Annotated in this window: 108 protein-coding genes and 1 pseudogene (1 of these 109 cut by a window edge); 68 read left to right on the top strand and 41 right to left on the bottom strand. The window is 70.5% G+C overall.

The annotated features are described in order from the left end of the window. Positions 1-400, bottom strand: the 5' end (the start) of a protein-coding gene (locus ACGFJ7_RS42555) for a transketolase (protein WP_360247746.1). Its footprint begins 464 nt before the window's first position; the window shows 400 of its 864 coding nt (coding positions 1-400); it begins with the start codon at positions 398-400; its stop codon lies beyond the left edge, outside the window. Positions 401-402: 2 nt separating this feature from the next. Beyond that, positions 403-1,083: a transketolase gene (locus ACGFJ7_RS42550; protein WP_360247748.1), complete on the bottom strand. Its 681-nt coding sequence runs from the start codon at positions 1,081-1,083 to the stop codon at positions 403-405. A 45-nt stretch (positions 1,084-1,128) separates the two neighbouring features. On the opposite strand from ACGFJ7_RS42550, the gene soxR reads away from it, so the two are divergent. Further along, positions 1,129-1,578, top strand: a complete 450-nt coding sequence (soxR, locus tag ACGFJ7_RS42545) for a redox-sensitive transcriptional activator SoxR (protein WP_360247750.1) — start codon at positions 1,129-1,131, stop codon at positions 1,576-1,578. Here the strand turns inward: soxR and ACGFJ7_RS42540 are convergent. Next, positions 1,555-3,060 (bottom strand): arylsulfotransferase family protein, encoded by a 1,506-nt coding sequence (locus tag ACGFJ7_RS42540; protein WP_360247752.1) that lies wholly within the window; start codon positions 3,058-3,060, stop codon positions 1,555-1,557. The genes soxR and ACGFJ7_RS42540 overlap by 24 nt on opposite strands. Before the next feature lie 30 nt (positions 3,061-3,090). Continuing rightward, positions 3,091-4,263: a glycosyltransferase family 4 protein gene (locus tag ACGFJ7_RS42535; RefSeq protein WP_392647779.1), complete on the bottom strand. Its 1,173-nt coding sequence runs from the start codon at positions 4,261-4,263 to the stop codon at positions 3,091-3,093. Positions 4,264-4,288: 25 nt separating this feature from the next. On the opposite strand from ACGFJ7_RS42535, the gene ACGFJ7_RS42530 reads away from it, so the two are divergent. Next, positions 4,289-5,149, top strand: coding sequence for a DNA-formamidopyrimidine glycosylase family protein (locus tag ACGFJ7_RS42530; protein ID WP_360247756.1), 861 nt, complete (start codon positions 4,289-4,291; stop codon positions 5,147-5,149). 171 nt (positions 5,150-5,320) lie between these two features. Next, complete coding sequence (locus ACGFJ7_RS42525; RefSeq protein ID WP_360247758.1) at positions 5,321-6,910, top strand: sugar transferase; 1,590 nt, start codon at positions 5,321-5,323, stop codon at positions 6,908-6,910. A 27-nt stretch (positions 6,911-6,937) separates the two neighbouring features. On the opposite strand, the gene ACGFJ7_RS42520 is transcribed toward ACGFJ7_RS42525, so the two are convergent. Then, positions 6,938-7,789, bottom strand: a complete 852-nt coding sequence (locus ACGFJ7_RS42520) for an alpha/beta hydrolase (RefSeq protein ID WP_360247760.1) — start codon at positions 7,787-7,789, stop codon at positions 6,938-6,940. A 156-nt stretch (positions 7,790-7,945) separates the two neighbouring features. On the opposite strand from ACGFJ7_RS42520, the gene ACGFJ7_RS42515 reads away from it, so the two are divergent. Continuing rightward, complete coding sequence (locus tag ACGFJ7_RS42515; RefSeq protein WP_392647776.1) at positions 7,946-9,136, top strand: sensor histidine kinase; 1,191 nt, start codon at positions 7,946-7,948, stop codon at positions 9,134-9,136. Next, positions 9,133-9,876: a LytTR family DNA-binding domain-containing protein gene (locus ACGFJ7_RS42510; protein WP_360247764.1), complete on the top strand. Its 744-nt coding sequence runs from the start codon at positions 9,133-9,135 to the stop codon at positions 9,874-9,876. Before ACGFJ7_RS42515 ends, ACGFJ7_RS42510 begins: the two co-directional genes overlap by 4 nt. Positions 9,877-10,183: 307 nt before the next feature. On the opposite strand, the gene ACGFJ7_RS42505 is transcribed toward ACGFJ7_RS42510, so the two are convergent. From ACGFJ7_RS42505 to ACGFJ7_RS42495, 3 genes are all read right to left on the bottom strand, one after another. Next, positions 10,184-10,534, bottom strand: coding sequence for a hypothetical protein (locus tag ACGFJ7_RS42505; protein ID WP_360247766.1), 351 nt, complete (start codon positions 10,532-10,534; stop codon positions 10,184-10,186). Positions 10,535-11,273: 739 nt separating this feature from the next. Beyond that, on the bottom strand, positions 11,274-11,768 hold the full coding sequence (locus tag ACGFJ7_RS42500; RefSeq protein WP_392647772.1) for an RNA polymerase sigma factor: 495 nt from the start codon (positions 11,766-11,768) through the stop codon (positions 11,274-11,276). Continuing rightward, positions 11,765-11,911 (bottom strand): hypothetical protein, encoded by a 147-nt coding sequence (locus tag ACGFJ7_RS42495; RefSeq protein ID WP_360247770.1) that lies wholly within the window; start codon positions 11,909-11,911, stop codon positions 11,765-11,767. Before ACGFJ7_RS42495 ends, ACGFJ7_RS42500 begins: the two co-directional genes overlap by 4 nt. Positions 11,912-12,091: 180 nt before the next feature. Between ACGFJ7_RS42495 and ACGFJ7_RS42490 the strand changes: the two genes are divergently transcribed. The 6 genes from ACGFJ7_RS42490 to ACGFJ7_RS42465 are packed head-to-tail and all read left to right on the top strand — an operon-like array spanning position 12,092 to position 18,228. Beyond that, positions 12,092-12,808, top strand: coding sequence for a response regulator transcription factor (locus ACGFJ7_RS42490; protein ID WP_360247772.1), 717 nt, complete (start codon positions 12,092-12,094; stop codon positions 12,806-12,808). Beyond that, positions 12,805-13,809, top strand: a complete 1,005-nt coding sequence (locus tag ACGFJ7_RS42485) for an ATP-binding protein (protein ID WP_392647769.1) — start codon at positions 12,805-12,807, stop codon at positions 13,807-13,809. The genes ACGFJ7_RS42490 and ACGFJ7_RS42485 overlap by 4 nt, the downstream gene beginning before the upstream one ends. Before the next feature lie 23 nt (positions 13,810-13,832). Then, on the top strand, positions 13,833-14,219 hold the full coding sequence (locus tag ACGFJ7_RS42480; RefSeq protein ID WP_360247774.1) for a hypothetical protein: 387 nt from the start codon (positions 13,833-13,835) through the stop codon (positions 14,217-14,219). Beyond that, positions 14,216-15,832 (top strand): cation acetate symporter, encoded by a 1,617-nt coding sequence (locus ACGFJ7_RS42475; protein ID WP_360247776.1) that lies wholly within the window; start codon positions 14,216-14,218, stop codon positions 15,830-15,832. The genes ACGFJ7_RS42480 and ACGFJ7_RS42475 overlap by 4 nt, the downstream gene beginning before the upstream one ends. Positions 15,833-15,850: 18 nt before the next feature. Further along, on the top strand, positions 15,851-16,633 hold the full coding sequence (locus tag ACGFJ7_RS42470; RefSeq protein ID WP_360247778.1) for an ABC transporter ATP-binding protein: 783 nt from the start codon (positions 15,851-15,853) through the stop codon (positions 16,631-16,633). Beyond that, entirely contained in the window at positions 16,624-18,228 is a 1,605-nt protein-coding gene (locus ACGFJ7_RS42465) for an ABC transporter permease (protein ID WP_360247779.1), read from the top strand. Before ACGFJ7_RS42470 ends, ACGFJ7_RS42465 begins: the two co-directional genes overlap by 10 nt. 1 nt (position 18,229) lies before the next feature. Here the strand turns inward: ACGFJ7_RS42465 and ACGFJ7_RS42460 are convergent, their stop codons facing one another. Beyond that, positions 18,230-18,457: a hypothetical protein gene (locus ACGFJ7_RS42460; protein WP_360247781.1), complete on the bottom strand. Its 228-nt coding sequence runs from the start codon at positions 18,455-18,457 to the stop codon at positions 18,230-18,232. 26 nt (positions 18,458-18,483) lie between these two features. Beyond that, positions 18,484-18,714, bottom strand: coding sequence for a hypothetical protein (locus tag ACGFJ7_RS42455; protein WP_360247783.1), 231 nt, complete (start codon positions 18,712-18,714; stop codon positions 18,484-18,486). Between the two features lie 81 nt (positions 18,715-18,795). On the opposite strand from ACGFJ7_RS42455, the gene ACGFJ7_RS42450 reads away from it, so the two are divergent. The 9 genes from ACGFJ7_RS42450 (at position 18,796) to ACGFJ7_RS42410 (ending at position 26,950) form a co-directional block, all read left to right on the top strand. Next, a complete protein-coding gene (locus ACGFJ7_RS42450; protein WP_392647765.1) occupies positions 18,796-19,305 on the top strand; it encodes a flavin reductase family protein in 510 nt (169 codons plus the stop codon). Between the two features lie 116 nt (positions 19,306-19,421). Continuing rightward, a complete protein-coding gene (locus ACGFJ7_RS42445; protein WP_360247787.1) occupies positions 19,422-19,772 on the top strand; it encodes a DUF485 domain-containing protein in 351 nt (116 codons plus the stop codon). Further along, entirely contained in the window at positions 19,772-21,445 is a 1,674-nt protein-coding gene (locus ACGFJ7_RS42440; RefSeq protein ID WP_392647763.1) for a cation acetate symporter, read from the top strand. The genes ACGFJ7_RS42445 and ACGFJ7_RS42440 overlap by 1 nt, the downstream gene beginning before the upstream one ends. A 113-nt stretch (positions 21,446-21,558) precedes the next feature. Next, positions 21,559-22,770, top strand: a complete 1,212-nt coding sequence (locus tag ACGFJ7_RS42435; protein WP_392647761.1) for an LCP family protein — start codon at positions 21,559-21,561, stop codon at positions 22,768-22,770. Positions 22,771-22,789: 19 nt separating this feature from the next. Further along, a complete protein-coding gene (locus tag ACGFJ7_RS42430) occupies positions 22,790-23,125 on the top strand; it encodes a rhodanese-like domain-containing protein (protein WP_360247793.1) in 336 nt (111 codons plus the stop codon). Continuing rightward, entirely contained in the window at positions 23,122-23,919 is a 798-nt protein-coding gene (locus ACGFJ7_RS42425) for a glycerophosphodiester phosphodiesterase family protein (RefSeq protein ID WP_360247795.1), read from the top strand. Before ACGFJ7_RS42430 ends, ACGFJ7_RS42425 begins: the two co-directional genes overlap by 4 nt. 56 nt (positions 23,920-23,975) lie before the next feature. Beyond that, positions 23,976-25,160, top strand: a complete 1,185-nt coding sequence (locus ACGFJ7_RS42420) for a HAMP domain-containing sensor histidine kinase (protein ID WP_360247797.1) — start codon at positions 23,976-23,978, stop codon at positions 25,158-25,160. 38 nt (positions 25,161-25,198) lie between these two features. After that, positions 25,199-26,077 carry a DUF5926 family protein gene (locus tag ACGFJ7_RS42415; RefSeq protein WP_360247799.1) on the top strand — a complete coding sequence of 293 codons (879 nt, stop codon included), beginning with the start codon at positions 25,199-25,201 and terminating at the stop codon, positions 26,075-26,077. A gap of 150 nt (positions 26,078-26,227) precedes the next feature. Further along, positions 26,228-26,950: a glycoside hydrolase family 16 protein gene (locus tag ACGFJ7_RS42410; protein WP_392647758.1), complete on the top strand. Its 723-nt coding sequence runs from the start codon at positions 26,228-26,230 to the stop codon at positions 26,948-26,950. Here ACGFJ7_RS42410 and ACGFJ7_RS42405 read toward each other — a convergent pair. Beyond that, positions 26,947-28,143 carry an arginine deiminase gene (locus tag ACGFJ7_RS42405; RefSeq protein WP_360247803.1) on the bottom strand — a complete coding sequence of 399 codons (1,197 nt, stop codon included), beginning with the start codon at positions 28,141-28,143 and terminating at the stop codon, positions 26,947-26,949. The two genes, ACGFJ7_RS42410 and ACGFJ7_RS42405, sit on opposite strands and share 4 nt — an antisense overlap. Before the next feature lie 300 nt (positions 28,144-28,443). Here ACGFJ7_RS42405 and ACGFJ7_RS42400 point away from each other — a divergent pair, with 300 nt between their 5' ends. The 5 genes from ACGFJ7_RS42400 to pheA all read left to right on the top strand — a co-directional run bounded on the left by ACGFJ7_RS42400 (position 28,444) and on the right by pheA (position 31,807). After that, positions 28,444-29,175 carry a hypothetical protein gene (locus tag ACGFJ7_RS42400; RefSeq protein ID WP_392647755.1) on the top strand — a complete coding sequence of 244 codons (732 nt, stop codon included), beginning with the start codon at positions 28,444-28,446 and terminating at the stop codon, positions 29,173-29,175. Positions 29,176-29,281: 106 nt separating this feature from the next. Next, entirely contained in the window at positions 29,282-29,743 is a 462-nt protein-coding gene (locus ACGFJ7_RS42395; RefSeq protein ID WP_360247805.1) for a hypothetical protein, read from the top strand. Between the two features lie 67 nt (positions 29,744-29,810). Continuing rightward, entirely contained in the window at positions 29,811-30,200 is a 390-nt protein-coding gene (locus tag ACGFJ7_RS42390) for an ACT domain-containing protein (RefSeq protein WP_360247807.1), read from the top strand. Between the two features lie 23 nt (positions 30,201-30,223). Then, positions 30,224-30,829 (top strand): hypothetical protein, encoded by a 606-nt coding sequence (locus ACGFJ7_RS42385; protein ID WP_392647751.1) that lies wholly within the window; start codon positions 30,224-30,226, stop codon positions 30,827-30,829. Between the two features lie 30 nt (positions 30,830-30,859). Continuing rightward, positions 30,860-31,807: a prephenate dehydratase gene (pheA, locus tag ACGFJ7_RS42380; protein ID WP_392647749.1), complete on the top strand. Its 948-nt coding sequence runs from the start codon at positions 30,860-30,862 to the stop codon at positions 31,805-31,807. A 4-nt stretch (positions 31,808-31,811) separates the two neighbouring features. On the opposite strand, the gene ACGFJ7_RS42375 is transcribed toward pheA, so the two are convergent. From ACGFJ7_RS42375 to ACGFJ7_RS42365, 3 genes are read right to left on the bottom strand one after another with little or no spacing between them, the layout of a single operon-like run. Further along, on the bottom strand, positions 31,812-32,546 hold the full coding sequence (locus tag ACGFJ7_RS42375) for an AIM24 family protein (protein ID WP_360247813.1): 735 nt from the start codon (positions 32,544-32,546) through the stop codon (positions 31,812-31,814). Positions 32,547-32,595: 49 nt separating this feature from the next. Then, entirely contained in the window at positions 32,596-32,958 is a 363-nt protein-coding gene (locus tag ACGFJ7_RS42370) for a metallopeptidase family protein (protein WP_360247815.1), read from the bottom strand. Between the two features lie 51 nt (positions 32,959-33,009). Next, positions 33,010-33,438 carry an OsmC family protein gene (locus ACGFJ7_RS42365; protein WP_360247817.1) on the bottom strand — a complete coding sequence of 143 codons (429 nt, stop codon included), beginning with the start codon at positions 33,436-33,438 and terminating at the stop codon, positions 33,010-33,012. Between the two features lie 67 nt (positions 33,439-33,505). Here ACGFJ7_RS42365 and ACGFJ7_RS42360 point away from each other — a divergent pair, with 67 nt between their 5' ends. The 4 genes from ACGFJ7_RS42360 (at position 33,506) to ACGFJ7_RS42345 (ending at position 37,285) form a co-directional block, all read left to right on the top strand. Then, entirely contained in the window at positions 33,506-34,252 is a 747-nt protein-coding gene (locus ACGFJ7_RS42360) for a hypothetical protein (protein ID WP_360247819.1), read from the top strand. Between the two features lie 34 nt (positions 34,253-34,286). Beyond that, on the top strand, positions 34,287-35,549 hold the full coding sequence (gene serS, locus ACGFJ7_RS42355) for a serine--tRNA ligase (protein ID WP_392647746.1): 1,263 nt from the start codon (positions 34,287-34,289) through the stop codon (positions 35,547-35,549). A gap of 120 nt (positions 35,550-35,669) precedes the next feature. After that, positions 35,670-36,482 (top strand): HAD-IIB family hydrolase, encoded by an 813-nt coding sequence (locus tag ACGFJ7_RS42350; protein ID WP_360247823.1) that lies wholly within the window; start codon positions 35,670-35,672, stop codon positions 36,480-36,482. Continuing rightward, on the top strand, positions 36,482-37,285 hold the full coding sequence (locus ACGFJ7_RS42345) for an HAD family hydrolase (RefSeq protein WP_360247825.1): 804 nt from the start codon (positions 36,482-36,484) through the stop codon (positions 37,283-37,285). Before ACGFJ7_RS42350 ends, ACGFJ7_RS42345 begins: the two co-directional genes overlap by 1 nt. Here ACGFJ7_RS42345 and ACGFJ7_RS42340 read toward each other — a convergent pair. Both ACGFJ7_RS42340 and ddaH read right to left on the bottom strand, forming a co-directional pair. Next, complete coding sequence (locus tag ACGFJ7_RS42340) at positions 37,282-37,842, bottom strand: bacterial proteasome activator family protein (protein ID WP_360247827.1); 561 nt, start codon at positions 37,840-37,842, stop codon at positions 37,282-37,284. The two genes, ACGFJ7_RS42345 and ACGFJ7_RS42340, sit on opposite strands and share 4 nt — an antisense overlap. A 35-nt stretch (positions 37,843-37,877) precedes the next feature. Beyond that, the gene (gene ddaH / locus ACGFJ7_RS42335; RefSeq protein WP_360247829.1) at positions 37,878-38,705 is read right to left on the bottom strand and encodes a dimethylargininase; all 828 of its coding nucleotides are present in this window, start codon (positions 38,703-38,705) and stop codon (positions 37,878-37,880) included. Positions 38,706-38,772: 67 nt separating this feature from the next. Between ddaH and ACGFJ7_RS42330 the strand changes: the two genes are divergently transcribed. Then, a complete protein-coding gene (locus tag ACGFJ7_RS42330) occupies positions 38,773-39,243 on the top strand; it encodes an Lrp/AsnC family transcriptional regulator (RefSeq protein ID WP_360248299.1) in 471 nt (156 codons plus the stop codon). A gap of 20 nt (positions 39,244-39,263) precedes the next feature. After that, positions 39,264-41,000, top strand: coding sequence for a beta-propeller domain-containing protein (locus ACGFJ7_RS42325; RefSeq protein ID WP_360247831.1), 1,737 nt, complete (start codon positions 39,264-39,266; stop codon positions 40,998-41,000). Positions 41,001-41,059: 59 nt separating this feature from the next. On the opposite strand, the gene ACGFJ7_RS42320 is transcribed toward ACGFJ7_RS42325, so the two are convergent. From ACGFJ7_RS42320 to ACGFJ7_RS42310, 3 genes are all read right to left on the bottom strand, one after another. Further along, a complete protein-coding gene (locus tag ACGFJ7_RS42320; protein ID WP_360247833.1) occupies positions 41,060-42,148 on the bottom strand; it encodes a hypothetical protein in 1,089 nt (362 codons plus the stop codon). 74 nt (positions 42,149-42,222) lie between these two features. Continuing rightward, positions 42,223-42,471 carry a DUF6457 domain-containing protein gene (locus ACGFJ7_RS42315; protein WP_392647741.1) on the bottom strand — a complete coding sequence of 83 codons (249 nt, stop codon included), beginning with the start codon at positions 42,469-42,471 and terminating at the stop codon, positions 42,223-42,225. Further along, positions 42,468-43,067 carry an NTP transferase domain-containing protein gene (locus tag ACGFJ7_RS42310; RefSeq protein WP_360247837.1) on the bottom strand — a complete coding sequence of 200 codons (600 nt, stop codon included), beginning with the start codon at positions 43,065-43,067 and terminating at the stop codon, positions 42,468-42,470. Before ACGFJ7_RS42310 ends, ACGFJ7_RS42315 begins: the two co-directional genes overlap by 4 nt. 123 nt (positions 43,068-43,190) lie before the next feature. Here ACGFJ7_RS42310 and fdhD point away from each other — a divergent pair, with 123 nt between their 5' ends. Further along, complete coding sequence (gene fdhD, locus ACGFJ7_RS42305; RefSeq protein WP_392647738.1) at positions 43,191-44,018, top strand: formate dehydrogenase accessory sulfurtransferase FdhD; 828 nt, start codon at positions 43,191-43,193, stop codon at positions 44,016-44,018. A 59-nt stretch (positions 44,019-44,077) separates the two neighbouring features. On the opposite strand, the gene ACGFJ7_RS42300 is transcribed toward fdhD, so the two are convergent. Continuing rightward, positions 44,078-45,070, bottom strand: coding sequence for a DUF4192 domain-containing protein (locus tag ACGFJ7_RS42300; RefSeq protein WP_392647735.1), 993 nt, complete (start codon positions 45,068-45,070; stop codon positions 44,078-44,080). An 83-nt stretch (positions 45,071-45,153) separates the two neighbouring features. Beyond that, complete coding sequence (locus tag ACGFJ7_RS42295) at positions 45,154-45,657, bottom strand: GNAT family N-acetyltransferase (RefSeq protein ID WP_392647732.1); 504 nt, start codon at positions 45,655-45,657, stop codon at positions 45,154-45,156. A 56-nt stretch (positions 45,658-45,713) separates the two neighbouring features. Here ACGFJ7_RS42295 and ACGFJ7_RS42290 point away from each other — a divergent pair, with 56 nt between their 5' ends. The 3 genes from ACGFJ7_RS42290 (at position 45,714) to ACGFJ7_RS42280 (ending at position 47,947) form a co-directional block, all read left to right on the top strand. Beyond that, positions 45,714-46,595 (top strand): fructosamine kinase family protein, encoded by an 882-nt coding sequence (locus tag ACGFJ7_RS42290; RefSeq protein WP_392647730.1) that lies wholly within the window; start codon positions 45,714-45,716, stop codon positions 46,593-46,595. 92 nt (positions 46,596-46,687) lie between these two features. Further along, a complete protein-coding gene (moaA, locus tag ACGFJ7_RS42285; protein WP_392647727.1) occupies positions 46,688-47,695 on the top strand; it encodes a GTP 3',8-cyclase MoaA in 1,008 nt (335 codons plus the stop codon). Continuing rightward, on the top strand, positions 47,696-47,947 hold the full coding sequence (locus tag ACGFJ7_RS42280) for a MoaD/ThiS family protein (protein ID WP_360247849.1): 252 nt from the start codon (positions 47,696-47,698) through the stop codon (positions 47,945-47,947). 49 nt (positions 47,948-47,996) lie between these two features. Here ACGFJ7_RS42280 and ACGFJ7_RS42275 read toward each other — a convergent pair whose 3' ends face one another. After that, positions 47,997-48,197, bottom strand: a complete 201-nt coding sequence (locus tag ACGFJ7_RS42275) for a hypothetical protein (RefSeq protein ID WP_360247851.1) — start codon at positions 48,195-48,197, stop codon at positions 47,997-47,999. A gap of 909 nt (positions 48,198-49,106) precedes the next feature. Here ACGFJ7_RS42275 and ACGFJ7_RS42270 point away from each other — a divergent pair. The 3 genes from ACGFJ7_RS42270 (at position 49,107) to ACGFJ7_RS42260 (ending at position 54,880) form a co-directional block, all read left to right on the top strand. Further along, on the top strand, positions 49,107-50,084 hold the full coding sequence (locus ACGFJ7_RS42270; RefSeq protein ID WP_392647723.1) for a phosphotransferase enzyme family protein: 978 nt from the start codon (positions 49,107-49,109) through the stop codon (positions 50,082-50,084). 187 nt (positions 50,085-50,271) lie between these two features. Next, positions 50,272-51,609: a metallophosphoesterase gene (locus ACGFJ7_RS42265; protein WP_392647816.1), complete on the top strand. Its 1,338-nt coding sequence runs from the start codon at positions 50,272-50,274 to the stop codon at positions 51,607-51,609. 91 nt (positions 51,610-51,700) lie between these two features. Then, the gene (locus ACGFJ7_RS42260) at positions 51,701-54,880 is read left to right on the top strand and encodes a UvrD-helicase domain-containing protein (RefSeq protein ID WP_392647720.1); all 3,180 of its coding nucleotides are present in this window, start codon (positions 51,701-51,703) and stop codon (positions 54,878-54,880) included. Here ACGFJ7_RS42260 and ACGFJ7_RS42255 read toward each other — a convergent pair. Then, a complete protein-coding gene (locus ACGFJ7_RS42255) occupies positions 54,867-55,541 on the bottom strand; it encodes a prepilin peptidase (RefSeq protein ID WP_360247859.1) in 675 nt (224 codons plus the stop codon). The genes ACGFJ7_RS42260 and ACGFJ7_RS42255 overlap by 14 nt on opposite strands. 132 nt (positions 55,542-55,673) lie before the next feature. Here ACGFJ7_RS42255 and ACGFJ7_RS42250 point away from each other — a divergent pair, with 132 nt between their 5' ends. The 4 genes from ACGFJ7_RS42250 (at position 55,674) to ACGFJ7_RS42235 (ending at position 59,449) form a co-directional block, all read left to right on the top strand. Continuing rightward, entirely contained in the window at positions 55,674-56,339 is a 666-nt protein-coding gene (locus tag ACGFJ7_RS42250) for a hypothetical protein (protein WP_360247861.1), read from the top strand. Positions 56,340-56,458: 119 nt separating this feature from the next. Then, on the top strand, positions 56,459-57,664 hold the full coding sequence (locus ACGFJ7_RS42245) for an ATP-binding protein (protein WP_360247863.1): 1,206 nt from the start codon (positions 56,459-56,461) through the stop codon (positions 57,662-57,664). A gap of 28 nt (positions 57,665-57,692) precedes the next feature. Further along, the gene (locus tag ACGFJ7_RS42240) at positions 57,693-58,235 is read left to right on the top strand and encodes a DoxX family membrane protein (protein WP_360247865.1); all 543 of its coding nucleotides are present in this window, start codon (positions 57,693-57,695) and stop codon (positions 58,233-58,235) included. Positions 58,236-58,393: 158 nt separating this feature from the next. Further along, positions 58,394-59,449 carry a glycosyltransferase 87 family protein gene (locus tag ACGFJ7_RS42235; protein WP_360247867.1) on the top strand — a complete coding sequence of 352 codons (1,056 nt, stop codon included), beginning with the start codon at positions 58,394-58,396 and terminating at the stop codon, positions 59,447-59,449. A 10-nt stretch (positions 59,450-59,459) separates the two neighbouring features. On the opposite strand, the gene ACGFJ7_RS42230 is transcribed toward ACGFJ7_RS42235, so the two are convergent. From ACGFJ7_RS42230 to moaC, 4 genes are read right to left on the bottom strand one after another with little or no spacing between them, the layout of a single operon-like run. Next, the gene (locus tag ACGFJ7_RS42230; RefSeq protein ID WP_360247869.1) at positions 59,460-59,885 is read right to left on the bottom strand and encodes a molybdenum cofactor biosynthesis protein MoaE; all 426 of its coding nucleotides are present in this window, start codon (positions 59,883-59,885) and stop codon (positions 59,460-59,462) included. A gap of 25 nt (positions 59,886-59,910) precedes the next feature. Continuing rightward, the gene (locus tag ACGFJ7_RS42225; RefSeq protein WP_392647716.1) at positions 59,911-61,146 is read right to left on the bottom strand and encodes a molybdopterin molybdotransferase MoeA; all 1,236 of its coding nucleotides are present in this window, start codon (positions 61,144-61,146) and stop codon (positions 59,911-59,913) included. A 9-nt stretch (positions 61,147-61,155) separates the two neighbouring features. Next, positions 61,156-61,680 carry a MogA/MoaB family molybdenum cofactor biosynthesis protein gene (locus ACGFJ7_RS42220; protein WP_360247873.1) on the bottom strand — a complete coding sequence of 175 codons (525 nt, stop codon included), beginning with the start codon at positions 61,678-61,680 and terminating at the stop codon, positions 61,156-61,158. Next, complete coding sequence (gene moaC / locus ACGFJ7_RS42215) at positions 61,653-62,144, bottom strand: cyclic pyranopterin monophosphate synthase MoaC (protein ID WP_097325428.1); 492 nt, start codon at positions 62,142-62,144, stop codon at positions 61,653-61,655. The genes ACGFJ7_RS42220 and moaC overlap by 28 nt, the downstream gene beginning before the upstream one ends. 483 nt (positions 62,145-62,627) lie before the next feature. On the opposite strand from moaC, the gene ACGFJ7_RS42210 reads away from it, so the two are divergent. From ACGFJ7_RS42210 to ACGFJ7_RS42200, 3 genes are read left to right on the top strand one after another with little or no spacing between them, the layout of a single operon-like run. Continuing rightward, the gene (locus ACGFJ7_RS42210; RefSeq protein WP_392647712.1) at positions 62,628-65,162 is read left to right on the top strand and encodes a putative bifunctional diguanylate cyclase/phosphodiesterase; all 2,535 of its coding nucleotides are present in this window, start codon (positions 62,628-62,630) and stop codon (positions 65,160-65,162) included. After that, a complete protein-coding gene (locus tag ACGFJ7_RS42205) occupies positions 65,159-66,418 on the top strand; it encodes a glycosyltransferase 87 family protein (protein ID WP_392647709.1) in 1,260 nt (419 codons plus the stop codon). The genes ACGFJ7_RS42210 and ACGFJ7_RS42205 overlap by 4 nt, the downstream gene beginning before the upstream one ends. Position 66,419: 1 nt before the next feature. Next, positions 66,420-66,809: a zf-TFIIB domain-containing protein gene (locus ACGFJ7_RS42200; protein ID WP_392647707.1), complete on the top strand. Its 390-nt coding sequence runs from the start codon at positions 66,420-66,422 to the stop codon at positions 66,807-66,809. 759 nt (positions 66,810-67,568) lie between these two features. Here the strand turns inward: ACGFJ7_RS42200 and ACGFJ7_RS42195 are convergent. Further along, positions 67,569-68,738 carry an SUKH-3 domain-containing protein gene (locus ACGFJ7_RS42195; RefSeq protein WP_392647705.1) on the bottom strand — a complete coding sequence of 390 codons (1,170 nt, stop codon included), beginning with the start codon at positions 68,736-68,738 and terminating at the stop codon, positions 67,569-67,571. A gap of 102 nt (positions 68,739-68,840) precedes the next feature. Here ACGFJ7_RS42195 and ACGFJ7_RS42190 point away from each other — a divergent pair, with 102 nt between their 5' ends. From ACGFJ7_RS42190 to ACGFJ7_RS42175, 4 genes are read left to right on the top strand one after another with little or no spacing between them, the layout of a single operon-like run. Beyond that, positions 68,841-69,266, top strand: coding sequence for a YbaB/EbfC family nucleoid-associated protein (locus tag ACGFJ7_RS42190; RefSeq protein WP_360247882.1), 426 nt, complete (start codon positions 68,841-68,843; stop codon positions 69,264-69,266). Next, on the top strand, positions 69,259-69,588 hold the full coding sequence (locus tag ACGFJ7_RS42185) for a hypothetical protein (protein ID WP_360247884.1): 330 nt from the start codon (positions 69,259-69,261) through the stop codon (positions 69,586-69,588). The genes ACGFJ7_RS42190 and ACGFJ7_RS42185 overlap by 8 nt, the downstream gene beginning before the upstream one ends. Before the next feature lie 20 nt (positions 69,589-69,608). Continuing rightward, positions 69,609-73,643, top strand: coding sequence for a toxin glutamine deamidase domain-containing protein (locus tag ACGFJ7_RS42180; RefSeq protein ID WP_392647701.1), 4,035 nt, complete (start codon positions 69,609-69,611; stop codon positions 73,641-73,643). Then, positions 73,640-73,975 carry a hypothetical protein gene (locus ACGFJ7_RS42175; RefSeq protein ID WP_392647698.1) on the top strand — a complete coding sequence of 112 codons (336 nt, stop codon included), beginning with the start codon at positions 73,640-73,642 and terminating at the stop codon, positions 73,973-73,975. Before ACGFJ7_RS42180 ends, ACGFJ7_RS42175 begins: the two co-directional genes overlap by 4 nt. Positions 73,976-73,979: 4 nt before the next feature. Here the strand turns inward: ACGFJ7_RS42175 and dnaB are convergent, their stop codons facing one another. Continuing rightward, a complete protein-coding gene (gene dnaB, locus ACGFJ7_RS42170; RefSeq protein ID WP_360247890.1) occupies positions 73,980-75,422 on the bottom strand; it encodes a replicative DNA helicase in 1,443 nt (480 codons plus the stop codon). A gap of 403 nt (positions 75,423-75,825) precedes the next feature. Between dnaB and ACGFJ7_RS42165 the strand changes: the two genes are divergently transcribed. Next, the gene (locus tag ACGFJ7_RS42165; protein WP_392647695.1) at positions 75,826-79,512 is read left to right on the top strand and encodes a hypothetical protein; all 3,687 of its coding nucleotides are present in this window, start codon (positions 75,826-75,828) and stop codon (positions 79,510-79,512) included. Between the two features lie 53 nt (positions 79,513-79,565). On the opposite strand, the gene rplI is transcribed toward ACGFJ7_RS42165, so the two are convergent. From rplI to ACGFJ7_RS42140, 5 genes are all read right to left on the bottom strand, one after another. After that, complete coding sequence (gene rplI / locus ACGFJ7_RS42160; protein WP_360247894.1) at positions 79,566-80,015, bottom strand: 50S ribosomal protein L9; 450 nt, start codon at positions 80,013-80,015, stop codon at positions 79,566-79,568. A 14-nt stretch (positions 80,016-80,029) separates the two neighbouring features. After that, positions 80,030-80,269: a 30S ribosomal protein S18 gene (gene rpsR, locus ACGFJ7_RS42155; RefSeq protein WP_007073789.1), complete on the bottom strand. Its 240-nt coding sequence runs from the start codon at positions 80,267-80,269 to the stop codon at positions 80,030-80,032. A 41-nt stretch (positions 80,270-80,310) separates the two neighbouring features. Next, a complete protein-coding gene (locus ACGFJ7_RS42150; RefSeq protein ID WP_360247896.1) occupies positions 80,311-80,877 on the bottom strand; it encodes a single-stranded DNA-binding protein in 567 nt (188 codons plus the stop codon). Between the two features lie 64 nt (positions 80,878-80,941). After that, positions 80,942-81,232 (bottom strand): 30S ribosomal protein S6, encoded by a 291-nt coding sequence (gene rpsF, locus ACGFJ7_RS42145; protein ID WP_097325510.1) that lies wholly within the window; start codon positions 81,230-81,232, stop codon positions 80,942-80,944. A gap of 286 nt (positions 81,233-81,518) precedes the next feature. Continuing rightward, a complete protein-coding gene (locus tag ACGFJ7_RS42140) occupies positions 81,519-82,496 on the bottom strand; it encodes a hypothetical protein (protein WP_392647691.1) in 978 nt (325 codons plus the stop codon). Between the two features lie 129 nt (positions 82,497-82,625). Between ACGFJ7_RS42140 and ACGFJ7_RS42135 the strand changes: the two genes are divergently transcribed. Continuing rightward, positions 82,626-83,402: a deoxyribonuclease IV gene (locus ACGFJ7_RS42135; protein WP_360247900.1), complete on the top strand. Its 777-nt coding sequence runs from the start codon at positions 82,626-82,628 to the stop codon at positions 83,400-83,402. Positions 83,403-84,099: 697 nt separating this feature from the next. Continuing rightward, positions 84,100-86,139, top strand: a pseudogene (locus ACGFJ7_RS42130) (hypothetical protein); the annotation flags it as partial. Positions 86,140-86,697: 558 nt separating this feature from the next. Here ACGFJ7_RS42130 and ACGFJ7_RS42125 read toward each other — a convergent pair. Beyond that, positions 86,698-88,224, bottom strand: coding sequence for a glycosyltransferase 87 family protein (locus ACGFJ7_RS42125; protein ID WP_360247904.1), 1,527 nt, complete (start codon positions 88,222-88,224; stop codon positions 86,698-86,700). Positions 88,225-88,364: 140 nt separating this feature from the next. Beyond that, a complete protein-coding gene (locus tag ACGFJ7_RS42120) occupies positions 88,365-90,812 on the bottom strand; it encodes a transglycosylase domain-containing protein (RefSeq protein ID WP_392647688.1) in 2,448 nt (815 codons plus the stop codon). Between the two features lie 52 nt (positions 90,813-90,864). Here ACGFJ7_RS42120 and ACGFJ7_RS42115 point away from each other — a divergent pair, with 52 nt between their 5' ends. After that, on the top strand, positions 90,865-91,029 hold the full coding sequence (locus ACGFJ7_RS42115) for a hypothetical protein (protein WP_360247907.1): 165 nt from the start codon (positions 90,865-90,867) through the stop codon (positions 91,027-91,029). A gap of 314 nt (positions 91,030-91,343) precedes the next feature. Here the strand turns inward: ACGFJ7_RS42115 and ACGFJ7_RS42110 are convergent, their stop codons facing one another. Beyond that, a complete protein-coding gene (locus ACGFJ7_RS42110) occupies positions 91,344-91,814 on the bottom strand; it encodes a DUF5318 domain-containing protein (RefSeq protein ID WP_360247909.1) in 471 nt (156 codons plus the stop codon). Between the two features lie 158 nt (positions 91,815-91,972). Here ACGFJ7_RS42110 and ACGFJ7_RS42105 point away from each other — a divergent pair, with 158 nt between their 5' ends. Continuing rightward, entirely contained in the window at positions 91,973-92,623 is a 651-nt protein-coding gene (locus ACGFJ7_RS42105) for a PadR family transcriptional regulator (protein WP_392647685.1), read from the top strand. Positions 92,624-92,643: 20 nt separating this feature from the next. Further along, complete coding sequence (locus ACGFJ7_RS42100; RefSeq protein ID WP_360248303.1) at positions 92,644-93,723, top strand: inositol-3-phosphate synthase; 1,080 nt, start codon at positions 92,644-92,646, stop codon at positions 93,721-93,723. 58 nt (positions 93,724-93,781) lie between these two features. Here ACGFJ7_RS42100 and ACGFJ7_RS42095 read toward each other — a convergent pair whose 3' ends face one another. Beyond that, positions 93,782-94,237, bottom strand: a complete 456-nt coding sequence (locus ACGFJ7_RS42095; protein ID WP_360247913.1) for a methylated-DNA--[protein]-cysteine S-methyltransferase — start codon at positions 94,235-94,237, stop codon at positions 93,782-93,784. Between the two features lie 90 nt (positions 94,238-94,327). Between ACGFJ7_RS42095 and ACGFJ7_RS42090 the strand changes: the two genes are divergently transcribed. Beyond that, a complete protein-coding gene (locus tag ACGFJ7_RS42090) occupies positions 94,328-94,831 on the top strand; it encodes a SigE family RNA polymerase sigma factor (RefSeq protein WP_360247915.1) in 504 nt (167 codons plus the stop codon). Next, on the top strand, positions 94,828-95,922 hold the full coding sequence (locus ACGFJ7_RS42085) for a TolB family protein (protein ID WP_392647682.1): 1,095 nt from the start codon (positions 94,828-94,830) through the stop codon (positions 95,920-95,922). The genes ACGFJ7_RS42090 and ACGFJ7_RS42085 overlap by 4 nt, the downstream gene beginning before the upstream one ends. On the opposite strand, the gene ACGFJ7_RS42080 is transcribed toward ACGFJ7_RS42085, so the two are convergent. Next, positions 95,919-97,352: a CCA tRNA nucleotidyltransferase gene (locus ACGFJ7_RS42080; RefSeq protein WP_360247919.1), complete on the bottom strand. Its 1,434-nt coding sequence runs from the start codon at positions 97,350-97,352 to the stop codon at positions 95,919-95,921. The genes ACGFJ7_RS42085 and ACGFJ7_RS42080 overlap by 4 nt on opposite strands. 57 nt (positions 97,353-97,409) lie before the next feature. Here ACGFJ7_RS42080 and ACGFJ7_RS42075 point away from each other — a divergent pair, with 57 nt between their 5' ends. The 8 genes from ACGFJ7_RS42075 (at position 97,410) to ACGFJ7_RS42040 (ending at position 106,033) form a co-directional block, all read left to right on the top strand. Next, a complete protein-coding gene (locus ACGFJ7_RS42075) occupies positions 97,410-98,279 on the top strand; it encodes a hypothetical protein (protein WP_360247921.1) in 870 nt (289 codons plus the stop codon). Between the two features lie 36 nt (positions 98,280-98,315). Next, on the top strand, positions 98,316-100,070 hold the full coding sequence (gene murJ / locus ACGFJ7_RS42070) for a murein biosynthesis integral membrane protein MurJ (protein WP_392647813.1): 1,755 nt from the start codon (positions 98,316-98,318) through the stop codon (positions 100,068-100,070). Between the two features lie 255 nt (positions 100,071-100,325). Further along, the gene (locus ACGFJ7_RS42065; RefSeq protein WP_360247923.1) at positions 100,326-101,855 is read left to right on the top strand and encodes a protein kinase family protein; all 1,530 of its coding nucleotides are present in this window, start codon (positions 100,326-100,328) and stop codon (positions 101,853-101,855) included. 41 nt (positions 101,856-101,896) lie between these two features. Beyond that, positions 101,897-102,532: an RNA polymerase sigma factor SigM gene (sigM, locus tag ACGFJ7_RS42060; protein WP_360247925.1), complete on the top strand. Its 636-nt coding sequence runs from the start codon at positions 101,897-101,899 to the stop codon at positions 102,530-102,532. Further along, positions 102,529-103,362 (top strand): hypothetical protein, encoded by an 834-nt coding sequence (locus ACGFJ7_RS42055; RefSeq protein WP_392647679.1) that lies wholly within the window; start codon positions 102,529-102,531, stop codon positions 103,360-103,362. Before sigM ends, ACGFJ7_RS42055 begins: the two co-directional genes overlap by 4 nt. Positions 103,363-103,488: 126 nt before the next feature. Beyond that, positions 103,489-104,448 (top strand): thioredoxin-disulfide reductase, encoded by a 960-nt coding sequence (gene trxB, locus ACGFJ7_RS42050; protein ID WP_360247929.1) that lies wholly within the window; start codon positions 103,489-103,491, stop codon positions 104,446-104,448. A 16-nt stretch (positions 104,449-104,464) separates the two neighbouring features. Beyond that, positions 104,465-104,788 (top strand): thioredoxin, encoded by a 324-nt coding sequence (gene trxA, locus ACGFJ7_RS42045; protein WP_360247931.1) that lies wholly within the window; start codon positions 104,465-104,467, stop codon positions 104,786-104,788. A 96-nt stretch (positions 104,789-104,884) separates the two neighbouring features. Further along, entirely contained in the window at positions 104,885-106,033 is a 1,149-nt protein-coding gene (locus tag ACGFJ7_RS42040; RefSeq protein WP_360247933.1) for an N-acetylmuramoyl-L-alanine amidase, read from the top strand. Here ACGFJ7_RS42040 and ACGFJ7_RS42035 read toward each other — a convergent pair. Beyond that, complete coding sequence (locus tag ACGFJ7_RS42035; protein ID WP_360247935.1) at positions 106,030-106,698, bottom strand: GNAT family N-acetyltransferase; 669 nt, start codon at positions 106,696-106,698, stop codon at positions 106,030-106,032. The two genes, ACGFJ7_RS42040 and ACGFJ7_RS42035, sit on opposite strands and share 4 nt — an antisense overlap. A 157-nt stretch (positions 106,699-106,855) precedes the next feature. Here ACGFJ7_RS42035 and ACGFJ7_RS42030 point away from each other — a divergent pair, with 157 nt between their 5' ends. Both ACGFJ7_RS42030 and ACGFJ7_RS42025 read left to right on the top strand, forming a co-directional pair. Beyond that, entirely contained in the window at positions 106,856-108,163 is a 1,308-nt protein-coding gene (locus ACGFJ7_RS42030; protein WP_360247937.1) for a PLP-dependent aminotransferase family protein, read from the top strand. Positions 108,164-108,170: 7 nt separating this feature from the next. Further along, complete coding sequence (locus ACGFJ7_RS42025) at positions 108,171-109,136, top strand: D-alanine--D-alanine ligase (protein ID WP_392647675.1); 966 nt, start codon at positions 108,171-108,173, stop codon at positions 109,134-109,136. A gap of 293 nt (positions 109,137-109,429) precedes the next feature. Here ACGFJ7_RS42025 and ACGFJ7_RS42020 read toward each other — a convergent pair whose 3' ends face one another. Beyond that, positions 109,430-110,536, bottom strand: a complete 1,107-nt coding sequence (locus ACGFJ7_RS42020; RefSeq protein WP_392647810.1) for a hypothetical protein — start codon at positions 110,534-110,536, stop codon at positions 109,430-109,432. A gap of 1,188 nt (positions 110,537-111,724) precedes the next feature. On the opposite strand from ACGFJ7_RS42020, the gene ACGFJ7_RS42015 reads away from it, so the two are divergent. Further along, positions 111,725-111,880, top strand: a complete 156-nt coding sequence (locus ACGFJ7_RS42015) for a hypothetical protein (protein ID WP_392647672.1) — start codon at positions 111,725-111,727, stop codon at positions 111,878-111,880. The last annotated feature ends 1,023 nt before the right edge of the window (positions 111,881-112,903 follow it).

Below are 112,903 nucleotides of genomic sequence, written 5' to 3'. Positions count from 1 at the left end.
GCCCCGGCACGTGCACGGTCCAGCCGTCGAGCGTGTCCAGCAGCGCCACGTCGCCCGGCGACTGATGTGTGTAGCCCTCGGCGGCCGCGTCGTAGGAGCCGCCGATGCTGACCAGCACCGCGCCCACATCTTGATGACCAAGATCCAATTTCACTTGCTCGTACGCCCGGTCGATCAGGAACGGGGCGTACGAGTGCACGTAGGGCCGCATCCCGGTGAGCGCCAGCCCACCCGCGACGCCGGTCATCAGCTGCTCCCGGATGCCGACGTTGATCACGCGGTCGGGGTGCCGGCGCTTCGCCGGGTCGAAGGGCTCGGCCGAGATGTCGGCCAGCACCAGCGCGGTACGCGGATCGTCGGCCAGCAGCCGGGTGGTGGTGTCGATGAACGTCTGCCGCATCGTCAGCTCCCCTTCTTCTCGACGGTCGCGATGACCAGGTTCGGGCGGTCGTGCGTCTGGCGAAGGGCGCACTCCAACGCCGCGTGGTCGTGCCCGTCGACGATCGCGACGTCCCAGCCGACGAACCGGGCGGCGATCCCGCCCGGCCAGCCGTGGGTGGCCGACTGGTTGTCGATCACGATGGCGGTCAGCGGCAGCCGGGTCGCACCGGCGTACGCGATGGCCTCGTGATTGGAGCCCTCGTCCAGTTCGGCGTCACCGACCAGCACGAAGGTGCGCGTGTCCGGGAAGCCCTGCGCCCGCAGGCCGAGCACGGTACCGACGGCCAGGCCCAGACCGTGCCCGAGCGAGCCGGTGCCGACCTCCACGCCCGGAATCCGGACGCGGTCGGGATGATGGCCGAGCGGGCTGTCCCACCCGCCGAGGTCGTCGAGGGCCGATTCCGGGATGAAGCCCTTGGCCGCCAGCACGGCGTAGTAGGCGGCCGGCCCGTGCCCCTTGGAGAGCAGGAACCGGTCACGGCCGGGATCGTCGGCGGTCTCCGGGGTGACGTTCAGGACGCGGTCGTAGAGGACCCAGAGAACGTCCAGCGTCGAGTGGGCACTCGGCGCGTGTTTCTCGTCGCCGGTCAGCCGCCGCAACAGCGGACGGAGCCGGTCGGTGTGCATCGCGGTGACTGTCATGAGGATAGGCTGCAAGTTGAAGTTCACTTCAACTCAAGGACCCTCATGGAGACCCTGACCATAGGCGACTTCGCGGTGCGCAGCGGCGTGACGCCCTCGGCTCTGCGCTACTACGAGCGGGAGGGCCTGATCCGCTCCACCCGCACCGGCGGCAACCAGCGCCGGTACGACCGCTCCGAGTTGCGGCGCGTGGCCTTCATCCGCATCGCCCAGCAGGTCGGCGTCTCGCTCGACGAGATCAGAACGGCCCTGGCCGACCTGCCGGAGAACCGGACGCCGACCAAAGCGGACTGGGCCAAGCTGTCCGCACACTGGCGTCACCGCCTGGACGAGAAGATCGCCCTGATGGAACGCCTGCGCGACCAGTTGTCGGGCTGCATCGGCTGCGGGTGCCTCTCCCTGCACCGCTGCAAGCTCATCAACCCCGGCGACCGCCTGGCCTCGGACGGAAGCGGCCCGCGCGTGCTGCTGTCAGACGCGGACCGGGACAGCTGAGGAGGCGCCCAGGACGGCGCCCCTGTCGTCCAGGGCCTCGGCCACCACGTACTCCGGCGTACCCGGGATCTTCAGGGTGGTCTCGAAGCCGGAGCGGGGCGCCTCGATGGTGCCGCCGGTGAGGACGTCCGGCTGGGCGCCCCAGCGCGCCCGCCACGTCGCGACCGCGGTGGCGCCGTTCCAGCTCGCCGACACCGTCACGGCGCCGCCGTCGACACGCAGTCCGAGAGCCGGACGGTCCAGCGGCTCGGCCGTCCATTCGGCCTTGTAGGCGCGGTACGACTGGTTGTCGAGCGGAATGTGGCCGGCGAACCGCACCGAGCCGTCCGCGGCGTGCTCGGTGAAATGCGGCATCTGACCCCACCCGATGAACGAGCCGCCGTCGGCCAGCTCGCGGAAGCTGCCCTGCGTGGGGGCCGAGATCCGGTCGGGGTGCAGATATTCGGCCACGAAGGTCGCCCTCCGGGCCTTTTCGTCCACTGTGAACACCACGCCGCGCGAGTAGTCGCGGACCTTGGTCACCCCGGCCCCGTTGTCGAAGACGCTCCACGAGCCGTCCCGCCGCTGCCGGAAGTCGTGCTGCCAGGCGAAACTGGTCCGCTCGTCGACGGCGATGTCGGATTTCTTGCCGCCGAGCCGCCAGCGGACGGCGCCGGTCCTCCGGTCGATCTTGTAGACGGCCCAGGTGTGCCGGGCCGAGATGATCAGATCGCCGTCGGCGGCCAGGCCCACCGAGTTCGCGTGGAAGTAGTCGTAGGGCAGGTGGGCCGAGTCGCCCTGGGGCAGCGGTGCGTACGACTCGGCCACGCCGACGTGGTCGCTGGAGCGCCACTCGAAGAGCTTCCGGCCGGTCGCGATGTCGATCTCCTGGAGCACGCCGTCGTGCAGCACCCCGTCCTTCGGCCCACCGACCGGCGTCAGGTCGTACGCCACCGGGTCGTACACCCAGAAGAGGGCCGTGTCCCGGGGCGTGATGACCAGGTCGTGCTGGTCGGCCTGCTCGGTGCCGGCCGCCCGGATCCGGGTGATCTCCCGGTACGACCGGTCGGCCACCACGAACTCACCCTGGCCGACCCCCTGCCCGCCGGTGCCGCCGATCGTGCCCTCCCACCAGGTCAGCACCGGCTGCTTCCGGTACTGCTGCACCTTGAAGTCGATCGACACGGTGGCCGGCGGCGGCGTCTGCCGGAACCAGACCGGCGAGCCGGCCTCGTCGACCATCAGCGGACCCCACAGGCTGGTGCCGGAGGCCGGACTGAGCAGGATGTTCCCCGGCGCCGTCCCGGACGCCGGCGTCGTGATCGTGACGTCGGCGATCTTCTGGAAGTCGGGCCGGGAAGCGAATGTCGCCGCCGGCCCGGCCGCCGGCTCCGGCTCGGACGTCGTCGCGGGCGTGCCGAGCGCGTAGCCGAAGCCACCGCCGGCGACTCCGGTGAGCGCGGCCGCGCCCACGCCGAGCAGAAGGTTCCTCCGGGTTGTCACCGACCGAGCCTTCCCGGTCGGCGACCTTTCCTACCTCGGTGAGCGCTCGGAGTTCGCTGAGAGTCCGGCGTAGATCTCCAGGAGCCGGGCGGTGAGCACGTCCGGGTGGAAGTGCCGCAGGTAGCGCTCGCGGGCCGCCCGGGCCCGGGCCGGCGCCTCGTCGCGGGCCAGCGGCAGGGTGGCGGCGATCGCCTCCGGCTCCGGCGGCACGACCCAGCCGGTCTCGCCGATGATGTACGGAATGCCACCCACCGCCGTGCCGAGCGCCGGCCGGCCCGCCGACAGCGCCTCGAGAAGCACCGTGGGCAGCGTGTCGTTCCACGTCGGGGTGTGCACCACCACGGCCGACGCGCGGCGAGCCGCCTCCATGCCCGCTTTGTCGAGGATGCCGAGATATTCGACATCCTTCCGCTCCCGGGAGACCCGTTCGGCCAGCGGCCGCAGCTCGCCGTCGCCGGCGATGCGCAGCGTGCCGAGCGAGCCGTCCGGATGCCGCTGCCACGCGTCCAGCAGCAGGCCCAGGCCCTTCTCGGGGGAGAGCCGGGCCCCGTACAGGAACCCCTCGCCCAGCGGCTCGGGCTCGCCCGGATCGGGCAGGCCGTTCGGCTTGATCACGATGTGCTCGTCCGGGATGCCGTAGTCGCGCAGGTGGGCGGCGATCCGGTCGGTGAGCGCGATGAACCGGTCGACCGAGCGCCACGTCGGCCGGTGCACGGCGAGCGTGGTCGCCATCAGCGCGCTCTGCGCGGCCGAGCCCCGGTAGCACTTGTGCTGCACCGCCGGCCAGCCGATCAGTTTGCCCCGGCAGTCCTGGCAGTTGTGCCCGTCGCGGAAGTACAGGCCGGAGGAGCACACCTGCCGGTAGTTGTGCACGGTCTGCACCACCGGCACCCCGTGCTTGTGCGCGGTCCGGACGACCCAGGGCGACAGCAGCGGGTACGGGTTGTGCAGATGAAGCACATCCGGCCGTTCCGCCTCGAGGAGCTGGGACAGATCCCGCTGAGCCGACCGCCCGTAGATCGGCGAGAGCGGCAGCAGCGCCTTCTCGGCCAGCGGCAGCTCGCCGATCGAGTCGGAGCTGCGCTGAAACGGGATCACCTCGGCCCCCGCCGCGCGGAGCTGGGCGATCTCGGTGTCCACGATGACGTTCTCACCGGACGGCATCGCTTCTCGATACCGGTTGTGCGCAACGACGACCTTCACGCTCGGAAACGCTACCGTTGACCCTGTGCCCGAACTTCCTGAGGTCGAGGCGCTCGCGGCCTATCTGCGTGAGCGCGCGGTCGGCCACACCGTGCAGCGCTTCGAGGTCTCGTCGTTCAGCGCCCTGAAGACGTACGACCCGCCCGCCACCGCCGTCAACGGCCTGGAGATCACCTCCGCCGGCCGGCACGGCAAGTTCCTCGACATCGGGCTGGGGCCCGACATTCATCTGGTGATCCATCTGGCCCGCGCCGGCTGGTTGCACTACCGCGACGCCTTCAAGTCGCCGGCGCCGCTCAAGCCCGGCAGCGGGCCCATCGCGATCCGGGTGCGCCTCGACGACGGTTCCGGCTTCGACCTGACCGAGGCCGGCACCCAGAAGTCGCTCGCGGCCTACCTGGTGCGCGACCCGGCCGAGGTGCCCGGCGTGTCGCGGCTCGGCCCCGACGCGCTCGCCGTGTCGCGCGACGAGTTCGCCGAACGCCTCCGCGGCCGTAACGGCCAGGTCAAGGGCGTGCTCGTCGACCAGGAGGTGCTGGCCGGCATCGGCAACGCCTACTCCGACGAGATCCTGCACGTGGCCAAGATGTCGCCGTTCGCGCTCACCGGCAAGCTGACCGACGAGCAGATCGACACGCTGTACGCGGCGATGCGTGAGGTCGAGACCGACGCCGTCGCCCGCTCGGTCGGGCAGAAAGCGGCCGAGCTCAAGGGCGAGAAACGGGCCGGCATGCGGGTGCACGCCCGTACCGGCCTGCCCTGCCCCGTCTGCGGCGACACGGTGCGGGAGGTGTCGTTCGCCGACAAGAGCCTCCAGTACTGTGCGACCTGCCAGACCGGAGGAAAGCCACTCGCCGACCGACGCCTGTCCAAGTTGATCCGTTAGCGCCGCAACGGTCACCCTGCGTACAGGAGTGGGAAAGCGGCCTGAACGTCCGCTTCTCTCCGCCCGATCCATCGGTATAGTGGCCCGGTCCAACGTAACCGTCACACGTTCGAGCGGGCCCCGGAGTCGCGGCTGCCCTCGAATTCCGTGGCGGTGCGTAATCTTTTCCGGATGCGGGAGGACGTAGGCGAAGTGACCGCTAGCCTGCATCGCCCAGTTACCGACAGCAGCCGGAGCAGACCCGTGCCGTACGACAGCTTCGAGTGGCAGCAGGAGCCGCCGCCGAGCAACGGCGTACCCCGATCGGCCTGGACCCGGCAGCACAAGCGCCTGTCCCGCTGGCACCGGCCGTACACGGCGGTCCTGGTCTTTCTCGATCTTCTCGCGGTGTTGTCGGCGAGCTACCTCGCCGCGACGTACCTCGAGAAGGCGAAATCCGGCTTCCAGGAGCGGTCGCTCGGGTTCCTGCACGGCGCCGAGCTCTTCTACTTCTTCGCCTACCTCGTGCTGCCCCTCGGGTGGCTGATCCTGCTCTGGGCCAACGGCACGTACGACCGCCGCTACCTGGGCCTGGGCAGCGAAGAGTTCAAACGCATCGTCCGCACCTCGGTCACCGTGGTGGCCTGCGTGTCGCTGCTCGCCTTCGCCACCAAGACCCAGCTCTCGCGTGGCACGGTCGCCCTGGTCTCGCTCAGCGCGGTGCTGTTCCTGCTGCTCGACCGGGTCCTGGCCCGCCAGGTGCTGCACTTCGCCCGCCGGCGCACCGGTCACGGCGCCCACCGGATGGTGCTGGTCGGCACGCTGCCCGAGGCGCTCGAGGTCTACACGGCGGTCACCCGCAGCCCGGCCGCCGGCCTGATCCCGGTCGCCATCCACATCACCGACGGTTACGCCGCCGCCCGCGGCATAGAGACCCCGGTGCCGGTCTACGCCGCCCGCGACGTGCTCTCGCTGGTCCGCGAGGTCGGCGCCGACACCATCGCGGTCTGCGGTTCGGCCAGCGCCGAGCCCGGCGAGCTGCGCCGACTGGCCTGGCAGCTCGAGGGCACCGGCGTCGACCTGGTGGTCGCGCCGCAGCTCACCGACATCGCCGGCCCCCGGGTGCACATCCGCCCGATCGAGGGCCTGCCGCTGCTGCACGTCGAGGAGCCGACCCTCTCCGGCCCCGGCTGGCTGATCAAGAACCTGCTCGACCGGGTCGCCGCCGGCATCGGCCTGCTCCTGCTGAGCCCGATCCTGCTGCTCATCGCGATCGGCATCAAGCTCTCCGACCCGGGCCCGGTCTTCTTCCGGCAGCCCCGCGTCGGCCACGAGGGCCGCACGTTCCGGGTCTGGAAATTCCGCACGATGTACGTCGACGCGGAAGAGCGCAAGCGCACGCTGGAAGAGCTCAACGAGTCCGACGGCATGCTCTTCAAGATGAAGAACGACCCCCGGATCTTCGCCTTCGGCGCCAAGCTGCGGGCCACCTCGCTCGACGAGCTGCCCCAGCTGATCAACGTGCTGAAGGGCGAGATGTCGCTGGTCGGCCCGCGCCCGCTGCCGGCCGACGACGGCGACTACTTGGGCGACGTCCGCCGCCGCCTGCTGGTCCGGCCGGGAATCACCGGCCTGTGGCAGGTCTCCGGCCGCTCGGATCTTTCGTGGGACGAGGCCGTACGCCTGGACCTGTACTACGTCGACAACTGGTCCCTGACGTACGACCTCAGCATCCTCTGGCGCACGATCTGGGTCGTCTTGCGGCGCAAGGGTGCGTACTGACCGCGGAGCGAAGCGGAGCCAGCCAGCTCAGCTATGCGGGCAGGTGTCCCGGTACTCCTGGATCGCGGATCCGGAGGGTGCCGGGCACAGGAACTGGTCGTAGCGGGTGTCGTTGTCGATGAAACGCTTGAGCCACGAGATCGAGTACTTCGCGACTGTCACATTGGCCGAGGTCGGCGCCGAGTGGCTGGCGTTGTTGAGCTCCAGGTACGCCTTGTCCGGCGCGGACGTCATGCTCGTGTAGAACGGCTCGGAGTGCGAGCTGACCGGCGCCACCGTGTCGTTCTCGGCACCGATGATCATCGTCGGTACCCGGTCGGTGCTCCAGCTCTTGGTGCCGTGCCAGGGGGTCAGCGGGACGGCCGCCTGCAGCGACGGCCGGGTGCGCGAGGCCGACAGGCTGCCGCCGCCACCCATCGAGTGGCCCATGACGCCGAGCCGGGTGGCGTCGATCCGGGTGCGGACCGAGCTCTGACCGGTCAGGTAGTCGAGCGCGGCCAGCAACTGGGTGCCCCGGCTGTCGGGCTGGTCGAGAGTGCTGTTGGTGTCGATGGTGATCACCACGAAGCCCTGTGAGGCGAGCCGCGGCCCGAGCCAGGAGACGCTGGACTGCGAGGCGGTGAACCCGGGCGAGATCGCGACCGCTCCGAAGGTGCCCGACGCGGTGCTGGTGGGGTAGTAGATCGTGCCGCCGCCGAACCCGCTGACCGACGAGCGGGCCACGGTGACCTGGGCGATGGCGAACGATCCGCGGCTCGCCTCGATGCTGGCGTTGGTGGGGGCCGGACCACGCTCGTAGGGGTTGGCCGCGGCTTGCGCGGGTGCGGCTGGGACGGCGAAGGCGACGGCGACCGCGGCGATCAGCGCGAGTCTCTTCATGGAGCACTCCCTGGGGTGTGGGGTGTGGGGTGTCGCACATGTATCGATGTGGGTCAATTGTTGATCGCACAGTTACTAGCCGGTAATCCCAATTGGCACCCTGCCAACACGGTATGAAAGTGGACGCCCACGGCGGTAGCCGTCAATATCTTGCTCGTGGCTCAGGTCGGAAGCGTGCTCGCGGTCGTCGCCGTACTGGCCGCCCTGGCCGCCGCCGTCCTCGCCGTTGTCCGGCTTCGGGCCCGCCGCGGCATCGCCACCGCCATGCAGCGGGCCACCTACGACGTCCTGCACACCGCCGCCCTCGCCGCCGAACCGCTGCGCGGCGGCCTCAGCCCCACGTCGGCCGGCAAGGCCGCCCGCCACCTGCGCGCCCTCGTCGGCGCGGCCGGGCTGACCATCGCCGACGGCGACCGCTGCCTCGCCTTCGACGGCCGCGGCGGCCACCACTCCGAACAGTTCACCGCCGCCGCCACCCGCGCCCTCGACACCCACCGCTCGGTCATCCTCGCCGCCGCCGACCTGCCCTGCGACCGCGTCGACTGCGTGGTGCGCGGCGCCGTGGTCGCCCCACTCTCCGGCCCCGACGGCCGGGCCGCGGCCGCCCTCGTCGCGGTGGCCGACGACCATCCCGCGCCCGGCCTCGTACAGGCGACCCTGGAAACCGCCCGCTGGGCGGCCACGCAGATCGCCCTGGCCGAGCTCGAATCGTCCCGCGAGCGGCTGGCCCGGGCCGAGGTGCGGGCGCTGCGAGCCCAGATCAGCCCGCACTTCATCTACAACGCGCTGACCGCCATCGCCTCATTCGTCCGCACCGACCCCGAACGCGCCCGCGAGCTGATCCTCGAGTTCGCCGAGTTCACCCGGTACTCGTTCCGGGCCCACGGCGACTTCACCACCCTCGCCGAGGAGTTGCGCTCCATCGACCGCTATCTGACCATCGAGCGGGCCCGGTTCGGCGACCGGCTTCAGGTACGACTCCAGATCGCCCCCGAAGTCCTCCCCGTCGGCCTGCCCTTCCTCTGCCTTCAGCCGCTCGTCGAGAACGCCGTCCGCCACGGTCTGTCCCGTAAGCCGGGCGTCGGTATGGTGAGCATCGAAGCACGGGACGCCGGTGCCGAATGTCACATCACGGTCGAGGACGACGGCGTCGGCATGGATCCGGAGGTCTTCGCGGCGGGCGGGCCCGAGACCGACGACGGGCAGCACGTGGGCCTGGCAAATGTGGACGAGCGCCTGCGCTCGGTCTTCGGCGACCACTTCGGCCTGGTCGTGGAGACCGCGCCCGGCGCCGGGACGAAGGTGAGCATGCGAGTGCCGAAGTTCCACCCGGGAGTACGAGCGTGAGCCTTGTCGTACTGGCCGTCGACGACGAGCCGCCCGCCCTCGACGAGCTGGCCTACCTGCTCAACGCCGACGGCCGGGTGGCGCACGTCCACCGCGCCGGCGACGCCACCGAGGCGCTGCGCGTGCTGCGCGACACCGAGGTCGACGCGGTGTTCCTCGACATCCGCATGCCCGGCCTGGACGGCATGGAGCTGGCCCGCATCCTGCGCCGCTTCGCCCGCCCGCCCGCGATCGTCTTCGTCACCGCCTATGACGACGGCGCCGTGGACGCCTTCGACCTGGGCGTCACCGACTACGTCCGCAAACCGGTCCGCGCCGAACGCCTGGGCGAGTCCCTGCGCCGCGTGGCCGGCCTGCGTACGGTTCCCGCCGCGACCCCCACCCAGCCCACCGACGAGCCGGCCATCCCCGTCGAGCTGGCCGGCACCACCCGCATGCTGCCGAGGAGTTCGGTCCGCTGGGTCGAGGCCCAGGGCGACTACGCTCGCCTGCACACCGCGGACGCTTCCCACCTGGTCCGCGTCTCCCTGGCCACGTTGGCCGAGCGCTGGGCCGACGCCGGTTTCGTCCGCATCCACAGATCTTTCCTGGTGCAGATCCGCCTGATCGCCGAGCTACGCCTGACCCCGTCCGGCTACGTGGTGAACGTCGACGGCGTGGAACTCCCCGTCAGCCGCCGCCACACCCGCGAGCTCAAGGACCGCCTGATCCGCGCCGCCAAGCACGACTGGCAGCGCTGACCACAGCCCGCTCCCCACCCAATCCACACAGTTATCCACAGCCACACACCCTTGTCCACAGAGTTATCCACAGGCTCCGAGCCGGTCCGCCGGATCTGGCCGCTGCGGGGTGGGCCGATCGCGTCCAGCACCTATCGGGCTGCTTGCCGTCGTCTGCCCTCGGCCGGGCCTGGCGGGACGCCTGGCTAACCGAGCGGATCGGCCCTGTTCGACCACGGCCGGGTCAGGACCGAACTGCTCAATCCGCGAGACCTGCGACCAGGTCGACATCGCCACCGAGCTCCCCGGGTGGGGGACTGGGGACGGATCACCCAACAGTCACCCAAGCCTTGATCCGCAACTGCAGCTCCCCCGGCTGCTGAGGCCGCTCGACGTTCAGGCGAACCAGCGTTTGCCGCGGCCCGGAGCCGGCGGTCATGAGGCAGTACGTGCGGTCCTCCCGCAGGAGCAGCTGGGCCCCCGGGGCGTCCTCGACAGCCTGGGCGCAGTCGCCCGGCGTCACCTCGGCGGCCGGGATCATCGCCGCCAGCACCCCGGCGCCGCTGTTCAGGATCGAGTCGCCGGTGCCGGGGGAGGCGGTGATCCGCACCGGGCCGTCGTCGACCACCTTCGGCTCGTCCAGGGCCAGGCTCCGCGATCCGGTATCGCCGATCGGCACGGTGACCACGGTCGCCGGATAGCGCACCCGAAAACCAGCCACCGAAGGCGGCGCAGACGAGCCGGACCCGGCACCAGGCGGCGGGCCGGACCCAGCACCAGGCGGCGGAGCGGCCCCGGCCCCAGGCGACGGAGCGCCCCCAGCACCAGGCGGCCGAGCGCCCCCCGCACCAGGCGGCCGAGCAGCCCCGGCCCCAGGCGGCGGAGTGGAGCCGGCATCAGGCGTCGAGTGGTGACCAGCCGCAGGCAGCGATGCGGCTGAGCCGCCCGCAGGTGGCGCCGCCCCCGGGCCGGCCGCCGAACCGTCCGCGCGTCCCGGAACGGAAGCGGCGGATGAAGGTCCAGACGACCCGGAGGACCCGAACGCCTGGGACCGCGACGGCACGGACCCCGACGGCCCCGCACCGGGCCCGGGCGGCACGGACGTGGACGCCGAGGCGGGCGGGAAGGGCAGCGAGGACGCAGAGCCCGGCGTCGTCGGCAGCGGCCCGGAGAACACCATCGCCCCCGTGGTTGCCTGCTGGAAGCCGTACGTCACCCCGAATGCCGCCATCACCACCCCCACCACCACCCCCATCCGCGCCCGCATTCCCGGCCCGGCTCCGCCGCGCGGCCGGGGCACCGCAACCGCCGAACGGCTTCGCACGTCGGCCAGGCCCGCCTCCAGGTCGAACGACAGCCCGGCCAGCGCCTCCGCCTCCGCCCGCCGGAACAGGTCACGCTCGTCGGGCGTCAGCACCTCATCGGCCATGATCTATCTCCTTTCGAAGGGCCAACAAGGGCCGCAGGGTCTCTCGGGCTTTCTGCAGCTGTGATCGAACGGTCGAGGGGTTACGCCCCAGCAGGACGGCGATCTCCCCGATGCGCAGCCCGTCGTACAGCAGCGACATCACCTCGCGCGACGGCCCGTCGAGGACTCGCAGCACGTCCAGCGCCTCGGTTCCGCCGTACGCGTCCTCCTCGGCGACCCGCATCAGCGGCGCCATCGCGGACAGGCCGGTCCGCTGCCGTACGGCGTGCCGGACCCGGTCGATGCGGATCCTCTTCGCCGTGGTCAGCACGTACGTCTTCAGGGCCGGCTCCGACGACCGGTCCAGTTCGGACCATTGCCGGTACAGCCGCAGCATGGCCTCCTGGGCGACGTCCCCGGCGTCCTGTTCGCCGAGCCCTTCGGCCCTCATCCGCACGAAGAGCCACCGGAAGTGCCCCCGGTAGAACGCGTCGAAGGTCATCATGGCGCGTCGTCCGAGGATGACCGGCTGGACCGCCAGGTGATGCGGAGGTCGAAGTGGCGGATGCGCAGGCCGGGCAGTTCCGCCACCATCCAGTTGATGACCTGCGCGACCAGCGCGCCGACCAACGGATCGATGATGTCCAACTGTTCCCCCTTTACCGTTTATATACGGTTATGGGGGAAACGCTGGGAGCGGCGAAAATGTCTCCACAGGTTGTTCACAACATCACCGCCCGGCCCGCACGGGTGATCAATAAGCTCACCGCCGTTCGGCCGGTGGGTCACGGGGGCGCACCGGTCGCCACGACGAGAGAAGGTGGGTCCGTGGAGACGCAGCGACGGGTCCTGGTCGTCGAGGACGACAAGACGATCGCCGAGGCCGTCGCGGCCCGGCTGCGAGCCGAGGGCTTCACGGTCGAGCTCGCCGGCGACGGCCCGTCGGCGGTGGCGGCCGCTCGGCGGACGCCACCCGACGCGATGGTGCTCGACGTGATGCTGCCGGGCTTCGACGGCCTCGAGGTGTGCCGGCGCGTCCAGGCCGAGCGCCCGGTGCCGATCCTCATGCTGACCGCCCGCGACGACGAGACCGACCTGCTCGTCGGCCTCGCCGTCGGCGCCGACGACTACATGGTCAAGCCGTTCTCGATGCGCGAACTGGCCGCCCGGGTGCACGCGCTGCTGCGTCGGGCGACAAAGACGGAGGCGGCGAAGGCGGAGAAGGGGGCGGGGGCGGCGAGGGCCGGCAAGCCGACATCGATCAAGTTCGGCGATCTCGAGATCAACCAGGCCGAGCGCCGGGTGACCCGGGCCGGCGTCGAGGCCCACCTCACGCCGACCGAATTCGACCTGCTGGTCCACCTGGCCGCGCACCCCCGCACGGTCCTTCCCCGCGAGCGACTGCTGGCCGACGTCTGGGGCTGGGCCGACGCCTCCGGCACGAGAACTGTCGACAGCCACATCAAGGGCCTGCGCCGCAAGCTCGGCTCCGACCTGATCCGTACGGTCCACGGTGTGGGTTATGCGCTCGAGGTCGAGCGGTGAAGTTGAGGCTGCCCCGGCCGCTCGATCCGGTCCGGTCGATCAAGATGAAGATCATCATGGTGCTGTTCGCCGGTGGCTTCAGCGGCCTGGCCTGGTTCTACCTCTGGCTCGGCTGGTTCCCGATCTGGACCGGCGTCACCGCCACGGTCATCGGCGTGATCATCGTGCAGTTCCTGGCCCGGGGCATGACGTCGCCGCTGCGGGAGATGACGGCGGCGGTCCGGGCCATGGCCCAGGGCGACTACGGCCGCCGGGTCCGCGCCACCTCGGCCGACGAGGTGGGCGAGCTGGCCACCGCGTTCAACCAGATGGCGGCCGACCTGGGCGCGGCCGATCGGCAGCGGCGCGAGCTGATCGCGAACGTCTCGCACGAATTGCGTACGCCGATCACGGCCCTCCAGGGCCTGCTGGAGAACATCGTCGACGGGGTGGCCGAGGCCGACCCGGCCATGATGCGGACCGCGCTCGCGCAGACCGAGCGGCTGGGCCGCCTGGTCACCGAGCTGCTCGACCTGTCCCGGGTCGACGCCGGGGTGACGCCGCTGGCCAGCCATCCGATCGACGTGCCGTCCTTCCTGCACGACGTGGTGCGCGAGGCCGAGGTCAACGCGGCCGGCGCCGGGCGCGACGTGCTCTTCGAGGTCACGTCGCCCGGGATCGTCGTGCCGGGCGACCGGCAGCGGCTGCACCAGGTCTTCGCCAACCTGGTCGACAACGCGGCCCGGCACAGCCCGCCCGGCGGCACCGTGGAGGTGCGCGCCGAGCGCCGCGGCGACCACCTGCTGGTCTCGGTCGCCGACGAGGGCGAGGGCATCCCGCCGAACGAGCGCGACCGGGTCTTCGAGCGGTTCACCCGGGGCGAGCGGGCGGCCGGCGGCGGCACCGGGCTCGGCCTGGCCATCGCCCGCTGGGTGGTGCAGATGCACAGCGGCACGATCGCCGTGGTCGACCCCGAGCGGGGCCGCCCGGGCTGCCACATCCAGGTCACCTTGCCACTTTGATCCGGGGCGGACAGACTCCGGACATGACCCCCGCGGACGACACCCCCCGGCGTACGAGGGTCGTGCTCGGGGAAGTCGCGGCCCGCAGCCGCCCCGCCGACCTGACCCGCACCGACCTCGCGGAACAGACTCCCGTGGGTGAGGCTCTGGTCAAGGGCCTGATGCGGGCCCAACTGGCCCTCGCGTTGCGGCTGGCGCTGGTGGTGGTGATCGCCCTCGGTGCGTTGCCGCTGCTGTTCGTGGCCGCGCCCGGGGTCGCCGAGTTCAAGCTCTTCGGCGTGCATCTGCCGTGGCTGCTGCTCGGTGTCGCCGCGTTCCCGTTCCTGCTGGTGGTGGGCTGGGCGTACGTGCGCTGGGCCGAGCGCAACGAGCAGGACTTCATCGCCGTGATCCGCAGGCCCGAGCGGTGAACCCGTACGTCGTGCCCTCCCTGGTGGTCGTGGTGCTGGTGACCGTCGGCATCGGCGTCTACGGCCTGCGCTTCGCCCGCACGACCTCCGACTTCCTGGTCGCCTCGCGCTCGGTGAGCCCGGCCTGGAACGCGGCCGCGATCAGCGGCGAATACCTGTCGGCGGCGTCCTTCCTGGGCGTCGCCGGCCTGGTGCTGCGGTACGGCGTCGACGTGCTCTGGTACCCGGTCGGTTTCGCCGCGGGCTATCTGGCCCTGCTGTTGTTCGTGGCCGCGCCGCTGCGACGGTCGGGCGCGTTCACCCTGCCCGATTTCTGCCAGGTACGGCTCGGCTCGCTGACCCTGCGCCGGTTGGCCAGCGTCTTCGTCGTCTTCATCGGCTGCCTCTACCTGGTGCCGCAGTTGCAGGGCGCCGGGCTGACCTTCACCACGGTCACCGGCGGTTCGTACGCCTGGGGCGCCCTGCTGGTCGGCGTGGTGGTGACCGCGAACGTGGCCCTCGGCGGCATGCGGGCGATCACCTTCGTCCAGGCCTTCCAGTACTGGCTGAAGCTGACCGCGCTCGCCGTCCCGGTGATCTTCCTGGTGCTCCAGTGGCAGTCGGACGGCCGTCCCGCGGTCACTCCGACCGTCTTTCCGGCCGCGACGACGGTCACCATGGAACAGGATGCGGTGGTCGACGGCCTCGCCGTACAAAAAGGACAGACTCTCCGCTACGACGCCGGTGACGAGGTTCCGCATGTCAGCACGGTCGACAGTCAGTTCGGCGCGGATTGGCTTCTGCCCGGCGGCGACAGCACCCTCTTCGCCACCTACTCGCTGATCCTGGCCACTTTTCTCGGCACCATGGGCCTGCCCCACGTGCTCGTGCGGTTCTACACGAATCCCGACGGCGCCTCCGCCCGGCGGACCACCCTGGTCGTGCTGGGTCTCGTGGGGCTCTTCTATTTATTGCCGACTTTGTACGGCGTCCTCGGGCGCATCTACACACCACAGCTCCTGATGACCGGCCGCACCGACGCCGTGGTGCTCCTGCTGCCCGAGGCCGCGCTCGGCGGCGGTCATCTCGGCCGCCTCCTGGCCGCGCTGGTCACCGCGGGCGCGCTCGCCGCCTTCCTCTCCACCTCGTCCGGCCTGCTGACCAGCGTGGCCGGGGTGGTCTTCACCGACGTCCTGCACGCCGGGCGCGGCGGTTCGGTGCGCGACTTCCGCCTGGCCACGGTGCTCGCGGCCGTCGTACCCGTGCTGTTGTCGCTCTACGTCTCCAACATGGACGTCTCACGGGTCGTGGGCCTGGCCTTCGCGGTCGCGGCGTCCAGCTTCTGCCCGTTGCTGGTGCTCGGCATCTGGTGGCGCCGGCTGACCGACGTCGGCGCGATCGCCGGCATCCTGATCGGCGGCGGCGCCTCGATGGCGGCCGTCCTGATCACCGTGCTCGGGCCGCCGCTGCACGGCTGGTCCGCCGAGTTCATCGGCGAGCCCGCCGCCTGGACCGTGCCGCTGGCCTTCTTCGTCATGGTCACCGGTTCCCTGCTGACCGGGCGCCGGGTGCCACCGGATGTCGGGGCGACCATGCTCCGGCTGCACGCGCCGGAGTCGTTGCGGGTGTCCTGACCTGCTAACTTCGAAACCATGACCGTGCCGGCGCAACGCTCAGGGGCAGAACCGCCGGCGGCGATGTCGCTGCGCGGTCTGGTCAAACGTTTCGATACCAAGCTCGCCGTCTCCGGCGTCAGCCTCGACGTGCCGGCCGGCTCGTTCTACGGTCTGCTCGGCCCGAACGGCGCCGGCAAGACCACGACCCTCTCGATGGCCGTCGGTCTCCTGCGGCCCGACGCGGGTCAGGCTTTCCTTCTGGGGTACGACGTGTGGGCCGACCCGGCCGCGGCCAAGGCCCGGCTCGGCGTCCTCCCGGATGGGGTGCGCCTGTTCGACCGGCTCACCGGCGCCGAACTGCTCGCCTATCACGGGCTGCTGCGCGGGATGGACGCCGCGACCGTCGACCAGCGGGCCCGCGAGCTGCTCGATGTGCTCGAGCTCGGTGTGTCGAACAAGACGATGGTGGTCGATTACTCGGCCGGCATGCGCAAGAAGATCGGCCTGGCCTGCGCGCTGCTGCACGCGCCGCGGCTGCTGGTGCTCGACGAGCCGTTCGAGGCGGTCGACCCGGTCTCGGCCGCGCGGATCAGGGACATCCTCCAGCGGTACGTGGCCGGCGGCGGCACGGTGATCTTCTCGAGTCACGTCATGGAGGTCGTCGAGCGGCTCTGCTCGCACGTCGCGATCCTCTCCGACGGCGTGCTGCGCATGCACGGAACCCTCGACGCGGTACGCGGTGACCGCTCCCTCGAGGACGTCTTCGTCCAGGTGGTCGGCGCCCGCGTGGCCACCGGCTCGGAGCTGGCGTGGCTCTGACCGCGGCGCCCTCCGGATCTTCCTTGACCTTCGTCCGGCTCAAGCTGCGGCTCATCGCCAACGGGCTGCGCGGCCGGCCCGGGCGCGTCGCGCTCTTCCTCACCGGCCTGCTGCTCTCCGGCATCTTCGCGGTCGCCGGCTACGCGATCTTCGCCGTGCCCGGCGTTCTCGGCGACGACCAGGCGGCGGCCACGCTGCTGCCGCTCGGCGGGGCGGCGCTGGTCCTCGGCTGGGTCGTGCTGCCCCTGGTCTTCTTCGGCGTCGACGAGTCGCTCGACCCGGCCCGCTTCGCGCTCTTCCCGCTGCGCCGCCGCGCCCTGATCACCGGCCTGTTCGCCGCCGCGTTGGTCGGCCTGCCGACGCTGGCCACTCTGGTCGCGACGGCCGGCACGGTCAGCACGGCGGCCCAGCTCGGCGGTACCGCCGCGGCCCTGACGCAACTCGCCGGGATCGTCGTCGGCCTGCTGCTCTGCGTGGCGGTGAGCCGGGCCGTGACCAGCGCCTTCGCCACCGGCCTGCGGTCGCGGCGCTCGCGCGACCTGGCCGTGATCCTGCTCGCCGTGACGGCCGCGCTGCTCGGGCCGCTCCAGCTCGCCGTGCTGGCCGGTCTGGAGCGGGCCGACTGGGCGGCGTTCGGCACGGTGGCCGACGTCGCCGGGTGGACGCCGCTCGGCGCGCCGTACTCGGTGGGCCTGGACGTGGCCGCGGGGCGCGCGTGGGCCGTACCCCTCAAGCTCTTGATCGTCGTGGCCGCCCTCGTCGGCCTGCTCTGGTGGTGGAGCGCGACCCTGGAACGGGCCATGCTCGGCGCCGCCGCCGGTGGCCGTGGCGGCGCCGCCACCGACACCCGGTCACCGGTCGGCCGCCTGCTGGCCGGGCGGCTGCCCGCGACCCGGTTCGGCGCGCTCGTCGCACGCGAGGTCCGCTACTGGATGCGGGAGACCCGGCGGCGCGCCTCGCTGATCACCTTCACCGTGGTCGGCCTCTTCCTGCCGGTCTCGATCTCGATGAGCGGTGGGTCGCCGGGGCCGATGGCGCTGTTCGTGGGCGCGCTGGCCGCTGTCGCGCTGGCCAACCAGTTCGGCTACGAGGGCAGCGCGTACGCGGCGAACATGACCGCGGGCGTGCCGGGCCGCACCGAGATCCACTCGCGGGCCGCGGCCCACGCCCTGTTCACGGTGCCGCTGCTGGTGATCGTGGCGGTCGTCGTGGCGCTGGTGAGCGGGCGGCCCGAGGCGATCGCCGCGCAGTTCGGCGGGCTCGTCGCGGCGTACGGGGTGGGGCTCGGCGTGGTGCTGCCGGTCTCGGTGGTCGCGGCCTACGCGCTGCCCGAGACGACCAGCCCGTTCGCGGTCTCCTCGGGCGGCGGGGTGGCCAAAGGGCTGCTCACCCTGGGCGCGATGGTGGCCACCGTGGTGGTCTCGGCGCCGTTGCAGGTCGTCGGCTTCTTCCTGGGCGACGTCTGGCTGTGGCTCGGCCTGCCGGTCGGCATCGCGTACGGCTGCGCCGCCTACCTGATCGGCTCGGGCATCGCCGGTGACAGGTTGGACAGACGCATGCCCGAAGTGCTCGCCGCGGTCACGCCCGGCCGGTGACTCAGCGCCGCTTGACCAGGCCCTCCTGCCGTACGAAGATCACCCGCCGCTCGACCGCCTCGCCGGTCGGCCCGAGCACGTAGCCGTCGATCCAGAGCCAGCCGTTGTAGGTGAGCCGGGGGTCGACGCGGATCACCCGGAAGGTGAGCGCCCGCTCGCCCTGGAACTGGACGCTGGCCGCCCCGCCCACGTAGACGACCTCGCCGGGCCGAGGCAACGCCTCATCCATTGGCACACGTTACATCCAGGAACTTCTCAGAGAGCAGGGCGAAGACCCTCACGGCGTACGAAGATGCGGCGGCGTTGCAGCGCCGCCCCGGTCGGCCCGAGCACGTATCCCTCGAGCCAGAGCCAGCCGTCGTACGTGCTGCGCGTGTCGACCCGAATCAGCCGGAAGGTCAGAGCCCGGGCGCCCTCGAACTGCACGCTCGCGTCGGCGCCGACGTGCAGCACCTCTCCCGGGTGCAACTGCACTTGCTGATGCACGGGCGACCTCCTCCCGTAGGAAGATAGTAGTTGATCAATGTTGACCGATAGGGTCGTGCACCTTCTGTAAGCAAAGCCAGAATGGTCAGCGTGACGATTCACTCGACCGATCCCTTCGCCACCCCCGACGAGGAGAAGTCGGCGGTCCGGCGCCTGCGGGGCCGGCTGGCCAGCCCCGTCACCCTCTGGACCACGCCCGGCCCGGCCGGGCTCACGGTCTCCTCGACGCTGATCGCCGACGGCGACCCGGGCCGGGTTCTCGGGCTCATCGACGACGAGAGCGACTTCTGGGACGCGGTGGAGACCAGCCGCCGGTTCACGGTGATCCCGTTGACCCCGGCCGACCGGCAGGTGGCCGACCGGTTCGCCGGGCTCATGCCCGCGCCCGGTGGCCTCTTCGCGGCCGACGAGTGGATCGACACCGAGTACGGGCCGGTGCCCGCCGACCACGGCACCTGGGCCGGCTGCCGCCTGGAGTCCTCACGGGAATGCGGCTGGGCACTGCTGGTAGAGGCCGTGATCGAGACGATCACCGTCGATTCCCCGGCCGGTCCGCTGATCCACTATCGAGGGCGTTACCGGGAGCTGTGACCCGCTGGGCGCAGTCAGACGGCCACTCGGCGCAACAGCCGACCGGGTGCCGGTGACTCGCCCGCAACTTCCGTACGTTGCCGGAAAGTCCGCCCCACCGAAGGTGGTGAAACCCGGTGACTACCGAAGTGCCCTCGACCTCCGCCGAGAGGTACGTGGCCGTGCAGCAGTCCGAGGAGTTCGGAAGGCTGCGCCACATCGTCCGCAGCTTCGTCTTCCCGATGACGGCCGCGTTCTTCCTCTGGTACGCCCTATACGTCCTGCTCTCCGCGTACGCCCGCGGTTTCATGAGCACCAAGATCGTCGGAAACATCAACGTGGCGCTGGTCTTCGGCCTGCTCCAGTTCCTCTCCACGTTCCTGATCGCCTGGTACTACTCGCGCTACGCGGCCCAGAAGATCGACCCGCTGGCCAAGCAGATCTACGACGAGATCGAGAGCGGCGAGAAGAAGGGGACCGACGCCTGATGGAACCGCACCTCCTCGCCGCCGAGGCCACCGCCTCCTCCTCGCGCGGGCTCACCATCACGCTCTTCCTGGTCTTCGTCGCGATCACCCTGGGCATCACGATCTGGGCCAGCCGGCAGACCAAGACGGCCACCGACTTCTACGCCGGCGGCCGCCAGTTCTCCGGCTTCCAGAACGGCATGGCGATCGGCGGCGACTACATGTCGGCGGCGTCCTTCCTGGGCATCGCCGGCCTGATCGCGCTCTACGGCTACGACGGCTTCCTCTACTCGATCGGCTTCCTGGTCGCCTGGCTGGTCGCGCTGCTGCTGGTCGCCGAGTACCTGCGCAACGCGGGCCGGTACACGATGGCCGACGTGCTGGCGTTCCGGATGCGCCAGCGCCCGGTGCGCACCGCGGCCAGCGTCTCCACCATCGTCGTGTCGATCTTCTACCTGATCGCCCAGATGGTCGGCGCCGGCGCGCTCGTCTCGCTGCTGCTCGGCATCAAGCCGGGTACCACCTTCCTCGGCATGGACGCGGACACGGCCAAGGTCGCCACGATCATCCTGGTCGGCGCTCTGATGATCGTCTACGTCGTGGTCGGCGGCATGAAGGGCACCACGTACGTCCAGATCGTCAAGGCGTTCATGCTGATGACCGGCGCCCTGCTGATGACGATCCTGGTGCTGGCCCACTACAAGTTCAACCTGTCGAACCTGCTGGGCGACGCCGCCGCCCAGTCGGGCAAGGGTGACGCGTTCCTCGAGCCGGGCCTGCGCTACGGCGTCGAGTCGGCCAGCGCGTCGGCCACCTTCTACAGCAAGATGGACCTGCTCTCGCTCGGCATCGCCCTGGTGCTCGGCACGGCCGGCCTGCCGCACATCCTGACCCGGTTCTACACCGTGCCGACCAGCCGGATCGCTCGTAAGAGCGTGCTCTGGGCGATCGGCATCATCGGCGTCTTCTACCTGTTCACCCTGGCCCTCGGCTTCGGCGCGGCGGCCCTGGTCGGCGGCAAGAACATCACCGCCCAGGACAAGGCCGGCAACACGGCCGCCCCGCAGCTGGCCCAGGCGCTGGGAATCGACTACTTCGGCGGTGACACCGGCGGCGCCATCCTGCTGGCGGTGATCGCGGCGGTCGCCTTCGCCACGATCCTCGCGGTGGTGGCCGGCCTGACCCTGGCGTCGTCGTCGAGCCTGGCCCACGACTTCTACGCCAACGTGATCAAGCGGGGTCAGGCCTCCGAGCGGGACGAGGTCCGTGTCGCCCGCATCTCGGCCCTGGGCATCGGCGCGGTCGCGATCGCGCTCTCGATCTTCGCGCAGAGCCTGAACGTGGCCTTCCTGGTGGCGCTGGCGTTCGCGGTGGCCGCCTCGGCCAACCTGCCGGCGATCCTCTACAGCCTGTTCTGGAAGAGGTTCAACACCTCCGGCGCCATGTGGTCGATCTACGGCGGCCTGATCGTGGCGGTCGGCCTGGTCTTCTTCTCGCCGGTCGTCTCCGGCTCGCCGACGGCCATGTTCCCCGACCACGACTGGCACTGGTTCCCGCTGTCCAACCCCGGCCTCATCTCGATCCCGGCCGGCTTCCTGGCCGGCTGGATCGGCACGGTCATCTCGAAGGAGTCCGACGCCGACAAGTACGCCGAGCTCGAGGTCCGGTCGCTGACCGGACACGGGGCCCACTGACCCGCGTCTGACCTGCGGTTGGCCGAAGGGGGGAGAGCCGTCCTCTCCCCCCTTCGTGCCGCGTCGCCCGTTAAGACGAGGCGAACGAGCGCGAGGTCCGTAACCTAGCTTTCATGTCTGCTCCCACCTCTCCGTACGGCAACCAGTCGGGAAGAGCCTCAGTTCCGCCCGCGGGCCGGGCCACGGCACGTCCGTCACGCCCGTCCGGGCCTGGAGAGGACTGGCCGCCCCGTGGCAACAGTGGCGGTGGCGGCGGCGGTGGCCGCCCACCCGGCGGCAGCGGTGGGGGCAACTCCTACCGCGGCAACCGCCCCCGGCCCCGCTGGAAGCGCATCGCCCTGCTCGGCGGCCTCGCCCTGCTGATCATCGCGGTCATCGGCGGCATCTCGCTGTACGGCTACGCCCGCGGCCTCGACAAGGACCTCAAGCGCACCGACGCCTTCTCCGGCCTGTCGACCGACCGCCCGGCCAAGGCGATCGAGGGCGCGCAGAACATCCTGCTGGTCGGCAGCGACTCCCGTGACCCGGACGCCAAGGACGACGGCGCCGGCAAGTGGCGGGCCGACACGCTGATCCTCATGCACGTCCCCGAGGACCACAAGAGCGCCCAGCTCATCTCGATCCCGCGTGACCTGTGGGTCACCATTCCCAAGAGCAACGACGCCCAGTGCTCGGACGGCAGCCGCGCCAAGATCAACGCGGCGTTCGCCTTCGGTGGCCTGCCCCGCGCGGTGCACACCGTGGAGTGCATGACCGACGTCAAGATCGACCACGTCATGGCCATCGACTTCGGCGGTTTCAAGGAGGTCACCGACGCGCTCGGCGGCGTCGACCTCAAGGTCGACCAGACCATCACGTCGATCCACAAACCGCACCGGGTGTTCAAAAAGGGCATGATGCACATGAACGGCGAGCAGGCGCTCGACTGGGTGCGCCAGCGCAAGCAGTTCGCCCGCGGCGACTTCGCCCGCATGCAGCACCAGCAGGAATTCCTCAAGGCCCTGATGGACAAGGCGACGAGCTCGGGCACGATCACCAACCCCGGCAAGCTCAACTCGTTCCTCAAGGCGGTCACCGCCGCCGTCACCGTCGACAACAACTTCTCGCTGACCGACATGGCCTCCGAGCTGCGCGGCGTCCGCGGCGACAACCTCACCTTCATCACCAGCCCCAACAAGGGCGCCGACACCATCTCCGGCCAGTCCGTGGTGGTCGCCGACCGGGAGAAGGCGCTGGCCCTCTACAAGGCGGTCGCGGCCGACAAGGTGGGCGACTGGATGTCGGCCAACGTGAAGAAGGGGTCGACCGCCAACACCGGTGGCTGACCCCCGTACCCTTGAGGCCGTGTTCGGACCTCAAGTGCCCAGCGTGACCGCCGTCGAAGTCGAGGACGGCGCCTACCTGCTCGATGTTCGTGAGCCCGACGAGTGGGCGGCGGGCCACGCGCCCGGCGCCCACCACGTCCCGATGATGGAGATCCCGGCCCGCGTCGCCGAGGTGCCGACCGATGTCGAGGTCGTGGTGGTGTGCCGTTCCGGCGGCCGCTCCGGCCAGGTCGTGTCGTACCTGATGGGCAACGGCTGGGACAACGTGCGCAACCTCGACGGCGGCATGAAGTCCTGGGAGGCTTCCGGCCGCGAGGTTGTCAATGAGAGCGGTCAGCCACCAGCCGTCCTGTGACTGACTACCGTCCTTTGGTCTTCGCGCACCGTGGCGGCGGTGACGCGCTGCCCGAGCACACCCTCGGGGCCTACATGCAGGCGCTGAAGGACGGTGTGGACGGGCTCGAGTGCGATGTCCGGCTCACCCGCGACGGTCACCTGGTCTGCGTGCACGACCGGCGGCTCGGCCGCACCAGCAACGGCCGCGGGCTGGTCAGCACCAAGACCCTGGCCCAGCTCGACTCGCTCGACTTCGGCTCGTGGCACCCGGGATATCCGGGCGACGAGGAACCCCTGCCCGATCTCACCCGGCTGCTGACCCTCGACCGGCTGCTGGAAGCGGTGCGTGACAGCGGCCGGCAGGTGCGGCTACTCATCGAGACCAAACACCCGTCACGCTACGGCGCGGAGGTCGAGCGGCGCCTCGTGCAGATGCTGCGCCGGCACGGGCTCGCCGAGCAGCGACCCGACGACCCCGTCCGAGTGACGGTGATGTCGTTCGCGGCCCTGGCGCTGCGCCGCGTCCGGGCCCAGGCGCCCACGATCCCCACGGTCTATCTGGTCGAGCTGCTGCCGCCGGGGGTGGGTGTGTCCCGGGGCCGGCTGCCGTTCGGCGCGCGGATCGCGGGGCCGGGCGTGGGGCTGGTGCGGGCCCGTCCCGGCCTGATCCCGGCGATCCGGGCCGCCGGCCACCAGGCGTACGTCTGGACGGTGAACGAGAAGACGGAACTGGACCTGGTGCTCGAGCACCGGGTGGACGGCGTGATCACCGACCGGCCCCGCTTCGTTCTTGACCACCTCGCCGAAATGTGACGCACGACACCCACGGGGTCTGCCCAAAGACCGAGAAGCGAGGCAAACTCGCAAGCATGCCGGACCTCCCCGACTACAGCGCGCTGACCCGAGGTCAGATCGCCGTCCTCGACCGGATCAACGACGGCGAGACGGGGCTGCCCACGCTGCAGAAGGTCGTCCGGCTGGCCCAGGAGGCGCTCGGCGGCCGCGGCGCCGGCTTCGCCGAGTACGCGCCCGACCACGGCCGCATCATCGCGGCCACCGGCGCCTGCACCCCCGCCATCGGCCGCCGGGTCGACCGCGCCGACTCGCGGCTGCGCGGCGGCCGCACCCTGCTCATCCCGCTCGACTCGCTCAACGACGAGTTCGCCAAACACGTCGAGGGCGGCGACCTGCGGCGCATGCTGGGCGCGCGCTGCGAGGTGGGCGACGCCATCGTCGGCTCCCTGCACGTCTACTTCGGCGGCGACGACGGCGAGCCCGGCCCGGAGCACCACGCCGTGCTGGAACTGCTCGCCGCGCACGTGGGGCGGCTCTACGCGGCCCGCGCGGGCCTGCCGGTGCACGGGACCACCCGGCAGGACGCCCGTGACCTCTGGGTCGCCGTGACGAGCCACGAGCTGCGCACCCCGGTCACGGTGATCAAGGGGTACGCGGACACGCTCACCAACCACTGGGACTCGCTCGGCGAGGACGGGCGCCAGGAAGCCGTACGGATCATCGGCACCCGAGCCGGCGAACTGGCCCGCCTGGTCGACCGCCTGCTCTCCGCGGCCAGCGCCGACGGCGAGATCGGCGAGTCGCCGGCCGGACCGTTCGACCTGCCCGAGACGCTGCGCGGCGCCGTCGAGGAACTGCCGGCCGACCTGCGCCGGCGCATGCTGACCGGGAACCTTCCGGCGGAGCTGCCCAAGGCGTACGGGGAAAAGGACTCGATCGCGACGATCCTGACCGAGCTCACCACGAACGCCGACAAGTACTCGCCGCCCGACTCGCTGATCGAACTGTGCGCCGGCGCCGACGAGGAGACGCTGCGCTTCCGGGTCTCCGACCGGGGCGTCGGCATCAAGCCGGAACACGTCGAACGGGCCTTCGAGCGCTACTGGCAGGCCGAGTCGGGCGACCGGCAACATCACCCCGGCGCCGGCCTGGGGCTCTACCTGGTGCGCCGGCTCGTGGAACGGCAGCACGGGTGGGTGTCGCTGCGCCCGCGCGAGGGTGGCGGTACCACGGCCGAGGTCCGTCTCCCGCGAGCCTGAAAAGACACGGGGCGCTTCACCGCCTAGGCTGTGTCGCCGTGAGCAAGCGTCGCAATCAACGCCAGTCCGCACCGAAACGCGAGAAGGTGCGGGACATCTTCGTCGCCCGGCCGTTCGAGGGGATGGCCGACGAGCCGGAGTGGATCGCGCTTCGTGAGCTCGTCCCGGCCGCGTCCGCGCCGCTGACCCTCAAGCCCGAGATCATCGATGAGTACGGGGACCGCCCGGTCACCCTCTCGACGGTCCTCCCGATGGCCTGGCCCGCGATGACGCGCCAGGACGGCCGCGTCTTCATCGGCCTCCAGCGGCACGTGCAGTCCGGTGACGTCTCGCGTGACCTCGCGGTGGCGATCCTGAGCGCCCTGCGCACCGAGCCCGGCGACACGGTGTCGGTGCCGGCCCTGCCGGGCGAGGGCCCCCGCCTCCAGGACGTGCTGGCCGACGGCCCGCTGGAGATCACCATGCACGAGGGCTTCGAGTACTGGCTCGACGCCGAGCAGGCCGAGGACCCGAACGTGAAGGCGTCCCTCGAACGGGCGAACGCCTCCATCTACCCGACCGTGCGCCTGCAGAGCGCCCACGCGGCGTACTGGTGCCGGGTCGCCCCCGACAAGGGTCACGTGCGCTGGGTGCTGCCCGAGGCGGAGGACAAGGCACTGGACGCGCTGGCCCGCCTCTCGGCCTCCGGCGACCTGCTGCTGGGCGAGAACACGAAGTTCGCCGGCATGTTCCGCGCCCACGGCCTGCTCGTGCCCGTCTGGGACATCCCGGGCGAGGGCGAGGGCGCCGACTGGGAGGCCCCGCTGGCCGACTTCGCCAAGCGCTACGCCGACATCCTGGCCGAGACCGGCCCGCTGGACGCCGACGCCCGCCGCGCCAAGCAGGGCCTGATCGGCCGCCAGCTGACGCTCCGCTGATGGCCTCGCTCCGCTCGGCGGGCATTGCGCCCCGAGGGGTCGGTGTCGAGGTCACCGAAAACGGCCTCGGCTGCGCCTAGCCGTTTTCGGCGCCCTCGACACCGACGGGCGCAATGCGACTTGGTCACGCTGACAGAAGGGCCGGGACCGATGTTCGACGAGCGGTTCACGTCTTCGGAGCTGGACCGTTCTCGGTGGGTTCCGTGGTATTTGCCGCATTGGAGCTCGCGCGCGCGGTCGACGGCGACGTACGAGGTGGGCGGCGGGGAGCTTCGGCTGAGCATTCCCGCCGACCAGCCGCTGTGGGCCGAGGGCGTTCACGAGACGCCGCTGCGCGTGTCGGGCATCCAGAGCGCCAACTACTCCGGGCCGGTGGGCAGCACGGTCGGCGGCCAGCCGTTCCGCGACGGGCTTCAGGTCCGTGAGGAACAGGGTGAGTTCTGGGGCGTCACGCCGATCTACAGCGACGTCGAGATCACCCTGCGCGGGATCATCACGCCGCGCTCGATGGTCGCGTTCTGGCTGGCCGGCATCGAGACCGTCCCCGAGCTGTCCGGCGAGATCTGCGTGATGGAGGTCTTCGGGACCGCGCCGCACGAGATCGGGATGGGCCTGCATCGGTTCCGCGACCCCCACCTCACCGAGGATTGGGGAACTGTCACGCATCCTCTGGATATTTCAGACTTCCATGCGTACGGCGTGAAGTGGCGCCGGGAATCCCTCGACTTCACGATCGACGGCGAGGTCGTCAAGCACATCGATCAGGCCCCGCAGTACCCCATGCAGCTCCAGATCGCCGTCTTCGACTTCCCCGAACGCGGCGGCCCGCCCCACGTCCCCGAGCTGATCGTCTCTCGCGTCACCTGTACCTAATCGAGGGCTTGACGCTGTATAGGGCAGCTCATGCAGCGGGGGCCGCCTCGGCCGCTACCGAGCTCGCTGCCGCTGATGCGCACGACCTCGATGCCGGCCCGCTCCAGCTGGGCGTTGGTTTCGACATTTCGCTCGTAAGCCACGCAGAGGCGCGGGCCGATGGCGAGCGTGTTGTTGCCGTCGTCCCACTGCTCGCGCTCGGCGGTGACGGGGTCCAGACCGGTGTCTATTATCCGCAACCGGTCGATACCCATCGCCTCGGCGGCGGCCTCCAGGAACGGTCGCGGTGCTCGCGCGCGGGGCTCGCCGTCGGCGTCCGCCGTGACCGTGTACGCCTGGAGGGTGTCGGCGATGTTCGGGTACATGACCACGGCGTCGACGTCGACCATCGTGCAGACCGTGTCGAGGTGCATGGTGGCGCGCTCCTGGGCGATCGGCACGGCCAGGATGGTGTGCGCCAGCCCGGCCGCGAAGACCCGGCGGGCCAGCCGCTCGGCGCCGGCCGGGGTGGTGCGCTCGCCGACGCCGATGGCGAGCACGTTCGGCGCCAGCAGGAGCACGTCGCCGCCCTCGAGATGTTCCAGCCCCGGGTCGTAGAGCAGTTCGGCCCCGGCGAAGCGCGGGTGGTACCGGTAGATCGCCTGGGTCAGCGTCGTCTCCCGGTTGCGGGCCGGCATGGCCAGGCTGGTGACCGCCACGTGGTCGCGGACCCAGACCGACGAGTCCCGGGTGAACAGCAGGTTGGGCAGCGGGTCGATCACGAAGTCGTGGCGGTCCATGAGCTCGTAGACCAGGCCGCCCGGCCCCGGTTTCAGCTCCTCGTGGGCCAGTCCGGCCATGAGCACGTCGGCCAGGCGCCGCGGGTCCTGGTCGGCGAGGTAACGCCCCACGCTGTCGCGCAGGGTGTCGCCGAGCCGGCGGTCGGCCAGCACCCCGGCGGTCAGTTCCGCGCGCGCCTCGGTGATGGCCAGCGTCTCGGCGAGCAGCTCACCGAGATAGAGCACCTCCACGCCGCGCTCCCGCAGGGCCGCCGCGAAGGCGTCGTGTTCCTCCTGCGCCCGCCCCACCCAGGGAATCGCATCGAAAAGCAGCGAATCGTTGTTTCGTGGGGTCAATCGGGCCAACTCGGGTCCCGGCCGGTGGAGAAGCACCGTGCGGAGCCTGCCCACCTCACTGTCGACGTAGTGCGCCACAGGCCGACCGTACTCCCCAGTCGATCTCCCAGCACTCCTCGCGGTTGTTCGATGACGTTCGGTCTAGATCATGAGACACCTGTGCATGAACCCGGCTCTCCGACTAACTTTGTCCGAGAACCAGTCGAACAGGAGAACGGGCGCTGAGATGCACCATCCGCAAGAACTCGCGATGCGTGAATGCGGCATTCATCCCCACTCACTCCCCTTTCTTTCCGCCCTGGTGTCTTGCTTCCGTAGGGGGTCGAGCACTTACGGTAGTGAAAAGAGAGCCCGAAGGACCTTTTGCCGGAGGTCGAAGTGACTGTCTTCCCAGCACGCCCTGCTCTGCCCGCGAAGTCGACCACCATCATCGACCGCTCTCTCGCGCAGCCCGCAGCGCTGGAGGCACCGAACCGCCCGTCGCCCACCGACTACTTCAAGCGCCGCCGCTCCGAGCGTGACGCCCGTCGTCTCGAAGCAGCGGGCAACCGCGCTCTCACCCGCCTGGACCGCCTCGGCCCGGCGTGGCACATCGTCGACTGGCCGCGCACCGACGCCCTGGGCCACTACGAGCCCGACCCGGCCGACGACCGTGCCGGCTTCCTGGCGATCGGTCCCGGCGGCGTCTACGCGGTGACCGTCGCCGACCACGGCCGCGCGCGCGTGCTCATCGCCGGCGACGTAGTCCAGATCAACGGCAAGCGCCCGGCGTACGTGGCCGAGGCCCGCCGCGAGGCCCGCCGCGCGAGCAAGGCCCTGTCCGCCGCGGTCGGCCTGAGCGTCCCCGTGACTCCCGTGCTCACCTTCGTCGGATCCGGCGTGATCAGCGTTCACGGCCTCCCCAAGGAGGTGCTGGTCTCCACCGACAAGGAGCTCGACCGCCTGCTGATCGCCGGTGGCGCCCGCATCTCGCCGGCCACCGCGGGCAAGCTCTCAGCCGTGGCGAACCACCCGGCGACCTGGGCCAACGCTCCGTACCGGCCGGCCGGTGACTATCGCTGGCACGCTGACGGACAAACGGCCGCTGACAAGCGTCCGGCACGCCGGTAACGTTCCTTGCGGTTACATGTCGACGGCTTCATCGCCGCGGCGGGCGCCCGGGTGACCGGTCGCGGCCGCGGCGCCGCCGTTGATCCGCAGGAGCGAGGAGGACCGGGTGGCGCACGTCGAACTCTCACTTTCCGGAGCGTTCGTCCCCCAGGCGCGCACACCGTCCGAGGCCGAGTTCGTCCCCAGTCTCGAGAGGTGGACGGCGACCGTGACGGCCGCCGCCGAGCCGTGCCTGATCATCGATAACTCCACGGCGATCCAGGCCCTCTCGGCCTCGGCCGCGGAGCTGCTCGGGCTGGGCAAGCCGCCGGAGGTGATCGGCAAAGCTCTCGGCGGAGTGCTGCGCCTGATCGACTTCACGGCCGGCGCGGGCGAGCTCGAGGAGTCGGACGCCGACAAGATCCCGCCGTTGCTCGCGGTTCGCAGCGAGCGCCTGGCCCGGGGTCTGCTGCGCGTTGTTCCGGGCCCGGGCGAGCCGCCGCTGACCGTCGACGCGATCGCGACCCCGCTGATCGACGGCGATCGCGTGGCCGGCTCCCTGACGTTCTTCTCCCCGGTGCGCTACTAGCGCGCTGTGGTGTTTACCGCACCTCGCGGGCATGTGCAGAAATGACCTCGAAACGTAGTCTGCGTTCATGCTCGATCTCGACCTGCTACCAGGGGAGTACGCGGTGTGCCGCCTTCCGGCCGGCTCACCGATTCCCGCTTCGCTGAGCGAAGGGCCGGACGAGAAGAGCGTGATCTCGCTGAGCTGGGCGCCGGAGGAGCTGTCGATCATCTGCCCCAGCGACCGCGTGCCGGACGGCGCCACGGCCGACACCGCCTGGCGATGCCTGCGTGTCGTGGGGCCGCTCGACCTCGCCCTGACCGGCGTCCTGGCCTCGCTCATCGGCCCGCTGGCCGACGCCCGCGTCAACATTGTGACGTTTTCCACGTATACGACGGACTACCTCCTGGTCCCGGCGGTCCGGCTCACCGAGGCCATGGACACCCTGCACGCCGCCGGCCATCGCATTGCGTCCTGATGAATCGGGCTTAGCATGTCCGGGTGTCCCCCCGCACACCCGTCATTCCCCTGATCATTTCGGGGTTGGCGCTCCTCTCGGCCTGCGGTGAACCGCCGCAGCCGCAGCCGACCTCACCGACGTACGCGACCGCGAGCGCCGCGCCCGTCCCGCTGGATCCCGCGCTTCCCACACCGGCGACCCAGCCCTTGACCCCGCCGGCCACCGTCCCGACCTACGCCACCACCTATCCACCGCTCACGCTCCCGCCGCCGGCCACCATCCCCCCGGCCACCATCGCCACGCTCGCGCCGACGACGACCGCGCCCACCGAGAAGTCGCCGACACCGACGCCCTCCCACGCGCCCAAGTGCACGACGGTGCCGACCGGCCCCGAGATCGTGGCTCTGGCCAAGAAGGAGGAGGGCATGGCGAAGGTGCCGCTCGTGGTGCAGGAGGGTCCGTTCTGCTCGGGCACGTGGTCCTTCACGGCGCTCGGTCTCAAGGGCGTGGAAGAGGACCCCTTCATGATCGTCGCCACGGGCTCGGGGGCCACGCTCACTCGCGTGGCCGCCGGCTCGGAGGTGTGCATCAACCCGGTGCAGAACAGCGCGCCACCCGGCATTCGCGTGCTCGCCTGCGGCTTCTGACAAGACGGCGCCGGGCCCTAGACTTCCGTCATGCCCGGAACGCCGCCCACCCGCTTCGTCTATCTCGGCCCGGAGGGCACCTTCACCGAGGCCGCCCTGCGCACCATCCCCGCGGCCGAGCGTGGCCTGCGTACGCCCGCCCGCAGCGTCCCCGAGGCGCTCGAGGCGGTCCGCGCCGGCGACGCCGACGCCGCGCTGGTGCCGCTGGAGAACTCGGTCGGCGGGGCCATCCCGGTCACCCTGGACGAGCTGGTCACCGGCGCCCCGCTTGTGATCACGCGCGAGGTCGTGCTGCCGGTCGAGTTCGTGCTGGGGGCGCGGCAGCTCACGCCGCTGGCCGAGATCCGGACGATCGCGGCGCACCCGCAGGCGTCGGCCCAGTGCCGCAACTGGCTGCGCGCGAACGCGCCGGACGCGGTGATCGTCGACGTCCTCTCCAACGCCGCCGCCGCGATCAGCGCCGCCGCCGGCGAGCACGACGCCGCGCTCTGCGCCCCGATCGGCGTCGCCCGCAACGACCTCACCGTGCTGGCCGACAAGGTGGCCGACCACCCGGACGCCGTCACCCGCTTCGCGCTGCTCACCCGCCCCGGCCGCCCGGCCGAGCCGACCGGCGACGATGTCACGTCGCTGGCCGTCTCGATCCGGCGCGACCAGGTCGGCGCCCTGCTGGCGGTGCTCACCGAGCTGGCCGTGCGCGGGATCAACCTGTCCCGCATCGAGTCCCGCCCGACCGGCGAGCAGCTGGGCACGTACGTCTTCTTCCTGGACTGCACCGGCCACGTGGCCGAGCCCCAGCTGGGCGAGGCCCTTCAGGGCCTGCGCCGCATCTGCGCCGACGTCCGCTTCCTCGGCAGCTACCCCCGCCACCGCCTGGTCCCCGAGCCTCCGGTCCCGTCCCCACCCGGCCTGGCCAACAACGACTTCGCCGACTCCGCGGCGTGGCTGGCCCAGGTCAGAGCCGGCGAGACGGCCTGACCTTTCAATCGAAGAGGTTGCCCAGGATGCCGCCGCCGCCCGACTGGTTGCCGCCGCCGAGGCCGGCGACGCCGCCGGGCGGCTCCTCGGAGGGCTGGACCACCACGAAGCCCTGACCGGCGAAGCTCATCGTGAAACGCTCGCCCGTGCTGCGGCCCAGCAGCGTGCCGAGGCCGAGCTGATCGGCCCGGTGATATCCGGTCTGCAGGCCCGCCGACCAGCAGATCGCGGCCTGCGGGTCGACATAGGTGGGCTGGTCGACCGTGAGGACCACGGGCGTGCCGTGCGTCGTGACGGCGATCCGGCCCTGGCCGGTGAAGACGCAGTTGAACAGGCCGGCGTTCGACATCATGCCGGCGCCGCTGACCATCTTGATGTCGTATCGCAGCGAGGACTCGAAGGCGAGAACGTTCGCGCCGTTGATCGAGAGCGCGTCGCCCGGGTCGAGGTCGATGAGATGGATGTCGGCCGCCCGCTCGGCCAGGAAGACGTCGCCGTTCCCTTTCACCCGCATGAGCGGCACGCCCTCGCCGGTCATCTTCTGCTTGAGGAACTTGCCGATGCCGCCGGAACCGAGCGCCTCGAACTGGACCTGACCCTGATAGGCGACCATCGAGCCGACCCGCGCCATGAACTCACCGTTCAGCTCGGCCTTGAGCAGCTTGGAGTTCTGCAGCCGCAGCCCGGGCTGGGCCGACTCGACCTCGAGGTTCTCCGCCGAGAAAAGCTCACTGCGCATGAAGGTCCTCCTGTTGTGGCTCCTTGAGCCCCAGAGTAAGAGGGCGGGTCTAACCCCAGCCGAGTTCGTGCAGGCGGTGGTCGTCGATGCCGAAGTGATGGGCGATCTCGTGCACCACGGTGATGGCGACCTCGTCGATCACGTCGGTCTCGGTGTCGCAGATCTTCAGCGTGGGCAGCCGGAAGATGGTGATCCGGTCGGGCAGCACGCCGGCGTAGTCCCAGCCGCGGTCGGTCAGCGCTGTGCCCTCGTACAGCCCGAGCAAATCGTCGCTGCCGTCCGGGGGCAGGTCCTCGACCATGATCACGACGTTGCTCATCATGCGCATGAGTTCGGGCGGCACCTCGTCGAGGGCTTCACCGACAAGTTCCTCGAAGCGTTCGGCGCTCATCTCGACCGGCACGCCACCCATTGTGCCCGGGACGCTCGATCCGCCGTACGGACCAAGCGCCCCGGTCCAACGTCAGGCCAGCTTGGCGCTGAGCGTGATCTCGGCGCCGGGTGAGAGCAGCCGGGAGATCGGGCAACCCTCCTTGGCCGCCACGGCGATCTTCTGGAAGGCCGCGTCGTCGATGCCGGGGACGTCGCCCACGGTCTCGAGGTCGATGCGGGTCACACTGAAGCCGGCGTCGGTCTTGTCCAGGTGCACCTTGGCCACGGTCTCGACCGAGTTCGGCGTGAAGCCCTCGTCGGAGAGGGCCTTGGAGAACGCCATCGAGTAGCAGCCGGAGTGCGCGGCCCCGATCAGCTCCTCCGGGTTCGTCCCCTCGCCCTCCTCGAAGCGCGACTTGAACGAGTAGTTCCCCTGAATGCCGCCCTTGCCGGTCTTGATCGTGCCGGAACCCTCGGTGAGGTTCCCCTGCCAGCGGGCGGTTGCGGTACGAATAGGCATATCGAGAACGCTAGTCCATCGTTCGGCCGCTGGCCGGGGGACCTGCGCACCCGTCATCATGGTTCACATGCCCGCGCAGCAGCAGCCGATCGACCTCGGCGTCGCCCCGGCCGAGTCGGTGGTCGAGTTCGGTCCGGAGCCGCCCACCCGGCGGCGATGGCAGTCCGGCTTCGTTCGCGAACTGGCCGGCGACCGGCGGGTGGTGCCGGTGCTGACCGGCCTGGCCGGTGTGGCCGCCCTGGCCTCGCTCTTCTCCGAGTGGCAGGTCACCACGGTCGACGCCGAAGTGCTCAGCGGCGACGTGGGAAAGCGCGCGGTCGCGGCCGGCGTCGGCGACCTCGGCGCGCTCGGCACGGGCTATCTGATCGGCCTGTTCCTCGTGGTCCCGGCCGTGGTGCTGACCATGTTCGGGCCGCCCGCCGGCCGTCGCTACGCGCGGCTGGCCGGCCTCAGCGCCGCCGGCACGGCCCTCGGCCTGCTCATCGCGCTCGCCGCCGAGCTGGGCGATCGCAGCGGCACGATCGACCGGGTCTACGAGATCGCGCTCGACAAAGACCAGATCTCACTGACGTACGGGCGGGGCCTGTGGTGCGCGCTGGCCGCCATGGCGCTGATCCTGGCCGCCCTCCACCAGGCCGGCCGCTACCTCGGACGGCCGGACAAGGTGGACGACGACGAGACTTCGGCCCCGGTCGAGCCGTGGTCGTGGCGGCGTCCCACGAGCGAGGACGACAAGCAGCCCGACGCTCCGCTGGATCTGACCGTCGCCCCGGTCAAGCCGTTCACCTCCTACGGGGACGGCATATCCGGATGAAGATCGGGCTCGGTCGCCGGTAGGCTCGTCAATCGTGATTGACCTGCGTCTGCTTCGCGACGACCCCGACCGGATCCGCGCCAGCCAGCGAGTGCGCGGCGAGTCCACCGAGGTGGTGGACGACCTGCTGCGCGCCGACGAGGCCCGCCGCTCCGCCACCCAGCGGTTCGAGGCGATCCGGGCCGAGCAGAAATCGCTGAGCAAGCAGGTGCCCAAGGCCTCCGGCGACGAGCGGGCCGCCCTGCTGGCCCGGACGAAGGAGCTGGCGGCCGAGGTCAGGGCGGCCGAGGCCGAGACCAGCGCGGCCGACGAGGCGCTGCGCCAGGCCCACCTCGCCGTGCCGAACGTGGTGCAGGAGGGCGTGCCGGCCGGCGGCGAGGACGACTTCGTCGTGCTGCGCGAGGTCGGCGACATCCCCGCGATCGACAACCCGAAGGACCACCTCGAGATCGGCGAGGCGCTGCGGGCGATCGACACCGAGCGCGGGGCCAAGGTCTCGGGCTCGCGGTTCTACTTCCTGACCGGGGTCGGCGCGCTGCTCCAGCTCGGCCTGCTCCAGATGGCGATCGCCCAGGCGGTGGAGCACGGCTTCGTCCCGTCGATCACGCCGTCGCTGGTCAAGCCGGAGTCGATGGAGGGCACCGGCTTCCTCGGCGCGCACGCGAGCGAGATCTACCGGCTCGAGGCCGACGACCTCTACCTGGTCGGCACCTCGGAGGTGGCCCTGGCGGCGTACCACTCGAACGAGATCATCGACCTCGAGAGCGGCCCGGAGCGGTTCGCCGGCTGGTCGTCGTGCTACCGGCGCGAGGCCGGGTCGTACGGCAAGGACGTGCGCGGCATCCTGCGGGTGCACCAGTTCGACAAGGTGGAGATGTTCTCCTTCTGCAAGCCGGAGGAGGCCGCCGAGGAGCACCTGCGCCTGCTCGCGATGGAGGAGGAGATGCTGGCCAAGGTCGAGATCCCGTACCGGGTGATCGACGTGGCCGCGGGCGACCTCGGCTCGAGCGCCTCGCGCAAGTTCGACTGCGAGGCCTGGGTGCCGTCGCAGGGCCGCTACCGCGAGGTCACCTCGACGTCGAACTGCACGACCTTCCAGGCCCGGCGGCTCAACATCCGCTACCGGGACGCCGCCGGCAAGCCGCAGACAGCGGCCACGCTCAACGGCACGCTCGCGACCACCCGCTGGCTGATTCCGATCCTCGAGAACCACCAGCAGCCGGACGGCTCGGTGCGGGTCCCCAAGGCCCTCCAGCCGTACCTCGGGGGCCGGGACGTCCTCGAGCCGGCCCGCTGATCAAGGGCTAACGGTCCATACACCGCTCGGCTACCAGAAGTTATAGCCGCTGGTAGTCGGGCGGGTGTACCGTTCTCCTTCCGCCCTCCGCGGGGGTTTGCGACACCCCGGAGGTAATCGATGATCAAGCCTGGACTCCCCAAGCTGGTCGCGACCGATCTCGATGGCACGCTGGTTCGCAGCGACGACACCGTGTCCGCGTACACCCACGAGGTTCTGGACCGGGTCCGGGCCGCCGGCATCCGGGTCGTGGGCGCCACCGGCCGTGGGCCGCGGCTCACCTCCCTCACCCGCAACGACATCCGCGACGCCGACTTCCTCGTGATGGCGCAGGGCGGCTGGGTCCTCGACCAGGCCGAGTCCAGCTATCTGCTCCGGTCCCGGCTGCGGGGCGAGGTGCTGGGCGAGGTCCTGGCCGCGATCGAGGCCGAGACCGGGCCGCTGTCCGTCATGGTCGAGGCGCTGGAGCACGACGACTCGCCGCTCTGGGGCGACTACGACCCCACCTGGCGTTACCCGGTCGTCGTGGAACCGCGCACCCGCGCCGAGTGCTGCACCGGCGAGGTCATCAAGGCCTTCGCCCGATCTTTCTCGTACGACGTCGACGAGCTCCTCGCGGTGGCGCGCCGCATCGTGCCACCGGACGTGGCTTCGGTCACCCAGGCCGGCCTGAACTACGTGGAGATCTGCCCGGCCAACGTCGACAAGGGCACTGGGCTCGCGGTGGTGGCCGAGGCCGTCGGCGTCGACCCGGCCGACGTTCTGGTCTTCGGCGACATGCCCAACGACCTGCCGATGTTCGGCTGGGCCGGCTGGGGCCGGGTGGCCGTCGGCAACGCGCACGCCGAGCTGCTCGCCGTCGCCGATGACGTGACTCTCACCAATGATCAGGACGGCGTGGCGGTGTACCTGGACCGGCTAATGTCGAGGTGATGTCGCCTTTCAAGCTGGTCGCCTCGGATATCGACGGAACCCTCATCCACACCGACGGAACGCTGAGCAAGCGGACCATCGAGGTGCTCGACGCCCTGCCCGTGCCGTTCGTCGTGGTGACCGGCCGGCCGGTCCGCTGGCTGCGGCAGCTCTTCGACCAGATGGCGGCGCCGGTGCCGGCGGTCTGCGCGAACGGCGCGGTGGTCTACGACGCGAACACCGACGAGATCCTGCGGGCCGATCCGCTCGACGTCGACCTGCTCCTCGATGTCAGCGCCAAGCTGCGCGAGGCCGTGCCCGACGTGGCGCTCGCGGTCGAGGTCGAGGACGGCCGCGCCTTCTGGTACGAACAGGCGTGGCCGGTGCGCTGGGAGAACGACAACCACCCGCACGTACGCGTGCTGTCGACACCCGACGAGCTCACGTCGGTGCCGGCCGTCAAGCTGCTGGCCCGCTCGGCCGCGCACCAGCCGGACGAGTTCCTTGAGCTGGTCAGCCGCACGCTCGGCGGCGTTGCCGAGACCACCCACTCGTCGTCGACCGCGCTGGTGGAGATCTCCGCCGCCGGCGTCACCAAGGCGGCGGGCCTGGCCTGGCTCTGTGAGAACGAGGGCATCAAGGCCGAGGAGGTCGTCGCGTTCGGCGACATGCCGAACGACATCCCGCTGCTGGCCTGGGCCGGGCGCGGGGTGGCGATGGGTAACGCGCACCCCGCGGTGAAAGAGGTGGCCGACGAGGTCGGCCTGACCAACGACGAGGACGGGGTCGCGCAGTACCTGCGCGACCTTTACGACCTCGGCTAGAGGTACTGGCCCGTGCGGCCGCCCTCGCCCTGCTGGGTGGGCATGCCGGGCAGCGCGCCCATGGGCAGCGCCGGCCGGCCGCCGCCACCGCCGCGCATCTGCTCGAGCTGGAGCCGGGCCGCCATCTGCTGGGCGACCAGAGCGGCCTGGATGCCGTGGAAGAGGCCCTCGAGCCAGCCGACCAGCTGGGCCTGGGCGATGCGCAGCTCGGCCTCGCTCGGTGGGGTCTCACCCTCGAACGGCAGCGACAGGCGCTCGAGCTCCTCGCGCAGCTCGGGCGCGAGGCCGTCCTCGAGCTCGGTGATCGACCGCTGGTGGATCTCGCGGAGCCGGCCCCGGCTCGCCTCGTCCAGAGGCGCCGCCCGAACCTCCTCGAGCAGCTGCTTGATCATGCTGCCGATCCGCATGACCTTGGCGGGCTGCTCGATCAGGTTGCCCGGTTCCTCAGGGTTCAGCTTGCCCTCGGTGTCCATGGTGCCCAGCGGGCGCCCGTCGGGGCCGACCACGATCACGGAGCCGTCGTCCTGCTTCTCCAAGGTGCGATTCTCGTCGGTCATGCGGTCTATCTTCCCGCACCCGGTCCGAACATCCGCTACGGCCTCAGCTCGGCCACGGCGCATTTGACGCTGCCGCCGCCACGCTTGAGCTCGGAGAGGTCGACGTGCACGGGGTGGTAGCCCGCCGCGCGCACCCGGTCACCCATCGCGATGGCCTCGGTGTTCAGGATCACGTGCCGGCCGTCGCTGACCAGATTGAGCCCGAACGCCTCGGCGTCGGCCCGGTCGGCGATCACCGCGTCCGGGAAGAGCTGGGCCAGCACCCGCTGGGAACCGGCCGAGAAGGCGCCCGGGTAGTACGCGATGGTGCGGTCGTCGAGAGCGGCCAGCGCCGTGTCGAGGTGGTAGAAGGCCGGGTCGACCAGGCGCAGCGACAGCACCGGGCGGCCCAGCACCTCCTGCGCCTCGGCGTGCGCGCTCGGGTCGGTCCGGAATCCGTAGCCGGCCAGGACCAGACCGCCGTACGCGGCCGGCAGGTAGGCGAAGTCACCCTCGCCCTCGTTGATGTGGGCCGGCCCGGCGAAGCGCCAGCCGCCGGCGCCGTAGAAGGCGGCGTGGGCGTCGGCCTCGGCCGCGCGCTCGGGGAAGCGGAAGCGGGCGCCGTAGACGGCGCCGTCGACGGAGAACGCGCCGTTGGCCGCGTAGACCATGTCGGGCAGGCCGGGCACCGGGTCGAGCACGTGCACGGTGTGGCCGAGGTCGCCCAGCGTGTCGCGCAGGATCGTCCACTGCTTGACCGCGAGCGCCGCGTCGACCGGGATGGTGGTGTCCATCCAGGGGTTGATCGCGTACTCGACCGTGAAATGCTCCGGGGGACACATGAGATATGTCCGATTCCGCGGCTGGCGCTCGCTGTGGTTCATGAACTAGAGCGTAGGTAGGCTCAGGCGCACGAAACAGCGCTAAATCTTGCTCATCGGAGGCGAATCGTTGCAGATGGACGCGGTGGACCAGCGAATCGTTGCGCTGCTGGTGGCTGACGCGCGATCGTCGTACGCCGAGATCGGCGCCAAGGTGTCGTTGTCGGCCCCGGCGGTGAAACGCCGGGTCGACCGGCTTCGATCCAGCGGGGTGATCAAGGGCTTCACCACGGTGATCGAGCCGTCGGCGGTGGGCTGGACGACCGAGGCGTTCGTCGAGCTCTTCTGCACCGGCCGGACCACTCCGGCCCAGATCACGGTGGCCACCCGGCGCCACCCCGAGGTCGTCGGGGCGTACACGGTCTCGGGTGAGGCCGACGCCCTGGTGCACCTGCGGGCGGCCGACATCGGGCACCTCGAGCAGGCGCTGGAGAAGCTGCGGGCCGAGCCGTTCGTGACCTCCACCCGCAGCATGATCGTGCTGTCCCGGTTGGTGGAGACCCCGACGCCGGTTCCGGCACCGGAGGGAACCGCTTCGTAGGGGGCGCCGTCCAACCGGGCATGTCGCGTCGATCCTGGTTCCTCGCCGCACTGGCCGTCCTCCCGCTGGCCGGCTGCACCGGCTCGCCGGCGCCGGCCCCCTCGGGCTCCTCCACCCCGGCGGCCCGGCCCGCCTTGAAGCTCGTCGCCTTCGACTCCTGCGCCCAGCTCGAGAGGGAGCTGCGGGCCGCGGCCAAGAAGTACGGCCGGGAGCCGGAGGTCATCGACGACATGCGGGCGATGCCCGAGCAGGCGCGAAGCGGCGTCGCGATCGACGGTGTCCCGGCGGCCAAGGCGTACTCGGGCACCAACGTGCACGAGGCCGGCGCCGACGAGCCGGACATCGTCAAGACCGACGGCCGGCGGATCGTCACCGTCACCGGCGGCGTCCTCAAGGTCGTCGACGCCGCCACCCGTACCCAGACCGGGCGCCTCGATCTCGGCATCGATTCGTTCGGCGAGCCGAAACTGCTGCTCTCCGGTGATCACGCGCTGGTGCTCGCCGACGGCGGACCCTCGTACCTCAAGGACTCGGCCCGTTTCTCCAGGCCGGACAGCGGCCGCTCCGAGGTGTTGCTGATCGACCTGACCGGCACGCCGCGGCTGCTCAGCCGCTATCGCGGGGACGGCTCGCTGGTCGACGCGCGGCAGACCGGCAGCGTGGCCCGGGTCGTGCTGAGCAGCCGCCCGCGGATCGATTCGTGGGTGCCGGCCTGGGAGATCACCACCGGTTCGGACCGCACCAGCGGCAAGCTCGACTGCTCGCAGGTCAGCAAGCCCGAGACGTTCTCCGGCGCCTCGATGCTGCGGGTGCTCACCTTCGACCTCGGCGCGACCGCGCTCAGTGACGGCTCTCCGGTGGCCCTCGTCGCCGACGGTGACGCCGTCTACGGCACAGCGAGCAGCCTCTACATCGCCAACAACGCGAGCCCGTCGTCCTTCCGGCGTGAGGTGGCCCCGGCCCGCGACACCGAGATCTACCGCTTCACCCTGCCGCCGGCCGGCAAGCCCGTGTACGTCGCCGCCGGCAAGGTTGCCGGTTCGCTGCTCAATCAGTACTCGATTTCCGAGTGGGACGGTCACCTGCGAGTCGCGACGACCGACCCGGCGACCGACAGCTCGGCGGTGCGTGTGCTCAAGGAGAGCAACGGCAAGCTGGCCGAGGTCGGCTCGGTGGGCGGTCTCGGCAAGGGCGAACAGATCTATTCCGTACGCTTCGCCGGCGCTCGCGGCTACGTGGTCACGTTCCGCCAGACCGACCCGCTCTACAGCCTCGACCTCGCCGACCCGGCCCGCCCGCGGGTCACCGGCGAGCTGAAGATCAATGGCTACTCGGCGCACCTCCAGCCGGTCGGCGACAACCGGCTGATCGGTATCGGCCAGGAGGCGACCGCCGAGGGACGGCCGCTCGGCACCCAGATCTCGCTGTTCGACGTGAGCGATCCGGCCGCGCCGCGCCGCCTCGACCAGCACGTCGTCCCCGGCGGCTCGTCCGAGGCCGAGATCGACCCGCACGCGGTGCTGTGGTGGCCGGCCACGTCGCTGCTGGTCGTCCCGATCAGCGACGCCCGCGCCGACGGCCCGCTGGCGGTGCGGCTCAGCGGCGATCGGCTGCGGCCGGCGGACCGGCTGACCATGGCCGGCCCGGTGCGGCGCTCGCTGGTCATCGGCGACGTGCTCTGGTCGGTGGCCGACTCCGGACTGCTCGCCTCGAACGTGTCCACCCTGGACCGCATCGGGTGGGTCGCGGTGAAGTGAGCCGGGCCCGTCCCGGCCGGCCGCGGTTTCAGCCCCGCGTGGCCGGCGGGACGGGTCCTCTACAAGTACATCCCGGGACGGTGGTCGTCGCTCACCGGCTCTTTCGGCGGCACGGGCTTGTCGCCCTCGCCGAAGAACCGCTTACCGCCGAACTCACCGTGCAGCCGGTCGTCGAGCTCGTCGGCCAGACCGGTCATCACCTGCACGGCCAGCATGAGGTGGGTGGCCTGGAAGTTGCGGCCGAAGACCGGGATGGACGCCCAGACCGTGTCCTGCGCGCAGTAGAGGCGGCCGATCGGCATCCGGTTGGTCAGCTCGGAGAGCTTCACGTAGAGCTGCTCGGTCGGCTCGACCTCGGTCAGGATCGGCGAGAAGACGTCGACGAGCGGCGGGTTGTCGCGTACCCGCACGAAGACCATGGCCGAGCCGGCCCGGATGCTGATGTCGCCGTCGGCGTCGAACTGCAACTGGTCGACTGTCGTCTTGGACATCGTGGCCACGACCGTGCGCACCCGCTCGTCGAGCGGCACGACCTCGTCGGCCGCGTCGGCCAGGGCGGCGGCCAGCGTGCCGTCCTCGTCGAGGTCGTCGAGGCTCAGCTCGGCGTCGATGCTCGGCTCGTGCCGGGCCGTACCCAGCGGCGCGGTGTCGATCGGCTCGTCGTTCTCGTCGTGCACGAGGTAGACGAGGAAGGCCGGATGTGGAGCGCCGTAGACGTCGCGCAGGGTGCGCGCGACGACGGTGGCGAACGCCCCCGACTTGTCCTGGGTGGAGCTGAGCCCGAACGAGTCGCCCGAGCCCGGCAGCACGCCCGGCGGCGACCAGCCGAGCGCGACCAGCTCGCCGATCGAGGAGCGGTCCATCCGGTAGCCCTCGGGCAGCCCCGCGTTGCCGGTGGCCAGCGCCTCGATGACGCCGCCGGCGCGCACCCGGATGCTGACCGAGTAGACGGCCATGCCGGTGCCCGAGGCGGTCGGGTCGAGTGTCAGGTCGATGTGCCCACCCTCGTGGAGCGTGGGCAGGAGGCCGGCCAGCGCGGTGCCGAACTCACGCCACGCGTCGACGACCTTGGCCCGCAGGTCGGCCGTGGTCGGCTCGTCCAGGAAAACAGCCTCGGTGGACGCGCCCTCGGCGCTGGATGCCGTCATGATCGTCACCTCCGTTCCCGCCACCCTATCGAGCGGCGTCCGCCCGCACGCGCCCGTATCGGAGGTTGGAACGCTCAGGCCGTCTCGCCCTGCTCGCCGGCCCAGCTCAGGGCCAGTTCCCGGAGCTTGCCGGCCGCCTCGGACGGGTCGGCTCCACGACCGACGGCCAGGCCCACCAGGTACGCCGACACGGGCGCGCCGGGGCGCACCACGTTGTGGGCCACGTCCTTGGCCAGCCCGAGCACGGCCCCGGTCGGCACCTCGGCCGGGTCGATACCCAGCTCGGCCGCGGCCGCCCTGATCCAGGTGTCGAGATCACTCACCGGGCCCACTCCTCGGCTGTGCGCAGGTCGTCGTCGGTGTCGCAGTCGAACCACGGCGGCGGTCCCGGGCGGCGCCAGGACACCTCGGCCACCCGCAGATGTTCCATCAGCTCGCGCACCGAGGCGCCGTTCAACCCGCCGCGCTCCCGGGCGAGCTTGTCGATCGCCTCACGCAGCCGGGCCGTGCGCCACACCCCGCACAACATCTGCCGCCGCCCCTCGGCGTCGCGGTAGACAGCGCCCTGCATGGGCGCCGACTCCGCGGTCAGCCGCAGCACGTCGATCGCCTCACCGGTGAGGAACGGCAGGTCGGCCGCGAGCAGCGCGGTGAAGGTGACACCCTCGGGCACCAGCGCGAGCCCGGCCGCGGTGGCCGCGACGGGCCCGCCGCCAGGCGGGTCCTCACGGGTCGAATGCACCGGAACGGGCAGGTCAGGCGGCACCGGCCCGACGACCACGCGGGGGTCGGCGTCGTGCACGGCAGCCAGCACTCTGGTCAGCATGGACTGACCGGCCACGGGCAGGGTCGGCTTGTCCGCGCCACCCATCCGCCGCGCCGCACCACCGGCCAGCACCACCGCAGCAAATCCCCCCACGTACGTACCGTATCCCGACCGCGTGTCGAGCGTGACCGCGCGCTCAGTTACCTGTGGCGGATCACTCCTGTCCGGCGGTCCACGAGCCGCGACGCCGGCCCCGGACCGGCCTACGCTCGACCCATGGCGAGGACGATGACCCGGCGGCCGGTCGTGAAGATCAACCTGGACGCGACCGGCGAGCCCCGGCGCCGCGCCGACGACCTCGCCGCCGAGGAACCGCTGGAGATCCGCGTCCGCAAACAGCCGCTGGCCGTCACCATGCGGACCCCCGGTCAGGACATCGACCTCGCCATGGGATTCCTGCTCACCGAGGGGGTCATCCGCTCGGCCGCCGACGTGGTCACCGCCCAGCTCTGCGCCGGCACCGACACGCCGAACACGTACAACGTGGTCGACATCGTGCTCGGCGCCGACGTGCCGCCCCCGGTCACCGACCCGAGCCGGAACTTCTACACGACCAGTTCCTGCGGCGTCTGCGGCAAGGCGAGCATCGACGCCGTCCGCACGAAGTCCCCGTTCGACGTCGCGGCCGACCCGCTGACCGTCCCCGCCGCCACCCTGACCGCCCTGCCCGACCGGCTCCGCGCCGCCCAGCGCACGTTCGACCGCACCGGCGGCCTGCACGCCGCCGGCCTGTTCACCGCCGACGGCGAGCTGGTCGTGCTCCGCGAGGACGTCGGCCGGCACAACGCGGTCGACAAGGTGATCGGCTGGGCGCTGCGTGAGGGTCGCCTGCCGCTGACCGGACACCTCCTGCTCGTGTCGGGCCGGGCGAGTTTCGAGCTCACCCAGAAGGCGTGGATGGCCGGCCTGCCGATGCTCGTGGCGGTGTCGGCCCCGAGCACCCTCGCGGCCGAGCTGGCCGACGAGGCCGGCATGACCCTCGTCGGCTTCCTGCGCGGCCAGAGCATGAACGTCTACACGGCGGCGGAGCGCGTCACCGTTTGAACGTCTACACGGCGGCGCAGCGCGTCACCGTTTGAACGTCTACACGGCGGCGCAGCGCGTCACCGTTTGACCGGGGGCGGCTCCAGGCTCTCGACCGCGTCGGGGGTGAGGCCCGCCGCCAGCAGGCCGTCGAGCACGCCCAGCAGGCGGTGGCCGGGCTCCTCCCGCAGGCCCCGATCGAGCGTCACCCGGGCCAGCGGCCAGTTGCCCGCCCGCCACGCGCAGTACGCCAGCAGCGCCGCCGGCCCGGCCACGAAGGCCGGCTCCACCCGGCGCACCAGGCCGGTCCACAGGGCGAGCTGCCAGGGCTCCGGGCCGCACCGGCCGAGCGCGTAATGCAGCATCACCGTGTCCACCAGCAACACCCCCAGCCAGGCGGCCTCGTCATCGGTGAGCTCGGCGCGCGCCCGGTACCGGACCTCCGCCGTACGGACCGCCACCCGCCCCGCCTTCTGCCTCATCCGCTGCCCGGAGCGGGTCCGCACCTCGACCGCCCTGAGCTCGGCCTCCCGGACCCGGGCCCGCGCGGTCGCGGCCACCATGGCCTCCCGGGCCGGCCCCTCGACCGGCGCCACCACGGCCACGAGCGCCCTGCGGCTGGGCAGCGCCACCATGCCGCGGAACACCGCGGCGGCGGCGACCGGGTGATGGGGCGGGAGGCAGGGGGTGCCGTCGGGCGGGCAGCAGCGCAACTCCGTACAGAAATAGGACCACCAGCGGCCGTCGCTCACGCGCAGCGCGTCGCGCACGGACAGGCCGGCCCCTTCGAGCGCGGCCACGGTCTGCCCGACGGCCTTGGTGACGCGCGCGGCCGGCCCGTACCCGACGATCACGAAGTACCGGCCCTCGGGACCGGCCGGGACGGTGGCCAGCGGCGCGGCGTCGACGTCACCGCCCGGTGGCGGCAGATCATGCCGGGCGGTGAACGCGATCACGCCCTCTTCCACACCGAGGACGACGACGCAGTCGGTGGGATGGAACCCCACCAGGTACGGCGTGACGGTGATCAGCTCGGCGGGGGTACGAACGGTGATCGAGCACTCTGGCGTCATGCCGGGCACTCTGCTCCGATCGGCCCGGCCGGGGCGTGCCGAATCGTCAGCCTGTGGACGACACGGCGTTGTCCACAGAAACGCTAGGAACGGAATTGCATGTCGTGCAGCTCGAGCCCTTCCTCCTGGCGCGCGTGCGGTGCGCGATCGAGGTCGAGGGTCAGCTCGATCGATGTCACGACGTCGTAGCCGGCGGCATGCAGGCTACGGATCGCGTCGACGTTGCGGGACTCGGGCGAGATGGTCAGCTGGGTCATGTTCCGGCGCCGGGCCTCGTTCGCGACGTGGCGCAGCAGCTTGCGGCCGACGCCCTTGTGCCGGTGCGAGATGGTGACCACGATCGGCTCGACCTCGCCCGCACGGCCCCGCAGCACCAGCCCGACCAGGCCGATCACGCCGTCGTCGTGATGGTCGGCGACCCACAGCCCGCCCAGGTCGAGCCGGGTCAGGTATTCCTCGAAGCCCTCACCGCCGTCGGAGTCGGGCTCGCCGTACATCTGATTGTGCTGGTTGGTCAGCTCGGCCCACAGGCGACGGCCCGCGGAGTGGTCACTCGGACGGTACGAACGCACTGTGACAGGGCTCATGGCGACATTTTGACTCCGATTCCGGGCAGCCGTAAGCCGAAGCGGAAGATAAGGCGGTGGACCAGGCGTACTTGCGCGCGCACCCCGAGCATCTACCGACATTTCTCACCCACCAGCGCATCCGGGAGACGCCGGTGGGCGGCGGCAGCGTCTCGGCCGCGAACCGGCTGACCTTGGACGATGGCACGTCGCTGTTCGCCAAGACCTGGCGGTCGGGCACGGCCCCGGAGGGATTCTTCGCCGCCGAGGCGGCCGGCCTCGCCTGGCTTCGGGAGGCGGGCGCCCCCGTACCGGAAACGATCGTGGCCCTTCCCGAGATCATTGCCCTGGAGTGGATCGAGCCGGGTGAGCCGAGCCGGGCCGGGGCGATGCGCTTCGGCCGCGATCTGGCTGCGCTGCATCGCTCGGGAGCCGAGGCTTTTGGTAGTGAATGGCCGGGTTTCATCGGTCCGCTTCCTCTGGACAACACACTGTCGCGCGGGCCGTGGGGTTCCTGGTTCGGCGAGCGCCGCCTCCGGCCGTACCTCAAGATCTCGGCCGATCGCGGCGCACTCTCTGCGACCGAGATCGCGCTGGTGGAAAAGATCATCAAGAGGCTTGCGGAGTACGCCGATGGCGAGGCTCCCAGCCGCACGCACGGCGATCTCTGGCCCGGGAACGTGCTGTGGGCGTCGGACGGCCGGGCCTGGCTCATCGATCCGGCCGCCCAGGGTGGTCACCGGGAGACCGACCTGGCCGAGCTGGCGCTGTTCGGCGGCCTCGCTCACCTGGAGACCGTGATCGCCGCCTACCAGGAGGTGCATCCGCTGGCCGACGGCTGGGAAGCGCGCGTACCCCTGCACCAGATGCACCTGATGCTGGTGCACACCGCCGCCTTCGGCGGGACCTATCGGGACGCCGTACGGATCACGGCCGAGGCCGCCCTGCGGGCTGTGTGATCCATCTCGGTTGTCCACAGGCCGAAATCAGCAGCGGCGCTCGGGCCCGCGAGCGGATAGATTCGTTGAGTGAGCAAGCGGTGGAGGTCCCGGTGAATGCGCTCGCCGACCGGTTCGGGCGGGTGGCGACCGATCTGCGTGTCTCGCTCACCGACCGCTGCAACCTCCGCTGCACCTACTGCATGCCGGAGGAAGGGCTAGCCTGGCTCCCCAAGCAGGACCAGCTCACCGACGACGAGGTGGTCCGGCTGATCCGGATCGGCGTGGAGCGGCTCGGCATCCGTGACGTGCGGTTCACCGGCGGCGAGCCGCTGCTGCGCCGTGGCCTGGTCGGCATCGTGCAGGAGTCGGCGCGGCTCGCGCCCCGCCCACGGCTGATGCTGACCACGAACGGCATCGGGCTCGAGCGGCTGGCCGAGCCACTGCGCGACGCCGGCCTCGACCGCGTGAACGTCTCGCTCGACACCCTCGACCCGGCCCGGTTCACCGCCCTGACCCGCCGCGACCGCCACGCCGACGTGCTGCGCGGCCTGAAAGCGGCAGCGGCCGCCGGCCTGACCCCGGTGAAGATCAATACCGTCCTCATGCGCGGCATCAACGACGACGAGGCGCCGGCCATGCTGCGCTTCGCCCTCGATCACGGCTATCAGCTGCGCTTCATCGAGCAGATGCCGCTCGACGCCCAACATCAGTGGGATCGGCACACGATGGTCACGGCCGACCAGATCCTGGCCGACCTCGAGCCGTTCGGCCTTCAGCCCGATTCGGTTTCACGTGGAACGGCGCCGGCCGAGACCTGGCTCGTCCCCGGCCGGGTCGACGCGGCCGGCGAGCCCGCCCGCGTCGGCGTCATCGGCTCGGTGACCAGGCCCTTCTGCGGCGACTGCGACCGCACCCGACTCACCGCCGACGGCCAGGTGCGCGACTGCCTGTTCGCCACCAAGGAAAGCGACCTGCGCGGCCTCATGCGCGGCGGCGCCACCGACGACGAGCTGGCCGCGGCCTGGCAGGTCGCCATGCGCGGCAAGCGGGCCGGACACGGGATCGACGACCCGAGCTTCCTGCAGCCGGCCCGCCCCATGTCCGCGATCGGAGGATGAGTGGCCACCTCACTGACCGTCCGCTACTTCGCCGGCGCCCGCGCCGCAGCCGGCGGCGTGTCCGCCGAGCCGGTGGAGGCCGACTCGCTGGACGGCTTGAAGCAGGCCCTGACCGACCGCCACGGCGAGCGCCTGGGGGTCGTCCTCAAGGCGGCCAGCTTCCTGGTCGACGGCCTGGCCTGCCACGACGCGAAGGCCCCCCTCCCCACAAACGCCACCGTCGACGTCCTTCCCCCTTTCGCGGGCGGCTGACCGCCCGGCGCGGATCCTTAGCCGGCGAACGACGCCGCTGACGGTCAGTTCACGCCAGTCCCTCCAAGCCACGCCGGCAGCTCGTCGTGCACGCGGTGGACCGCGTCGGCCAGCTGCCCTCGGGCAGCACGGCGACCGCGCTGCCGGGACCGACCCGCACCTGCGCGTGGGTGGCGTGGCTGTGCCGGCCTACGGCCTTTGCCCCAGCCGCGCCGCGCAGCGCACCGACGGCGGAGCGGTTGCGGCTCATGTCGTGGTCGGCTGCCTGTACAACTAGGCGTCTTTGCGACCTCGACATCCCGGACCTGGACACGTGGCAATCCCAACGCCCTGCAACCCGGGCATTCTGCGCCCGGCTCCCTGCACCTGGGCAGCGTGCCTCGACGCCCGGGCACCTTGCCAACCCGACCCCTGCACCGGGCATCTCGCAGTGCCGACACCCCTTCCACCCGGGCACCTTGCAACTCCCGGCACGTGCCACCGGCGCGCCTCGCAATGGGCACCCTCCAACCTCGGAGAATCCTCGAACCCCGGCACTCCTCCACCCCCGGGGCACCCTCCAACTTTTCGCATCCTCCAAGCTCGGGCAACCCGCCAACGTCCGGCATCATGCGCACCAAGTGCTTCCGCATAGCCCAAGCGGCGCCGACCGTAGGCGGACGATGGGCTGGCGGCGGGTGAACTGCGGCAGCGCTGCGGGTGACGCCGTGGGCAACGGTCAGCCGTGACGATGGTCAGCCGTGACGATGGTCAGCCGTGACGATGGTCAGCCGGTGACAACGGTCAGCCATGGGCAACGGTCAGCCGGTGACAACGAGTTTGCCAACGACAACAGTCATCGCGCGGCGACAGGCGACAAGCTGGTAAGCGCGCAGCGACAGGCGACAAGCTGGTAAGCGCGCAGCGACGGGCGGACGAGTTGGTAAGCGCGGGGCGACGGGCGACGAGTTGGTCAGCGACGGGTGGGCCAACCACGCGGTGGGCAGCCATGAATTGGTCAGCGGCGACGGGTTGGCGGGCGGTGACGGCCAGCCGAGCGCGGCGGGAGCGCCAGCGGCTGCGGTTCGCTGCCGACGAGCCGGCGAAGCCGACGGTTAGCCGGCGAAGTATCGATGGTTGCGGGCGGTGGGGCGGTGTCCGCGCGGCTAGGCTGCTCGGCGTGCTCGATGCGACGGCGGGGGTGGTGGCGGCCGCGTACGGGCTGGGGCCTGTCCTGGGTCCGTTCGTGCCGTTGAGCTATCGGAGCTCGCGGACCTGGACTCTGACTGCCCGCAAGGGGCGTTTCCTGGTCAAGCACGTGCCGGCCGAAGGGTGGCGGGACGATTTCGCCCGGGCTATGCGGTTCGAGGAGAAGGCGCTCGCGGCCGGGATCTCGATGGCCCGGCCGGTTGCCCCGGTTGCGACGGCTCCGGCGTTCGGGTGCGCGGTCGAGGTAGATGGGATCGGGCTGCTTCGGGTGTACGAGTGGGTCGACGGGCGGCCCCTCGACGACGCCGATGAGGTGAGCGCCTGGCTCGGCTCGACCCTGGCCCGGCTGCACCGGATCGAGCCGAGTGGGCGCCCAGAGGCGGCGCCGGAGTGGTACCGGCTGGACGATCGGGAGCAGTGGGACGGGTGGCTCCGGGAAGGCGAGCGGCTTCGGAAGCCGTGGGCGCCGGTCCTCCGGGACGGGCTGACGGGCATCCTCGACTCGGCGGCGTGGGTCTCGCGGACGTTTCGGGAGGCCGGCGACTACGTGGTGACGCACCGGGACATCGAGCCGTGGAACGTGCTCATGACCGATGCGGGCCCCGTACTGATCGACTGGGACGTCGCCGGCCCGGACAGCGCCCGGCTGGAGGCCGCCCAGGCCACGCTGAGTTTCACCACCCGGGCCGGCCTGCCCGATCCGGCGGTGGTCCGGCGAACGGTCGAGGCCTACGTCGACGGCGGTGGCATGCCGTTCTCGGGAGCCGACGTGATGGTTCGGCGGGTGGGGCTACGGCTCGGACGGCTGGCCGAACGGCTGCGCATGTCCCTGGGCCGGCAAGAACTCGGCCCTCACGAAGTGGCGCAGGTCGAAGCGCGAGCCGCCGCCCAGATAACCGACATGCCCGACTTCGTAGCCCGGGTACGACTGTTCGGGTCCATGCTCTGAGCGACATACGGAAAGTGTCAGGGGGTCCCTGTAGCGTTCCTCCCGAGCTCGCCGGTGCCCGTGTGCACCTGGCAGGAGACTCTCAGCGGCAATCGGGAGACTTGCTGGGTTCATACGCGGTTGGGGAGGGACATTGGCAGCGTTCGTCGGGCTGATCTTCGTGGTTGTCGGCCTGGTCCACTTCTATCTGTGGAAGCGGCTCGTCAAGGATCCGATGCGGTCCCGCACAGGGCGCCGGGTCGGGGCGGTGATCGCCGTCGTCTTGGCGGTGCTCGTCCCCACGACACTCATCGGCGTCCGCTCGGGGGCGGTCCAGTGGCTGGCCTGGCCCGGGTACCTGTGGATCGCGCTGATGTTCTACCTGCTGGTGACCTTGGCCGTACTCGAGATCCCCCGCCTCGCCATCCTGCTGACGTGGCGCTTCGGCCGTCGTGGAACCGCGGCCGCCGACGCAGACGCGACCGACGCCGAGCCGGTGCGGATCGGCTCGAAGGCCACACCCGCCGAACGGGGCACGCCGCCGGAAGCCGGCGCGCCCGAACAAACGGCCGCGCCGGGCGAGGGCGCTCTCGGTCAAGCTGCCGTGAGTGATGAACGAGCCCTGACCCCTGGATACGCTCCGGCCAGCGAGGGTGGCGACGGTGGCGAGGGTGGCGACGGTGGCGAGGGTGGCGACGCTGAGCGATCCGACCAGAACGAGGGTGGGATTGATCGGCGGCTGGTTCTTGCTCGGGGGGTGGCGATCTTCGCCGGGCTCACCGCGGCGTCGGTCACCGGGTATGGGGTCAAGACTGCTCTGGGTGGGCCGCGGATCGATCGGCTTCAGATGCCGCTCGCGAAGGTGCCGCGGAGTATGGACGGGTTTCGGATGGCGGTCGTGTCCGACATTCATCTGGGGCCGTTGACCGGTGTCAATCACGCGCGGCGGATCGTCGACCAGATCAATTCGGTGCAGGCGGACATCGTGTGCGTCGTCGGTGACCTTGTGGACGGCAGCGTGGCGGAACTGGGGCGGTTCGCGGCGCCGCTGGCCGAGATCGAGTCGCGACATGGGGCGTTCTTCGTGACCGGTAATCATGAGTACTACTCCGGCTATCAGGAGTGGGTGGAGGAGGTGGCACGGCTCGGCATGCGGCCGCTGCGCAACGAGCGGGTCGAGATCAACGGGCTCGATCTGGCCGGTGTGAACGATCTCGGTGGGGCCGAGCACGGTGACGCGCCCGATTTCGCGCGGGCGCTGGGGGATCGGGACACCGCGAGGCCGGTCGTGCTGATGGCTCACCAGCCCGTGGCCGTGCACGACGCCGCCCCGTTCGGGGTCGATCTCCAGGTTTCCGGGCACACGCACGGTGGGCAGATGGCACCCTTCAACCTGCTGGTGCGGCTGCAGCAGCCGGTCGTGTCCGGGCTCGGCCGGGTGGACGGGGTGCCGGTCTACGTGACCAACGGCGCCGGCTTTTGGGGTCCACCTGTGCGGGTCGGGGCGCCACCTCAGGTCAGCGTGATCGAGTTGCGCTCGAAGTGAGATGTGATCGACCTGATGCGGCCCGAGGGCATCAAGATCCGTAAGTTTGTGAGGCGTGGCGATTCGTGCGAGCGACGGAGGGCGTGACAGGATGCAGCGCGTGCCCTCGGAGAACGCAGGGTCCCCGGTCGCCGCGGACACCTATGTCGCGGATCTCCACATCCACTCGCGCTTCTCGCGAGCCTGCAGCCGCGATCTGACGCTGCCCAACCTGGCCTGGTGGGCGCGGCGCAAGGGCATCGCCCTGCTGGGCACCGGCGACTTCACCCATCCGGCCTGGTTCGACCACCTCAAGGAGAGCCTGGTCGAGTCCGGCCACGGCCTCTACCGCCTGGCCGCCGAGGCCGAGGCCGAGGTCACCAAGCGGCTGCCCGGTTCGCTGCAGGCGAGCACCCCGGCGCGGTTCATGCTCAGCGTCGAGATCTCGACGATCTACAAGCGTGACGACCGTACGCGCAAGGTGCACCACCTGATCTACATGCCCGATCTGGCGGCGGCGGCCCGGTTCAACACCGCGCTCGGGCGCATCGGCAACCTGACCGCCGACGGGCGGCCGATCCTCGGGCTCGACTCGCGCGACCTTCTCGAGATCGCGCTCGAGGCGGGCGGCTATCTGATCCCGGCCCACATCTGGACGCCGTGGTTCTCCGCCCTCGGCTCCAAGTCGGGCTTCGACGCGATCGCCGACTGCTACGCCGACCTGGCCGACCACATCACCGCTGTCGAGACCGGCCTCTCCTCCGACCCGGAGATGAACTGGCGCGTCTCCAGCCTCGACCGCTACCGCCTGGTCTCCAACTCCGACGCCCACTCGCCGGCTGCGCTGGCCCGTGAGGCCACCCTCTTCACCGGTGTGCCCGACTACGAGGCCGTCCGCACCGGCGCCGGCCTCGCCGGCACCCTCGAGTTCTTCCCCGAGGAGGGCAAGTACCACGCCGACGGCCACCGCGCCTGCGGCGTGAACTGGGAGCCGGAGCGCACCCGCCAGAACAACGGCCGGTGCCCCGAGTGCGGCAAGCCGCTCACCGTCGGGGTGCTCAGCCGCGTCGAAGACCTCGCCGACCGGCCGGTGGGCTTCCACAAGGACACCCACGTCGAGCACCTCATCCAGATCCACGAGATCCTCGGCGAGATCAACGGCGTCGGCCCCAAGTCGAAGACCGTCGAGTCGCAGCTCAACCACCTGGTGGCCACCCTCGGCGCCGAGCTCGACATTCTGCGCCGGGTGCCGCTCGAGGAGATCGGCAAGGCCGGCGGCGACGACCTGCGGGAGGCGATCACCCGGCTGCGGGCCGGTGACGTGCGCCGGGTGCCGGGTTACGACGGCGAGTACGGCGTGATCACGCTCTTCGACCAGGGCGAGCTGCGCAACCGGGCCAGCGCCCCGCAGGCCGAGACGCTGTTCGACCTGCCCGCGCAGCACCTGCCTCAGCAGCGCAAACCCGAACCGGCGATCGGCCGCGCCCCGGCGCCCAAGCCCAAGCCGGTCAAGCCGGTCAAGGAGCCGAAAAAGGCCGTCGTGCCGCCGCTCGCGTCCCCGCCGAGCCCGCACGAGCCGTTCGAGCCGATGCTCTCCGGCATGGAGGAGGTCGGCACCGGCCTGCTCGACCGGCTCGACGCCATGCAGCGGGTGGCCGCGTCGGCGCCGGGCGGCCCGCTGCTGATCGTCGCCGGGCCGGGTACCGGCAAGACCCGTACGCTGACGCATCGCATCGCCTACCTCTGTGCCGAGCTGGGTGTCTTCCCGGAGCGCTGCCTGGCCATCACCTTCACCCGGCGGGCCGCCGGTGAGCTGCGGGAACGCCTCGACGCGCTGCTCGGCGACATGGGTGCGGACATCACCGTCGGCACGTTCCACTCGGTCGGCCTGTCGATCCTGCGCGACAACGCGAAAGCGGCCGGGCTGGGCACTTCCTGGCGCATCGCCGACGAGGGTGAGCGGGCCGAGGCGCGCGAGCAGGCCGGCGACGACGACCTCGCGTACGCGAAATTGCTGCGCCAGCAGGATCTGGTCGACCTCGACGAGCTGATCAGCCTGCCCGTCGCCCTGCTGCGCGACGATCCGGCGCTGGTGGAGAAGTACCGCCGCCAGTGGCAGTGGATCTTCGTGGACGAGTACCAGGACGTCGACGACACCCAGTACGAGCTGCTGCGCCTGCTCAGCCCCGCGAACGGCAACCTGTGCGCGATCGGCGATCCGGACCAGGCGATCTACTCGTTCCGCGGCGCCGACGTGAAGTACTTCCTGCGCTTCAACGAGGACTTCGTCGACGCGCGCCTGGTCCGGCTCACCCGCAACTACCGTTCGTCGGCGCCGATCCTGGCCGCCGCCGTGCAGGCCATCGCGCCGTCGTCGCTGGTGAACGGCCGGCGGCTCGACCCCGCGCGGCTCGACCCGGAGGCGCCGCTGGTCGGGCGCTACCCGGCGGCGAGCGTGGCCGACGAGGCCGACTTCGTGGTCCGTACGATCGACGAGCTGGTCGGCGGCCTCTCCCACCGCTCGCTCGACTCGGGCCGGGTCGACTCGCGCGCCGGCATCGCCGGCAACCTGTCGTTCTCGGACATCGCCGTGCTGTACCGGACCGACTCCCAGTCCGGCCCGATCGTCGAGGCGCTGTCCCGGGCCGGCGTGCCGGTGCAGAAGCGCTCGCACAACCGGCTGCGGGACCGGGCCGGCGTTCAGGAGATCGCCCGCGAGCTGCGGCACGAGGACGGCCTGGGCGGTTCGCTGGCGGCCCGGGTCAAGCTGACCGCGCAGGTGCTGGCGCAGCGCTACGCGGCCCCCACGCTGGACGGCGCGCAGGTCGCGCCCGAGGACATCTGGACCGCCGCCGAACTGCTGCTGCCGCTGGCCCACCGGATCGGCGACGACCTTCCGCGCTTCCTGCAGGAGATCGCGACCGGGGCCGAGGTGGACGCGCTCGACCCGCGGGCCGAGGCGGTCAACCTGCTCACCCTGCACGCGGCCAAGGGCCTCGAGTTCCCGGTGGTCTTCCTGGTCGGTTGCGAGGACGGCCTGCTGCCGCTGCGGTGGCCGGGCCGCACGCCGTCCGACGACGAAGTCGCCGAGGAACGCCGGCTGTTCTTCGTCGGCCTCACCCGCGCGCAGGACCGCCTCTACGTCAGCCACGCGGCGCGCCGGTTCCGGCACGGCAGGGAACGCGAGCAGACGCCGAGCCCGTTCCTCGACGTGATCGATTCCGGTCTGTTCGAGCGGCTGGGTGACACGGTCCCGTCCCGCCCGAAGGACCGCCAGCTCAGGCTGTTGTGATGATCGCGGCCAGCGCCCCGGCGAGGAGCGCCGGTCCGAAGGGGAGCGGCTGCCGCCGACCGGCCCGGCGGGTCAGCAGCAGAAAACCCGCGATCGGCCCGTTGATCAGGTGGGGCGCGATCACACCGACGGCCACCGCCGGCCAACCGGCGAAGCCGAGGATGAAGGCCAGCACGGCGCCGAGCTTCACGTCGCCCAGCCCGAAACCCGGCAGCAGCAGGTACACGCCGAGCACCACCACCCCGGCCACCAGCGCCGGGCCGATCCGCTCCGGCCGCAGAACCGCGAGCGGCACTCCCGCGACGAACGCGAGCAGGCCGACGAGCCGGTCGGGCAGTCGCAGGCAACGCCGGTCGATCATCGCGAGCAGCAGCGCCGGGACCGCGGCGAGCAGGTACACCGGCAACAGGGGCGACTCTCCGATGGCGACAGCCAGGAGCGCCGCCACTGCGGCGCCGGTGGCGGTCGTGACGACGTACACCCGGGAACAGGAACAGAACGCACCCACCCGGACCCACGCGGAAAGCGCGACCCCGCACGAGGCGCATGTGGACCGGCTCGGCTCGCCGTAGGGAACCGCGAGCCGATAGGCGATGCGGGGGAGGAAGGCCGCGGTCGCCGCGCCGAACGTCGCGGCCAAGATCACGAGGGGTATCGGCACGGATGTGCACCGTAGCGGTATCGATTGCGCGACGGGCGTCGTGTTGCCGACAGAGGCGGCGATTCCGTGCGGGTTTGCGTCGTGCCCGCACGCTACGGTGAGAGCGCATAACCCGCCTTCGGAGGATCCCTGATGTCGCAGAACGGCCCGTACTCCGGTCCGCCGTGGTCGAGCGGGAGCTCCGATGAGCCGTATGCGGAGCCCGCCGACCCGTGGGGTGACCATGGAGCCCCGGTGCAGGAGCCGGCGTGGGGTGCCCACCCGCCGTCGATCCCGCAGCAACCGGTGTCCTACACCTCGGCCCCGCTGAACGCGCCGGTGAGCCCGGACGGCGACTGGTTGCGGACTCCTCCGCCGTCGCCACCGAAGCGCAACACCCCGATCATCGCGCTCGTGGTGACGCTCGGCGTGCTGATCTGCATCGGGCTCGGCGCGACGGCGTGGCTGCTCAAGGAGCGTAACGACAACAAGGGCAACCAGGCCTCGCCGAACGCGTCGGCCTCCGCCGCCCAGCCGGACGGGCCGGCGCCGCGCGGCAGCGAGGACGCCCGGTTCTATGTCAAAGAGGGCGACTGCGTGGTGAACGAGGGCTCCGACGCCCGGCCCGACATGCGGACGTCGGCCTGCACCACCGGCACGTACGAGGTGCTCAAGCAGATCAAGGGGAAGACGTCGGGGGAGCCGGACGCCGAGAAGAAGTGCTCGTCGGTGTCGGGGTACACGAAGTGGTACTTCTACGACAGCGCCTTCGACGACCTCGACTTCGTGCTGTGCCTCAAGGAGCACAAGAACTCCTAGGCCGCTCTAGCCATCTCTAGCCCTGAAGCTAGATAGCGCTAGAGACGCCTCGAAACGTACACGAGGTAAAACTAGGCATCTCTAGCGTCAGAGCTAGACGGCCCGATACTGTGCAATCCGTGGATCCGGTGAGGAACCCGTACGCCCCCGGCGCCGGCCAGCGCCCACCCGAGCTGGCCGGGCGCGACCGCGAGCTGGACGCCTTCGACGTGGTGCTCGAGCGGGTCGCCCGTGGCCGCCCCGAGCGCAGCCTCGTGCTGACCGGCCTGCGCGGCGTCGGAAAGACCGTCCTGCTCAACACGCTGCGCTCGGCGGCCATCGGCCGGCTCTGGGGCACCGGCAAGATCGAGGCGCGCCCCGATCAGTCGCTGCGCCGCCCGGTCTCGGCCGCGCTGCACATGGCGATCCGCGAGCTCGCCGCCCACCACCGCGACCCCGACCGGGTCGACGAGGTGCTCGGCGTGCTCAAGGCGTTCGCGCTTCGGGCCAACGACAGCAACGCCAAGCTGCGCGACCGCTGGGCGCCCGGCATCGACGTGCCACCGGCACGCGGGCGGGCCGACTCCGGTGACATCGAGATCGACCTGGTCGAGCTCTTCACCGACGCGGCCTCGCTCGCCACCGACGTGGGCACCGGCATCGCCCTGTTCATCGACGAGATGCAGGATCTGGGGCCGGCCGACGTCTCGGCCCTCTGCGCCGCCTGCCACGAGCTGTCCCAGCTCGGCGCGCCGCTGATCGTGGTCGGCGCCGGCCTGCCCCATCTGCCGGCCGTGCTCTCGGCGGCGAAGTCGTACTCCGAACGGCTCTTCCGCTACCAGCGCATCGACCGGCTCGACCGGGTCGCGGCCGACCTGGCGCTCTGCGCGCCGGCCGCCCGGGAGGAGGTCGAATACGAGGCGAAGGCCCTCGACCTGCTGTACGAGAAATCGGGCGGCTACCCGTACTTCGTGCAGGCGTACGGGAAGGCGACCTGGGACCACGCGCCGCAGTCGCCGGTGACCGACGCCGACGTGCGGGTCGCCGCGCCCGAGGCGGAGGCCGAGCTGGCGGTGGGCTTCTTCGGTTCGCGGTTCGAACGGGCCACGCCGGCCGAGCGCGAATACATGCGGGCCATGGCCGCGCTGTCCGGCGAGCCGGACAACGACATGGACGCGGCCGTGCCGACCTCGGACATCGCGACCGCGCTGGGCCGCAAACCGGCGAGTCTGTCCCCGGCCCGGGACGCGCTGATCAAGAAGGGGCTGATCTACTCGGGTGAGCGTGGCACTGTCGCGTTCACGGTGCCGCATTTCGGGCGCTACCTGCGTACGCAGCCGGTGTGATCCGCGTACGGCGGGTATAACGAGGGTCATGAAGCCCGTACGCACCGTCGCCCGCGCGATGCTGGCCTCGATCTTCGTGGTCAGCGGCGTCCGCGTCCTGCTCAATCCCGATTCCAAGCTCGAGACCGCCCAGCGGGTCACCGACAAGGTCGGCCCGTGGCTGGAGAAGACCGACCCGCGCCTGCCCTCCGACACCCGGACGCTCGTACGGCTCAAGGCGGCGAGCGACGTGGTCGCCGGGCTGGCCCTGGCCACCGGCCACGTCACCCGCCCGGCGGCGGCGGTGCTGGCCGCGGGCCTGCTGCCCACGACGGCCGCCGGTCACCCGTTCTGGGACCGTTCGAGGCCCGACCGCGCGCAGCAGGAGACCCAGTTCCTCAAGAACCTGAGCCTGCTGGGTGGTCTGCTGCTCGCCGCCGCCGACACGCAGGGGCAGCCCGGGCTGCGCTACCGGACCACGCACGCGGTGGACCGGTCCCAGCGCAACGTCAGGCGCGCCGTCCGTACGGCCAAACGCGAAGCCAAGATTGCCGCGATGAGCGCCGCGGCCGCACGCAAAATGCCCGGCTAACAACCTCTTTGCGATCTTTGCGTTAAGCCGACGAGGGGCTGCGCGGTCGCTTCCGCCTGCCTGAAGCGGTCGCTTCCGCCTGGCTGGGGCGGTCGCTTCCGCCTGGCTGGGGCGGTCGCTTCCGCCTGCCTGGAGTCGAGAGCGACGGGGGTCGCGCCATGTCGGCGGTGCTTGCGGGGACAGTCTCCATCGGTGGGCTGTGGAGGCTCAGCCTGGCCATCGCCGGGGTGGCCGCCCTGGGTCTGGCCGTGACCGCCCTCGCCGGACCGGTGGCCCGCCGGTACGGCCGGGCCAGCCGCCCGGTGGTGGTCGTCGCCACCGTCCTCGCCCTGCTCCTGGAGCCGGTGCGCGCGACGCTCGAACTCGGCGGTCTCGACCTGATCCTGTTCGGCCTGGTCGTGGCCGACCTGGTGGCGCTGCGCCGCTCGGCCTGGGCCCGAACCCGGGCCACCTGGTGGCCACAGACGGCCGGCGGAAGCCGCCTGCGGCGGATCTGGTCGACCGGCTCCTGGGCCGGCGCCGGCATCGGCATCGCCTCCGCCCTGGCCCCGGGAACCCTGCTCTTCGTAGCCCACCTGGCCCTGACCAGGCAGTGGCGGGCCGCGCTGACCGCCCTGGCCACGGCCGGGACCCTGATCACGGGGGCGCTGCTGGTGGCACCGGGCGTCTGGTTCGCCAAGGTGTTGCCGAGCATCGACCGGGCCGGGCCACTCGACGCACCCGCCAATCAGTCGCTGGCGGGTGTGCTGGCCCGCCTCTACGACTCGGCGAGCACCCCGGTGCTGGTGTGGCTGTCGTTCGCGGTGCTGCTGCTCGCGGTGGGCCTGATCCGAGCCCGCTCGGCCCACGCGGAGGGCGACGAGATCGCGGCGTTCACGTTGGTGGGCCTGGCCGGCGCGGCGGTGGCCCCGGTCAGCACGGCGAACGAGCTGGTCTGGGCCCTCCCGGCCATCCTGATCCTCATCGACGCGGCGGCACGGCGGAGAGCCAGCCCTCGACGGCCGGTCCCCCGTCGCCTGACCGGCCTGGGGCCGTTCCTGGCGGCGGCGGTGGTGGCCCTGGTCTTCGCCGTCCCACCCGTCGGCAACGTCACCGCCATCACGGTGATCGTGCTGCTCAACGCCCTGCCGTGGCGCCCGTCGGCCCCCGCCCGACGCCGCCCCACAGCCGCGGCCCCGCGGGTACCAGCCATCCCCGGCCCAAGGCTCAGCTGAGGTTGCCGTCCTACGGGCAGTTGACCCACTCGTCGGAGCCGTCGGTGAAGACCTGGCGCTTCCAGATCGGCAGCCGCGCCTTGGCCTCGTCGACCAGGCGCGCGCAGGCCGCGAACGCCGCGGCCCGGTGTGCCGTGCTGACCGAGGCGACCAAGGCGACGTCGCCGATGGCCAGCGTGCCCACGCGATGGGAGACGGCGACCGCGTAGACGTCCGGGTCGGTGGCGATCTCCTCGGCGACCTCGCGCAGCACCGCGGCGGCGCTCGGGTGCCCCTCGTACTCCAGCAGCGTCACCCCGCGGCCGTGGTCGTGGTCGCGGACCACGCCCTGGAACGACACCACGGCGCCGGCCCGAACGTCGGCGACGGCCTTCTCGTGCGCGGCCAGATCGAGCGGCGCGTCCAGCACCTCGCTGATGGCGATGATCCCGCTCATGGGCGCTCCTCAGTGATGTTCCCGGTCATGGGCGTTCGCCCGCGACCAGTGGTAGCGGGAGGAAGGGCACCAGGTCGCCGGGGGCGGCCTCGGTGCCAGGGCGGATGACGACGAAGCCGTGTGCGTTGGAGAGGCCGCGCAGCATCGCCGATCCGACGTGGCCGACGGGGGTGGCCACGCGGCCCGAAGGGTCGAGCCGGGCCAGCGCCAGGTGGGTGTCGTTGCCGCGGCCGCGGACCACCGAGGCCGCCTCGACCGTCGGCAAGGCCGGGGCGGGGCGGCCCTGCAGGCCGGCCAGCAACGGGGCGACCAGGGTGATCAGGGCGATCACGGCGGACTGCGGGTTGCCGGGTAGGCCGGCCAGGAAGCGGGGGCGTCCGTCCTCGCCGGGCACCCGGGCCAGGAGCATCGGGAAGCCGGGGCGTACGCCGACGGTGTTCACCACGTACTCGGCGCCCAGCTCGGCCAGTGCGGGGTGGAGGTGGTCGACCGGGCCGTGCATGGTGCCGCCCGTGGTGCAGACCAGGTCGGCCGTCCGGAGGGCGCCCCGGACGGCGGCGAGGTGAGCCTCCAATGTGTCCTGAACCGGGCCGGTGATCGCGGACGGGTCGACCGTCGCACCGTACCGCCGCAGCCAGGCCGGTACCTGCGGGCCCAGCGAGTCGCGGACCCGGCCGGCGCCCGGCGTGCCCGCGGTCAGCAGCTCGTCGCCGAAGACCAGCAGGCCGGCACGGATCCGCGGGTAGACGCTCAGCGCCTCGTACCCACAGGTGGCGGCCACGCCGATCACGGCCGGATCGACAGCCGTGCCGGGTGGGAGCAGCACCTCGTCCTTCGCCGCCTCCTCGCCCGGCATGCGCCAGTCGGGCACCGCGTGGCGGCGCGGCTCGCCGCTGACCCGGCCCTCACTGTCGCGTGTGGAGTCCTCGATGCGGACCAGCGCCGCGGCGCCCGACGGCACCATCGCGCCGGTGGCGATCTCGACGCACGTGCCGTCCTCGGTCAGCGGCTCGGCCACCCCGCCGGCCAGCACCCGGCCGACCGGGCGCCATGGCTGCGGGCCGCGCACGGCCCAGCCGTCGATGCTCGAGGTCGGAAAGGCCGGCAGGTCGGTCAGGGCGCGCAGCGGCTCGGCGAGCGTGCGCCCGTCGGCCTCGGGCAGCGAGATCAGCTCGGCCGCGCCGGCGGCCGTGCGGCCGGCCGCGTAGGCCAGGGCCCGGGCCTGCTCCCAGCCGACCGGGGTGGTGTCGTCAGCGCTCACCGGTCGAGCCTATCCAGCCCCACTGCTTTGGGGGTGGTCGCCGCCACGGATCTGGTCTACCGTGTGCCGGAGCAGGGGGCCCAGCACGGCGAGTCCGTCCTTCGCCCCGCCGGTTGATCCCGGCAGATTGACGATCAGCGTGTGGCTGGCGACACCGGCCAGACCGCGGGAAAGAGCCGCGGCGGGCACTTTGTCGCGGCTGTGCGCGCGGATGGCCTCGGCGATGCCGGGGACCTCGAAATCGAGCACGCCACGAGTCGCCTCGGGGGTGCGATCGGTCGGGGTCACACCGGTTCCGCCGCTGGTCACCACGACGTCAATGCCGTCGGCAACCGCCTGGCGCAATGCCTCGGCGACGGGTTCACCATCCGGAACGACCACTGGGTCTCCGGTCACCGTGCAGCCGAGCTCGCGCAATCCCGCGACGAGCCGCGGCCCGCTGGTGTCCTCGTAGATCCCCGCAGCGGCACGATTGCTCGCCACGATCACGCGGGCGGTGATGTCGCTCACGGCCGGTCCTCCGGGCGTACCCAATCGCCGGTCTTGCCGCCTTCTTTGCGCAGGACGCGGACGGCTTCGATGCTCGCCGCCGGATCCACCGCCTTGATCATGTCGATCATGGTGAGGCCGGCGACGGCGACCGAGGTGAGCGCCTCCATCTCGACCCCGGTGCGGTCGGCGGTCTTGGTGGTAGCGGTGATCTCGATCGAGGTATCGGTCAGGGTCAGGTCGACCTTGACGCCGTGCAGCCCGATGGGGTGGCAGAGCGGCACGAGATCGGGTGTCCGTTTCGCCCCCATGATCCCCGCGAGGCGGGCGACGGCGAGCGCGTCGCCCTTCGGAAGGCCGTCGCTCTGCAACAGGGCGATCACCTCCGGGGTGGTCACGACACGTCCGGCGGCAATCGCACGGCGTGCGCTGATCTCCTTGGCGGAGACGTCGACCATACGGGCGGCGCCGGCCTCGTCGACGTGAGTGAGCTGGGATTCGTCGGGCATACCAGGAGCTTATAGAAAGTTCATACGGCCGTGAGTTCGCACGGCCGCGATGAGCCGCGCACAATTTAAATGGCTAAACGAATGTCTGGCGCCTATGCGCTGGTCAGACATGTTGTGGATCACTCGGGAAATGGGCACTCGGAGGGTGAGAACTAAAGCACGGAGTGCGATTTGGACACTGCGGCCATAACGGTATTCCAGATAGCTCTGAGTTTCCATTCCTAAGCACTGAGTAACGAGCAGACAGGCTGTTATCACTTTCTGCTCATACCGACACAAAACACTATGAACCTGGGTGAAAGCCAAATACCTTTCTGGTCGTCGCGACGAACACACGCACTTCCGCCGCCGAGATCAGCAGGGAGAGGGCCATGCGCAAGAGCCAGGAATGGGACTGAAGCCATAGGTGCGCGAACGGGCGCGGGGTGCTTAGGCTTGAGCCCGAAGCGACGGCTTCGATGCGCTCAGTGACAGGACCCTTTGATGCCCCCCACTAGCTCCAACGACGACGCGACCGATCGGCAGCTTCGGCTGTTCGTCGGTCTCGTCGTCGTTCTGGCGCTCTGTGGGGCCGGCCTGGTGGTCGCCTTCACCGCCGCGCGACCCGCGGCGCCGACCAACTTCGCCGTGGTGGGGCTGATCTTCGTCGCCACCATCCTCGCGAGCTGGCTGCGCGTGCGCTTCCGCGTCCTGTCCAGCCAGGACGTCACGACCTGGGTCGAGGTTCCGGTCCTCATCGGACTCGCCCTGGTTCCGGGCCCCTGGGTGATCCTCTCGACCGCCTGCGCCATCGCCGCCCTGCGCGTCGCGCGGCGCCGGCCGCCCCTGAAGGTCACCTGGCAGGTGGCGAAGGACAGCCTTTCGGCTTCGGCCGCGGCCGGGGTCTTCCTGGCTTTCGGGGTGGTGCCCGACGCGAGCCATCCGCCGTTCGCCGCCGGCGCCGTCGTGGTGGCGATCTGCGCGATGGCGGTGATCGACCAGGTAGCTTTCATTCCGATTATGGCGATTTCATCGCATTCTCGGTTGCGTGACGTGGCGACCCGCAATCTGGACGTGAAAATTGTCGGATATGTCGTTCGACTCGTCGCCACGCTGGTGACACTCGCGCTGCTCGCCTACAACGGTGATCCGCTTCTGCTGCTTCTGCTGCCGTTGATCGTGGCGTGTCTTCAGCTCTGGCAGTCGGGCCGGGTGCGTACCCGCGAAGAGCGCGACTCCTGGCAGCGCCTCGCCGAGGCCACCGACGCCCTCAACGCCGTCGACCTCACCCAGGTGCTGCACTCGGCGGTCTCCCGGGCCGCGGTCATCTTCTCGGCCAGCGAAGCCGAGATCGACCTCGCCGTGGCCGGCACCGACGACCGGGTCGTGATCGGCTCGGCCAGTGGCATCCGGCACGACGGTTCGCCCGGCACGGCCAAGAACAAGCACCGCGGCGAGGTCACCACCGACCTGATCGCGCACGACGGCACGCTGCGAGTCGGCGTGCTGCGGCTGCGCTTCGGCGGCGCGGTCAAGCTCACCGAGTTCGAGCAGTACAAGCTCAAGACCTTCGCCTCGGCGCTCTGCACGGCCATTCGCAACGCTTCCGCGTACGCCGAACTCGCGCGGATCAGCGCCCAGAACGCGCACGACGCGGCCCACGACGCCCTCACCGGCCTCGCCAACCGCCGCCACCTGTACGACCGGGCCACCCGCCACTTCTCCGGCGACAGCGACGACGGCGTGGTCGCCCTGCTGCTCATCGACCTCAACCACTTCAAAGAGGTCAACGACACGCTGGGCCACGCCGCCGGCGACGCGGTGCTGCGCAAGGTGGCCCGCCGGCTGAGCACCGCCGCGGCCCCCGGTGATCTGGTCGCCCGGCTCGGTGGCGATGAGTTCGCGATGCTGCTCACCAACCTGCCGACTCCCGCCATGGCCGGCCACCGCGCCGAGACGGTCCTCGCCTCCCTCGACGAGGCCATCGAGGTCGAGGGCATGCAGCTCACCGTCTCGGCCGCCGCCGGCATCGCGCTGGCGCCCGGCAGCGGCGGCGTCAACGAGCTCATGCGCCGCGCCGACATCGCCATGTACCAGGCGAAAAAGGCAGGTCAACCTACGGCTACGTACGCGCACGCGAGCGACACCGCCGACGTCGAGCGGCTGGTGCTCAGCAGCGAGTTGCAGCGCGCCATCGCCGAACGCGAGTTCGTGGTCGAATTCCAGCCCATCGTCGACCTGGGCAGCGGCGAAGTGCTCTGGGCCGAGGCCCTGGCCCGCTGGCAGCACCCCGAGTACGGCTTCCTGACGCCCATGCAGTTCCTCGAGACGGTGGAGCGCTCCGGTCAGCTGCCCGCCTTCGCCGACGCCGTCCTCGAGCAGGCTCTCGACGCGTCCAACCAGTGGCGCGAGGCCGGCTTCGACATGCCGGTCGCGGTGAACGTGTCACCCCGCAGCCTGCTCGACCCGAGCTTCCCCGAGATGGTGCTGGCCCGGCTCGGCCGCCACCAGGTGTCGCCCGAGATGCTGGTCTTCGAGCTGGCCGAGACGCTGACGCTCACCCAGCTCGAGGTCGTGCGCAGGGCACTGAACGATCTGAGTGAGGCCGGCGTCCGCCTGGCCCTCGACGATTTCGGTACGGGCGTGTCCCCGCTGTCCGTTCTTTCGCACATTCCGGTCAGCCAGCTGAAGATCGACCGGGAGTTCGTCAGCACCGTGCAGACCTCCTCCGAGGCGGTCGCGGTCATCCGCTCCACGGTCGACCTGGCCCGCAGCCTGCACCTCACCGTGATCGCCGAAGGGGTGGAGAGCGAGCCGCAACGGCTCTCGCTGTGGGAGCTGGGCTGCGTCGCCGGGCAGGGCCACCTCTTCGCCCGCTCGATGTCGGCCGATCGGTTGCTGGCCACCATGCAGCGGGGCACGGGCGGGCGTACGGGCGCTCTGGCCGCCTCATTGCACGACGGCGGCGCGGTCGTCCGCATGTCGCGGCGGCGGCCCGGCTCAACAGGGAGATCTTCTCTGCCACACTTGCCCGCGTGAGTGGCGAAACAGCAGCTGAGGACCGTGGTTTTCGGGAGTACGCGGTCGATGCGGCCCTTTACGCCCTCTCCGCCGCCTTCGCGCTGTTCACCGCGACGTCCTCGACGCTGCTGCCCCATCGCGCCTGGGGTGCCATAGCGGTCTGGGCCTACGCCGGCGCGTTCCTCGCGGTTGTCGCGCAGCTGATCGCGTACCGCCGCAAGCTCCTGAAGAGCGGAAGAGTCGCACTCACCTGGATCACCTGGGTGACCGCGGCCCTGGTGCCGCTCGTCGTGCAGGCCGTGCAGCGGGCCGGCGGGCGCGTCGATCGCGCTCAGGAGGAGGTGCTGGTCGTCGAGCGGATGGGCGAGCGGCTGCTGCACGACGGCACGCCCTACCTGAGCCGCGACGCGATCGCCGCCCTGCCGCTCGACGAGCGGTTGATGGGATACAGCCCCTATCAGCCCGGAATGGCGGTCTTCGGGCTCCCGCGCGCGATCGTCGGCGACTACTGGTGGACGGACGCGCGCGTCTGGTTCGCGGTCGTCACCGCGGCCGCGCTGATCATGGCCATGCGGTTGTTGCCGGAATCGCCATGGTCCGTACGGGCGCTACAAGCAGTCACCGTTCTCCCGATCTGCGCGCTCACCCTGGCCACCGGCGGCGACGACATCCCGGTGCTGGCACTCTGCCTCCTCGCCCTGGCCGCCGCCGCTACCGATCGTTACGGATGGGCCGGAGTGGCCGTCGGCGCCGCCGCTGCGTGCAAGCTTTTCGCCTTACCGGTCGTGGCCGTGCTGATCGTGCTGGCGATCGTCACCAAACGCGCGGGCCGGCTGATCCCGGGCGCGATCGCCCTGCCGGTCGTCGTACTCATTCCGCCGTTCCTGGTCAACCGGGACGCCTTCCTGGAGAACGTGATCCGGTTCCCGCTCGGGCACGGTCTCGTCAAGAGCCCCGCCCAGTCGCCGTTCCCCGGCCATCTGATCGCGGAACACCTGCCGGCCGGGCGTTTCGTCGCTCTGGGCTTACTGGTCGCGGTCGCAGGCATTATTACGGTACGCATTCTGATGCGCCCCCCGCGCACGGCGGCAACCGCGTCGATGATCTGCGGGTGGGGCCTGCTGGCCGCGATCCTGCTGATGCCGACCACCCGGTTCGGTTACCTGCTGTATCCGGTGGCCTTCCTGATCTGGGGCCTCGCACTGCGCGGTGCACACAGGAACCACACAGCGTTTAGTGCCCCGACGGATGACACAGCCTTGTACCGTCTGTGAGATGCAGATGACCTGTCCGAAGTGTCACGGCGAGATGCGAGTGTACGAGCGCAGCGGCGTCACGATCGACCAGTGCACCGAGTGCCGGGGGATCTTCCTCGACCGCGGTGAGCTCGAGAAGCTCTTCGACGCCGAGTCGTCCTACAACACTCGCCAGGCCCCTCGTCCCGCGGCCGCCCCGCCGCCGCCCGCACCCCACGCGCCGCAGCCGGGCGGATACGCGCCCCCGCCGCCGCCTCCCGCGTACGGGCAGCCCAGCCACGGATACCCGGCCCCGGTGCCCGGTTACGCCCCGGCCCCGGCTTACGGCCACCACGGCCACTACCGGCACGGCGGCCACCACGGCCACTACCGCAAGCGCAAGGGCTTCCTGCACGACTTGTTCGACTAGGACCGCGTTTCCCCTCACCGCCGGGCCTCCCACGGCCCGGCGGTGAGCCGCGCCCATCGCCGACGCTTCCTCGCCAGCAAGCCGCCCCACCTTCAGCCGCCGCTCCGGCCCCCTCCGCCGTTGCTGCAGTGCCGCCCACCTTCAGCCGCTGCCGCAGTGCCGCCCGCCTTCAGCCGCTGCCGCAGTGCCGCCCGCCTTCAGCCGCTGCCGCAGTGCCGCCCGCCTTCAGCCGCTGCCGCTACTGCCTCTGCCACTGCCGGTCGGCTGCTCTTCTGCCGCTGCCGCCGTCCGCGCCGCTACTGCTGTTCCGACCGCCTTCAGCGCGCTACCGCCGGCCCGCGCCGCTACTGCTGATCCGGCCGCTTCCAGCGCGCTGCCGCTGCCCCTGTTCTGCTGCCGCTGCGCGCCGGCCGTCGCCGCTTCCGCTACTGCTTCGGAGCGCCTTCACCTGCCGTCGCTCGGCCCGCCGCTGCCGCTGGGATTGTTTCACCAGCCGCCGCCGAGCGCCCGTCGTTCCAGGCCGCCGCAGTACGCCCGCCGTTCCGGGCCGCCGCCGCGCGCCCGTCGTTCCGGGCCGCCGCCGCGCGCCCGTCGTTCCGGGCCGTCGCCACGCCGATCCACTGCCGCCGCGGGTACGCCCAAATGCTTCACCGGACGCCCGGCCACCGCCACGCCGGTCCACTGCTGCCGCCGGCACGCCCACTCCTTCCGTGCGCCGAGGGCCGCCGCCGCGCCGGGGCTCTGCTGCCGCTGCGGGTTTCACCAGGTGCCGTTGTCGTGTACTCGTCGTTCCGGGCCGTCGCCGGTCAGCAGGTTGACCAGGGCCTCGTCCAGCGTGGCGCCCGCCATCCATTCGCCGGCCTGGTCGAGCACGAAGACGCGGCCGCGCTCGTCGATCGCCACCACGGCGTCGTCGCCCTCGACCCCGATCGGGAACAGGTCGGCCCCGATCAGCTCGCCGAACTCGGCCAGCGCTCCCGCCGCGTACGCGCCGGGCACCGGGTCGAGGCGCAGCAAGCGGACGGCCCGCCGTGTGCCTGGGCCTCGGCGGCCGCACCGTACGCCGGCGAAGTCCGCTATCGCTCGTTGTGCCTCCTCGAACGGGCGTAAACGGTTCTCGCTGATCTCCACGGCTCGTGCCACCAGCGCCGGCTGATCGACCGGGCCGACCCATCCGCCGCCGGCCAACGTTCGCGCCACGTCGTGCGGGAATCGGCCCGGCTCCGGTACTCGCTCCGAGCCGTGCCGCCACTCGGTGGTGAACGCCAGATCCGACCAGGGCAGTACGGCGAAGTCGACCAGTACGGCGATGCATGTCTCGCATGGGCGGCTCTCCGTGCCGCCCAGGGGATCGCCCTGGTCCCGTACGAGGAAAGCTTCGAAGCGAGAGCCGAGCAGCCAGGCCCGAGCCTCGTCGAGGGTGATCTCCGGACCTCGGGAGTGGAGCGCGTCGGAGAGCGCGACCAGCTCCGCGTGCCGGTCCGCGCCGCGTACCCGGCCCGCCGGATCGGCCTGCTCCAGGCGTGCCCGCACCAGCGGATGGTGGTTGATCTCCTGGTCACCTTTGGCTCCCTGCGCGCGGAAGAGCCGGTCGCCGGCGGTCAGGTGCGCCACCGTGGTCGGTGTGGGCGAGCGGCGGGTCAGCCGCAACAGCGAGATGGCCGGATCCACCGTTCCCGGTGGCAGCGGGCGCCGGGACCGGTAGACGGCCGCGATCTCCTCGGTCGGCACGCTCGGCCAGGTCGAGAGCACCCCGGTCTCCCGGTCGATCACCGTGCGCGCGCCGTCACCCGGCGCCGGCAGCACGGTCGACGGCGGACGTGCCCAGATCACGTACCCCAGATCGAACTCCGCGATTTCCGGCTCGCCGTCCTGGCCGCGCGCCCAGCGTGCGGCGATCTCTTCCGCTTCGGCTCGGGTGATCGCCATCCGTCCGCCCTCCCTCGCTTCTTCGTGTGAACCCATTGGATCGCCACGACGTTCACGGATTGAAGCTAACCGACCACGCAAAGTGCTCGAAGGGTGGCGACGATGGCGACGACCGCGAACCGCGAGGCGAACCGGGATCTGCGGAACCGGCTCGAGGAGATCCATGGGCGGTACGCGCGGCTCCGCTCCGATCTGGACGCGCTCCAGCATCGGCTCGAATCCCTGCGGGTCACCGCCGCCTCGCCCGACGGCCTGGTTCGCGCAACCGTCGGTCCGCGCGGTGAACTGATCGACCTCCGCCTGACCCGGCGCGCGACTCGCAACATGGACAACGAGTACGTGTCCCGGACCATCGTGGCCACCGTCCACAGTGCCGGCGAAAAGGCGCGGCAGCAGGTGCGGACCCTGATGGCCGACTACCTGCCGGCCGACTCGGGATCGCTGCGCTATCTGGCCGACAACGATCTCGGCTCGCTGCTCGGCCGCTCCGACGAGATCGTCCAGGACGTGGTCGGCCGCCATGGATGACCAGCGCCTCCGGCTCGACGCCGGCGACACCCTCGAGGGCTCGCGTTCGCTGACGGCGGCCGGCGAGGACCTCACCGCCCGCCGCAACCACGCGGGCGCCGAGATCGCCGCCGCCACCGCGGCCTCACCCTGGGGCCGCGACGAGTACGGCCAGTCCTTCGAGCGTCAGTACCACCCGGTTGAGCAGCAGGTTCTCGACGCCTGGCGATTGATCGCAGCCCACGTGGCCGGACTCGGCGAGGCGGTCGCCAAGTCGGTCCACGAGAACCTCGGGGCCGACGCCGACGCCGCCGGGCGACTCCACCTTCACCGGAGCCGATGATGAGCGTCCTTCCCAGCCCGGTGCCGCATCCGCTCGAGTTCAGCCCCTTCGACATGCCCGATTGGGCGTACACGGCGCTGGAGTGGGTGGTCGGCTTCGACTGGCCGGCCGGCAACGAGGTCACCACGTGGGACGTCGCCGACCGTTGGTATGCCCTGGCCACGGCCCTGATCGAACCGAACGACACCGCCTTCGGCGCGGTCTCTCAGATCCTTTCCGGGTACGAGGGTGCCGGCGCCGACAGCTTCGAACAGGCCTGGCAACGACTCGCGGGCGACGAGAGCGCGCCCCTGAATGCCCTGCTGCACGCGTCGCATCAACTCGGCGGCCTGGTGGAGGGCGCGGGCCGGGATCTCGAGGCGGCCAAACTCGAGGCCTGGATCGAGATCGGCATCTTCCTGACCGAGCTCATCGGCATGGGCATCACCGTGATCCTCACCCTGGGCGCCTCGTCCCCGGCCGCCGGCGGCTTGATCATGGCCACCCGGCTGGCCATTCAGCAGATCTTCCGCAAGCTCGTCGAACAGCTCGGCGCGAAGGCGCTCAAGCGGACCGCCACCCACGCCATCAAGCAGCTGGGCACCAAGGAGGGTCTGCGCAAACTCGGTCACGAGGCGCTCGACGAGGGCTTCGACGAGGCGCGCGAGGAGCTGGCGACGAACGGCGGCATCCAGGCCTACCAGCAGACGACGGGCCGTTCGGACGGTTTCGACCTGAACGACCTGCGCACCTCGGCCGTCGCCGGTTTCGCCGGCGGTGCGGCGTCGAGCGGCGCCGGCCTCGGCTCACACGGCCACGGCGGTGTGGCTCGGGGCGCCGGCGGCGAGGTCCTGGCCGAGTTCGGCGCCGCGGCGGCCTTCGGTCAGCTGCCCGATGCGGGCGATCTCGCAAAATCCGCGACTTCGGGCGCGACCGGGTCGGCGGTGCATTCCCTGCCGTCCAATTTCGCTTTCTTCGGTGGTACGCCGTTGAGCGCACCCGAAGGCAGCCTCACACCGAACCTTTCACCGGCGATCGAGGGCCCCACCGTTTCGCCACCCTCTTCGTCACCTGTTTCATCACCAGTCGTCTCGCCGGCTGATGCCATCTCGCCTGTTTCGTCGCCAACGGAAGTCCCGTCCGCTGTTGCACCGAGCACGGACCTTTCACCGTCCGATCCATCGCGCCCGGAATCCCCGTCGAACTCCTCGCCGACTCCTCTGGCGCCTGGGGATCCCTCTTCGCCGGCGGATACCTCCTCGCCGGCTTCTTCGCCTGCGGGTACCTCCTCGCCGACGTCTTCGCTTGCGGATACCTCCCAGCCGACGTCTTCGCCTGTGGATACCTCCCCGCCGGCGTCTTCGCCTGCGGCTCTTTCCGGGCCGGTCCCAGCGGCGCCCGATCCGGCTGCCGGCACCGTCGAGCCGGTCGCTACCTCGGGCCCCGGCACGGCCTTCGACTCCACGCCCCCGTCGGCACCCGGCCCGGAGTCATCCGCGCTGAACTCTTCGGCGACGCCCAGCCCGGACCCGGCTCCCGCTTCGGTTCCGTCGCCCGTATCCCCGCCCACGTTCGCCTCCACGTCGGGTACCGATCTCGCCGGGCCGCCGCCACCCGCCGTACAAACGCAAGCCTCTTTTTCGTCCCCGCCGATGGCTGGCGCGGGAATGACTCCCTGGGTATCGGCCCTGCCTCGGCATCCCGGCCCGCCGGCCACCGGCACCTCCGACCTCCCGGACCGGCTGCCGCCCGGCACGACCTGGCGGGCACCACTGTCCGACCTGGACCGGATCGCGGACGCTCTCGGCCCCCGCCCGGCCGCATCCCGTCGGCGCCCACCCCTGCCCCTCGACCGGACCCCCACCACCCACCGGTATTTGAGCAGCTCGGAAGCCTCGCTCCTGGATCGGGCGCTCGCTCCGCCGTCGCCCCTCTCCGACCGTCCGCGCAGCCGGCCCCTGAACGCCCCGGTGGATGCACGCCCGTACATCAATCGCGTCCCTGCCCCTCGCCGCCCGGCGCCCGTCGTCGCGGCACCGCTGCCGAGCAACCTGGACAACGCACCGCGCCGCCCGCTGCCGCCGCCGGACCCGGCCCGCGCCGAGGCCGCCTACTTCGGCTACGCCGACCACGCCCGTCGCACCCACGAACTGAACCGGCGCGAGGAGTACGTCAGCTACCTCAACCAGATCGCCGACGACAACCGAGCCAAGATCCTCGACCTCGGTCGCCTGGCCGACGACGCCGACCGCTCCGGCTTCACGCTCCGCGCCCGCGACTACCGCCACCAGGCCGTAGAGCTCAGCGAGGTGGTAGCCGAGATCGATGCCCAAACGGACCAGATTCGCACCGGCGCGCTGGCCCCCGACACCGTCGAGGTCGACCCGCCGAACTGGGCCCGCATCAACCGCGACGTCGGCGACCTGGCTCCCGGCGGCGTCAAGACCGACAACCGTTCCGCCCTGACCGGCACCACCGGCCCGTCCCCCATCGACGCCACCCGCCGCTACAACTCGGTCGGCGGCCTACGCCCACCTTTGGCCATCCACCAGGTCGACTTGGAGAACGCCGTCCCCCGCGACCGCGACGGCCGCCCCACCCGCCTACCGGACCCGAGGGCAGGCCACTGGTTCCGCCTGGCCAACGACGGCGGACCCGCCGCCGACCCCACCCGAGGCCTGAACTGCGTAGACGGCGTCCTGTCCCTTTTCGACACGTACATTCACGGACGCCCCCGGGTAGCCGCCCCACGCACCTTCGACACGTACGCCCACGGCGACCCGACCCGCCCCCTGGGCGGCGAACTGACCGGCGTAGACCGAATCCGCCAGGCCACCGGCGGCGACTTCCAGTCGCTCTGCCCCAACGTCGGCCGAACCCCCGCCGCCGAGGCCAAACAGGCCATGGACCTGGCCTTCACCAACTTGAGCAACCACCTGCTGAACACAGGCCACGGAGCCTTCGCCTTCCTCATCACCGACCTGGAGGCCGGCGGCTGCCACTCGTGGTCAGCCATCAACCACAACGGCACGGTCCTCTTCCTGGACCCCCAGATAGGCAAACTCTCAGAAACCCACCCCTTCTATCACCACGCCGGCACCCCGGCCCCCACCAACATCACCTCAATGGACGCCTTGGTGGTAACCGCCAACGGCACCCCATCCCCACTCCCACACCACGGCCCCGGCCAGTGGTCCACCACCCCAACCGGCACCGACAGCCCTCTACCAAACGAATCACCGGAGGCCATTGCCGAGCGGGAGGCTTTCGAGTCCCTGCCGTTGGCGGAACGGACAACGCTGAACGACTCCTACGGTCGGTCGCTCGCGATCGCCGACCGAGTGTTGGATGACATCAGCCGGGTAGTCGCCGCTTTGCCATCTATCGCGGATGGCCACGGCCCCCGCATCGTTGACGAGCAACATCGCGCTAAGACTTCGCACTCTCTGGCCAGGGCTTTCCTTCAGCACGCGCCTGTCTTCGACACCACCCTGGACGAGTTCATCTCTCAGCAGAAGGACCTCGTACGTTTCTCGATCGAGGTTCCGCCGGCGGGCTACGGAAGGACTGTCGCCGACGTGCTGCACGCTTTGGGTGCGGCAGGTTACTCAGTCAAGAAAATCCTCAGCTTCTGGGGCGACGGGGTCGGCCGACACAACGGCTTGAACGTCTCCGTGACTGATCCGAGCGGCCATCTCCTCGAGATCCAATTCCCCACCCCTCTCTCCCGAGCGGTCGGGAAGGACACGCACAAGCTCTACTCTCGAGTGCGGAATGATCAATTCAGCCCGGCCGAGAGAGTGGAGGCCCTACTTGAGATCTTGTCGATCAATCTCGAACGCGGCCTGCCGCAGAATCAGCCTGCCGACCTGGATGTGCTGAACCGAATTTCGCCCGTTGTCCGTAAGAGCACCGGTCTGGCCAGCTGGATAGCCTCGAATCAGGGCACATGGCGCGCCTATGTCGGGATGCTCGAGGCAAACGACGACTCGCTCGACCAGGTTCTCGCCCGGCACAATCTCAGGTACAGCGACGTGATGAATCCATACCCACGATCAGGAACGGATCAGCCATGACGGACGCCCCGTTCCACTACACCGCGGTCTTCAAGCCTGACCTCGCCGGGACACCGACGAGCGTCATCGCCTACCAACCGCTGCCGGGAAGGCCGCTCCGAGCCGTTCTCTGGAGCTGGCTGCACAAGGCGTGGGTTTCTGCGCCGGGAACAGCGGCCGGCGTGCTTTACGACGATGAGAACTTCGAGCGCCTGCGCAGCGTCGAGCGTGCGGACGCTGAGCAGATTTCGCGCGAGGCACTCCACGTCGAACTGCCGTCTGAGGCGGATCTCAACGCGATGGCCGACGAGGGGGAACGCATGGGCTGGAGATACGGGCCCCCTCGATCGTGAGGCTTTAGACGATTGCCATGTCGACGAAGCGGGAGAGGTGTAGCTGGGCGGCGACTGTGATGGTGTCGGTGGGGCCGTTTCGGTGTTTGGCGACGATGAAGTCGGCCTCGCCTGCTCGGGGGGATTCCTTGTCGTAGTAGTCGTCGCGGTGTAGCAGGATCACGACGTCGGCGTCCTGTTCGATGGAGCCGGACTCGCGCAGGTCGGACAGCTGGGGGCGCTTGTCGGTGCGCTGCTCGGGGCCACGGTTCAGTTGGGACACGCCGATCACCGGGCACTCGATCTCCTTGGCCAGGAGCTTGAGGCCACGGGACAGCTCGGAGACCTCCTGCTGACGGCTCTCGGTCTTTTTCGGCGAGCTCATCAGCTGGAGGTAGTCGATAACCAGGAGCTTGAGGTTGTGGCGCTGCTTGAGGCGGCGCGCCTTGGCCCGGATCTCCATGAGGTTCATGTTGGGGGTGTCGTCGACGAAGATCGGCGCCTCGCTGATCTCGCCCATGCGCCGCGCCAGCTTGGCCCAGTCGTCGTCGGTGAGCTGGCCGGAGCGCAGCACGTGGAGCGGCACGCGCGCCTCGGCCGACAGGAGCCGCATCACCATTTCGATCTTGCTCATTTCGAGGGAGAAGATCGCACTCGCGCAGTTGCTGCGAATAGCGGCATTACGGGCGAAGTCCATGCTGGCCGTCGACTTACCGAGACCGGGTCGCCCGGCCACGATGATCAGCTGGCCCGGGTGCAGACCGTTGAGCAGCCGGTCGAGATCGGAGAAGCCGGTCGGGATGCCGGCCATGCCACCGCCGGCGGCGCCGATCGCCTCGATCTCGTCGACCGTGGGCTGCAGCATGTCGCCGATGGAGGCGAAATCCTCGCTGACGCGTTTCTCGGTGACGTCGTAGATCGCCTGCTGGGCGAGGTCGACGATGTCGTCGACGTCGCGGCCGCCGTTGCCGTTCGCGCCGTAGCCGAGCTGGACGATCTTGGTGCCGGCGTTCACCAGGCGGCGCAGGATGGCCCGCTCGCCGACGATGCGGGCGTAGTACGACGCGTTGGCCGCGGTGGGCACGCTCTCGATCAGGGTGTGCAGGTAGGGCACGCCACCGATGCGCTGCAGGTCACCCGAGTCGGCGAGCGCGGCGGCCACGGTCAGCGCGTCGGCCGGCTCGCCACGACCGTACAGATCGAGAATGACGTCGAAGATCGTGCTGTGGACCGGGCGGTAGAAGTCGTGGGTCTTGAGGATCTCGACCACGTCGGCGATCGCGTCCTTGGACAGCAGCATGCCGCCCAGGACACCCTGCTCGGCTGCCACATCCTGCGGCGGCGACTTGTCGAACCCGCCGCTGGCCGGCCCGTTGCTCGGCGGCCCTCCGGGACCGGACGGCCCTGAGCCGGAGGACCCGGATCCGGACTGCGGGCCCGGGGGGCGCGCCTCGTCGGTGATCGACACCCGGACCTCCTCCGCTGGCCGTCCGTGAACACACCCAGATCAAACCGCCGGGGTATGACACTTTCGGCTGAACTCCCCACCTTGATCAGGAAGAACTTTCCGATCAAGCCCGCGTAAGCGGCTGGACCACTGTACGAACCTGCTCGCCACCTGCCCAACTGCATCGGTGGACGAGTCTCGGGACAACCTGTGGACATCTCGCCTGAGCCTGTGGATATCCCTGTGGACATCTGTGGACAACTCTTCGACGCGGCACCGAACATGCCTTATCCATCAGGGATTACGCCGTCCCCAACTGTGGAGAGCAGAAAAACACCTGCACAAGTGCGAAAAGATGCCCCGCGTGAGCAAGCCGTCGCCCGGAGGCGTTGCGGTTCGCCCGTTGGCACGGCACGCTTTTCGGGTGGACCAACGGGAGTGGGACTACGGCGCCCGCATGTCGCGCGATCGGCGCGCTGCGGACTCGTGGGCCACTCGAAGTCCGGATTCTCCGGATTTCGCCGAGCCTGAGCAGAAATGGTCGTCTCTCACCGACACCGGCAGCATGCAGCCCAGCGCCGAGGCCCTCGACTGGCAGCGCCGGGCCGACGCGTGGGCGCAGCAGGCCGAGTCCGACCAGAGTGAGTCCGTCGAGCCGGCGAGCCGCTGGTCCGACGTAGCCTCCACCGGCCGGACCACCTTCCCGGCCGACGGCGTCGGCTGGCGCACCGAGACGGCCGAGTGGCGCGCAACCGGCGCCCGCTGGAAGCAGACCACCGAGTGGCGGTCCACCACCGGCTCCCACGGCTGGCGGTCCACGACCGAGGCCTGGCAGACCGGCGGCCGCGGCGAGTACCCGCCCGCCGCCGAGACCCCGGCGTCACAGCCGGCCATCTCGAGTACGGCCTGGTCGAGCAGCACCGACGAGCCGAGCGCGGACGCCGGCGCCCGCCCCGCCTGGCAGCAGTTCACCGAGCCCGACCGGCAGGACCCGCCGAGCTGGCAACGGAGCAACCCCAGCTGGCAGGAATCGAGCAGCTGGCAGCAGCCGTCACCCCGTACGCCCGCGGAAAGCTCTTCGTCCTGGCAGCGCGACGCCATCGAGGGCACCTGGAACGACACGGGAAGCACCACCGACGCGTCCTGGCTACGCTCCGACGACTCCCGCGACGACGGCCGCCACCTGGTGCGGGAGGACGACCGGGCCGCCTGGCGTCGCGGCGCTCAGCAGACCCCGGGCCCCGTCGGCCGCCGGCGCGCGCCCGAGCCGGGACCCACCGGCGGTTCGGGCTGGTCGACCGGTCGCTCCGAGAACGACACCTGGGACACCGACAACTGGGCCGGGCACACCGACACCGGCAACATTCAGTTGTACGGGGATCCAGGCACCTCGACGACCTCATCGTGGCGCGCCGACGAGCGCTCCCTGCCGTCGGCGCCGTACGAGTCGACCCGCCCCTCGCGGTATGACGAAACGCCGGGGTACGCCTCGGAGACGCCCGCGCCGCGCAGCCGCCGGGAGCGGGGACCCCGGTACGCCGACGACGACACCACCGGGCGCAGCGCGTCCGGTGGTGTCTCGGGTCTGGCCGACAGCGCCACGAGCTACCCCCCGGAGACCCGGTCCGCCCGCCGGGCCCGCGCCGCCCAGCCGGTGGACCGTGAGCGCGACGAGACGGCCACCTTCGGCGCGGTCCCCATGGATCAGGGCGGCATGCCCGCGCCCGGTCAGCCTCCGCGGGACGACCCGCGCCGGGGAGAGCCGCGCCGGGGCGGTCCGCGCCAGGCGCCCAAGGCCCGGTACAACCCCGGCACCGCCGACTGGCGTGAGCAGACCGCCTCGTGGGAGGCCGAGCCCGACACCAGCAGCTGGACCCGCGACCCCGACACGGGCCAGTGGAGCCGTTCCGAGGACGACCCCCGCATCCTGGCCTGGCGCCGCGAGGCCGCCCGCCGCGAGGCGATGGGTGAGGGCCCTCGCGCCCTCCCGGCTGCCCCGGCCGAGGCCGAGGAGAACGGCCAGGCCTTCGAGCCGCCGGCCCGGCACACCCCGCCGTCGCTTCCGCCCGCGTCGGCGCCTCGCAGCGGTACGCCATACGGCTACGGCGCCGCCCCGTCGAGCGCCACCCCTTCCAGCGCCCTCCCGAGCCGCGGCGGCTACCCCGAGGCACCCCGGCGTCCGTACGAAGACGCACCCGAGAGCGCCGCGTCTTACAACGACGCCCGCAGCGGCACCCCGTACGGCCGCGCCGGCTACCCGAACGACCCAGCGCCCACCGGCCGCCCCTTCGACGAGCCGTCGTCCGCGCCCCGCAGCGCCATGCCCTACGGCAGCGCAGCGTCCGCCCCGGGCCGCCGCGGCTACCTCGACGATCCCGCTCCCACCGACCGTCGCTCCTACGACGACCCGGCTTCCGCGCCCCGCAGCGCCACGCCCTACAGCAGCGCAGCCCCCGCCCCCGGCCGCCGCGGCTACCCCGACGATCCCGCTCCCACCGACCGTCGCTCCTACGACGACCCGGGTTCCGCACCACGCAGCGGCGTGCCTTACGGCGCTTTCGGCGGTACGGCTCCGCGCAGCACCCCGCCCAGCAGCGCACCACGCAGCGCTCCCAGCTACGGCGCGGCCCCTGCGGGCGGATACCCCGATCGCTATTCGGACACTGACACCCCGCGCTACTCCTCGTCGGCCCCGGCCAGCGGCTTCCCGGCCGAGTCACAGCGCAGCCTGCCGCCCGCCCCTGCACGCTCCGACGCTCCGCCGCCTTACGAAGGCAGGCTCTCCGGCTACTCCTCATCAGCGCCAGCCAGCGGCCTCCCGCGCTACTCACCGGAAGTCCCACCCGGTGGCGCTCCGCGCTACTCCCCGGCCGGCGACCTGCCCGCGGACATCCGGCGCCCCGTCGACGACATCGGCGGCCAGACCACGCGCTACCCGTCCGCCGACCTCGGCGGTTCTCCGCGCTACCCCACGCCGGCCCCGTCAAGCGGCCTGCCCTCCACCACTCCGCGCTACTCCGGCACCGCCCCGGCCAGTGGGCCGCCCACCACTCCGCGCTACTCCAGCACCGCCCCGGCCAGTGGGCCGCCTTCCGCCCCGCGCTACTCCAGCACCGCCCCGGCCAGTGGCCTCCCCGCCATCGCCCCGCGCTACTCCAGCACCGCTCCGGCCAGCGGTCTCCCCGCCGAAAGGGCCGAGTGGGCGGATAAGGCCGAGAGGACCGGATGGTCGGAGACCGCGGGGACGGCTGAGAGCCCGTACGGTGCCGGCCGGCGCCGCGCCGACGACCAGGAACCCCCCACGCGCCGTGGCATGCTCGACCCCACGGCGTACGCCCAGGAACCGCTGAGTTCCGACGCCTGGCGCCGTGATTCCTCACCCCAGCCGGGGTCGGGGGACGCGCCATGGTCGCCGGGCGGCACCACGGAAAGCAGACCGCGCCCCGAGCCCGGCGCTTGGCGTAATGCCGAGCGCGAGGAGCGGGCCAAGGGCAGCGCGTCCTACCGCGATGGCGGCGGTAACGACTGGCGGCGAGACCTCGCCGAGCAGAGTGATCTCGCCGAGGGGGAGTCCCGGCGGTACGGCACCTCGGATTACGTGCCCTTTCGGTCGAGCGGCTCAGCCGCCGTCGAGGGAACATCGAACTTATCCATGACGTCCACGTCGCTGATCTCGCCGGTGCCGCGAGAGCAGCGGGAGGCGTATCAGGGTCTTTCCGGCTCGTACGAGCGGCGCCCGGTCACCGGCGGCTATCCGACGATCCGGAAGAACGACCTGCTCGACCCGGACGACGAGGAGGATGCCGGGGAGTCGGGCGGCCCGCTGGCCGCCGTCGGCTACACCCTCGTCTGGTACGGCGTACCCGTCGTGCTGTTCGTCGTCTACATGGTCGTTTTCGGCGCCGACTCGCAGACGCACGCGCTGGACACGCTCTCCAAGGCGGCGCCGCAGTTCGGCATCTCGCTGGTCCTGAGCGTCCTCGTGGCGGTGGGCCTGCGCTTCATCAGCCACTCCTGGAAGGCGATCAGCGTCGGCCTGGCCGCCGCGGTCGTCGGCGGTGGTCTGGCCACCGTCCTGACCTCAGCCATCACCGGCAACAGCCTCAGCTGAGAATAAAAAACAGCGCGCCGGGACGAGTCCCAGCGCGCTGCCGAAAAGCTGCCTTACTTGGCGGCCACCACGTTCACCGGGAACGTCGCGGTCACCTCGGGGTGAAGCTTGACCTGCACGTTGTACGAGCCCGTGGTCTTGATGTGACCCGGGAGCTCGAGACGGCGACGGTCGAGCGACGGACCGCCGGCGGCCTTGACCGCGTCGACGATCTCGGCCGGGGTGATCGAGCCGAACAGGCGGCCACCGTTGCCGGAGCGCGCGGTCAGCGAGACCTTGAGGCCGGCCAGCTGGGCCTTGACCTCGTTGGCCTGGCCGAGGTCACGGATCTCGCGGGCCTCGCGGGCCCGCTTGATGACCACGACCTGCTTCTCGGCGCCCTTGGTCCACTGGATCGCGAAGCCCTGCGGCAGCAGGTAGTTACGGCCGTAGCCGTTCTTGACCTCGACGATGTCGCCCGGCGTGCCGAGACCCGAGACTTCCTGGGTGAGGATGATCTTCATATCGGTGATCCTCCTCAGCGCGCCGTCGCCGTGTACGGCAGAAGCGCCATCTCACGGGCGTTCTTGACCGCGCGGGCGATCTGCCGCTGCTGCTGCGAGGTCACCCCGGTGACCCGGCGGGCACGGATCTTGCCCCGGTCGGAGATGAACTTCCGCAGAAGCGCGGTGTCCTTGTAGTCGATGTAGGTGATCCCGTCCTTGTCGAGCGGGTTCACCTTCTTCTTCGGCTTGCGAAGCGCCGCAGCCTTAGCCATTGCTCTTACTCCTGAACTCGGTAAGCCCTTGAAACAAAGGGCTAGAAGGGAGGCTCGTCGTCGAACGAGGAGTTGCCGCCGCCCCCACCGGAGCGGTTGCCGGAGGCCGGAGCGGCCGTCGCCCACGGGTCGTCGAAGTTGTTACCTCCGCCGCCACCGCTGGACTGCTGCCGGTTGCCACCACCGCCACCGGAGGCGCCGAAGCCGCCGCCGGAGTTGCCCCCACCGGGGCCACCGCCGGAGCGGTTCATGCGCTGCACCTTGGCCGTCGCGTACCGCAGCGACGGGCCGATCTCGTCGACCTCGAGCTCGTAGACGGTGCGCTTCTCTCCCTCGCGCGTCTCGTACGACCGCTGGCGCAGCCGGCCCTGCACGATCACCCGAGCGCCGCGCTGCAGCGACTCGGCGACGTGCTCGGCGGCGTCACGCCAGATGTTGCACGCGAGGAACAGTGGCTCGCCGTCTTTCCACTCGCCCGACTGCCGGTCCAAGGTCCGCGGCGTGGACGCGATGCGGAACTTGGCAACCGCCGCACCCGACGGGGTGAAGCGCAGCTCGGGGTCGTCGGTCAGGTTGCCGACGACCGTGATGGTGGTTTCTCCTGCCATGATCTTCTCCTCGCCGCAGTTCTCGTTCGTTAGGAGGCTCCCAGAACCCCCTGACAAAAACGAGTCAGCGGGTCTCGGGCCGGATGACCTTGGTACGGAGGATGTTCTCGTTGAGCCGGAGCTGACGGTCCAGCTCGGCGACGGCCTCAGGGGTCGCCTGAAGGTCGACGACGGCGTAGATGCCCTCGGCCTTCTTGTTGATCTCGAACGAGAGCCGGCGACGGCCCCAGACGTCGAGCTTCTCCACCGAGCCACCCGCGGTCCTGATGACGTTCAGGTACTGATCGAGCGACGGTGCGACGGTGCGCTCCTCGAGCGAAGGGTCGAGGATCACCATGAGTTCGTAATGACGCAAGACGTTCTCACCTCCTGTGGGCTTAGCGGCCACGGTCTCTCCGTGGCAGGAGGTCTTGTGTCGTTCACAGCAAAGCCGTGGGGAGTTGACCCACGGCCGTCTGCGAACCGAGCAAGCATACCCACCTCGGGCCCTCTACCAAAAAGAAGGACCCCGTCGGTGGACGGGGTCCTTCCTGGTGGAGCCGCGGGGCGCCCGATCCGCATTCGCTGGGTGGGACCTGGGGAGGAACGACCACACCGATGAGGTTGGACGCGGCCGCCCCGCGGAGCTTTGTTCCTGTAGCTTACGCCGCTATTGCCCGATTTGCACGTTGCGACACGATTGCCCGAATAGTTGCGGCACCGACGCCTAGCACGCAGACCGCGGCGATCAGAGCGAGCAGGCCGATCGGCCCGCCGTCGCTCATCGGCCGCATCGCCGCCACCGGTTCCGCCGCGGCCACGTCGGCCGTGGTCACGCTGGGTGCCGCCGGTGCGGCCTCGACCGGATCAAGAGAAATTTGCGGTACGCCGGGAAGCAGCGCCCTCTCGTCACCAGGTGGCATGCCGGAGAACGCCGGGTTCGCGCTCCCCGCCGTACGGGAAAGGGCCTTGCCCTTGATTTTGGGTTTGGTCGCGGCTCCGCCGTGCGGCATCGACTGAACAGCGGCGGTCGCGGCCTGGGCCACCGCCGAGGTCCGCATCGTCGCCGGACGACGCGGGCCCGGGCCGGAAGCAGCGGATTTCACCCGCGAGGGGCGCTGTCCGGGGGCGGCGGAATCGGACATCATCGTGGTCGACGGCTCGTTCGAGCCGGACGGGGCCATCGACACCGGCTCGGGATCCGCCGACGACGGCGCCGGCTGCGGGTCGGGCAGCGTCGCGGGCGCCGACGGCGAGGCCGTGACCAGCATCGGAACGGCCTCGTCACCGAGTGGGCAGTTGGGCTTGAGGGTGACCGCCGTGGTGCCCCGCCGGAAGATCACATCGGTGGCCGAGTCATCCGGGAGCGTGCCCTTCGTGTCGCCGCCGAGCAGCAACTTCGCGGCGTACCCGGTCCGGTTGACCACCCGGATCGTGCTCTGCGCGGGCACCGTCATCGACTCGACGTCGGGCTTCGACCGGCAGGAGATGCCGAGCATGCCGCCGCCGGCGAAGGTCACCTGCCGGGCCCCCTCGGGGATCCGATCCGCGTTCGCGGTGCCGTTTACCAGCATCGGAGCGCCGAAGATCAGGCCGCCCAGCGCGAGCGCCGTCACCCGCTGTCGGAACTGCCGCGACATGCACCATCTCCCAGTTTCGTCACCGGCTCGTGCCGGTCCGTGAACGTGATCAATGGAGGTAACGAGCCCTGCGGGAGCCCGGTGACGCCGGGGAGCGTGAGTGTCGGACCCTCGTCGTAGTCTCGTCCCATGCGCATCGGAGCCCACGTCGATCCGACCGACCCCCTCGAGGCGGCACGCGAACGCGGCGCCGAGGCGGTGCAGTTCTTCCTCACCGACCCGCAGGGCTACAAATCGCCCAAACCGCGCGAGGACGCGGCGACGCTTCGGGAGTCCGAGGTGGACATCTACATTCACGCGCCGTACATCGTGAATGTCGCCTCGCCGAACAACCGCATCCGCATCCCCAGCCGCAAGCTCCTGATGGCACACGCCAAGGCCGCCGCCGAGCTCGGCGCCAAGGGCCTGATCGTGCATGGCGGCCACGTGGGCAAGGACGCCGACCTGACTGCCGGTTTCGACAATTGGCGCAAAGCTTTCGAGTACGCGGAGTCCGACGGCGGCCTGCCTCTGCCGATCCTGATCGAGAACACGGCCGGCGGTGACAACGCGTGCGCCCGCCGCTTCGACGACCTGGCCCGCCTGTGGGACGCGGTCGGCTCCTTCGGCGCCGGGTTCTGCCTGGACACGTGTCATGCCTTCGCCGGCGGTGAAGATCTGGTCGGCATCGTCGACCGGGTCAAATCGATCACCGGACGGATCGACCTGATCCACGCCAACGACTCCAAGGGCGGATTCGACTCCGGCCAGGACCGCCACGACAACCTCGGCAATGGCAAGATCGACCCCGAGCTCATCGTGGCCGCGATCCGGGCCGCCGGAGCACCGGCCGTCGTCGAGACACCGGGCGGCTCCGAGGGCCAGACCGCAGACATCGCTCTGCTGAGGGAGCGGACGGGTAGCTGACGGCGCCGGCACCACGGGGAGGGTCATGACCAGCGAGCAGCCAAGGCAGTCCGCTTCGCCGCCATCCGAAACGTTGCGGCCCGCGGTGCCAACACCCGGCATCCCACGACAGCCAGGCCCCGCCGACGCCGACCCGCCCAAAGCCGAGTCGCCCAAAGCCGACCCGCCCAAAGCCGAGTCGCCCAACGCCGAGTCGCCTAAGGCCGGCCCGTCCAAGGCCTCGCCCTCTCCGGCTCAATCTGCGCCCGACAAGCCCGCGCCTGGGAAGCCGACTGCCGAGAAACCCGCGCCCGGCAAGCCCACTGCCGACAAGCCGGCGCCCGGCAAGCCCACTGCCGACGGGCCGGCGCCAGAACAGCCCGCGACCCGCAAGCCCACTGCCGACGGGCCGGCGCTAGACCAGCCCGCGACCGGCAAGCCCACTGCCGGCGCGCTGGCGTCCGTCCGGCCCGCGACCGGCAAGCCCACTGCTGGCGGGTCGGCGCCCGACCAGCCGGCGTTCGCCGAGCCGGCGTCCGGCAACCTCACAACCGAAAAGCCGAATGTCGCAGCTCGTCTGCTCAGGCGGTGGCGGGCGGCGTCAGGCAAACCGGGGCCCGGCAAACCGGCGGCCGTCGAACCGGCGGCCGTCGAACCGGCGGCCGTCAAACCGGCGGCCGTCGAACCGGCGGCCGCCAAGCCGGGGCCCGACGGACCGGTGGCCGCCAAGCCGGGGCCCGACGCGCCGGCGGCTGACAGCCCGGCAAAAGCGCCGGACAAGTCCACGGCGGAGAGCCCTACGGCCGGGAAGCCGGGGTCCGACAAGCCTGTCGCCGCGGGCGGGCCGGTCGAGGCTGTTGCCGCGGCGGCCAAGACGGCTGACACCAAAACGGACCTTAAGCCGGCTAACGATCCCGCCGCCGACATCGCCTCGAGTCCACAAAAGACCGCGAAGTCGGGCGAACCTCTCCCCACTGAGCGCCCGCCCGGTGTTCCGCCCGATCCGTGGACGGCCTTCGCCACCGCGGCCGAGCGGCCGCCCGGCTGGTTCCGGCGTACCACCCGCGCCGGCCTGCGTTCGCTGATCCACGAGTACGCGCTGGTCATCTACGCCGGCGTACTCCTCGCCGTCGCCCTCACCTGGCCGACCCTGCGCTACCCGCTTCACACGCTGCCGCAGGACATCTGGGATCCGTCGCGGCAGGCCTGGCAGATCGCCTGGAGCGGTCACATCCTGCTGACCGACCCGGTCCGCCTCTGGCAGGCCAACGCCTTCTATCCCGAGCCCAACAGCTTCGCCTACGGCGACAGCCTGCTCGGGTACGCGCCGTTCGGCATGATCGGCGAGGGTCCGGTCGCCGCCGTCCTGCGCTACAACATCCTCTTCGTGCTGGCGCACGCGCTGCTCGTGATCGGCGGGTACGCCCTGGTCCGCCAGCTCGGCGCGGGCCGCACCGGCGCCGCCGTCGCCGCGGTCGCCTTCGCGTACGCGCCCTGGCGTCTCGCCCAGGAAGGCCACCTCGACATCGTCTCGGCGGGCGCCATCCCGCTCGCCCTGGCCATGCTGGCCCGCGGGCACGGCTGGTCGCTGCGGCGCGGCTTCCGGCCCCGCCGCCGGCACGCCGGATGGGCCGCGGCCGGCTGGCTCTTCGCAGTCTGGCAGGTCAGCCTCGGCTTCTCGCTGGGCGTGCCATTCCTGTACGTACTCGGCCTGATCCTGCTCGTGATGATCGTCGTCGTGCCGTTGCGCTGGTTCCGGCGGCCGGTCGACCGGCCGGTCCTCGGCTGGCGCCTTCTGCTCGTCGACACGCTCGGCCCGCTGATCCTCGTCGGCGTCTCGGCCTTGATCGCCATCCCGTACTTCAAGGCGCCCGCCGGCGGCCCCGCCGGCACCGAGATCGCCTTCTATTCGCCTCCGCTGCGCAGCCTGCTGATCGGCCCCGCCGAGTCCCGGATCTGGGGTGCGCCGCACGAGGTGCCCCGGTCGTCGCTGAGCTGGCCGGCCGAGATGGGACTGCTGCCGGGCTTCGTGCTGTACGCGCTGGCTCTGGCCGGCCTGGCCTTCTCCATCTGGACGCTGCGCCAGCGGCTGCTCCTGCTGGCCGGCCTGGTCGTCACGATCATCCTGACGCTGGGTACGAACTTCTTCGACGGCCGCTGGACGTACCTCCCGCTCTTCGGCCATCTGCCGGCCTCGCTGGGTCTGCGCATCCCCGGCCGGCTCATGCTGTGGTCGACGCTGCTGCTCGCCATTCTGGCCGCCGGGGCCGTGGCCGAGTTCGTCCGCCGCGCCGAGCAGGTCGCCGAGCAGCGGATCCCGCCCTGGCCCGGTCCGTGGCTCCGGCTGGCCACGCTGCTGCCGCTGGCGCTGGTGCTGCTCGAGGGCTGGAACGCCACGGCCCATCCGGTGGCGCCCACCCAGCCGCTGGCGATGCGCACGGTCACCGGCTCGATGCTGGTCCTGCCCACCAGCGCCCTCACCGACCAGACGATCATGCTGTGGTCCACGAGCCGCTTCCAGCCGATCGCCAACGGCGCGGGTGGCTTCGCCGCGGGCCGTCAGGCCGTACTGCGCCGCAACGTCGAGGCCTTCCCCGACACCGAGACCATCCAGTACCTCCGGTCTCTGCGCATCGACAAGGTCCTCCTGCTGCGCTCCGAGGCCGCCGGCACCCCCTGGGAGCGCGCCGGGGACGTACCCGTCGACGCCCTCGGCATCCGCCGCGAAGACCTGGACGACGCCGTCATCTTCTACCTGACCGACCCGTCGGCCCCCGCCGGCCAGCCCACCACCCCGGCCAACCCGTCCGCGCAGCCGTCACTCCCGGCTAACCCTTTCGGACAGCCGTCGCTTCCGGCCGACCCGTTCGCACAGCCATCGCTCCCGGCCGACCCGTTCGCACAGCCGTCGCTCCAGCCACCCCTCGCGGGCACCCCGTCGCCGCAGCAGTCCCTCCCGGCCGGCCCTTCCTTGCCGCCGACCACCACAACGCCACCGCCACTCACCAGCTGAAGACCGTCATCCCCACACCGACCACACTGCCAAGCCGAACGCGCAACGTCCGACGACCCGCCCCTGCCGACGGTTCCTGTCGTTCGGGCGGGATCAGCGGGGCACGTCGCCAGGGTCGTGGCCGAGGAGATGACTGCGGGCGCTGATCGACCAGACCATTGGGGACGATCCGGCCCGTGTGGGCCGCTGCCCGCCGCGTACGTCCCCCGGGTCGAACGCCGCGGTCAAGTCGGCGGCTGGAGCGCGCCGCCGCGGGCGATCGCGCTCTGCCGTATGTCGGGGTGGATTTCGGGGAACTGAGCGTCAGACCTTCGCCGTCTCCAGCGGTGGCGAGGAGGGTGGGGGTGATGAAGGCGCGGGGGAGCGGTCGAGCCGGAAGGCCCTTCGCAGCCGGTCGATCCAGGGCGCGTCGGGGCGGTTGAGCGTGCCGCCGTCCGGGTCGTCCGCGTAGTTCTGGCGTACCGCGTCGAGGTCCGGCTTCCAGATCTCGCGCACCACCAGGCCACACAGGACGGCCACGGTGACCAGGCGCAGGGTGGAGGCCAGCACGAACGTGCCCTCGGGGATCACCGGCTTGCCGCCCGCGCCCAGCAGTTCGGCGTAGAAGGCCGTGAAGTACGCGAACTCCGCCACCGTCCACGCGATGATCGCGCCCCACTTCGGGCGGGCCAGCACGATCAGGGGCAGCAGCCAGAGGACGTACTGCTGGGACCAGACCTTGCTGGTCAGCAGGAACGCGGCGACCACCAGGAAACTGAGCTGGGCGAGCCGGGGGCGGCGCGGTGCCAGCCAGGCCAGTACGGCGATGCCCGCACAGCAGAGCGCGAACAGCGCGTACGACACGTAGTTGAGGGTGGGGACGTGGTTACCCAGCCACTGGAACGGGCCCTGATCGCCCGGAGTGCCGGCGAACCACTTGCTGTCCAGGTAGCGCCCCACGTACCAGAGGGTGCCCCAGTCGATCGGGCGTTCCTCGTTGAGCCGGAAGAATCTCAGCCAGCTTTCCCGGTACCACCAGAAGACCGGGAAGTTCACGACGACCCAGGTGAGCGCCGTGGTCGCCGCGGCCCAGCCCCATGATCGCAGCGCCTTGGACCGCAACGCCAGCAGGAACAGTGGGCCGATGATGAACAGCGGCCACAGCTTCGCCGCCGCGCCCAGCCCGAGGAAGACACCGGCCCAGGCCGGATGCTTTTTCGCCCAGAGGTACAGACCGACCGCGGCCAGGCCGATGGCCAGGAAGTCCCAGTTGACCGTCGCCGTGAAGAAGAGGATCGGGGACACCGCGAAGATCGCCGCGTCCCAGGGGCGGCGCCGCCGCAGGGCGAGGATCACCGCCGCGGTCACCACCGCCAGCGCGGACAGCACGAACGCGTTCACGTTGTAGAACCAGGTGCCCTGGTTGATCTCGGGATGCGATTTGCCGTACGCGTGCACGGGCAGCCCGAGCGCACCCATGAAGTAGCCGGTGACGACGGGGTATTCGACCGGGTGGTCGACGTAGGGAACCTTGCCCTCGTTGAGGCCTTCGGCGTAGTAGAGCGCGAGCACGTCGGTGTAGCAGAACCTCGTGTACTGGACGTTCTGCTGCCAGTCGCCGCTCTGGCAGGGCGATTTCTGCACCCAGGAGAAGGCGAGGGTCAGGCACGTCAGCGCGAGGATGATGCGGGTGGCCGTCCAGAACCGCCCGGGCCGGTTGCCGGGCCGGACCGCGTGTGAGCCGAGCGGGCCGCCGATCGCCTGGGAGAGGCCGCGCACGAAGCCGTCCGAGGTCGCCGGCGCGCTCGGCTGGTCGGTGCGGTCGATGTCCTCGGGCGGTTGCGTGCTCATGTCATGGCATCATGCCGTACTCGGGCGTCCGCTTTGGTCACGACCTACTGGCAATATCGCCCGAAACCGGAGATGAACGAAGCCGGCGCGCACCCTGTGCGGGTGCGCGCCGGCTTCGTGCGCTTCACGGGCTCAGACCGCTAATCCTCGCCCTGATTGGTCGGCAGGTTCGTATTACCGCCGTTCGGGCCGTTGCCGCCGTTGTTGTTGCCGCCGCCGGGGTTCCCACCGCCGTTGCCGGGTCCGCCGTTGTTGTTGCCCCCGTTGTTGCCGCCGTTGTTGTTGCCGCCGTTCGGCTGCTGGTTGTCACAGCCGAAGATGCCGCCGAGGGGGCAACCCTGGTTGGGATCGGTCTGCTGGACCGGCGGGGGCGGGGGCTCCTGGCCGTTGGCGTAGGGGCTGTCCGGGTTACCGGTCTCGACCCGCTTCGGGAAGTCCTCGTTGTCCCACTTCATCGCCTCGGACGCGGCGTCGAGGAACTTCTTCCAGATCTTGGACGGCGTGCCCGCGCCGAACATGTCCTTCTTGCCGTCTTTGAGCTCGACCTTGTTGTTCTTGCCGCCGACCCAGACGGTGGCCGCCAGCTGCGGGATGCCGCCGACGAACCAGGTGTCACCGCTGCCGCCGTTGAACTCCCAGGTACCACTCTTGGCGATCGACTCACGGCCGTCCTTGAGGTCACGGTCGTCCTCTTCGACGATCTTGGCCATCACGCCCTGAAGGTTCGACATCTGGGCCTCGTCGAAGACCCGCTTGCCGGCCACCTTCTGCTTGTTGATGATCGTGACCTTGCCGGTCTCCGAGTCGACCTTGCGCACTTCCTTGATGAAGTGGGCGTTGTTGTGGATACCGCCGGCGACGATCGTGGCCACGCCCTCGGCGTGCTCGAGCGGCGGGACACGGTACTGGCCGAACGCGACCTCGTTGTCGAAGTTCTTCTTCCAGGTGGACGCGTTGGTCTTGGTCAGGTCGACGGCCGCGCCCTTGTCCGGGAACATGTGCTGCACACCGGCGTCGACGGCGGCCTGGATGACCTTCTCCCGGCCGATGGCGTCAGCCATCCAGTAGAAGGCGAAGTTGTACGACCGGATCGTGGACGTCTCGAGATCGCAGTACTTGATCTTTCCGCCACAGACCTTGCCCGGCGGGGCGTCGGCGTTGTTGATCTCCTTGCCGTTCGGCCGGACCTTGGAACCGTCCCAGGTCGTCTTGAAGGAGATGTCCTCCTTCAGACCGGCCGCCAACGTGTAGATCTTGAACGTCGAGCCCGGCGACTGCCCACCCGTGACCTTGAGGGACTGGCCGTCCATGTAGCCGCCGTAGTCGAGACCGTTGGGGTCGTCACCGCCGTAGTAGCCCATCACGCCGCCCGTTTTCGGGTCGATGCCGATCACGGCCGCCTGGTACGTGGCGGGCTTCGCGTTCATCGGCGAGGTCTCGCTCTTACGCGAGCCCGCCTCCTCGGCCGCCTTCTGCACCGCGGGGTTGATCGTGGTGGTGACCGTCAGGCCACCCTTGTCGAACTCCTGCGGGCTGATGCCCATCTCGGCCAGCTCGGCCCGGACGTGCCGCATGACCACGCCGACCGGGCCGCTGGTGGCACTGTTGCCGCCGGCCTTGGCGATCGGCTTGACCTTGGGGTACTTGCGGGCGTCGTACTCCGCTTGAGAAATCCAGTTCTTCTCAAGCATGTTCTTCATCGTGTATTCCCACCGGTCAATGGCGGCGGCACGGTTGTAGTTCGGGTCGTAGCCCTTGTGCCCGTTGCCGGGCTCGGGCTCCGGCTGCTTGATGATCGAGGCGAGCACCGCGGCCTCGTACGGCGTGATGGCGTTCTTCTGCCCGGCCGGCGTCTGCACCGACTTGCCGAAGTAGCCCTGCGCCGCGGCCTCGATGCCGTACCTGCCCTCACCCAGATAGATGTAGTTCAGGTACATGCCCATGATCTGGTCTTTGTTGTACTGGCTCTCCAGCTTGCGGGCGATCACGGCCTCGCGCAGCTTGCGGTTGATGCTGATCGCCTTGAGGTCGGCGGCGTGCCGCGCGTACTGCTGGGTGATCGTCGACGCGCCCTGCGTCGCGCCGCCGGTGAAGTTGTTCCAGGCGGCGCGGACGATGCCCTTCATGTCGATGCCGTGGTGGTCGTAGAAGTTCTTGTCCTCGGCGGCGGCGACCGCGTGCTCCACGATCTTGTTGATCTTCGCCTCGGGGACCACCGTGCGGTTCTGCTCGCCGAGCTTGGCGATCGTCTGGCCGTTCGAGTACTTGATGACGTTCGACTGGTCCTCGCTCACCGGCGGGGGCAGGTCGACGTCGTCGAAGAAGTAGGTGCCACCCACGACGCCGGCGCCGAGCAGGATGACCATGACGGCGGCCGCGGCGGTGAGGATGTTGGTGCGGCGGCGGCGCTTGGCCGCCTTGGACTTGTCCTTGCCGCGACCGGACCGTCCGCCGCCGATGGCGCCCTCGTCGCCGGGCGGGGTGCCGGGTGGAGTGCCGACCGGGCGGACCGCGGCGCGGGCCGTGGCGCCCGCCGCGCCGACACGGGCCGCTCCGACCGAGGCGCTGCCCACTGACGCGCTGCCCACTGACGCGCTGCCGACCGACGCACTGCCCACCGACGCGCGGCCCGGAGTGGCGTTGCCCACAGAGGCACTGCCCACCGACGCGCTGCCCACCGAGGCGCGGCCGGCCGAAGCCGACCCGACCGAGGCGCTGCCGGCGACCGAGGCGCGGCCCGGTGCGGCCGAGCCGACCGAGGCGCTGCCGGCCACCGAGGCCCGGCCACCAGTGCCGCGGCGGTAGGCGTCCGGCGCTGGGCGAGCCGAGGCGGAGTACGAAGATGACTGGTCGTCGTCAGGCGTGGAGCCCGCAGCCCCGGGCACTTGGGCCCGGGCACGCGGAGACTGCGAATCGCCGTACGAGTTCATGCGGTCACACCTCGGTCGCGGGGGCGCACACAAAAGGAGCCCTGGAGGGGCCCCCTGCGGTTGCGCCACGAGCGGACGATATGGGCTGCGTACCGGCAGCCGCCCTGTCGGATGTCGTGAATGACCGAACATGGCGCTGGATGCGCGGTTCGGTCGGGGTCGTGCTCACGGTAGCCGGATCGATCCACTTCATCGGCGGCCGTCCCAGCCGGGGAACGACGATCCTGGCTCGCGGTGGCGGCCCGCGGCGGCCGAGACCGCGACGGCCTCGACCTGATCAAGCTCGTCGGCGGTGAGCGCGTCCCGGCCCAGGAGGTACTGCTGGGTCAGGTGATTCCACGCGCAGGACTGGCACACCTCTACGACGAACACCTGGAACTCACGCAGCGTCATCGCCAGGACCGGCAGCTCGGCGAGCTTACGGGCCTGGCCGGCGGACTGCTTGAGCTCATCGCCATAGATGTAGTGCACGAGTGTCAGGTTGTCGCGGCGGCAGATCGGGCAGCGGTCGTCGGTCGGCTCGCCATGGAATCGAGCAGCGCTTTTCAGGTACGGCGAGGCATCGCAGACTTCGAGCGTCCCGATCTTGCCGTTGTGCACGTCACGCAGGACTGCCCGCTTCTGTAGCGAGTAGTCCACCACCTGCCGCTGCGTGCGCATGGCGAAGAGAGTACGCGGTCGGACGGGAAGCGGCGATATCCATCACGGAGCGTGGCGTGGCGGTGGCTCACTCGTGAACAGCTTGCACAGTTCTGCCGACGGATCTACGGTAGCGATGTATCGGGCCGATACATCGGGACATGGGGGAGGGAGAGCCAATGTTGGAACTGGCGATTCTCGGCCTCCTCCAGGAGACCCCGATGCACGGATACGAGCTGCGCAAGGAGCTCGCCACCAAACTCGGCACGATCCGCGCCGCGATCAGCTACGGCACGCTCTACCCGACGCTCAAGCGCCTGAAAACAGCCGGCTTCATCACGGAATCAGCATCCGATCCGTCGATGATCCCCCCGATGACCAGCAAACGGGGCCGGGTTGTTTACAAGATCACGGCGGACGGCAAGGAACGGTTCGCCGATCTCCTCGCCCAGGCCGGCCCGGAGACGTACGACGACGCCGGTTTCGGAGTTCACTTCGCCTTCTTCTCGCGGACCGACCGCGCGACCCGGCTGCGGATCCTCGAGGGTCGCCGCCGCCGGATCGAGGAACGCCGGGAAGGCCTGCGTGACGTGCTCTCGCGTGCCGCCGGCCGGCTCGACGCGTACACCCTCGAACTGCAACGCCACGGACTCGACGCCTGCGAGCGCGAGGTCCGCTGGCTGGAGGAGCTCATCACCAACGAGCGCTCCGGCCGAGCCCCGGCGGCCTCCGCCGGGTCCTTCGACATCCCCGCCACTGAGCAGTCACCAGCGCCAGTGTCCGGGGACGCACCCCTGGAAAAACCGCGTCCGCATCAGGACCGGCCGTGATGAACAAGGAGGCAAACGCGATGGGCTCCGTCCGCGTCGCCATCGTCGGTGTGGGTAACTGCGCCTCGTCCCTCGTGCAGGGCGTGGAGTACTACAAGAACGCCGACCCCAACGACCGCGTTCCGGGTCTCATGCACGTGACCTTCGGCGACTACCACGTCTCTGACGTGGAGTTCGTCGCGGCGTTCGATGTGGACGCCAAGAAGGTCGGCATGGACCTCTCCGACGCGATCAACGCCAGTGAGAACAACACCATCAAGCTGACCGACGTGCCGCCGACCGGCGTCAGCGTCCTGCGTGGACCGACCTTCGACGGTCTCGGCACGTACTACCGCGAGATCATCGAGGAGTCCTCGGTCGAGGCCGTCGACGTCGTCCAGGCGCTGAAGGACGCGCAGGTCGACGTGGTCGTCTCCTACCTGCCGGTGGGTTCCGAGCAGGCCGACAAGTTCTACGCCCAGGCCGCGATCGACGCCGGCTGCGCCTTCGTCAACGCGCTGCCGGTGTTCATCGCCTCGAACCCGGAGTGGGCGCAGAAGTTCACCGACGCCGGTCTCCCGATCGTCGGCGACGACATCAAGAGCCAGGTCGGCGCCACCATCGTGCACCGCGCGCTGGCGAAGCTGTTCGAGGACCGCGGTGTCGAGCTGCTGCGTACGTACCAGCTCAACTTCGGCGGCAACATGGACTTCATGAACATGCTGGAGCGCAACCGCCTGGTCTCGAAGAAGATCTCGAAGACCCAGTCGGTGACCAGCCAGATCCCGCACGAGATGGTCAAGAGCGACGTGCACATCGGCCCGTCGGACCACGTGCCGTGGCTCGACGACCGCAAGTGGGCGTACATCCGCCTCGAGGGCCGTTCGTTCGGTGACACCCCGCTCAACGCCGAGCTCAAGCTCGAGGTGTGGGACTCCCCGAACTCGGCCGGTGTCATCATCGACGCCGTCCGCGCCGCGAAGATTGCCAAGGACCGCGGCATCGGTGGCCCGATCCTCTCGGCCTCGTCCTACTTCATGAAGTCCCCCCCGGTCCAGTACAACGACCACGACGCCAAGGAGGCCGTCGAGGCCTTCATCCGCGGCGACATCGAGCGCTGACCAGCACCACCAGCTGTTGGTAAGGCCGGCCCGCGTCTGCGGGCCGGCCTTTGCTGTGTCAGCCCCAGGCACGGGCCAGGGCGACCCTGGCCTCCAGCTCCAGGAGCCGGCGTTTTCGGTCGAGGCCGCCGCCGAAGCCGACCATCTTGTTGCCGGCGCCGACGACCCGGTGGCACGGGACGATGACCGGGATCGGGTTGTGGTTGCAGGCCGTCCCGACGGCTCGGGCCGCTCCGGGGTCGCCGAGGGCGGTGGCGATCGCGCCGTACGTGATCATCTCGCCGTAGGGGATCGCGGCGATCTCGGCCCAGACGGCCCGTTCGAAGTCGGAGCCGCCGCGCAGCTCGAAGGGCACTGTGAAGTCGGTCAGCTCGCCGGCGAAATAGGCCCGCAGTTCGGCCAGGGCCGGGTGGTCGCCGGACGGCCCCGGGCGCGCCGCGAAGCGGACGTTGACGACCGTGTCGCCCTCGACCACGACGCCGAGCGGCCCGATCGGTGAGTCGATGACGTACATGGGCCCCATTCTGCGCCCGGGGTACGACAACTTGAGAAATCCATGCAAGCCTTTCCGGCCGCCGGGCGTCATACACACCGGAGGTGGCGAGTGCAGCAGTCGCTGGAGGCGGAGTTCAACGCGTTCGTCGCGGAACGGGGGCAGGTGCTGCTCCGGATCGCGCACGCGCTGACGGGGGATGGCCGCGCCGCGGAGGACCTGGTGCAGGGGGCGCTCGCGAAGGCGTACGCCCGCTGGCCGCGTATTCACGGTGACGCCGAGGCCTACGTACGGCGGATCATCTACAACGACCGGGTCTCGGGCTGGCGGCGGGCCGGGCACGGCCGGGAAGTCCCGATGGCCGAGGTGCCGGACCGGCCCGGCGCCGAACATGACATGGCCGAGCGGGTGGCGCTCCGCGAGGCCCTGATGAGCCTGCCCGCGCGGCAGCGAGCCGTGCTGGTGTTGCGCTATCTCGAGGACCGCACGGTCGAGGAGACCGCCGAGGTGCTGGGCTGCCGGCCGGGGACGGTGGCCAGCCAGTCCTCCCGGGCGCTGGCCAAGCTGCGGGACAAGATCGGCACGAGCACGTGGCGGATGGAGGCCTCTCGATGAACCTGGAGGAAAGCGTGCGTGCCACCGTCAAGGACCTCGCCGCGAGCGCCCCGATGCCGCTCGACCTGGCCGGCGCGGCGCGGCGGAAGGGCCGCGGGATCCGCCGGCGCCGCCAGGCCGGGGTGGCCCTCGCGGTGATGGCGCTGGCTGTCACCCCGTACGTCATCGTCAAGCAGCACCAGGCGCAACCCGCGCCGGTCAGCCCGACCCCGGCGCCGACCGCGATCCGGCGGACCGCCGCGCCGCAGAACTGGACGACGGCGCCGCTCAAGCTGCCCGGCGGCGCCGTCGTGACCGCGGTGACCAGGACCAACGTCGGGCAGGACAACCCCGCCGGCCGTACGCTGCCGACGGGCAACGTGGTTCTCGACCGGGCGACCGGGCGGTACGTGGTGCTCAAGAACGACTACTACACGGTGTGGGGCGCGCCCAAGAAGAACCGCGGTGTCGTCAGCGACGGCGGCGGCGGGCTCGGCCTCATCCGGGCGGACGGCGGGATGAAGTGGGTGCGGGTCGCCTACACGCTCGACCCGCAGTGGTCGCCGGACGGCACCCGCCTGCTCGCCTCGACGCTCAAGGGCTACACCGTGATCGACGCGGTTACCGGCCGGATGACCCGGCACTCGGTACCCGACGCCATGGCGGTCTGCCCGGACAACTGCTTCTTCACCTGGCTGCCGGACGGCCGAAGCGTCGCCATCGCCCGGCGTGATCTGTCGGCCGCGCAGTCGGAGGAGGTGGCCGACCGGGTCGGCGAGGTCGCGATCTACGACGTCGCCACGGGTAAGCAGGTACGCACGTTGCCCGTGCCCGGCGTGCCGGTCAGCGGGAACGCCTGGTCGCCGGACGGCCGCCGGGTCCTTCTGGAGGCGGCCGAGCTGGGTGGGACCGGGCGGCGGATCGCCGACACGACGACCGGAAAGATCGTCAAGGAGATCCCCGACTCGAACGTGCGGTTCCTGCCGAGCGGGCAGATCCTCGGCCTCACCGACAAGTTGGCGACCCTGTACGACCCGAACGGCACGGTCGTCGAGGTCATGACGCTTCCCCGCGACTTCAGGTACCGCTCGGTCAGCGCCGGGGTTCCCTAGCCTGGCAGGTGCCCGTTGTCGCGGGCCCACTTGTAGAGCTCGGCCTCGGCCTCGTCCCGCGTCAGCGGGCCGTTGTCGAGGCGGAGCTCCTTGAGGTGGCGCCAGGCCTGGCCCACGACCGGGCCGGGCGGCACGCCGAGCAGCTCCATGATCGCGTTGCCGTCGAGGTCGGGGCGGACCCGGGCCAGGTCCTCCTCGGCGGCGATCCGGGCGATCCGCTCCTCCAGCGCGTCGTAGTCGGCCGCCAGGTTGGCCGCCTTGCGCCGGTTGCGGGTCGTCACGTCGGAGCGGGTGAGCTTGTGCAGGCGCTCGAGCAGCGGTCCGGCGTCGGTCACGTAGCGGCGTACCGCCGAATCGGTCCACTCGCCCCGGCCGTACCCGTAGAAGCGCAGGTGGAGGCCGACCAGCTCGACCACGTCGGACGTGACGTCCTTGGGGTACTTCATGGCTTTCATGCGCTGCTTGGTCAGGCGGGCGCCGACCACCTCGTGGTGGTGGAAGCTGACCCGGCCGTCGCGGCCGACCGCCTTGGTCGCCGGCTTGCCGACGTCGTGCATGAGCGCGGCCATCCGCAGCACGAAGTCGGGACCCTCGTCGCCCTCGAGCCGCATGGCGTTCATGACCACGATCAGCGTGTGCTCGTAGACGTCCTTGTGCTGGGCGTGCTCGTCGATCTCCAGCTTGAGTCCGGAGATCTCCGGGATGAACCGGTCGGCCAGGCCGGTGTCGACCAGCAGCCGCAGCCCGGCGATGGGGTCGGCGCCGCACATGAGCTTCGTGAACTCGTCGCGGATCCGCTCCGCGGTGATCCGGTCGAGGTCGGCTGACATTTCCGTCATGGCGGAGATGACCGCTTCATCCACAGTGAACTGCAGCTTGGCCGCGAAACGCGCGGCGCGCAGCATCCGAAGTGGATCATCACCGAAGGACTGGGAGGGCGCGGCCGGCGTCCGGATCACCTTCGCGGCGAGATCGTCCAGGCCGCCGTACGGATCGGTGAACTCGTGCCCGGGCAGCGACACCGCCATCGCGTTGATCGTGAAGTCGCGCCGTTCCAGGTCGTCGAGCAGGGACGTGCCGTACTCGACCACGGGGTTGCGGGTGACCCCGTCGTACGCCTCGGCCCGGAAGGTGGTGATCTCGAGCCGCAGACCGTTCTTCTGGATGCCGATCGTGCCGAACTCGCGCCCGGTCTCCCAGATCGCGTCGGCCCAGCCCTGCACCACCGCCAGGGTCTGCTCGGGCCGCGCGTCGGTGCAGAAGTCGAGATCGTCACCGAGACGGCCGAGAAGGGCGTCCCGCACCGATCCGCCGACGAGATGCAGCTCGTGGCCGGCGGCGCCGAAGCGGCGCCCCAGCTCGTCCGCGAGTGGGGACACACGGAGCAACTCGGCGACCGCGCTCTGCTGGGCGGAATTGAGAACAGACATGGGGTTACCAGGGTATCCGGATTAGCAGAGCGAGGTGACAGCGGGCAGGATAGGCCGGTGCCCGTTTCCGAGGCGCTCCGCCGCCTGGCCTTGGACCCACGGTTCTGGACGGGCGAGAGCGCGACCACCGACGACCCCGGCCAGCGCGAACTGCGGGTGACCCTGCCGGTCACCGGAGGGTACGCGCTGGTGCTCGATCTCGACCTCGCCACCGGTGAGCGGACCCTGGGCCTGCGCGGTCCCGCCTCCAGCGAGCCCGTCCAGCTCGGCTCGGCCCCGGCCGACGGCCCCTTTCCGGCCGCGCTGCGCTGGCCGGAACTCGAACTCTGCGCTCGGGTGATCGCCTGGGAGGACCCCACGCTGCCCCATCCGGGCCTGGTGGTGGCCCTGCTGTCGCCCTTCGCGCCGGACGACGACCCCAAGGCCGTCGCGACCCGTCAGGCCGCCTACCGCTCGCTGCGCCGGGACGTGGCCCCGGCCGTGCCCCACGGACCCGAGCAGACACCTCTGCCGCTGTTCGCGAGCGACGACTGGTGGCCCTCGCCGCCGGCCGAGTCGCCCCAGGTCCTCGACGAGGCGACGATCGAGGCGATCACCGAGCCCGACTTCGCTTTCCGCGAGGTCCGCGGTGGGTCACGCTTTCCGGCGGAGTCCCTGGCCGATTGTGTACGCCGGGCCGGTGAGCACCTGCGGCTCGTGCCCCATCAGCAGTGGTACGCCGACACGTGGCAACTCGCCCGGCAGATTTTGGACACCGGTGACCTTCGGCGCATTCCGACCCTGTTGGCTGCGCTGACCGAGGCCGGCTGCGATCATCCGACGGTGCTGGACGCGCTGAGCGAGCCACTGGTGCCGGCCGAAGCCTGCTGGATGGTCGAAACCCTCGCCGGTGCCACACCCGGCGCCCTCTTGGAACGACGGACTTAAGGTACGTACGTGTTGTACGACGGTCGGGAGAAACGGGTGAACAGCGGCCTGTACCGCAGCGCGCACGCGGCGCCGGACGGCGAACCGGTGCGCCCGGAGGACGGCGTCACCGTCATCTCGGTCGAGGAACAGCTGCCCGGGGCGGCCGCGACCGGGGGTGAGGCGCTGCCCAGCGACGACGTCGGCAACACCACGGCGCACAGCGCCATGATGGCCATCGGCAGCTTCGCCAGCCGGATCATCGGCTTCGTCCGCAACGCGCTGATCGGCATCACGCTCGGCAACGTCATCGGCAACGCGTACACCAGCGCCCAGTTCCTTCCGGGCCAGATCTACGAGTTGCTGCTCGGCGGCATCCTCTCCAGCGTCCTCATCCCGCTGCTGGTCCGGCGCCGCAAGGAAGATCCGGACGGCGGGCTCGAGTTCACCCGCAAGCTGCTCACCTTCGCGATCGTCTCGCTGGGCCTGGCCACCGTCATCGTCGTGATCGCCGCCCCGGTCATCACCGCCATCCAGGCCAGCGACGGCAACACGCAGGGATACAAGGACCTGGTCACGCACTTCGCGTACCTGATCCTGCCCATCATCTTCTTCACCGGCCTGTCCGGCCTGATCGCCGCGGTGCTCAACGTTCGCGGCCACTTCGCCGCGCCGACCTGGGCGCCGATCCTCAACAACATCGTCGTGATCGCCACTTGCGGCGCGTTCATAGCCTTCTTCGGCACGGTCAAGGAGGGCGTGAAGCCGGAGAATCTGACCGCCACGCAGATCCTCGTGATCGGCGGCGGCACCCTGCTCGGCATGGTGGCGCAGGCGGTCGGGCTGCTCCCGGCCCTGCGCAAGGTCGGCTTCAGCTGGAAGTGGCGCTGGGACCCCAGGTCGCTGGGCCTGGGCGAGATCGGCCGGCTGGCCGGCTGGATGCTCTGCTACGTCGCGGCCAACCAGGTCGCCGTCTTCGTCGTCGTCCGCATCCTGAACCGGGTCGCCGGCAAGGACAGCGCCAGCGTTCTCGCCTTCAACAATGTGTTCCTGCTGCTCACCATGGCCCACGGCATCATCGGCGTGTCGGTGATGACCGCGCTGCTGCCCAAGATGAGCGCGGCCGCGGCCGACGGCCGCTACGCGGAGGTGAGCGCCGATCTGAGCCGGGCCATCCGTCTCGTGGTCACGGCGCTGGCGCCGATCGCGGTCATCTACGGCGTCTTGGGCGCACCTCTCTCGGTCACCCTGTTCCAGGGCGGCGCCTTCCGTAACAGCGACGCGCTGGCCACCGGAACCGTGCTCGTGGTGGCCGCCTTCGCGGTGCTGCCGTTCTCGATCAGCCAACTCTGCACGTACACCTTCTACTCGCTGCAGGGCAACAAGACGGCCGCCCTGATCAACCTGCCGGTCGTCGCGGTCCGCATCGGCGCCTACATCGTGCTGGCGGAAGTCCTCAGCAGCTCGCTCTCGGCGGCCGGTATGACAGCCGGCAACGGCATCTCGTACGCGGTCTCGGCGCTGATCTCGCTCGCCGTTCTGCGCCGCCGGATCGGCCGGCTCAACCTCGGCTCTCTCGCCGCCGGGCTGATCAAGATCGTTGTCGCGGCCGCCGTCGCCGCCGCCCTCGGCCTGCTCGTGGTGCATTTCCTGCCGGGGGCGGGCTCGCCGTCGGGTCGCGGTGAAGCGCTGATCCAGCTGGCGGCCGGCGGCGCGGTGATTCTGGTGGCCTATCTCGGTGCGGCAACGATGTTGCGCGTCGCCGAGGTCAATCAGGTCGTCGGCATGGTTCGCCGCAAGATCGGCCGCTGAGTTCGGACGGTCCTGAGCTGCGGGTTTTCCTCCAAACGGCGCGGACGATCATCTACAAAGCCGGGCATTTCGCGCTGCCGCGCCGGGGGGACGACCTGCCGCGGCATGGCCCCGGGCGGGTATGGTCGGTGTCGGCATGTGCTCTTTCGCACGCTGTTGTTTCAGGCGAACACTGTTGTCTTGAACGAGCACGGTTGTTTCGAACGAGCGCTCGCACCCAGCACGGTCCCGTGCGTCGAGCACTGAGGAGGACGGGTGACCCAGGTCGGCGAAGGCCATGAGACCGCGGCCGATGCGGACGGGCCGGTCATGACCTTTGGTGCTCCCGCGGCCGGAGAGGTGCTGGCCGAGCGCTACCGCCTCGAGGAGCACGTCAACAACGACAGTGCCGGCCGTCAGGTCTGGCGCGGCATCGACGTCATCCTCCGGCGCCCGGTCGCGGTGGTGCTGCGGTACCCGGGTGGCGACTCCGCCTCCGAGATGCTCCAGGCCGCCGTCGACGCCAGCCGGGTGATACACCCCAACCTGGTCGGCGTCTACGACGCGATCGACGAGGGCTCCCGGTCGTACGTGGTTCGTGAGTGGGTCGACGGCGAGTCGCTGCGTGAGCTGGTCGCCTCCGACGGCCCGCTCGATCCGGCCCGCGCCACCAGCATCGCCCACGCGATCGCCGACGCGCTGACCGCCGTGCACGCCACCGGCATGGTGCACGGCAACGTGCACCCCGGCACCGTCCTGATCGGCGACGACGGCCGGGTGGTCCTGGCCGACGCGCGCGCCGACTCGGCCGACGACGTCGAGGGCGATGTCCGCGCGGTCGGCGGCATCCTCTACTTCGCGCTCACCGGCCACTGGCCGCGGACCGAGGTCGGCGACTCCACGCTGCCCGACGCGAGCCGCGACGCCAGCGGCAACCCCGCCGCCCCCCGCCAGCTCCGCGCCGGCGTGCCGGCCTACCTCGACGACCTGACGATGGACCTGCTCGACCGTCGCGTGGCCGCTCCCGAGGCCGACGCGCTCACCGCCGAGCTGGCCCGGCTCGACGCCGCCGAGGACGAGTACGAGGACGTCGGCCCCCTGCGCTTCGCGCAGAACACGACGACCGAGCCCGTACGCAGCACCCCCAAGATCTTCCTCGGGGTGGCCGCGCTGGTGGTCATCGCGGTGGTCGGCCTGGTCTTCGGCATCCGTGCCATCACCTCGTCGAACGACCCCGACCCGTCGAACACCACCCAGGCCAACGCCGGCGCCGACAGCGGCGCGACCGGCGGCGACGAGCAGACCCCGGCGCCCCAGCCCAAGAAGATCGCGCTCACCGCCGACATGGTGCGCATCGTCGACCCGCCCGACGGTGACCGCGAGGACACCGGCCAGGCGAAGTTCACGGTGGACAACGATCCCGAGTCGGCCTGGGAGACCCAGCGGTTCAAGCAGCCGAACTTCGGCACCCGCAAGCCCGGCATGGGTGTCCTGATCAACCTCAAAACGCCCCGCTCGCTCTCCGAGATCGAGGTCGAGATGTCGCAGCCGGGCGTCACGATGGACATCCGGGCCGGCACGAGCGACCCGGGCGACACGTCCGAGGGCGACGCCAAGATCATGCAGACGTACAAGCGTCTGGGCGACGGCGACACCACGACGGACGGCACGCGCGAGGTCTTCTCGCCCTTCGACCCCAACACCAAGTACCAGTACGTTCTGGTCTTCCTGACCAAGCTGCCCAAGGCCGACGAGGGCGGCGGTTACAAGGTCAGCGTCAACAAGATCGAGGTGTACGGGTACTGAGCGGCTCCCGCCGTCTCGACCGGTCCGGTTAGATTGCTCCCGTGACTTCCGGGGACGGTGCCAGCGACGCCGACCTGCTCCGCGCCCACGTCGAGGGCGACAAGCAGGCGTTCGGTGAGCTCGTGCGCCGCCACCGGGACCGGCTGTGGGCGGTCGCCCTGCGCACGATCGGCGACCGCGAGGAGGCCGCCGACGCCGTGCAGGACGCGCTGCTCTCGGCCCACCGCAACGCTGCCCGGTTCCGGGGCGACTCGGCCGTCACGACCTGGCTGCACCGCATCGTGGTGAACGCCTGCCTCGACCGGATCCGCCGACGCCAGGCGCACCCGACCGTGCCGCTGCCCGACGGCAGCCGCTCCGACGACCGCCCGTCCGGGGTGGAACCGGCCGCCCCCGTCCAAGATCATGAGACGGCCCTGGTGGTCCGCGAGGCGCTCGCCGCCCTGCCGGCCGACCAGCGGGCGGCCATCGTCCTGGTCGACGTGCAGGGCTACCCGGTGGCCGAGGCGGCCGAAATCCTCGGGGTGGCGATCGGCACGATCAAGAGCCGGTGCGCCCGCGGGCGAGCCAAGATGGCACTCGCGCTGGGAGACATCGCTCACCCCACCGAGGGGAACCGGGGGGCGTCCACATCCGTCCCATCGGGACCGGCGGCGGAGCGGAGGGACCAGAGGTGACCGGGGCGGCGGAGTTCAGCGGGGTCGACATCGACCTGCTGGCGGACTACATCGGCGGTGCCCTCGAGGGCACGCCGGACGAGTCCGTGGTGTCCACCCTGATCGCCGACGACCCTCGGTGGCGGGCGGCGTACGAGACGCTGGGTGGCCGGATGGCCATGGTCGGCGCCGAGTTGGGCCGGTTGTCGCCCGAGCCGATGCCGGCCGACCTGGCCGCCCGGCTGGACGAGGCGTTCAGCGCCCCGCCGCGCCTCGAGCTGGTGCACGACACCGGGTCCGTACCGAAAAGAAGGCAGCGGCGCTGGGTGACCCCGATCGCCATCGCCGCCGGGGTCGTCGCTTTCGTGGGTTTCGGCGCCGACTACCTGGCCGGCCGTGACAACGCCGCCGACAACACCGCCTCCAGCAGCGCCGCCGGTTCGGCCGAACAGGCGGCGCCGACGGCCGCCCCGCCGACCCTCTCGAGCGGCACCGACTACACCAAGGCCACCCTCGCGAACGCTCCCTCGGAACCGCTCAGCGCGGCCGCGAACCCGGACGAGACCTTCTCGGCGGAAAAGAACAGCGACCGCGCCGCCGCGGCCACCGCGCCCGAGTTGTCCCGGCTCCTGCCCTTCGCCGCTCTCCAGGAATGCCTCGACGCCATCCAGCGGGCGAACGCGGCCGGCCCCATCGCCGTCGAGTCGGTCGACTACGCCCGTTTCGACGGCAAGCCGGCCGTCGTGGTGCGCTTCACCGCGGGCAACGGCGTCTGGGCCTGGGCCAGCGGCCCGGACTGCGGCTCGCCCGCCGGTGACGCGGACACCCTGGCGCGAGTGCCGGTACGCTGATCAGCCCCGGGTGAGGTCGGACACGACCCACGTGTGGGAATGGTGTGTGCCTAGCATGGCGTTCTAGCGTGCAGTGTCGCCGAGCGGGCATTTCCCGCGGGCGCTGAGCAGACTGAGGAGTCGGCAGTGGACGAGGTCCGTAATCTGATCATCATCGGTTCGGGGCCCTCCGGCTACACCGCGGCGCTCTACGCGGCCCGCGCCAACCTCAAGCCGCTCGTCATCGAGGGTGTGCAGTCCGGTGGCTCGCTGATGACCACCACCGAGGTCGAGAACTTCCCCGGTTTCCGCGACGGTGTCATGGGCCCCGAGCTCATGGACAACATGCGCGCGCAGGCCGAGAAGTTCGGCGCCGAGTTCATCACCGACGACGTCACCCGGGTCGAGCTGACCGACAAGCCGACCGAGGCCGGCACCGAAGGCCTCAAGACCGTCTGGGTGGGCGACAAGGAGTACTTCGCCCGCGCTGTCATCCTTTCGACCGGTTCGGCCTGGCGTCCGCTCGGCGTTCCCGGTGAGCAGGAACTGCTCGGCCACGGCGTCTCGTCGTGTGCGACCTGTGACGGCTTCTTCTTCCGCAACCACAACATCGTGGTGGTCGGCGGCGGCGACTCCGCGATGGAGGAGGCGACCTTCCTCACCCGCTTCGCCGAGACGGTGACGATCGTGCACCGCCGCGACTCGTTCCGGGCCAGCAAGGTCATGCAGCTCCGCGCCCTGAACAACCCGAAGATCAAGGTCGAGTGGAACTCCGTGGTCGAGGAGATCCTCGGCGAGGACGGCAAGGTCAACGGCGTACGGCTGAAGAACATCGAGTCCGGCGAGACCAAGGTCCTCGACGTGACCGGCGTCTTCGTGGCGATCGGCCACGACCCGCGCAGCGAGCTGTTCAAGGGCCAGGTCGAGCTCGACGACGAGGGGTACGTCAAGGTCGACCACCCGTCGACCCGGACGAACGTCCAGGGCGTCTTCGCCGCCGGCGACCTCGTCGACCACACCTATCGTCAGGCCATCACGGCCTCCGGCACGGGTTGTGCCGCGGCGCTGGACGCCGAACGCTTCATCGCGTCATTCGTAGAGCTGTAAGACCGGGAGGGTCCTAGTGGGAGCAGGTAAGGCGATCAGCGACGCCACTTTTGTGAGCGACGTGCTGCAGTCCGACAAGCCGGTGCTGGTCGACTTCTGGGCGGAGTGGTGCGCGCCCTGCAAGAAGGTCGACCCGCTGCTGAACGAGATCGCCAAGGAGATGGGCGACAAGGTTCAGATCGTCAGCATCAACATCGACGAGAACCCGGAGACCACCCGGGCCTACCGCGTGATGTCGGTGCCGACGCTGACCATCTTCAAGGGCGGCGAGGCAGTGAACTCGGTCACCGGCGCCAAGCCCAAGAGCGCCCTGGTCAACTTCATCGAATCCGCCCTCTGAGCGATTGACCCGTGCCCCGCGTCCCTCGTGGACGCGGGGCACGGGCGCGTCAGGGGTACTCTCCTCAGAGTCGTTCTTCGTACTAGGGAGTCGCGCGTGCGTTCCATCCGGCGTGGAGACAGCGGCCCGGCCGTTGCCGAGATCCGATCGATCCTGGTCGGGCTGGACCTGCTCACCACGGCGTCGGATGTGTTCGACGACGAGATGGACGAGGCGGTCCGCGCCTTCCAGCAGGGCCGTGGCCTCGGCGTCGACGGTCTGGTCGGCGACGAGACCTGGGGCGCGCTCGACGCCGCCCGCTGGCGTCTCGGCGCGCGCACCCTGTTCCACTCGGTGCCCGACGCCCTGGTCGGCGAGGACGTGCGCACGCTCCAGGAGCGGATGCTCGAGATGGGCTTCGACGCCGGCCGCGCCGACTCGATCTACGGCGCCCGGACGGCCCGCGCGGTGGCCCAGTTCCAGCGTGAGGTGGGCCTCACCCCGGACGGTTCCTGCGGCCCGCAGACCCTCAAGGCGCTGCGCCGGCTCGGCCGCAAGGTCGTCGGCGGCCGCCCGCAGTGGCTGCGCGAGGCCGAGGCGTTCCGGCAGGCCGGCACCAACCTGGTCGGCAAGACCATCGTGATCGACCCGGGCCACGGCGGTGGCGATGACACCGGCGTGGTCGTCCCCGACGGCCCGTTGCGCTGGACCGAGGCCGACCTCGTCTTCGACCTGGCCGCCCGCCTCGAGGGCCGGCTCGCCGCCGCCGGCATGCGGGTCCACCTGACCCGCGGCCCGCACCCCACCGAGCCGATGAGCGGCGCCGACCGGGCCGCGCTGGCCAACAGCCTCGGCGCCGACCTGCTCATCTCGCTGCACCTCGACGGCCACGACAACGAGGCCGCCGACGGCGTCGCGGCCTACCACTACGGCACCGGTAGCGGCCTGAGCTCGACCGTGGGGGAGCGGCTGGCCAACCTGGTCCAGCGCGAGATCGTCGTACGGACCGGCATGCGCGACTGCCACATCCACGCCAAGACGTGGGAGCTCCTGCGCCTGACGCGGATGCCGGCCGTCCGGGTCGATCTGGGTTATCTGACCTCGCCGGCCGACCGCGACCGCTTGGTGAACCCGCTGTTCCGCGAGCAGATCGTCGAGGCGATCCTGGCCGCCGTCCAGCGCATGTACTTCCCGGTCGAGCGCGACGTGCCGACCGGCTCGATCGACGTACGCCAGCTGCGCCTCGCGCTCTCCAACCGGGCTTAGTTCTCGACGGTACGGGTGGCTGTGGCCGGGCGGACCGGCCGCAGCAAGGTCTCCGGGCTCATCGAGCCGAGCAGTTTCTCCAGCGCGTACTCGACGTCGGACTTCCACGACAGGGCGGTCCGCAGCTCGAGTCGCAGCCGGGGGTAGCGCGGGTGCGGCCGTACGGTCTTGAAGCCCACCGAGAGGAAGAAGTCGACCGGAGCGACACAGCCGGCCTGCTTCTCCTCGTCGGCCTCGCCGAATTTCGCGTCGCCGAAGGCCTCGATCGCCTTGACCCCGCGCTTGGTGAGATCACGGGCCACACCCTGCACGAGCATGCGGCCCAGCCCGCCGCCGGCGAAGGCGGCCACCACGTGCGAGGTCATCAGCAGCGCGGCGTCGGCGCTCACCGGCGAGGTCGGAAAGGCCATCGAACGGGGGACGTACGCCGGTGGGGCGTACATCACAAAACCGGCCGGCATGCCGTCGACGTAGGCCAGCTTGCCGCAGGAACCCCACTCCAGCAGGGTCTGCGACACCCACGCTTCCTTCTCGAGCCCCGGGTCACCTGACGCGCACGCGCGCTCCGCCGAAACCGGGTCAAGCTCCCAGAAAACGCACTGCCGGCATGGCCGCGGCAAATCCTCGAGCGTGTCCAAAGTGAGGTTGACCAGGCGTCGTGACACAGTCGTCCCCCTTGAACTCCGTACCCCGATGGGGATCCTACGCCGCAATACCCATGAACGGGACCAGTTGGGGCACCCTGGCCGGTTAACCGAGGGCCTGGAGTGGCGAGCCCGACTACCATCGGAACTCTGTCTCCCAGAGCGAGGTGAGAGCCGCATGACCGGCACAACCCAGGACGACTACACCGATCGCTACGCGCGCCGGGTGCGTGGCATGACCACGTCCGAGATTCGCGCACTCTTCGCCGTGGCCAGTCGTCCCGAGGTGGTGTCGCTCGCCGGCGGCTCGCCCTACATCGCCGCCCTGCCGCTCGACGCGGTCGGCGAGATGCTCAACAACCTCGCCGCCGAGCAGGGCGCCACCAGCCTCCAGTACGGCATCGGCCAGGGCACGATCGAGCTGCGCGAGCGCATCTGCGAGGTCATGTCCCTGTCCGGCATCAGCGGCGCGTCCCCCGACGACGTCGTGGTCACCGTCGGCGGACAGCAGGCGATCGACCTGCTCGCCCGCCTCTTCCTGGACCCGGGCGACGTGGTCCTCGCCGAGGGGCCGAGCTACGTCGGCGCACTCGGCGTCTTCCAGGCCGCCCAGGCACAGGTGAGGCACATCGCCATGGACGACGAGGGTCTCATCCCGGCCGCCCTCGAGGAGGCGATCGCCGAGGTCGAGCGCTCGGGCCGCAAGGCGAAATTCCTCTACACGATCCCCACCTTCCAGAACCCGGGCGGCATGACGCTGACCGACGAGCGCCGCGAACAGGTGCTCGACATCTGCGAGCGCGCCGGCCTGCTGGTGGTGGAGGACGACCCGTACGGCATGTTGTCCTTCGAGGGTGACGCCCCGCGGCCGTTGCGGGCCCGCCGCCGCGAGGGTGTGTTCTACGTGAGCACGTTCTCCAAGACGTTCGCGCCCGGGCTGCGCGTCGGATGGATCCTGGCGCCTCACGCCGTACGGGAAAAGCTCGTCATGATGAGCGAAGCGAATGTGCTGTGCCCCAGCGCGTTCGCGCAGGGCGCGGTGACGCAGTACCTGTCGACGATGCCGTGGCGCGAGCAGATCAAGGTCTACCGCGAGATCTACCGCGAACGCCGCGACGCCCTGCTCGGCGCCATGCGCGACCTGATGCCGGCCGGCACGACATGGACCCACCCGACGGGTGGCCTGTTCGTCTGGGCGACCCTGCCCGAAGGCCTCGACTCCAAGGCAATGATGCCGCGCGCGATCGCGGCCCGGGTGGCGTACGTGCCGGGTACGGGCTTCTACGCGGACGGCACGGGCCGGAGCAACATGCGGCTCAACTACTCGTTCTCGTCGCCGGAACGCCTCCGCGAGGGCATCCGCCGCTTGTCCGGCGTCATGGAGCAGGAACTGGCGATGCGCGCCGTCTTCGGCCCGGCCGCCGCGCAACCGCACCGCCGCCGGGGTACGGCCGCCGCGGACGCCCCCGGCCCCGACTTGGCATGATCTCCTCATGGTTACGGGTGACGATGTGCGCGTGATGGTCCTGGCCGGCGGCCTCTCCTACGAAAGGGACGTCTCGCTGCGTTCCGGCCGCCGCGCGGTGGACGCCCTGCGCGCGGCCGGCATCCAGGCCGAGATGCGCGACGCCGACGTGGCGCTGTTGCCGTCCTTGCAGGAGGACCCGCCGGACGCAGTGGTGATCGCTCTGCACGGCGCCACGGGGGAGGACGGCAGCCTGCGCGGAGTCCTCGACCTGTGCGGCATCCCGTACGTGGGTTGCGACGCCCGCGCGTCCCGCCTGGCCTGGGACAAGCCCTCGGCCAAGTCGAGGCTGCGCGAGGCCGGCATCCCGACCCCCGACTGGGTGGCGCTCCCACACGACCGTTTCTCGGAGCTGGGCGCGGTGGCGGTGCTGGACCGCATCGTCGACCGCCTGGGCCTCCCGCTGATGGTGAAGCCGGCCCAGGGCGGCTCCGGCCTGGGAGCAGCGGTGGTACGCGAGGACACGGCCCTGCCGGCGGCGATGGTGGGCTGCTTCGCGTACGACTCGACGGCCCTGGTGGAAAAGTTCGTCCCCGGCAAAGACGTGGCGGTCTCGATCATCGACCTGGGCTCCGGCCCCGAGGCCCTGCCCACGGTCGAGATCGTCCCCCGGGACGGTGTGTACGACTACGCGGCCCGCTACACGGCCGGCCTCACAACATGGCACGCCCCCGCCCGCTTGTCCGAGTCGGTGGCCGCCCAGGTGGCGGAGACGGCCCTGGCGGCCCACAAGGCGCTGGGTTTGCGAGACCTTTCCCGGGTCGACCTGATCGTCCCGAAGGACGGCGGCGCCCCCCAGGTCCTGGGCATCAACGTCTCCCCGGGCATGACGGAGACGTCGTTGCTCCCCTTGGCAGTCCAGGCCGCCGGCCAAGACTTGGGCCAGATCCTGTCCACACTGGTCGAGCGAGCCGTAGCCCGCGCGGCTGCCTGACCTACCCGCCGAAGCACACTTCAGAAGGCCGGCCCGCGGTGGCCGGCCTTCAACGTCTTCGCGGAGCCAGTCCAGCGAGCCCATCCTCGTTCTGCTGCTCGCGCATCTCTGAGGAGCCCAGCTCCGCCGCCCTCTGAGCGGTGCAGCTACGCCAGCCCTCCGCCCGCGACCCGCACCCTCGAAATGACAGAGACCTTAGTTCTGCCCCCGCCTCTTCCTTTTCCGTCTTCAGAGCTTGGCCGGGCGACTGTGTCCTCAAGGGACGCGGCCGCCGGCCCACCCGCACATTCTGATCAGGAAGCAGAGGGCGTCTGGGCCTGGGGGTTCTGAGTAGGGATCATCGGCGGCTCTTCGCCAGACTCGAATTCGACGTCACCGAGAGTTGCAGGGCGACCGCCTGTAGGACCTTCACCGTAGGACGCGCCGCCGTAGAGATCCGCAGTATCGCGTTCGGCGGTGCGGAGGTCGGCCGTGTCGCGGTCGCCGGAGGCTCCGTCGTTGAGTTCACCCGCATCGGAACCGCCGCCTTCAGTTCCTCCGCCCAGGGAACCTCCGCCACCAGAACGGCCGCCACCGGCCCCTCTACCAACGGACCCACCGCCCTCGGAACCGCCGCCGCCATGCGGTCCGCCATCAGACCTTCCGCTAACGGGACCGGCGGCACCAGGCCCTCCGCCAACGAGGCCGCCGCCATCGACCCCTCCACCATCAGGCCCTCCGCCGTCAGGCCCTCCGCCATCAGGCCCTCCGCCATCAGGCCCTCCGCCATCAGGCCCTCCGCCATCAGGCCCTCCGCCATCAGGCCCTCCGCCATCGGGGGAGAGGTTGATGGTTGAGGGGGACTCCCATTTGATGTGCGCCGGCTCGGCGATCGCCTTGCCACCGAATTCCGCGAGCCAGGCGGCGACGAGGGCAAGGTTTTCGTGCCACTCGTGCTCCGGGATGACGGGCAGGATGTCGTCCCACAGTGAGAGGAAGGTGCCCCGCAGCTGAAGGCGACCGTAGGGCCGCGCCAGGAACCACATGTGGAGATGAGCGGAGCCATCGCCCCAGCGATTGACGTGCACCCGGGCAACACCGTCGAGCGACCGAATGGCGCGCTCCAGGCGAACAGTCATCACACCAAGTTCCGCCGACAGAAGGTTCGGCAGATCTCCCAGATCCAGATGCGATCGGCACTCCAAAATCACCACGACGGGCAGTCCCGTCGGACGGTCCATCGCACGCACCCGCCAACGTTCACTGACCCAGATGTACGCCTCATCCGGCGTATTGCAGGCAACGCAGTCGGCCGCGTCTTCGCCGGCCCGCGGAGGTTCCACCTCAACCGGAGCGGCCAGCGGCTTGACCCGCATATCGCCCTCGAACGGAAACGAAGGCCAACGAGTGAAGCCAGGCAGAGGGACGGTGTTGTCGGGCACGAGGGAACCTTAGCCGAGGCCAGACCCACTGTCCCGGGTCAATTTTCGCGACCTGTGGACGACACGCGCCCACCGTCGCGCGCCACCCGACGTAGATCGTCGTCACCATCCGTGGGCACCACAGCACCAGAAAAGTTATCCACAGAAGTTATCCACAGGCCCTCCCGTTTCACGTGAAACACGACGTCGCAGGCTTGCACCCCCTGTGGATACCTAAGCAGAGAACCCACAGCACATCGGCCACGTTTCACGTGAAACGCAGCCCCCACTCGTCGTCAACAGGCGTTACGCACAGGGTGTGGATAACTTCGTAACCACAACCCGGAGCCCCTCCCGCATCCGTCTGACCGCCAGCGCACCACGTGAGTCGTTGCCGGCTCCAGTCGACCAGCGACGCCCTCAGAAGGTGAATCCTCATCAGGTCTAGACATCGCCGACGATGGAAGATCGGTGACACAGCCCTCCGTGGGTCGGCAGGTACGACCGCTCCAGCCCCGAGCAGCTACCACCCCGTGCGGGGGTCTCAGCCAAGAATTCCTTGAACGGCCACGACGAAGCGTGCCGAGCGTCGGCCACCTCCGAGAAGCGCGGGACAGGTGATACCGGCGAGCTGACCCATCTACTACGCCTCGAGCTGGTTTGAGGAAGACGGCGACGGTGACCGCCTCCGGCGAGTCAGGGGTGCCTGGGCCTTATCGCGCGCATTCCGCTTTGCCTTCTTGGCCGTCGCTGTTTCCTCCAGCGCCTTCCCTCAAGGCCACCTAAGCCACCTGTCACGGACAATGCAGCCACGCTCCTATCCACTCCCAAGCGGGCCTGCCCCACATCGCTCAGCGGTCAACACGGCACCTCGACGGCCGGCGGCCTATGTAGCTGTCAGAGCAAGCCGATCGTCGCCCGGCACCGCTCGAAGTGCTGGATCTACCCGGTCCCATATCGCATCTACTGAGCCGTGTACCGCTGACTTCTTCCGGAGTGACAGCAGCAATCCCGCTATTTCCTGCCGCAGTCGTCGTAGACCTGCGGCCGAGCAAGCTTGAACCACCCACAGCTCTAGCCGCCCCTCCGTCTAGCGCATCATCCGCTCTAAGTTCGAGGACATCACTCCAGCGGCGCCGAGGGCTTAGACCGGACCTCCGTCACCGCACCGGCCGCACGGCCGCTGTCTTGGACCGCAGACCGAGCCGCTACGCCTACCCGGATGTGCGGGACCTGGCCAACGAGCACGTCGAGCCGGGGGAGCCGGAGCTGGTCGCCCCGACAAACCGCCGCCTCATTGCCAAGCCTTACGTCTCGAAGCCGGCCGCAGGTTCGCCGGGATGACCCCACGTCGCCGACGGCCTCGCCTTGTTCCGGTCCGACGTACCACCAGCGGGGTAGGCGTTGGCCTGACGCCAAGATACGACCCGATCCGCGACACGCAGATCCGTGAAAGGCTTCCCGCCATGAAGACGTCCCAACCGCAATTCGGCGTGTTCGTCATTCCCCTCTCGGCCTTAGGACGCGACCTTCGCTCCGGAGATCTGTTCCCTGATGGTCCCGTCGAGCACGGACCTCAACTTTGGGGCCGCCACAGCCGCCACTGCAGTACGGCTCAGGCCGACCCCTATGTTTTCACCGCTACCGCCCGCTGCTGCCTCGATCAGCGCCCACAGCCGACGACGCAGCGGCGGCCAATTGTCAACGAGCTTCAGAGGTGATGCCGACGCCCGCGCTGATGAGCAGCAGCGGGTGGTCGCCGGTCTCGGGCAGCGCGCTACGCACAAGTCCAGGCGGCATCACATATGGAAGGCACCCCTCGCCTCGACTCGTCGGCAGAATGGCTCTCGTCCAGCTCCTGCCATAGACCTTCGCATCACGGCGGGATACCGGTTACAGGAGTGTCGGGGCCGGCGACGGGCGGTCCGGAACTTAGGGACCGACTGGCTACGGGTTAGCGGAGCGCGATCCGGTTCTGGACCGCCGACGGCAACTCAGTGGCGTCAATTGAGGCCGAACAAGGGTGGGCCGACACACCGTCAATATCGTTCGTGGCGCTTACCGAGAGCCCTTCAGGTGACGACGATCCCAATGACCAGCCAATGACACACGGACACAAGGTCTTCTAATTCGCAGCCGGCTTGCGTCGCTCGAGGATTTCTACGCCCGCCTCCGGTGCGTAGATTCCGTGCCCGGAGGGAGATCTAATTGGCTGGCTCGAGATCACTGAGCCCGTCGAGCGTCACTGACAACTGAGGTTTCACGTGAAACCGCTCCCGGCTCCCGGCTCCCGGCTCCCGGCTCCCGGCTCCCGGCTCCCGGCTCCCGGCTCCCGGCTCCCGGCTCCCGGCTCCCGGCTCCCGGCTC

The organism is Actinoplanes sp. NPDC048988 (assembly GCF_043197815.1).
GTDB lineage: Bacteria > Actinomycetota > Actinomycetes > Mycobacteriales > Micromonosporaceae > Actinoplanes.
This window is presented reverse-complemented; position numbering and strand designations above follow the sequence as displayed.

What these genes read in the sequence shown, in the direction of transcription:
- ACGFJ7_RS42110 (WP_360247909.1), bottom strand. Translation starts at nt 91,814, where the DNA reads ATGCGCACGCAGCGGCAGGTGGTGGACTACTCGCTACAGAAGCGGGCA.
- pheA (WP_392647749.1), top strand. Translation starts at nt 30,860, where the DNA reads ATGCCCGGAACGCCGCCCACCCGCTTCGTCTATCTCGGCCCGGAGGGC.
- soxR (WP_360247750.1), top strand. Translation starts at nt 1,129, where the DNA reads ATGGAGACCCTGACCATAGGCGACTTCGCGGTGCGCAGCGGCGTGACG.
- ACGFJ7_RS42295 (WP_392647732.1), bottom strand. Translation starts at nt 45,657, where the DNA reads ATGAGCCCTGTCACAGTGCGTTCGTACCGTCCGAGTGACCACTCCGCG.
- ACGFJ7_RS42365 (WP_360247817.1), bottom strand. Translation starts at nt 33,438, where the DNA reads ATGCCTATTCGTACCGCAACCGCCCGCTGGCAGGGGAACCTCACCGAG.
- ACGFJ7_RS42240 (WP_360247865.1), top strand. Translation starts at nt 57,693, where the DNA reads ATGAAGCCCGTACGCACCGTCGCCCGCGCGATGCTGGCCTCGATCTTC.
- ACGFJ7_RS42200 (WP_392647707.1), top strand. Translation starts at nt 66,420, where the DNA reads ATGCAGATGACCTGTCCGAAGTGTCACGGCGAGATGCGAGTGTACGAG.
- ACGFJ7_RS42500 (WP_392647772.1), bottom strand. Translation starts at nt 11,768, where the DNA reads ATGATGACCTTCGACGCGTTCTACCGGGGGCACTTCCGGTGGCTCTTC.
- ACGFJ7_RS42080 (WP_360247919.1), bottom strand. Translation starts at nt 97,352, where the DNA reads ATGTCTGTTCTCAATTCCGCCCAGCAGAGCGCGGTCGCCGAGTTGCTC.
- ACGFJ7_RS42260 (WP_392647720.1), top strand. Translation starts at nt 51,701, where the DNA reads ATGCAGCGCGTGCCCTCGGAGAACGCAGGGTCCCCGGTCGCCGCGGAC.
- ACGFJ7_RS42460 (WP_360247781.1), bottom strand. Translation starts at nt 18,457, where the DNA reads ATGGATGAGGCGTTGCCTCGGCCCGGCGAGGTCGTCTACGTGGGCGGG.
- ACGFJ7_RS42230 (WP_360247869.1), bottom strand. Translation starts at nt 59,885, where the DNA reads ATGAGCGGGATCATCGCCATCAGCGAGGTGCTGGACGCGCCGCTCGAT.
- ACGFJ7_RS42195 (WP_392647705.1), bottom strand. Translation starts at nt 68,738, where the DNA reads ATGGCGATCACCCGAGCCGAAGCGGAAGAGATCGCCGCACGCTGGGCG.
- ACGFJ7_RS42420 (WP_360247797.1), top strand. Translation starts at nt 23,976, where the DNA reads ATGCCGGACCTCCCCGACTACAGCGCGCTGACCCGAGGTCAGATCGCC.
- ACGFJ7_RS42210 (WP_392647712.1), top strand. Translation starts at nt 62,628, where the DNA reads ATGCCCCCCACTAGCTCCAACGACGACGCGACCGATCGGCAGCTTCGG.
- ACGFJ7_RS42030 (WP_360247937.1), top strand. Translation starts at nt 106,856, where the DNA reads ATGACCGGCACAACCCAGGACGACTACACCGATCGCTACGCGCGCCGG.
- ACGFJ7_RS42250 (WP_360247861.1), top strand. Translation starts at nt 55,674, where the DNA reads ATGTCGCAGAACGGCCCGTACTCCGGTCCGCCGTGGTCGAGCGGGAGC.
- ACGFJ7_RS42105 (WP_392647685.1), top strand. Translation starts at nt 91,973, where the DNA reads ATGTTGGAACTGGCGATTCTCGGCCTCCTCCAGGAGACCCCGATGCAC.
- ACGFJ7_RS42125 (WP_360247904.1), bottom strand. Translation starts at nt 88,224, where the DNA reads ATGAGCACGCAACCGCCCGAGGACATCGACCGCACCGACCAGCCGAGC.
- moaC (WP_097325428.1), bottom strand. Translation starts at nt 62,144, where the DNA reads ATGCCCGACGAATCCCAGCTCACTCACGTCGACGAGGCCGGCGCCGCC.
- ACGFJ7_RS42340 (WP_360247827.1), bottom strand. Translation starts at nt 37,842, where the DNA reads ATGACCGACGAGAATCGCACCTTGGAGAAGCAGGACGACGGCTCCGTG.
- ACGFJ7_RS42175 (WP_392647698.1), top strand. Translation starts at nt 73,640, where the DNA reads ATGACGGACGCCCCGTTCCACTACACCGCGGTCTTCAAGCCTGACCTC.
- ACGFJ7_RS42345 (WP_360247825.1), top strand. Translation starts at nt 36,482, where the DNA reads ATGTCGCCTTTCAAGCTGGTCGCCTCGGATATCGACGGAACCCTCATC.
- ACGFJ7_RS42100 (WP_360248303.1), top strand. Translation starts at nt 92,644, where the DNA reads ATGGGCTCCGTCCGCGTCGCCATCGTCGGTGTGGGTAACTGCGCCTCG.
- ACGFJ7_RS42350 (WP_360247823.1), top strand. Translation starts at nt 35,670, where the DNA reads ATGATCAAGCCTGGACTCCCCAAGCTGGTCGCGACCGATCTCGATGGC.
- ACGFJ7_RS42025 (WP_392647675.1), top strand. Translation starts at nt 108,171, where the DNA reads ATGGTTACGGGTGACGATGTGCGCGTGATGGTCCTGGCCGGCGGCCTC.
- ACGFJ7_RS42185 (WP_360247884.1), top strand. Translation starts at nt 69,259, where the DNA reads ATGGATGACCAGCGCCTCCGGCTCGACGCCGGCGACACCCTCGAGGGC.
- ACGFJ7_RS42550 (WP_360247748.1), bottom strand. Translation starts at nt 1,083, where the DNA reads ATGACAGTCACCGCGATGCACACCGACCGGCTCCGTCCGCTGTTGCGG.
- ddaH (WP_360247829.1), bottom strand. Translation starts at nt 38,705, where the DNA reads ATGAACCACAGCGAGCGCCAGCCGCGGAATCGGACATATCTCATGTGT.
- ACGFJ7_RS42150 (WP_360247896.1), bottom strand. Translation starts at nt 80,877, where the DNA reads ATGGCAGGAGAAACCACCATCACGGTCGTCGGCAACCTGACCGACGAC.
- ACGFJ7_RS42520 (WP_360247760.1), bottom strand. Translation starts at nt 7,789, where the DNA reads ATGAAGAGACTCGCGCTGATCGCCGCGGTCGCCGTCGCCTTCGCCGTC.
- ACGFJ7_RS42085 (WP_392647682.1), top strand. Translation starts at nt 94,828, where the DNA reads ATGAACCTGGAGGAAAGCGTGCGTGCCACCGTCAAGGACCTCGCCGCG.
- ACGFJ7_RS42525 (WP_360247758.1), top strand. Translation starts at nt 5,321, where the DNA reads ATGCGGGAGGACGTAGGCGAAGTGACCGCTAGCCTGCATCGCCCAGTT.
- ACGFJ7_RS42450 (WP_392647765.1), top strand. Translation starts at nt 18,796, where the DNA reads ATGGTCAGCGTGACGATTCACTCGACCGATCCCTTCGCCACCCCCGAC.
- ACGFJ7_RS42275 (WP_360247851.1), bottom strand. Translation starts at nt 48,197, where the DNA reads ATGAGCCGCAACCGCTCCGCCGTCGGTGCGCTGCGCGGCGCGGCTGGG.
- ACGFJ7_RS42390 (WP_360247807.1), top strand. Translation starts at nt 29,811, where the DNA reads ATGCTCGATCTCGACCTGCTACCAGGGGAGTACGCGGTGTGCCGCCTT.
- fdhD (WP_392647738.1), top strand. Translation starts at nt 43,191, where the DNA reads ATGGCGAGGACGATGACCCGGCGGCCGGTCGTGAAGATCAACCTGGAC.
- rplI (WP_360247894.1), bottom strand. Translation starts at nt 80,015, where the DNA reads ATGAAGATCATCCTCACCCAGGAAGTCTCGGGTCTCGGCACGCCGGGC.
- ACGFJ7_RS42370 (WP_360247815.1), bottom strand. Translation starts at nt 32,958, where the DNA reads ATGGGTGGCGTGCCGGTCGAGATGAGCGCCGAACGCTTCGAGGAACTT.
- ACGFJ7_RS42360 (WP_360247819.1), top strand. Translation starts at nt 33,506, where the DNA reads ATGCCCGCGCAGCAGCAGCCGATCGACCTCGGCGTCGCCCCGGCCGAG.
- rpsR (WP_007073789.1), bottom strand. Translation starts at nt 80,269, where the DNA reads ATGGCTAAGGCTGCGGCGCTTCGCAAGCCGAAGAAGAAGGTGAACCCG.
- ACGFJ7_RS42140 (WP_392647691.1), bottom strand. Translation starts at nt 82,496, where the DNA reads ATGTCGCGGCAGTTCCGACAGCGGGTGACGGCGCTCGCGCTGGGCGGC.
- ACGFJ7_RS42470 (WP_360247778.1), top strand. Translation starts at nt 15,851, where the DNA reads ATGACCGTGCCGGCGCAACGCTCAGGGGCAGAACCGCCGGCGGCGATG.
- ACGFJ7_RS42325 (WP_360247831.1), top strand. Translation starts at nt 39,264, where the DNA reads ATGTCGCGTCGATCCTGGTTCCTCGCCGCACTGGCCGTCCTCCCGCTG.
- ACGFJ7_RS42190 (WP_360247882.1), top strand. Translation starts at nt 68,841, where the DNA reads ATGGCGACGACCGCGAACCGCGAGGCGAACCGGGATCTGCGGAACCGG.
- ACGFJ7_RS42235 (WP_360247867.1), top strand. Translation starts at nt 58,394, where the DNA reads ATGTCGGCGGTGCTTGCGGGGACAGTCTCCATCGGTGGGCTGTGGAGG.
- ACGFJ7_RS42410 (WP_392647758.1), top strand. Translation starts at nt 26,228, where the DNA reads ATGTTCGACGAGCGGTTCACGTCTTCGGAGCTGGACCGTTCTCGGTGG.
- ACGFJ7_RS42300 (WP_392647735.1), bottom strand. Translation starts at nt 45,070, where the DNA reads ATGACGCCAGAGTGCTCGATCACCGTTCGTACCCCCGCCGAGCTGATC.
- ACGFJ7_RS42095 (WP_360247913.1), bottom strand. Translation starts at nt 94,237, where the DNA reads ATGTACGTCATCGACTCACCGATCGGGCCGCTCGGCGTCGTGGTCGAG.
- ACGFJ7_RS42375 (WP_360247813.1), bottom strand. Translation starts at nt 32,546, where the DNA reads ATGCGCAGTGAGCTTTTCTCGGCGGAGAACCTCGAGGTCGAGTCGGCC.
- ACGFJ7_RS42320 (WP_360247833.1), bottom strand. Translation starts at nt 42,148, where the DNA reads ATGACGGCATCCAGCGCCGAGGGCGCGTCCACCGAGGCTGTTTTCCTG.
- ACGFJ7_RS42480 (WP_360247774.1), top strand. Translation starts at nt 13,833, where the DNA reads ATGACCCCCGCGGACGACACCCCCCGGCGTACGAGGGTCGTGCTCGGG.
- ACGFJ7_RS42135 (WP_360247900.1), top strand. Translation starts at nt 82,626, where the DNA reads ATGCGCATCGGAGCCCACGTCGATCCGACCGACCCCCTCGAGGCGGCA.
- ACGFJ7_RS42435 (WP_392647761.1), top strand. Translation starts at nt 21,559, where the DNA reads ATGTCTGCTCCCACCTCTCCGTACGGCAACCAGTCGGGAAGAGCCTCA.
- ACGFJ7_RS42440 (WP_392647763.1), top strand. Translation starts at nt 19,772, where the DNA reads ATGGAACCGCACCTCCTCGCCGCCGAGGCCACCGCCTCCTCCTCGCGC.